80 protein-coding genes, 2 tRNA genes and 1 pseudogene (1 of these 83 only partly in view) are annotated in these 88620 nt (G+C 70.1%); 29 read left to right on the top strand and 54 right to left on the bottom strand.

The annotated features are described in order from the left end of the window. From BLQ63_RS17960 to BLQ63_RS27940, 4 genes are all read right to left on the bottom strand, one after another. Positions 1-2561: the 5' portion of an AfsR/SARP family transcriptional regulator gene (locus tag BLQ63_RS17960; RefSeq protein WP_091038288.1), read on the bottom strand. Its footprint begins 217 nt before the window's first position; 2561 of the gene's 2778 nt are visible here — the first part of the coding sequence; the start codon lies at positions 2559-2561; the stop codon falls past the left edge of the window. A gap of 756 nt (positions 2562-3317) precedes the next feature. After that, on the bottom strand, positions 3318-3623 hold the full coding sequence (locus tag BLQ63_RS17965) for a hypothetical protein (RefSeq protein WP_091038290.1): 306 nt from the start codon (positions 3621-3623) through the stop codon (positions 3318-3320). Between the two features lie 145 nt (positions 3624-3768). Then, positions 3769-4140, bottom strand: a complete 372-nt coding sequence (locus BLQ63_RS17970) for a hypothetical protein (protein ID WP_091038293.1) — start codon at positions 4138-4140, stop codon at positions 3769-3771. 36 nt (positions 4141-4176) lie between these two features. Beyond that, the gene (locus BLQ63_RS27940; protein ID WP_143014979.1) at positions 4177-4524 is read right to left on the bottom strand and encodes a hypothetical protein; all 348 of its coding nucleotides are present in this window, start codon (positions 4522-4524) and stop codon (positions 4177-4179) included. A gap of 265 nt (positions 4525-4789) precedes the next feature. On the opposite strand from BLQ63_RS27940, the gene BLQ63_RS27945 reads away from it, so the two are divergent. Then, entirely contained in the window at positions 4790-5101 is a 312-nt protein-coding gene (locus tag BLQ63_RS27945; protein ID WP_143014980.1) for a hypothetical protein, read from the top strand. A gap of 77 nt (positions 5102-5178) precedes the next feature. Here BLQ63_RS27945 and BLQ63_RS17975 read toward each other — a convergent pair whose 3' ends face one another. Further along, positions 5179-6078, bottom strand: a complete 900-nt coding sequence (locus BLQ63_RS17975; RefSeq protein WP_091038457.1) for a TIGR02391 family protein — start codon at positions 6076-6078, stop codon at positions 5179-5181. Positions 6079-6503: 425 nt separating this feature from the next. Here BLQ63_RS17975 and BLQ63_RS17980 point away from each other — a divergent pair, with 425 nt between their 5' ends. After that, a complete protein-coding gene (locus BLQ63_RS17980) occupies positions 6504-6956 on the top strand; it encodes a single-stranded DNA-binding protein (protein WP_091038296.1) in 453 nt (150 codons plus the stop codon). Between the two features lie 86 nt (positions 6957-7042). Continuing rightward, the gene (locus BLQ63_RS17985; protein WP_091038298.1) at positions 7043-8011 is read left to right on the top strand and encodes a DUF4192 domain-containing protein; all 969 of its coding nucleotides are present in this window, start codon (positions 7043-7045) and stop codon (positions 8009-8011) included. Positions 8012-8386: 375 nt separating this feature from the next. Here BLQ63_RS17985 and BLQ63_RS27950 read toward each other — a convergent pair whose 3' ends face one another. Then, positions 8387-8716 (bottom strand): hypothetical protein, encoded by a 330-nt coding sequence (locus BLQ63_RS27950; RefSeq protein ID WP_143014981.1) that lies wholly within the window; start codon positions 8714-8716, stop codon positions 8387-8389. 298 nt (positions 8717-9014) lie between these two features. Between BLQ63_RS27950 and BLQ63_RS17995 the strand changes: the two genes are divergently transcribed. After that, complete coding sequence (locus BLQ63_RS17995; RefSeq protein ID WP_177154995.1) at positions 9015-9638, top strand: relaxase domain-containing protein; 624 nt, start codon at positions 9015-9017, stop codon at positions 9636-9638. 77 nt (positions 9639-9715) lie between these two features. Here the strand turns inward: BLQ63_RS17995 and BLQ63_RS18000 are convergent. The 11 genes from BLQ63_RS18000 to BLQ63_RS18050 form a co-directional block, all read right to left on the bottom strand. Next, positions 9716-9789 (bottom strand) — tRNA-Pro (locus BLQ63_RS18000). A gap of 98 nt (positions 9790-9887) precedes the next feature. Continuing rightward, a complete protein-coding gene (gene der, locus BLQ63_RS18005) occupies positions 9888-11255 on the bottom strand; it encodes a ribosome biogenesis GTPase Der (protein ID WP_091038304.1) in 1368 nt (455 codons plus the stop codon). Beyond that, a complete protein-coding gene (gene cmk, locus BLQ63_RS18010; protein WP_245681004.1) occupies positions 11248-11925 on the bottom strand; it encodes a (d)CMP kinase in 678 nt (225 codons plus the stop codon). Before cmk ends, der begins: the two co-directional genes overlap by 8 nt. Before the next feature lie 124 nt (positions 11926-12049). Next, positions 12050-12424, bottom strand: a complete 375-nt coding sequence (locus BLQ63_RS18015) for a YccF domain-containing protein (RefSeq protein ID WP_091038309.1) — start codon at positions 12422-12424, stop codon at positions 12050-12052. Between the two features lie 69 nt (positions 12425-12493). Next, entirely contained in the window at positions 12494-13231 is a 738-nt protein-coding gene (locus BLQ63_RS18020; RefSeq protein ID WP_091038312.1) for a pseudouridine synthase, read from the bottom strand. Continuing rightward, a complete protein-coding gene (scpB, locus tag BLQ63_RS18025; RefSeq protein WP_143014982.1) occupies positions 13218-13976 on the bottom strand; it encodes an SMC-Scp complex subunit ScpB in 759 nt (252 codons plus the stop codon). Before scpB ends, BLQ63_RS18020 begins: the two co-directional genes overlap by 14 nt. Then, positions 13969-14835, bottom strand: coding sequence for a segregation and condensation protein A (locus tag BLQ63_RS18030; RefSeq protein WP_245681005.1), 867 nt, complete (start codon positions 14833-14835; stop codon positions 13969-13971). Before BLQ63_RS18030 ends, scpB begins: the two co-directional genes overlap by 8 nt. Before the next feature lie 92 nt (positions 14836-14927). Further along, positions 14928-15854: a ParA family protein gene (locus BLQ63_RS18035; RefSeq protein WP_091038317.1), complete on the bottom strand. Its 927-nt coding sequence runs from the start codon at positions 15852-15854 to the stop codon at positions 14928-14930. 167 nt (positions 15855-16021) lie between these two features. Beyond that, positions 16022-17143 carry an alanine dehydrogenase gene (gene ald / locus BLQ63_RS18040; protein ID WP_091038320.1) on the bottom strand — a complete coding sequence of 374 codons (1122 nt, stop codon included), beginning with the start codon at positions 17141-17143 and terminating at the stop codon, positions 16022-16024. A gap of 186 nt (positions 17144-17329) precedes the next feature. Next, the gene (locus BLQ63_RS18045; RefSeq protein WP_245681006.1) at positions 17330-17899 is read right to left on the bottom strand and encodes an NUDIX domain-containing protein; all 570 of its coding nucleotides are present in this window, start codon (positions 17897-17899) and stop codon (positions 17330-17332) included. A 32-nt stretch (positions 17900-17931) separates the two neighbouring features. Further along, positions 17932-18471 (bottom strand): TetR/AcrR family transcriptional regulator, encoded by a 540-nt coding sequence (locus tag BLQ63_RS18050; protein ID WP_091038322.1) that lies wholly within the window; start codon positions 18469-18471, stop codon positions 17932-17934. 123 nt (positions 18472-18594) lie between these two features. Here BLQ63_RS18050 and BLQ63_RS18055 point away from each other — a divergent pair, with 123 nt between their 5' ends. Next, positions 18595-20103, top strand: coding sequence for an MFS transporter (locus BLQ63_RS18055; RefSeq protein WP_091038324.1), 1509 nt, complete (start codon positions 18595-18597; stop codon positions 20101-20103). Between the two features lie 73 nt (positions 20104-20176). Here BLQ63_RS18055 and BLQ63_RS18060 read toward each other — a convergent pair whose 3' ends face one another. The 9 genes from BLQ63_RS18060 to BLQ63_RS18100 form a co-directional block, all read right to left on the bottom strand. Beyond that, positions 20177-21871 carry a CTP synthase gene (locus BLQ63_RS18060; RefSeq protein WP_091038326.1) on the bottom strand — a complete coding sequence of 565 codons (1695 nt, stop codon included), beginning with the start codon at positions 21869-21871 and terminating at the stop codon, positions 20177-20179. 95 nt (positions 21872-21966) lie between these two features. Further along, positions 21967-24210, bottom strand: coding sequence for a hypothetical protein (locus BLQ63_RS18065; RefSeq protein ID WP_091038328.1), 2244 nt, complete (start codon positions 24208-24210; stop codon positions 21967-21969). A gap of 7 nt (positions 24211-24217) precedes the next feature. Further along, entirely contained in the window at positions 24218-25315 is a 1098-nt protein-coding gene (locus tag BLQ63_RS18070) for a glycosyltransferase family 4 protein (RefSeq protein ID WP_091038331.1), read from the bottom strand. After that, the gene (murJ, locus tag BLQ63_RS18075; RefSeq protein ID WP_091038333.1) at positions 25312-26979 is read right to left on the bottom strand and encodes a murein biosynthesis integral membrane protein MurJ; all 1668 of its coding nucleotides are present in this window, start codon (positions 26977-26979) and stop codon (positions 25312-25314) included. Before murJ ends, BLQ63_RS18070 begins: the two co-directional genes overlap by 4 nt. After that, the gene (locus tag BLQ63_RS18080) at positions 26976-27872 is read right to left on the bottom strand and encodes a hypothetical protein (RefSeq protein ID WP_177154996.1); all 897 of its coding nucleotides are present in this window, start codon (positions 27870-27872) and stop codon (positions 26976-26978) included. The genes murJ and BLQ63_RS18080 overlap by 4 nt, the downstream gene beginning before the upstream one ends. A 10-nt stretch (positions 27873-27882) precedes the next feature. Beyond that, a complete protein-coding gene (locus tag BLQ63_RS18085; protein ID WP_177154997.1) occupies positions 27883-28812 on the bottom strand; it encodes a copper transporter in 930 nt (309 codons plus the stop codon). Further along, positions 28809-29990 carry a putative cytokinetic ring protein SteA gene (steA, locus tag BLQ63_RS18090; protein WP_419774941.1) on the bottom strand — a complete coding sequence of 394 codons (1182 nt, stop codon included), beginning with the start codon at positions 29988-29990 and terminating at the stop codon, positions 28809-28811. The genes BLQ63_RS18085 and steA overlap by 4 nt, the downstream gene beginning before the upstream one ends. A gap of 91 nt (positions 29991-30081) precedes the next feature. After that, a complete protein-coding gene (gene recN / locus BLQ63_RS18095) occupies positions 30082-31818 on the bottom strand; it encodes a DNA repair protein RecN (RefSeq protein ID WP_091038340.1) in 1737 nt (578 codons plus the stop codon). Between the two features lie 58 nt (positions 31819-31876). Further along, positions 31877-32776: an NAD kinase gene (locus BLQ63_RS18100; RefSeq protein WP_245681008.1), complete on the bottom strand. Its 900-nt coding sequence runs from the start codon at positions 32774-32776 to the stop codon at positions 31877-31879. Positions 32777-33000: 224 nt separating this feature from the next. Between BLQ63_RS18100 and BLQ63_RS18105 the strand changes: the two genes are divergently transcribed. Next, on the top strand, positions 33001-34596 hold the full coding sequence (locus BLQ63_RS18105; RefSeq protein ID WP_091038345.1) for a GMC oxidoreductase: 1596 nt from the start codon (positions 33001-33003) through the stop codon (positions 34594-34596). A gap of 3 nt (positions 34597-34599) precedes the next feature. Here the strand turns inward: BLQ63_RS18105 and BLQ63_RS18110 are convergent, their stop codons facing one another. Genes BLQ63_RS18110 through BLQ63_RS18120 form a run of 3 tightly spaced genes read right to left on the bottom strand, consistent with a single transcriptional unit; the run spans position 34600 to position 36071 of the window. Next, positions 34600-35397: a TlyA family RNA methyltransferase gene (locus tag BLQ63_RS18110; protein WP_091038347.1), complete on the bottom strand. Its 798-nt coding sequence runs from the start codon at positions 35395-35397 to the stop codon at positions 34600-34602. Between the two features lie 42 nt (positions 35398-35439). Continuing rightward, entirely contained in the window at positions 35440-35640 is a 201-nt protein-coding gene (locus tag BLQ63_RS18115) for a hypothetical protein (protein WP_091038349.1), read from the bottom strand. Continuing rightward, positions 35637-36071, bottom strand: coding sequence for a hypothetical protein (locus tag BLQ63_RS18120; RefSeq protein ID WP_091038352.1), 435 nt, complete (start codon positions 36069-36071; stop codon positions 35637-35639). The genes BLQ63_RS18115 and BLQ63_RS18120 overlap by 4 nt, the downstream gene beginning before the upstream one ends. 234 nt (positions 36072-36305) lie before the next feature. Between BLQ63_RS18120 and BLQ63_RS18125 the strand changes: the two genes are divergently transcribed. After that, positions 36306-36644: an SCP2 sterol-binding domain-containing protein gene (locus BLQ63_RS18125; RefSeq protein WP_091038355.1), complete on the top strand. Its 339-nt coding sequence runs from the start codon at positions 36306-36308 to the stop codon at positions 36642-36644. A 236-nt stretch (positions 36645-36880) separates the two neighbouring features. Continuing rightward, on the top strand, positions 36881-37228 hold the full coding sequence (locus tag BLQ63_RS18130) for an SCP2 sterol-binding domain-containing protein (RefSeq protein WP_091038358.1): 348 nt from the start codon (positions 36881-36883) through the stop codon (positions 37226-37228). 120 nt (positions 37229-37348) lie between these two features. Here BLQ63_RS18130 and BLQ63_RS18135 read toward each other — a convergent pair whose 3' ends face one another. Together BLQ63_RS18135 and BLQ63_RS28535 are read right to left on the bottom strand one after the other, a co-directional pair. Then, on the bottom strand, positions 37349-38383 hold the full coding sequence (locus tag BLQ63_RS18135) for an HAD-IIA family hydrolase (RefSeq protein ID WP_091038359.1): 1035 nt from the start codon (positions 38381-38383) through the stop codon (positions 37349-37351). Next, positions 38358-39257, bottom strand: coding sequence for a hypothetical protein (locus BLQ63_RS28535; RefSeq protein WP_218125335.1), 900 nt, complete (start codon positions 39255-39257; stop codon positions 38358-38360). The genes BLQ63_RS18135 and BLQ63_RS28535 overlap by 26 nt, the downstream gene beginning before the upstream one ends. 132 nt (positions 39258-39389) lie before the next feature. Between BLQ63_RS28535 and BLQ63_RS27960 the strand changes: the two genes are divergently transcribed. Then, positions 39390-40796: a hypothetical protein gene (locus BLQ63_RS27960; RefSeq protein WP_143014983.1), complete on the top strand. Its 1407-nt coding sequence runs from the start codon at positions 39390-39392 to the stop codon at positions 40794-40796. On the opposite strand, the gene tyrS is transcribed toward BLQ63_RS27960, so the two are convergent. The 6 genes from tyrS to BLQ63_RS18170 form a co-directional block, all read right to left on the bottom strand. Continuing rightward, positions 40789-42045: a tyrosine--tRNA ligase gene (gene tyrS / locus BLQ63_RS18145; protein ID WP_091038362.1), complete on the bottom strand. Its 1257-nt coding sequence runs from the start codon at positions 42043-42045 to the stop codon at positions 40789-40791. The genes BLQ63_RS27960 and tyrS overlap by 8 nt on opposite strands. 14 nt (positions 42046-42059) lie before the next feature. Beyond that, positions 42060-43961, bottom strand: a complete 1902-nt coding sequence (locus tag BLQ63_RS18150) for an RNB domain-containing ribonuclease (protein WP_091038364.1) — start codon at positions 43959-43961, stop codon at positions 42060-42062. Positions 43962-44077: 116 nt separating this feature from the next. Continuing rightward, on the bottom strand, positions 44078-44797 hold the full coding sequence (locus tag BLQ63_RS18155; RefSeq protein WP_091038366.1) for a cupin domain-containing protein: 720 nt from the start codon (positions 44795-44797) through the stop codon (positions 44078-44080). Next, positions 44797-45711 carry a DUF6807 domain-containing protein gene (locus BLQ63_RS18160; protein ID WP_091038368.1) on the bottom strand — a complete coding sequence of 305 codons (915 nt, stop codon included), beginning with the start codon at positions 45709-45711 and terminating at the stop codon, positions 44797-44799. The genes BLQ63_RS18155 and BLQ63_RS18160 overlap by 1 nt, the downstream gene beginning before the upstream one ends. A gap of 43 nt (positions 45712-45754) precedes the next feature. Further along, the gene (locus tag BLQ63_RS18165; protein WP_218125336.1) at positions 45755-46852 is read right to left on the bottom strand and encodes a Gfo/Idh/MocA family protein; all 1098 of its coding nucleotides are present in this window, start codon (positions 46850-46852) and stop codon (positions 45755-45757) included. 56 nt (positions 46853-46908) lie between these two features. Then, a complete protein-coding gene (locus BLQ63_RS18170; RefSeq protein WP_177154998.1) occupies positions 46909-49227 on the bottom strand; it encodes a beta-glucosidase family protein in 2319 nt (772 codons plus the stop codon). Between the two features lie 317 nt (positions 49228-49544). Between BLQ63_RS18170 and BLQ63_RS18175 the strand changes: the two genes are divergently transcribed. Continuing rightward, complete coding sequence (locus BLQ63_RS18175; RefSeq protein WP_091038373.1) at positions 49545-50567, top strand: LacI family DNA-binding transcriptional regulator; 1023 nt, start codon at positions 49545-49547, stop codon at positions 50565-50567. 53 nt (positions 50568-50620) lie between these two features. On the opposite strand, the gene bioB is transcribed toward BLQ63_RS18175, so the two are convergent. Next, a complete protein-coding gene (gene bioB / locus BLQ63_RS18180; protein WP_091038375.1) occupies positions 50621-51688 on the bottom strand; it encodes a biotin synthase BioB in 1068 nt (355 codons plus the stop codon). Between the two features lie 325 nt (positions 51689-52013). Between bioB and BLQ63_RS18185 the strand changes: the two genes are divergently transcribed. Continuing rightward, a complete protein-coding gene (locus BLQ63_RS18185) occupies positions 52014-52847 on the top strand; it encodes a C40 family peptidase (protein WP_245681012.1) in 834 nt (277 codons plus the stop codon). 57 nt (positions 52848-52904) lie between these two features. On the opposite strand, the gene BLQ63_RS18190 is transcribed toward BLQ63_RS18185, so the two are convergent. Then, a complete protein-coding gene (locus BLQ63_RS18190) occupies positions 52905-53942 on the bottom strand; it encodes a TerC/Alx family metal homeostasis membrane protein (protein ID WP_218125337.1) in 1038 nt (345 codons plus the stop codon). 269 nt (positions 53943-54211) lie between these two features. Between BLQ63_RS18190 and BLQ63_RS18195 the strand changes: the two genes are divergently transcribed. Then, complete coding sequence (locus BLQ63_RS18195; RefSeq protein WP_091038381.1) at positions 54212-54502, top strand: antibiotic biosynthesis monooxygenase family protein; 291 nt, start codon at positions 54212-54214, stop codon at positions 54500-54502. Between the two features lie 54 nt (positions 54503-54556). Here the strand turns inward: BLQ63_RS18195 and uvrB are convergent, their stop codons facing one another. Continuing rightward, positions 54557-56614 carry an excinuclease ABC subunit UvrB gene (gene uvrB / locus BLQ63_RS18200; protein WP_091038382.1) on the bottom strand — a complete coding sequence of 686 codons (2058 nt, stop codon included), beginning with the start codon at positions 56612-56614 and terminating at the stop codon, positions 54557-54559. Positions 56615-56740: 126 nt separating this feature from the next. Here uvrB and BLQ63_RS18205 point away from each other — a divergent pair, with 126 nt between their 5' ends. Continuing rightward, complete coding sequence (locus BLQ63_RS18205; protein WP_143014984.1) at positions 56741-58111, top strand: hypothetical protein; 1371 nt, start codon at positions 56741-56743, stop codon at positions 58109-58111. Positions 58112-58169: 58 nt separating this feature from the next. On the opposite strand, the gene BLQ63_RS18210 is transcribed toward BLQ63_RS18205, so the two are convergent. From BLQ63_RS18210 to BLQ63_RS18230, 5 genes are all read right to left on the bottom strand, one after another. Beyond that, positions 58170-59141 carry a hypothetical protein gene (locus BLQ63_RS18210; protein WP_091038387.1) on the bottom strand — a complete coding sequence of 324 codons (972 nt, stop codon included), beginning with the start codon at positions 59139-59141 and terminating at the stop codon, positions 58170-58172. A gap of 310 nt (positions 59142-59451) precedes the next feature. Then, entirely contained in the window at positions 59452-60642 is a 1191-nt protein-coding gene (coaE, locus tag BLQ63_RS18215) for a dephospho-CoA kinase (RefSeq protein WP_091038389.1), read from the bottom strand. Positions 60643-60722: 80 nt separating this feature from the next. Then, positions 60723-62219, bottom strand: a complete 1497-nt coding sequence (gene rpsA / locus BLQ63_RS18220; protein WP_091038391.1) for a 30S ribosomal protein S1 — start codon at positions 62217-62219, stop codon at positions 60723-60725. Between the two features lie 224 nt (positions 62220-62443). Beyond that, entirely contained in the window at positions 62444-65143 is a 2700-nt protein-coding gene (gene polA / locus BLQ63_RS18225) for a DNA polymerase I (RefSeq protein ID WP_245681009.1), read from the bottom strand. A 139-nt stretch (positions 65144-65282) separates the two neighbouring features. Beyond that, on the bottom strand, positions 65283-65900 hold the full coding sequence (locus BLQ63_RS18230; RefSeq protein WP_091038394.1) for an ANTAR domain-containing response regulator: 618 nt from the start codon (positions 65898-65900) through the stop codon (positions 65283-65285). 222 nt (positions 65901-66122) lie between these two features. On the opposite strand from BLQ63_RS18230, the gene BLQ63_RS18235 reads away from it, so the two are divergent. Beyond that, positions 66123-67253 carry a glutathione S-transferase family protein gene (locus BLQ63_RS18235; protein ID WP_091038397.1) on the top strand — a complete coding sequence of 377 codons (1131 nt, stop codon included), beginning with the start codon at positions 66123-66125 and terminating at the stop codon, positions 67251-67253. A gap of 4 nt (positions 67254-67257) precedes the next feature. On the opposite strand, the gene BLQ63_RS18240 is transcribed toward BLQ63_RS18235, so the two are convergent. Then, a complete protein-coding gene (locus BLQ63_RS18240; protein ID WP_091038398.1) occupies positions 67258-68316 on the bottom strand; it encodes a hypothetical protein in 1059 nt (352 codons plus the stop codon). Beyond that, on the bottom strand, positions 68313-69371 hold the full coding sequence (locus BLQ63_RS18245) for a hypothetical protein (protein WP_091038401.1): 1059 nt from the start codon (positions 69369-69371) through the stop codon (positions 68313-68315). The genes BLQ63_RS18240 and BLQ63_RS18245 overlap by 4 nt, the downstream gene beginning before the upstream one ends. Positions 69372-69473: 102 nt before the next feature. On the opposite strand from BLQ63_RS18245, the gene BLQ63_RS18250 reads away from it, so the two are divergent. After that, positions 69474-70922, top strand: coding sequence for an outer membrane protein assembly factor BamB family protein (locus BLQ63_RS18250; RefSeq protein WP_091038403.1), 1449 nt, complete (start codon positions 69474-69476; stop codon positions 70920-70922). Here the strand turns inward: BLQ63_RS18250 and BLQ63_RS18255 are convergent, their stop codons facing one another. Further along, positions 70923-71468 (bottom strand): ArsR/SmtB family transcription factor, encoded by a 546-nt coding sequence (locus BLQ63_RS18255; protein WP_091038405.1) that lies wholly within the window; start codon positions 71466-71468, stop codon positions 70923-70925. 99 nt (positions 71469-71567) lie between these two features. Here BLQ63_RS18255 and BLQ63_RS18260 point away from each other — a divergent pair, with 99 nt between their 5' ends. From BLQ63_RS18260 to BLQ63_RS18270, 3 genes are all read left to right on the top strand, one after another. Then, positions 71568-72206: a hypothetical protein gene (locus tag BLQ63_RS18260; protein WP_091038407.1), complete on the top strand. Its 639-nt coding sequence runs from the start codon at positions 71568-71570 to the stop codon at positions 72204-72206. Between the two features lie 58 nt (positions 72207-72264). Further along, positions 72265-73239 carry a nucleoside hydrolase gene (locus BLQ63_RS18265; protein ID WP_177155000.1) on the top strand — a complete coding sequence of 325 codons (975 nt, stop codon included), beginning with the start codon at positions 72265-72267 and terminating at the stop codon, positions 73237-73239. A gap of 163 nt (positions 73240-73402) precedes the next feature. Further along, entirely contained in the window at positions 73403-73951 is a 549-nt protein-coding gene (locus tag BLQ63_RS18270) for a hypothetical protein (RefSeq protein ID WP_143014985.1), read from the top strand. Positions 73952-73954: 3 nt separating this feature from the next. Here BLQ63_RS18270 and BLQ63_RS18275 read toward each other — a convergent pair whose 3' ends face one another. Next, complete coding sequence (locus BLQ63_RS18275) at positions 73955-74806, bottom strand: EamA family transporter (protein ID WP_091038416.1); 852 nt, start codon at positions 74804-74806, stop codon at positions 73955-73957. A gap of 111 nt (positions 74807-74917) precedes the next feature. On the opposite strand from BLQ63_RS18275, the gene BLQ63_RS18280 reads away from it, so the two are divergent. Further along, the gene (locus tag BLQ63_RS18280) at positions 74918-75508 is read left to right on the top strand and encodes a helix-turn-helix domain-containing protein (RefSeq protein WP_091038419.1); all 591 of its coding nucleotides are present in this window, start codon (positions 74918-74920) and stop codon (positions 75506-75508) included. On the opposite strand, the gene BLQ63_RS18285 is transcribed toward BLQ63_RS18280, so the two are convergent. Together BLQ63_RS18285 and BLQ63_RS18290 are read right to left on the bottom strand one after the other, a co-directional pair. Continuing rightward, positions 75459-76217: a YqjF family protein gene (locus BLQ63_RS18285; protein ID WP_091038422.1), complete on the bottom strand. Its 759-nt coding sequence runs from the start codon at positions 76215-76217 to the stop codon at positions 75459-75461. The two genes, BLQ63_RS18280 and BLQ63_RS18285, sit on opposite strands and share 50 nt — an antisense overlap. Before the next feature lie 39 nt (positions 76218-76256). Beyond that, positions 76257-76859: a TetR/AcrR family transcriptional regulator C-terminal domain-containing protein gene (locus BLQ63_RS18290; RefSeq protein WP_091038425.1), complete on the bottom strand. Its 603-nt coding sequence runs from the start codon at positions 76857-76859 to the stop codon at positions 76257-76259. A 110-nt stretch (positions 76860-76969) separates the two neighbouring features. On the opposite strand from BLQ63_RS18290, the gene BLQ63_RS28540 reads away from it, so the two are divergent. Next, a complete protein-coding gene (locus BLQ63_RS28540) occupies positions 76970-77134 on the top strand; it encodes a hypothetical protein (RefSeq protein WP_177155001.1) in 165 nt (54 codons plus the stop codon). 5 nt (positions 77135-77139) lie between these two features. Here the strand turns inward: BLQ63_RS28540 and BLQ63_RS18295 are convergent, their stop codons facing one another. Then, positions 77140-78318, bottom strand: coding sequence for an FAD-dependent monooxygenase (locus BLQ63_RS18295; RefSeq protein WP_091038427.1), 1179 nt, complete (start codon positions 78316-78318; stop codon positions 77140-77142). 103 nt (positions 78319-78421) lie between these two features. On the opposite strand from BLQ63_RS18295, the gene BLQ63_RS18300 reads away from it, so the two are divergent. From BLQ63_RS18300 to BLQ63_RS18320, 5 genes are all read left to right on the top strand, one after another. Continuing rightward, positions 78422-79015, top strand: coding sequence for a TetR/AcrR family transcriptional regulator (locus BLQ63_RS18300; protein ID WP_091038429.1), 594 nt, complete (start codon positions 78422-78424; stop codon positions 79013-79015). Between the two features lie 107 nt (positions 79016-79122). After that, entirely contained in the window at positions 79123-80253 is a 1131-nt protein-coding gene (locus tag BLQ63_RS18305; RefSeq protein ID WP_177155002.1) for a serine hydrolase domain-containing protein, read from the top strand. A 96-nt stretch (positions 80254-80349) separates the two neighbouring features. Then, positions 80350-80586, top strand: a complete 237-nt coding sequence (locus tag BLQ63_RS18310) for a hypothetical protein (protein ID WP_091038475.1) — start codon at positions 80350-80352, stop codon at positions 80584-80586. After that, positions 80586-81554 (top strand): serine hydrolase domain-containing protein, encoded by a 969-nt coding sequence (locus BLQ63_RS18315; RefSeq protein ID WP_342673948.1) that lies wholly within the window; start codon positions 80586-80588, stop codon positions 81552-81554. Before BLQ63_RS18310 ends, BLQ63_RS18315 begins: the two co-directional genes overlap by 1 nt. Before the next feature lie 57 nt (positions 81555-81611). Then, positions 81612-82574: an aminoglycoside phosphotransferase family protein gene (locus tag BLQ63_RS18320; protein WP_177155003.1), complete on the top strand. Its 963-nt coding sequence runs from the start codon at positions 81612-81614 to the stop codon at positions 82572-82574. On the opposite strand, the gene BLQ63_RS29325 is transcribed toward BLQ63_RS18320, so the two are convergent. Beyond that, complete coding sequence (locus BLQ63_RS29325; RefSeq protein ID WP_245681010.1) at positions 82571-84280, bottom strand: VOC family protein; 1710 nt, start codon at positions 84278-84280, stop codon at positions 82571-82573. The two genes, BLQ63_RS18320 and BLQ63_RS29325, sit on opposite strands and share 4 nt — an antisense overlap. A 91-nt stretch (positions 84281-84371) precedes the next feature. Between BLQ63_RS29325 and BLQ63_RS18335 the strand changes: the two genes are divergently transcribed. From BLQ63_RS18335 to BLQ63_RS29980, 3 genes and pseudogenes are all read left to right on the top strand, one after another. Further along, positions 84372-84445, top strand: a tRNA-Leu gene (locus tag BLQ63_RS18335). A 771-nt stretch (positions 84446-85216) separates the two neighbouring features. Then, positions 85217-85729 (top strand): annotated as a pseudogene (locus BLQ63_RS18340) (transposase); the annotation flags it as partial. Between the two features lie 27 nt (positions 85730-85756). Continuing rightward, positions 85757-86029, top strand: a complete 273-nt coding sequence (locus BLQ63_RS29980) for a P27 family phage terminase small subunit (protein WP_177155004.1) — start codon at positions 85757-85759, stop codon at positions 86027-86029. Positions 86030-86798: 769 nt separating this feature from the next. Here BLQ63_RS29980 and BLQ63_RS18350 read toward each other — a convergent pair. Further along, entirely contained in the window at positions 86799-87023 is a 225-nt protein-coding gene (locus tag BLQ63_RS18350; protein ID WP_091038441.1) for a hypothetical protein, read from the bottom strand. 1314 nt (positions 87024-88337) lie between these two features. Between BLQ63_RS18350 and BLQ63_RS18355 the strand changes: the two genes are divergently transcribed. Then, positions 88338-88620 (top strand): HEAT repeat domain-containing protein (locus tag BLQ63_RS18355; protein WP_218125341.1); only part of this gene is annotated, 283 nt, incomplete at its 3' end.

Here is an 88620-nt window from a genome sequence, read left to right on the forward strand (position 1 = left end):
AGGCCTTCTGCGTCCCGCCCGAGGCGGGAGTGGATGTAGCCGAGACTGTCGCAAGTGGCGGCCTCTCCGTAGCGGAAACCCAGTTCCAGGAACAAGTCGAGTGCCTGCTCGCAGTGCTTGTGGGCTTCGTCGTGGTCTCCGAGCACGGTGAGTTGCCAGCCGATCGAGTTCAGCGCGTGCGCCTCCCCGAACTTGTGGTCCACGGTCTGGTAGATCTCAAGGGCCCGTCGGGATTGCTCAAGTGCTTCGCTGTGGCGCCCTTGCAGTTGCGCGAGGTTGCCGAGGTTGTTGTGGGTGGCGGCCTGTGCTGCGGGGTCGTCGGCTCGGATCGACAGCTTCAGCGCCCGCTCCAGGTGCGTGCGACTGCTCTCGAAACGGCCGAGTCGGCTGTGGGCGCGCGCGAGCGCCCGGTGCGATTGAGCCTGGGCGGCTGCGTCGCCGAGACGCCGCGCCGCTGCCAAGGCCATCTGCTGGGTCGCGATCAGCTCGTGCCAATGTCCACGCAGGTAGAAGTAGCGCTGCGGAGCCCAGGCCGATTGCCATACCTGGACATCGAGACTGCCGGCGGCTTGGGCGGCGGCGGCCCTCACCGCAGGATGCTCGATCGCGAACCACGCCATCGCAGTCTCGCGATCGGTAAAGGCCTCAGGGTCAACACCATGGACGGATTGGTCGAGCGGGAGCGCAATGTCAAGGATGCCCGGGTCGACCAGCAACGCGGCCGCGTGGGCGGAGTGGAGATAGTGGTCAAGGAGGCGATGTGCGGCTTCACGGCGGCTGGTCGAGCTGTCGTAGCGCTCGGCGAGATCCGCCGCGTAGACATGCAGCAGGTCGTGCAGTGCATATCTGCCTGGCCGGTGCTCGGTGGCGAGGTTGGCCTGCGCGATTTCCGCGAGAAGCCGATGCACCTCTCTCCTCGGTCGACCCATCAGACTGGCGGCTACGGGTACAGGGATGTCGGGTCCGGGGTGTAGGCCCAGCAGCCGGAACAGATCCGCGGCGTCGGGGCTGAGAGTGTGGTACGACCAGGAGAACACGGCGCGTTCGTCGGAGGCGATGGCGTCAAAGGCATTGTGTGCGTCATGGAGTTCAGCGGCCAGGTCGGAAAGCCGGAAGTTCGGATGGGTCGCTGCGCGGGCGCCCACCAGCGCTAGTGCCAGTGGCAAGCGGGCGCAGGCGTGCACGATGTCCTCCGCGGCCTGGGGTTCGGAACTGACACGGTCGTCGCCGACTCTGCTGCGCAGCATCTGGTGCGCCTCATCCTCACTTGGCAGGTCAACGATGATCAGCTGGGCGCCTTCGGTTGCGACCAGACCTGGGAGCTGGTTGCGGCTCGTGACGACCACAAAGGTGTCGGGTCCGCCGGGAAGCAGCGGCCGGACCTGATCGGCATCGCGGGCATTGTCAAGGACGATCAGCGTCTGCTTGTCTGCCAGCAGACTGCGGTACAGGCCGACCTGCGGTTCCAAATCGCCGGGAATCCGCTTTGGTTCGACCCCGAGCGCGTCGAGGAATCCGCAGACGGCCGTCGCAACGTCCATCGGCTGCCTGGTGGGGTCGAACCCGCGCAGGTCGACATACAGTTGCCCGTCGGTGAACTGGTCCGCAATCCGATGCGCCCAGTGGAGGGTCAGGGCGGTCTTGCCGACACCTGCTGTACCGGTGACCGCGGCGATCGCCGCGGCACCCGGATGGGGCCCGCCCTGGTGCCGCAAGAGCGCGTCAAGCAAGGCGACTTCGGTCTCGCGGCCGGTGAACCCGCCGAGCGCGGGCGGCAACTGCCTGGGGATCGTCTCGGTGTCGGTTCCGGTCGGGGGCGCCAGACCTATTTCGGCCTTCAAAATCTTCTGATGCAAGGACTGCAGATCCGGCGAGGGCGGTATGCCCAGCTGCTCGTCGAGCAGGCGGTGCAGGTACCGGTACGTCTGCAATGCCTCAGCTCGACGGCCGTCCCAACACAAACCGTGCATCAGCAGTTCCCACGATCGTTCCCGAAACGGGTGCTCGGCAGTAAACGCCTGCAGTTCCGAAACCGCGAAGTGCACGTTTCCCAGACGTAGCTCGGCGTCAAGTCGATCTTCGACCACACTCAATCGCAGGTCATCCAGATATCGTGCGCGATCGCGCACCACCTGCGCGTTAACGCCGTCGTAGGCCGCTCCCCGGCACAGCTCCAACCCTGCGCGAAACGCCGCAGCGGCCTCTGCCGCCCTCCCCGCCGCCAATGCCGCACCGCCCTCGACGGCCAGACATTCGAATCGATGAGCGTCGACCGATTCGGGGAGCACGTCCAACCGGTATCCGTCGGGGTCGCTCACGACCACCAGGTCAGCGTCCATTGCGGTGAGCCGCTGCCGAAGCTGGTAGACGTAGGTTCGCAGCGTCGCCCTCCCCGCAGCAGGCGGATCACCGCTCCACAGCTGATCGAGCAGCCATTCGTAGTCGACTACCTGGTTGGCCTTGACGAGGAGGATCGCCAGGAGGTCACGCAGCCTTCCGCCGAATGCGACGTGCCGTCCGTCCTTGACGACTTTTAGTCGGCCGAACACCTGAATTCCCACGAACGACTCCTCACGGACCGATGCTGATATTTACACGCATCGCGTGAGGGCCTAGGTTGCCTGCATCGACGTCGCTCAAGCTTTTGCCGCGAAAGACCCCGGCCACTCAACGAGCGAGACCGGTTGGGGTCCGCGAAGGCGTTCAGACGCAAGCCTAGGTGAGCGGATCGTGACTCGGTCACCGGCGACGCCGTTCTCCTAGGCATCGAATTGGGCCGCGCGATCTTCGGCGTGGGTCCGATAACGGGCACGCCTGGCAGCCCTCGAAGCGGGCGCCGTCAGTCCGGGCTGGACCGCTTCCATGATGCAGTCCTCGGCACCAGGTCGCCGTGTCCGACAACTTGGAGGCGATCATCGCTGAGTCGACGTTTCGCGGCTGTCGCTACCTCTCGGCCGTCTTCGTGCTAGCTGCCCCGACCCTCAGGCGCATGTCGTCATCGCCACCCACAAGCGCCGGGCCACCATGCTCCTGCAACGCGAACTGACCGGCGGAACCGCCGCACACTCGACCGTGCCGCTGCGCAGCTGTTCGTGCTCATCGACGGCGCCATCGCCGCCAACGGCACGCGGCGCAGCACTGTACCGGCCACTGGCGTGCGCGACGTCGCTGAACTCATCGTCGGGTCGCCCCCGTGTCGAACGGGGACGGCACTTCCGGTCCAATCCGGCTGTCGTCGGTGCGTGCGAGTTCAGAGGAGGCCGGTGCTCGCAGCCCGATACGAACCCATGTGCGAGCGGCGTATCGGGCTGCGAGGATCAACTCGGAATGCGGACGCTACGGGCGTCGCCCACCTGAGAGGTGCTGCCTGAGTCGACCACGCGACCGAATCCCGCGCAACCGAATCCGCTGTAGACGGTGACCCAGGTGTCAGTGTGGTTCACCACCTCGCTGAATCCCTGCGAGACGTTCATGCAGCCGGCCCCGGGGTCGGTGATGACGGTGTCGATGCCCTGTCGTCGCAGCACGAGGTCGCCGGTCGCGGCTTGCGCCGGGGTTCCTGCGAAGAGCGCTGCAGCACAGGCGGCTGCGGTGGCGATGCCGAGCCGAGTCGTGAGTCTCATCTGTGTCCTTTCTATGAACGGTGTGCAATGTGGCCGGGTGCCCCACCGAGGCTGGTTGGTGGAGCAGAGGTCCGAGTGATGCGGTTTGCGGACGTGGATCTTCCGCTTGCCGACATCAACCCGGTCCGCACTGGAGGCAGCGTCCTCAGGTGCTCCTGGTTTCGATCCCGGAGGAGAGGTAGGACGTTCGCGGCGGGCAGAAGACGTAGGAGTCCCCGCTGGAGATCCAGTTGAGGGCCGACCGGTGGATGATGGCGCCGCTGTCCCACGACCGGCACCGCACGAGCGCCCGGTAATGTCCGCCATTGCTGGCGTCGCAGCTCGCCACGGTGCCGTTCGTCCAGGATTCGTATGAGCACCCGGTCGGCCAGCCCGCGATGCCGACCTCGTCTGCGGCCTGGACCGCGGAGGGTGCCGGGGCGGGAGTATCGGAGGCCGCGGCGGTTCCCTGGACGCCCAGCGAGAAGGCGATGGCGAGCACGATTCCCGCGAGCGAGATGGTGCGTCGTTTCGTCATGGTTCAAAGTCCTTTCAAGTTCGATCCGGCGTCGGGCTACTTGCGGGTCGCAGAAGTCTCGATGCCCGCGGCGATCGGGACGTAGGCTCCCGGGCAGTAGGCGAAGGACCAGCCGGTCTGCCGCCAGTCGCCGAAGGCGACGAGCACCCGTCCGGTCTCTCGCTCCTTGCAGTTGGCGAGGGCCCGGTAAGAGCCGCCGTTGGCGCTGCTGCACGTGGCTCCGGTGGCCCGCCATTGACTGGGCTGGATTTCATACCGGCAGCCGGTCGGCCAGGCTGTGACGCCGACCTCGTCGGTTGGCGCCGCCGAGGAGGCCGATGCCGGAGCCCCCGCTCCGAGTACGGCGAAGGCGACGAACATGAGGCTGAGGACGGTATTGACCATGGGTCCTCGGCCTGACCGTCGCGATGTCGCGAATGCGAGCACGGTGTTCCTTTCTCCGATCAGATATGCGGGATTGCATAGGGGGTCCCGATCAGGTGACCAAGCCCGCCCGAGTCGTTGCGGTGCCGGCGAACGACGAGGCAGAGTTTGGCACCCGGGGATGGTGACTCAATGGTGATCGCATAGCGCCCCAGGTCACGGGATGGTTCCAGCTCAATAGCCATCCACGGCCCCGCGTACCCTGGCCGGCGCTTCGGATATGGCAGTGGCTGATGCATTCGTGCCGCTCTTGCCCGCCGGGGCCCGTCAGAGCAACCCGGCACCGACGCCCGGCCGAGGTGTTACCACGCTCCTGTTCACGCTGTTGCCCGCCGCCACGCCCAAGGGCCTGTGGTGTGCGATGGGGGACGTGCCGTACCTCTGCCCATCGTCGGCGATCACCGCAGGTGTCGATCTCAAACGCCTCGCCCTGGTCGAAACCCCGATGTCGAGTGTCGGCTCGCAGCGCTTGGAACGCTCTGTGAAGGCGTTCCAATCCTGGCCGCATCGACACCCGGCTCCGCGGATAGAGGCCTGACGTTGGGACCCCGGACGTCTCAACTCCAGTCCGCTCCATCTCACCGCTGCCTGGCGTGTCAGCGCCGAGCTGTGGCCCTACGGTCGCGGCCTCGCTCCCAGCTCCGTGTCGAACTTCGGGGGCCGCTGAATGTCGCACTGGTCGAGCAGGCGGGCAAGGAAACTGTAAGCCGCGAGCCGTTCCATCGCTTCTTGCTCACTGAGCTCGTCACTGGAGTGCGAGGTCGGATTCCGCACGGTCGAATTCAGTCCCTCCGCCAGTCCTTTCAGCGAGGCGGCGAGCGGCAACAGTCCGTTGCGCATGCTCTTGACGGTCTTATCGTTCGGTTCTCCGGGCCAGACCAGGCGCGGCCAATCCGGTACGTCCTTGGGACGTTGCGTCTTTGGTGGTGAGAGTGTCTGCTGCCAGAACTCGACACCGTTGACGTCGCTCCGATGCAGCTTCTTACGCCAGTGTTCGGGCAGTCCTTCGGCGGCTTCGCGCACTGAGGCTCGGTACTTACGGGTCGTCCAGTACGGTGCGGCAGCGCCCCAGACCAATGGATGGAACGACGATGGTGCGAAGGCGGGAAGGTCAGAATCCTTCATGGCTTCGGCGTCAGCGATCATTGCGCGCAACCACCCCCGTGCCGAGGCTGCCGCGACCCGCACGTCCTGCGGTTCGATGAGGGCCTTGGGAGCAGGCAGCATCGACCAGTTCGCGATCGGATCGAGCACCCCGAAACCCTCCACTCGTATGGAGGTCCCCGTCACCTGCACCGCTCTCGCGGCGTTGCCCGCCGCCTCGGCCACATCAAGGGCAAGTCGACGCTCCTCAACGCGGTCTTGTCCGTCATTGATCCGGACCGTCGGGCGGAGTCCGTACGGCGGCTGAAAACCGATCTCGACTTGCGTCGTCATCCAGGCGTTGAAAGCAGTCTGGAATTCGGCGACCGCCGCGTCCAGCCGGCGAAGGTAGTCAGCTCCGTACGTCGGCATCTGGACCTGCTTTCTCTTGACCACAACACCTGGTGGAGCTTCAACGAACGTTGGGGGTTCGTTCAGCGTATCCAGCGAGCCGTGAACCGGAGGTCCCCGAGCGCCCGCCCACCAGCCTCAGCGTTGTAGAACTCGTGTGCACCTTGCCGGATCGCTGGCGTGGTCGGGTTCGTCGGCCCGGGTGTGCCGTTGTGGTGTCAGGACGCTACGCGACGGCCGCCCACCAACGCTCCTTCGTCGCTCGCAAGGGCGCCTGCGCACTTTCTTCGCAAGGCGCGCTCCTTCGTCGCTGCGAACAAAGATGCTTGGCCCCCTTGACGTGGCGTGCGTCTTCGCCGCGTGGACGCGACCGCACCACAGCGGCACCACGCCCGGTCACATCCCCAGCCGCCGCGCCAGCACCAATCCCGACAAGGAGATTCGTCATGGAGTTCCACTTCGCCGTCGAAGGCCAGATCGTCAAACGCGCCCCCGAGGTCTTCGCGACCCCCAACGGCAACCAGGGCGTGCGCTTCGAGCTCGCCCACAAACCCACCTACCGCGACGCCGCCGGCAAGTGGGCCGAGGGCAAAACCCAGTTCTTCGACATCACCTGCTGGGGCAACCTGGCCGACAACGTCCTCGCCTCCTTCGAGCGCTACGACACCGTCATCGTCACCGCCCGCAACCTCTACGCCCAAGAGTCCGGCGGGTTCGCACATCTCAAAGTCACCGCCGAGAACGTCTCTGCCTCGCCTCGGTTCGGGACCGTGACTCCCGCCCGCAAGGAACGCGTCGCGAACGCCGAGGTCCGGAGTTCCGACGGGGAGAACCTGCCGGTCACCGTCGAGGACGCCTGGGCCACCGCGACACCCGCGCCGCAGCCGGCCGCCGCCTAGGCCTCCTTCCGCGGGGCGGCCCATTGGCCGCCCCGCTTCCCTTCAGCCCTCAGCGTCTTTCCGCAACGACCGCTTTGGAGTACGCCATGAACGAGCCGACCAAGCTCACCGTCAACGGTCCGGCCGACCTCATCAGCGCCGTCCCCTTCCTCCTCGGGTTCGCGCCCGAGCACAGCCTCGTAGCCGTCGGCCTCAAGGGAGGCCAGCTCGAGTGCACCTTCCGCGTCGACCTGCCCGGCAGCACCGACGACCTCGACCACCTCAACACCCTCACCGCACCCGTCAAAACTAACGACTGCGACACCGTGGTCCTCATCGCCTACGGCGAAGCCGAACTCGCCACCGCCTGCCTGCGCCGCGCCCTGATCGACTGCGCCTTCGCGCGCATCGAAGTCATCGACGCCTTCCGCGTCACCGACGGCCGCTACTACAGCCAGACCTGCACCGACACCTGCTGCCCCACCGAAGGCAATCCAGTCCCCGAAAACACCGCCATCGCCGTCGCCCTCGTCGCCTCCGGCGCACTCCGCCACCCCGACCGCGACACCATCACCAAACTCCTCACACCCGCCGACCCCGAACGCTGCGCCGCTGTCGCCACCGCCATCGACGAAGCCGTCGTCGCCGAGGCCGCGCTGTCGTGGGCCGAACAGCGCCAGATGGACCTGGCCGCCGTCGACCAGTGGATCACCGCTCACGAGCTTCCCGAATCCCCGGAGGACATCGCGATGCTCGGCCTCGCGGTCGGGGACCTCGACGTCCGCGACCACGCCCTCATCGCCTCCGACACCAACCCGCACAAGTCCGCGGACCTGTGGCTGTGGATCGCCCGACACCTCGACGAGGACCTCGCCGCCCCCACGTTCACCATCGCCGGGTGGTGCGCCTACCGATACGGCAACGGCGTCCTCGCCCTCGAAGCCTTCGACCTGGCGCTCAAGGCCAGCCCGAACTACCGTCTCGCGCACATGCTCCTCGCCGCCCTCCAAGCCGGCATCCCCCCGAAAGCACTGAGCAACATGGCGTGCCTCGATCCCGAGCAGGCCACCGCCTGACCGAACCAAGGCGGCCCCGCCCGCGCGAGAGCGCGCGGGCGGGGCCGTCGGCGTTTTGATGGGAGGTTGCCGTGGACGCCGCCGACAGCTGGACCGACCCGCTCCACGAGCTTGCGCCCGCCGAGGACGCCTTCCAACAGGCCCGGACCCGGCTCAAGGAAGCCGAGGCCGACCGCTACGCCTCGATCTGGACCGCGCTCACCACGGCCGAGGACCTGACCGAGCTCCGAGCGATGCTCCCGTCGACCGTGACGGCCCAGTCCCTGCGCGCCGCTGTCCGCCGCCGGGGACACCCGCTACATCCAGCCCGAGCTGTTCGACGACCGCGGCCGGTTCACCACGACGTCATAGCGAGGCGTTGTTCGAGCATGTTCCTCACGCGGGCCGTGGCACGGGCGCTGTCGCCTCCGCTTCGGCTTTCTTCGCCGCGGTCAGGGCGGTGCGCACGTCGTTGACGCGCATCCCGCACAGCTCCGCGATGCCCTCGGGTGTCTCCCCGAGCGACCGCAGCTCCGTGACGCCGCTGGTGATGCTCGCGTTCGCCTCCTCGATCGCCAGCCCGGCAGTGATCACACCGACCACCGTCTGCTCGATCCGCGCCTCGCGTTCCCGCGCTGCGGCGATCCGACGGCGTCGGATCTCCCCGGCGCGCTTGACCGCGAGGATTTTCCTACTCGGCTGTCGCACATTTCCTGAATCGTTCATACCGGCGACGATAAACGCGAGAGCCGACCCTCTGCAACTGCGCGAATCCGCAATTCAAGTAGTCCTCGGTACCACTCGGAACCGCCAATTACCACAGCGGACCAGAATAGGCATCACTCGGCACCATCATGCCTCCACCAGCACCGATAATTTAGTATATGAGCCCAGTCACATTTGAAGGACACACCTCTTGCACGTTTCGTGAATCAGGACCATTCGGTATTGGAGCCTGCTCTGCGAATAGCTAGTTTTGGTGATTCGGGATTGTCGAATCGGCGGGGCGGTGTGATGCGGAATGATGACCGTCCACAAGCTCTCGGTCGGCGACGGCTACACCTACCTCACCCGCCAGACCGCCGGTGGGGACGTGCCGCGGGCGCCGGGGCAGTCGGCCTCGGAGTACTACACGCAGGCGGGGAACCCGCCGGGCCGGTGGACCGGGTCCGGGATCGAAGCGCTCGGGCTGGAACAAGGTCAGCAGGTCGTCAAGGCCCAGATGCGGAACCTGTTCGGCGAGGGCCTGCACCCCGACGCCGATGCAATCCAGGACGCCTATCTCGCCGAGCACCTGCGCCCCGGACTCACCGCCGCGCAGGAGCACCGGGTGCAGGCGGCGGCCGAGCGGGTGGGGAAACTGGGCCAGCGGTTCCCGGCCTACAAAGTGCTCGACCCGTTCAAGAACCGCGTCCTAGAGCGCCTGCGCGACATCGCCTCCGAGACCGGTCGAGAGGCGACCCCGGCCGAGGTCGCGAAGGTCAAACGGGAAGAAGCGACACGCCAGCGGGCGGGTGTCGCGGGCTACGACCTGGTCTTCACGCCGGTCAAGTCGGTGTCGGTCCTGTGGGCGCTCCACCCCGACGAGGCGGTGCGATCGAAGGGTGTTCCATCCCGAGGCGAACCGAGGCATCCTGATTCATCGTGACAAGCGAATTACAAGCGAGAGCTGGCAACGACGAAGCCCCAGACCGGGGACTTCGTCCCTAGCCTGGGGCATAACGGTCGGGCTGACAGGACTTGAACCTGCGACCCCTTGACCCCCAGTCAAGTGCGCTACCAAGCTGCGCCACAGCCCGTTTTTCGCCGCGTTGTCCGCAGCGGTGACAACATTAGCGCATGGCTTCCGCTGTCACTGAGGCGAGGTCCCCTCTGTGAGGCTGCCCGCTCTGACCGGTTATTTCTTGGGCCTCTTGCGAGATTCGCGCGGTTTGACCACCAGATCGATGGGCGTGCCCGGGAAGCCGAAGTCCTCGCGGAGCTTGCGCTGGATGAACTTGAGGTACTGCTTCTCGAACGGCGCGTTGGTGAAGAGGATGAAGCGCGGCGGCTCGGCGGCGGCCTGGGTCGCGTAGATGACCTTCGGCGCCTTGTTCGCGCGCACCGGGTGCGGCGTGGCCGCCTGGAGCGCGCTGATCCACTGGTTCAGCTCGCCGGTGCTGATGCGCTGCCCCCAGCCTCCCAGGGCCTCACGGAGGGCTCTGGCGATCTTCTCCACGGCGCGGCCGGTCGTGGCCGAGACGTTCACCCGGGGCGCCCACGAGACCTGCCCGAGCTCGCGGTCGATCTCCTTCTCCAGGTAGTACCGGCGGTCGTCGTCGACCAGGTCCCACTTGTTGAACGCGAGGACCATCGCGCGGCCCGACTCGGTGACCTGGGTCAGCACCCGCTGGTCCTGCTCGCTGATCTGCTCCGAGGCGTCCAGGAGGACCAGCGCGACCTCCGCGGCCTCGACCGCGGCCTCGGTGCGCAGGGCCGCGTAGTACTCGGTGCCCGAGGCGAACTTGACGCGCTTGCGCAGGCCCGCGGTGTCGACCAGGACGAAGTCCTCGCCGTCGATCTCCACGAGCGAGTCGACGGGGTCGACGGTGGTGCCGGCGACGTTGTCGACGACGGCGCGCTCCTCCCCCGCGATGCGGTTGAGCAGGCTCGACTTGCCGACGTTCGGCCGCCCCACGAGGGCCACCTTGCGCGGCCCGCGCTCCTTGAGCGCCCCGGTGGGCACCTCGGGGAAGGCCCACACGATCTTGTCGAGCAGGTCCCCGGAGTTGCGGCCGTGGAGCGCCGAGATCGGGAACGGCTCGCCCAAACCGAGGCTCCACAGCTCGTGGATCTCGGACTCCTGGCGTTCGGAGTCGACCTTGTTGGCCACCAGGACGACCGGCTTCTTGGTCGTGCGCAGGATCTTCACGGCCGCCTCGTCAGCGTCCGTGGGCCCGACGCGGGAGTCGACCACGAACACGATCACGTCGGCGGTGCGCATGGCCAGTTCGGCCTGCAGGGCGATGGACCGGGCCATGCCCTCGGCGTCGGGGTCCCAGCCGCCGGTGTCGACCAGGCTGAACTCCTTGCCGGCCCATTCGGCGTCGTAGGCGACCCGGTCGCGGGTCACGCCGGGTTCGTCCTGGACCACCGCGGCGCGGCGGCCCAGGATGCGGTTGACCAGCGTCGACTTGCCCACGTTGGGGCGGCCGACGACGGCCACCGTCGGGACCGGACCGCGCTCGTCGGAGGCGAGTTCGGGCCAGGTCTCTTCGTCAGTCATCAATGTCCCTGTTGCTCAGCAAAGCCAGAATCTTGGCCACTACCTCCACGATCGGCAGCGTCGTGGAGTCGATCACCACGGCCCCCACGGGAGCCTCCAGGGGCTTGGTGGTCTTCGAGTCCGCGCTGTCGCGGCGCTCGATGTCCTGCTTGGTCGACTGCTCGTCGACGCCCATCTCGGCCGCCCGGCGCTTGGCGCGCTCCACGGGGTCGGCGGTGAGGTAGACCTTGACGTCCGCGTCCGGGGCGACCACCTCGACGATGTCGCGGCCCTCGACCACGATGCCGCCCTTGGCCTCCTTGATGATGCGCCGCTGCTCCTCGATGAGGAACTTGCGCACCGTCTTGTTCCCGGCCACCGCCGAGACCGCCTTGGTGACGTCGTCGCCGCGGATCGCCAGGTCGGCGTCCTCGCCGTCGACGCGGGTGAAGGGGTCCTCGGGGGTGGTGCCGAACTCGAGCTTGGCGTTCTTGACGGTCTTGGTGACCAGCGCCGTCTGCGTGGGGTCGACGCCGGCCTTGAGGACGGCCAGGGTGGCGGCGCGGTACATCGAACCGGTGTCGAGATAGGCGGAGTCGATCGCGGTAGCGAGGGTCTTGGACACGGTCGACTTGCCGGCCCCCGACGGGCCGTCGATCGCGACGACCGGTCCGCTCTTCTGCTCAGGCACTATCGCGCTCCGTTCTCATACTGCAAACCCCGCAAACCTACATCATGCCCGGTCGCGGCTCGTCCACGGCGAACGCCTGCGCGGTGGTGACTTGGATCGTCCTCTATATATCGGCGGCCCCGCGTCAGCCGCGCTCGACCACCCGCGCCCCCATCGGCCACAGCGCGAGCGGGATCATCTTCCAGTTCGCGACCGCCAGCGGGATGCCGATGACCGTGATGGCCTGGAGGAAACCGGTCACCAGGTGCGTGAGCGCCAGCTCCCAGCCGAAGAGGATCAGCCACAGGATGTTGCCCAGGAGCGAGAAGCACCCGGACTGGCGGTCGTAGACCACGGTGCGGCCGAACGGCCACAGCACGTAGCCCGCGAGCCGCATGTTGGCGATCCCGAAGGGGATCGTCACGATGAAGATGCAGAAGATCAGACCCGCGACGAAATATCCGATGGCGAGCCACAGGCCGGCGAGGACGAACCAGATGACGTTCAGAATCGTTGACACGCCGAAAGGCTAACCCGCCCTTGCCGGTCCTGTCGCTACAGCTGGCACCGGTGCCGATGGTAGTGCTGGCTAGAGTCCGACTTCGCGGAAGAGCTCGCCGACCTCGTTGGGCGTCAGGCGCCGCAGGGTGCCCGGCTTGAGGTTGCGGAGCTTGACCGGGCCGATCTCGGTACGCACCAGGCGCGAGACGTGATGGCCGACCTCGTCCATGAGCCGCCTCACAATGTGCTTGCGGCCCTCGTGGATCGTGATCTCGATCAACGACTGCCCGGCGTGCTCGTCGATGATCTTGAGCTTGTCGGCCTTGGCGAGGCCGTCCTCGAGCTCGACGCCGGCCAGGAGCTTGTTCCAGGTGTTGCGGTCCATGATGCCGCTGACCTGCGCGCGGTAGACCTTCGGCAGGCCGTGCGCGGGGTGCATGATGCGGTTGGCCAGCTCCCCGTCGTTGGTCAGCAGCAGCAGGCCCTCGGAGTCGGTGTCGAGCCTGCCGACGTGGAAGACCCGCTGGTCGATCCCCTTGGCGAACTCGGCGAGCGACGGGCGCCCCTCGTCGTCCTCCATGGTCGAGATGATCCCGCGCGGCTTGTTGATCGCGAAGTACACGGAGTCGACGTCCGTCACGATCCGCTTGCCGGAGACGTGGATGACGTCCTTGTCGGTGTCCACGCGCTGGCCGAGGCGGGCGACTTCGCCGTTGACCTTCACCTTGCCGCGTGAGATCAGGTCCTCGGCGGCCCGGCGGGAGGCGATCCCGGCCTGCGACAGCACTTTTTGCAGGCGAATGCCTTCTGCGTCAGCGTTGTTCATCTTCCTCGATATCCGTCACGTCGTCGGGCAGGAACGGGGCCAGCTCTGGCAGCTGGTCGACCGAGTCCAGACCGATCTTCTCCAAGAACAAGGTGGTGGTGCGGTAGAGCGTCGCCGTCGAGTCCGGGTCGGTCCCGCATTCCTCGACCAGTCCGCGCGCCAGCAGCGTGCGGATGACGCCGTCGCAGTTGACCCCCCGGATGGCCGAGATGCGGCCCCGGGTGACCGGTTGCCGGTAGGCCACCACGGCGAGCGTCTCCAGGGCCGCCTTGGTGAGGCGGGCGGAGGCGCCGTCGGTGACGAAACGCTCCACGTAGCGGGCGTAATCGGCCCGGGTGAAGAAGCGCCAGCCGCCGGCTTGGCGACGCAGATCGAATCCGCGTCCGTCACCAGTGTATTCGGCGCTGAGTCGACCCAGCTGCTCGCGTATCTGTGAACGTGGCCGCTCCAATACCGAGGAGAGGAACTCCTCCGAGAGCGGCTCCTCGGCGATCATCAGGATCGCCTCCAGGACGGCGCCGAGATCGACGTCGTCGGGGACGGGCGCCGTGGCGATGACCTGGGGATCGTCCTCGGGTGAGGCCTGGGCCGGGACGTCGGCCACGGCGTGGGCGTACTCGTCGGTGTCGCCCAGCGGCTCGTCGACGGGCGTGTCGGGCCGCAGCGGCGAGGCCTCCTGGCGGGCGCCGGGCATCCGCCAGGTCGACAGCCCGTCCTCCAGCGACGCCTCGATGTCCTCACTCATCCGTGGTCTCCTCCTCGGCCTGCGGGCTGCCCGCGTACTCGTCGACGTCGATTTCGGTGTTGGTGCTGCCGCCGAGCCAGCGCACCGTGAGCTCCCCGAGGGCCTGCATCTGCTCGAAGCCGACCAGGGCCTCGCGGTAGAGCTCCAGGAGCGCCAGGAACCGGGCGACGACCTCGAGATGGGTCTCGCAGTCGGAGGTCAGGGCCCGGAAGGTCGCGGTCTGGACGCGCTGGAGGCGGCGGGAGATGATGACGGCGTGCTCGCGCACCGAGACGCGCTGCATGTGGATGTGCCCGGTGCCCACGGTCGGGGGCGGTTTGGGCCGCATCGCCTTGCCCGCCAGGGCGGCGAAGGCCTCGGGGGTGAGGTCGAGGACGAGTTCGGGGAGCAGGCCCTTGTAGCGCTCTTCGAGGCCGACGTTGCGGGCGATGCGGGTCGCGGCGGACTCGGCGAGGCCGGCGAGGGCGCCGGCGGCCTCCTTGTAGGCCTTGTACTGCAGGAGCCGGGCGAAGAGGAGGTCGCGGGCTTCGAGGAGGGCCAGGTCCTCTTCGTCGTCGACGACGGTGCCGGGCAGGAGCCTAGCGGTCTTGAGGTCGAGGAGGGTGGCGGCGACGAGCAGGAACTCGGAGGTCTCCTCGAGGTTCCAGGCCTCGTCGAGGCCGGTGACGTAGGCGATGAACTCGGAGGCGACCTGGTGGAGGGCGACCTCGGTGACGTCGAGCTTGTGCTTGCCGATGAGCTGGAGCAGCAGGTCGAACGGGCCCTCGAAATTGGCGAGCCGGACGTGGAAGCCGCTCTCGGCCTCCTCCGGTTCGCCCTCCCGCTGGGTCGGGAGCTGGGGCGGCTGCTGGTCGGTCACGCACGCAAGCTTAGACGGGCGCCGCAGAGGCCAGGTGGTGAACTACGGGTTTCCTGTGTCGGAACGCGATCGGGGTCCCTTTTGCGCACAGCCTATTTGTCCGTCGCGGCGATGAGCTCGCGCGCGAGTTGGCGGTAGGCGCGGGCGCCGGAGGAGGCGGGGGCCCAGGTGGTGATCGGCTCGCCCGCCACGGTGGTCTCGGGGAAGCGCACGGTGCGGGCGATGACGGTGGAGAACACCTTGTCGCCGAAGGCTTCCACGACGCGCTGGAGCACCTGGCGCGAGTGCGTGGTGCGCGAGTCGTACATGGTCGCGAGGATGCCGTCGAGTTCGAGGTCGTAGTTGAGCCGCTCGCGGACCTTGTCGACGGTGTCCAGCAGCAGCGCCACGCCGCGCAGGGAGAAGAACTCGCACTCGAGCGGGACGAGCACCGAGTGGGCGGCGGTGAGGGCGTTGATCGTCAACAGCCCCAAGGAGGGCTGGCAGTCGATGAGGACGTAGTCGAAGTCGGGGATGACCGGGCGCAGGACCCGCGCGAGGGTCTGCTCGCGGGCGACCTCGTTGACCAGCTGGATCTCGGCGGCCGACAGGTCGATGTTCGCCGGCAGGAGCCGCAGGCCCGCCACGTTGGTCTTGACCATGACGTCGTCGATGTTGACGTCGTCCTGCATCAGCAGGTTGTAGACGGTGAGGTCGAGGGTGTGGGGGTTGGTGCCGAAGCCGACCGACAGGGCGCCTTGGGGATCGAAGTCGACCATGAGGACCTTGCGGCCGTACTCGGCCAGCGCGGCGCCGAGGTTGATGGTCGTGGTGGTCTTGCCCACCCCGCCCTTCTGGTTGGCCATGGCGATGACGCGGGCCGGCCCGTGGCGCTCCAGCGGTTGGGGCTGGGGGATCTCGCGCTTGTTGGTGTAGGCCTCGGGGTCGGGCGAGGACAGGTCACTGTCGGGGTCAGCGGGTGGCACCTGCGCGGCCCCGCGCAGGGCAGCCCATTTGTCGTTGCTGTCCACACTGCTCATTTCCGCCTCCGGGTGCGAGTTCGGCACCGGGTGCCGGGCGTCTCACCATTGCCTGTCATAGCGACTGTACGTCAGTGTATCGAGGCTGTCGACGGCTTGGGAGACTCCGAGGCACCCGGTGTGGGATCGCCCGCTGTGCGGTGTGAGGCCTGAGACCTGAAGGGACGTCAGTTCTCGGCGAGCACCTGCGCAATCGGTTTCAGGGGCAGGCGGTGGGTGACGGCGACGGGTTCGTTGACGACCTGCCCCTCGTAGGTGTTGAGGCCTCGCGCGAGCACCGGGTCGGCCTTGAGCGCGCCGGCCCAGCCGAGGTTGGCGAGCCGCATCACGTAGGGCAGGGTCGCGTTGGTGAGGGCGTAGGTGGAGGTGTTGGGGACGGCCCCGGGCATGTTGGCGACGCAGTAGAACAGCTTGCCGCCGTAGGTGAACGTGGGGTCGTCGTGGGTGGTGGGCGTGGAGTGGGCGAAGCAGCCGCCCTGGTCGATGGCGATGTCGACCAGGACCGCGCCGGGCTTCATCTCGGCGAGGACTTCGTCGTCGACCACGGTGGGGGCCTTGGCCCCCGGGACGAGGACGGCGCCGATGACGAGGTCGGCCTCGCGGCAGGCGCGCTTGACCTCGAAGCGGTTGGAGACGACGGTGCGCAGGCGGCCCTGGTACTGGTCGTCGGCGGCGCGGAGCTTGTCGACGTTGAGGTCGAGGAGCTCGACGTCGGCGCGCATGCCGACCGCGATGGCGGCGGCGTTCATGCCGGAGACGCCGGCGCCGATGATGACCACGCGGGCGGGGGCGGTTCCGGGGACGCCGCCCATGAGGGTGCCGCGGCCGCCTTCGGGGCGCTGGAGGTGGTAGGCGCCGGCCTGGACGGCGAGGCGTCCGGCGACTTCGCTCATGGGCGCGAGCAGCGGCAGGCGGCCGTCGGCGGTCTGCACGGTCTCGTACGCAATGGCGGTGACGTGGCGCTCCATGAGCGCGTCGGTGCATTCGGCGCTGGCGGCGAGGTGAAGGTAGGTGAAGAGCGTCTGGCCGGGGCGCATGCGGTGGAACTCGTCGTGGATCGGCTCTTTGACCTTGAGGACGAGGTCGCCGGTGGCCCAGGTGGCTTCGGCGTCGGGGGCGATGCCGGCGCCTGCGGCGCGGTAGTCGTCGTCGGTGATGGCCGAGCCGAGTCCGGCCCCGGTCTCGACGGTGACGGCGTGTCCGGCGGCGACCAGCTCGTGGACGCCGGCGGGGGTGAGGGCGACGCGGTACTCGTTGTTCTTGATCTCGCGGGGGACGGCGACTTTCACTCTGCGGGTTCCTTCCGAAGTGTTGTGCCTGTTCGGGGCCGGTCGGCGTCCCGCACGGGCATTCTAGGACGCAATTCGCCCGCAAGCCCGCATTCCTCGTGGGTCAGCAGTTCGGACGGCGTCGTCGCCGTGATCGTAAACCGACGGCCCGCCGCCTCGGAAGGCGGCGGGCCGTGTGAGCGTGCGCTATCGGCGTTCGAGGTGGAGGCGGGTGAGGTTCAGGGCGAGGGCGCAGACGCCGTTGCGGATCTCGCCGCCGGCGACGGCGTCGAGGGCCTTGTCGAGGTCCCACCAGACGAGTTCGATGTGGGACTCCTCGTCGGTGCGCTCGTGCCGGTCGGCCTCGGGCACGGGGGTGAGGCCGGTGGCGAGGTAGTAGTGGATGAGCTCGTTGGAGATGCCGGGGGTGGTGTAGTACTCGCCGAGTTCGAGGAGGTCGGCGGCGTGGAGGTCGACCTCTTCGGCGAGCTCGCGGCGGGCGGCGACGGCCGGGTCCTCGCCGGGGATGTCCCTCAGGCCCGCGGGGAACTCCCACATGAGCTCCTTGGGCGGGACGCGGAACTGGCGGATGAGGCCGACGCGGCCCTGCTCGTCGAGCGGGACGGTGACGACGGCCCCGACGTGGTCGAGGTATTCGCGCCGGGCGGTGGCGGGCGCCGCCTCGGTGCCGCCGGGCATCGCGACGGTCTCGGCGGTCAGGTCGTAGCACCAGCCGCGGTGGATGATTTCGCTGTCGAGAACTCGGTACTCATGCACGAGGGCCACACTAGTCGGCTGTGGTTACGGGTTCAGGACTCTCCGGACTCCGCTTTGAGGCGGCGGAGGATGCCGTCGACGACCTCCTGGGACGGGAGGGGGACGCCGGAGAGGGCGGAGAGGAACAGGCCGTCGCCGACGAGGCGGACGATCTCGGCGGTGACGGGGTCCTCGATCTGCTCGTGCAGGAGCGCGGCCCAGCCTTCGAAGATGAACAGGACGTCGCCCTTGGCGGCCTCGGAGAGGCCGTCCCTGCCGCGCATGGCGGTGAGCAGGGCCCACAGGCCGGCGGCGGATTCGGCGGATTCGACCTCGGAGACGCGCAGGAAGGTCTCGACGGCGCCGGCCTCGCGGGCGCGGGCGATGTTGGCCTCCTCCTGCTCGCGGAAGCGCGCGGCGAGGCCGTCGTAGAGGTCGGACTTGGATTTGAAGTGGTAGAGCAGGCCGCCCTTGGAGACGCCGGCCTCGGCGGCGACCTTCTCCAGCGTGACGCCGAAGCTGCCCTCTTCGACGAGGATGCGCTGAAGCGCGTTGAGGATCCGATCACGGGTGGTGATCTCGGGCTCGTTCATGTTGCCTCCTGATTGCTACTGTACCGTCCGGACGGTACAGTTGACGAGCGGCGCCGGACTCCGGCGCGCCCGTCCCCGACGACGCCTCGGGCCGAGAACGGCCCTGCAGAGAAAGAGATACCAATGACCGCCACGCTGCGCGCACCCGAGGAGCGCCGTCCTCGCATGAGCGCGAAGCAGGGCTGGGCACTGGCGGTGCTGGTGCTCCCGGTCCTGCTCATCTCCATCGACATGACCGTGCTCGGCTTCGCCGTGCCGTTCCTGTCCGAGGACCTCTCCCCCACCAGCTCACAGCTGCTGTGGATCGTCGACGTCTACGGGTTCGTGCTCGCCGGGCTCCTGGTCACCATGGGCTCCCTCGGCGACCGGTTCGGACGCCGGCGGCTGCTCGTCATCGGCTCGGCCGCGTTCGCCGCCGCGAGCGTGCTCGCCGCGTACGCGCCGACGGCCGAGACGCTCATCGCCGCGCGCGCCCTCCTGGGCCTGGCAGGGGCGACGCTCATGCCGACCACCTTGGGCCTCATGCGGAACCTGTTCCCCGACGACCGCCAGCGCCGCTTCGCGATCGCGGTCTGGGCCTCCGGGTTCTCCGCGGGCGCCGCCGCCGGTCCGGTCATCGGCGGCTGGCTCCTGGAGCACTTCTGGTGGGGCTCGGTGTTCCTCATGGCCGCGCCGGTGTCCCTGGCCGTGGTCCTCGCCGCGCCGCTGCTGCTGCCGGAGTCGAAGAACCCTTCGCCGGGCACGCTCGACCTGGCCAGCGTGGGGCTGTCGTTCATGGCGATGTTCCCGTTCGTGTACGGCATCAAGACCATCGCCGAGCACGGCCTGACCTGGGCCGCCGCCGCAGCGATCCTCGTCGGCGCGGTCTCGGCGGTCTGGTTCGTCCGCCGCCAGGCCCGCCTGGAGCACCCGCTGATCGACGTGGCGCTGTTCCGGCTGCGCCGCTTCAGCGCCTCGCTGGCGACGAACTTCACGATCGTGTTCGCGATGATCTCGGCGCTGTTCCTGCTGACGCAGTACCTGCAGCTGGTGCTGGGCTTCTCCCCCATGGAGGCGGGGCTGCTGCTCCTGCCGGGCATGGCCGTCTCGGTGGTCACCGGCCTGATCGCGGTGCGGCTGTCGGAGCGCGTCGGCATGGTGCGCACCATCCTGGGCGGCCTGGTGTTCGTCATCGTCGGCTTCGCGGCGATGACCTTCATCGGCGTCGACCAGGGCGCGGTGGTCGTGGCGGTGGCGTACACGCTCATCGGCGCGGGCGCCGGGCTGGCGCAGACGGTGACCAACGACGCGATCCTCGCGGCGGCTCCGGCAGACCGGGCGGGCGCGGCCTCGGCGATTTCCGAGACCGCGTACGAGCTGGGCGGCGCCATGGGCGTGGCGCTCCTGGGCTCGCTCGCGACCGGGATCTACCGGGCCGAGCTGGGCGAGGCCCCGCACGCCGCGGCGGAGACGCTCGGCGAGGCGGTGCACGTGGCCGCCGCGATGCCGGCGGAGGCCGGGGACGCGCTCCTGGAGGCCGCGCGGACCGCGTTCACCGACGGGGTGCGGACCACCTCGATCGTGGCCGCGGCCCTGGTCCTGATCGCCGCGGTCGCGGTCGGCAGGGCCCTGCGCGCCAAGGCGCAGGACTGACCCGAGAAGACGAGGAAAGGGCGGGGCTCATCGGAGCCCCGCCCTTTCTCGTGTTCGCCTGCGCCGCTTCGAGTTACGCCGCTTCGAGGTCGAGGCGGTCGGCCGCCTGGCGCCTCAGCGCCGCGTCGACCAGGCCCGCGAAGAGCGGGTGCGGGCGGGTCGGGCGCGACTTGAGCTCCGGGTGGGCCTGCGTCGCCACGAAGTACGGGTGCACCTCGCGGTCGAGCTCCATGAACTCCACCAGGCGCCCGTCGGGCGACAGGCCCGAGATCACGAACCCGGCCTTGAGCAACTGGTCGCGATAGGCGTTGTTGACCTCGTACCGGTGGCGGTGGCGCTCGTTGACCTCGGTCGCGCCGTACGCCTCGGCGACGAGCGAGCCTTCGGCGAGCTGCGCCGGATAGGTGCCCAGGCGCATCGTGCCGCCCATGTCGCCGCGCCCGGCGACAATGTCGGTCTGGTCGGCCATCGTCGAGATCACCAGGTGCTCGGCCTCGCGGTTGAACTCCTCGGAGTCGGCGCCGACGAGCCCGGAGATCTCGCGCAGCCCCTCGATCGCCATGCACTGCAAGCCCAGACACAGGCCCAGCGTCGGCACCAGGCGCGTGCGCGACCACGTGAGCGCCGCGATCTTGCCCGGCACCCCCCGGTCGCCGAAGCCGCCGGGGATGACCACGGCGTCGACGCCCGCGAGCGCCTTCGCGGTGGCCTCGGGGCTGCCGCACTCGTCGGAGACGACCCAGCGGACGTTCACCTTCGCGCGGTGGGAGAACCCGGCCGCGTGCAGGGCCTCGACCACCGACTTGTAGGCGTCGGGCAGCTCCACGTACTTGCCGACGATCGCGACCTCGACCGTCGACTCGGGGCGGTGCACCCGGTCGAGCAGGTCGTCCCAGGCGCTCCAGTCGACGTCGCGGAACGGCAGGTCGAGCTTGCGCACCACGTAGGCGTCCAGGCCCTCCGAGTGGAGGGTCTTGGGGATCTCGTAGATCGACTTCGAGTCGGGGGCCGAGACCACCGCGGCGTCGTCGACGTCGCAGAACCCGGCGATCTTCTGCTTGAGCCCGTCCGGCAGCGGCCGGTCGGAGCGGCACACGATCGCGTCGGGCTGGATGCCGATCGAGCGCAGCTGCGCCACCGAGTGCTGCGTCGGCTTGGTCTTCATCTCCGAGGACGCGGCCAGGTACGGCACCAGCGAGACGTGGAGGAAGAAGCAGTTGTCGCGCCCGATGTCGTGGCGGTACTGGCGGATCGCCTCCAGGAACGGCAGCGACTCGATGTCGCCGACCGTGCCGCCGACCTCGGTGATCACCACGTCCGGGACGCGACCGGTCTCCGGGTCGGCGTCGGCCATCGCCGCGAGGCGGGACTTGATCTCGTTGGTGATGTGCGGAATGACCTGGACGGTCGCGCCGAGGTAGTCGCCGCGGCGCTCCTTGGCGATGACGTCGGAGTAGACCTGCCCGGTGGTCACGTTCGCGTGCTTGGACAGGTTCCGGTCCAGGAAGCGCTCGTAGTTGCCGATGTCGAGGTCGGTCTCGCCGCCGTCGTCGGTGACGAAGACCTCCCCGTGCTCGTACGGATTCATGGTCCCGGGATCGACGTTGAGATAAGGGTCGATCTTCTGCATCACCACGTACAGTCCGCGCGCGGTGAGCAGGTTTCCGAGACTGGCGGCGGTCATGCCCTTACCGAGGGCAGAGGTGACCCCGCCGGTGACGAAGAGGTGCTTCGTGGTGCGGATCTGACCATTTGCGGCGCTGGCCAAGGCGGACTCCCGTGATGTTCGTGGCGAACGAGCTGCTCAGGCTGAGCCGATTTCTCTGGCTCGCAAGCTTCGCCAGAGGCAGCCGGTGGATCGCTTCATCCACGGGATTCCACACTAACACTTTCGTCGCTGTTTTCCTCATCGACCCACGAGGGTGCGTCGACGATCATGTCCGAGTACTGCCCGTCCTTCACGTGCGCGCGGGCCAGAACGCGGTGACTCATGATGACCGCCAAGGGAACCATGACCGCGAGGGCCGAGCCGAGGCTCATGAGGCCCTTGCCGAGGAGGAGCCCCGCGACGGCCGCGCCGACGACCGCGGCGGAGAAGGCGGCGCGCAGCGGCGGATACAGGCCCCAGGCGCGCCGCAGGCCCCCTCCGGGGCGCAGGAGGATGAGCCAGCAGTAGGCGCCGGCCAGGACCGTCAGGACGCTCAGCGGCGACGTGAAGATCGCGACGATGTTGGAGCCGACGCCGGAGGCGATGACGCCGTTGGTGTCGCCCAGGATGTCGCCGAGGAACGCGCCGAGCTCGCCGCGCTCGGCGGCGGGCCGCTGGTAGTCGATCCAGGAGAGGCCGAAGAGCACCGCGGCCCCGGCGAGGCCGGACCACACGAAGCGCGAGAACGTGACCCAGCCGCCGGTCGCCAGCGCCGAGGCCAGGCAGATGCCGACGATGATGGCGACGGCCGCCGGGACGGAGTCGCCGAGGAACCCGGACGAGACGACCAGGACGCCCAGGGCGCCGATCCCGGCCATGACCGGGGACTGGTAGCGGCGCGGCAGCTGCCAGGCGGCCGCGGCGGCGAGCAGCCACAGCGACGCGATGAACATGCCCGTGGCGACCGGCCCGAGTTCGTTCGAGGCGGAGTCGGCGACGGTGTAGTCCCCCAGGAGGGTGCCCAGAGGGTCCTCGGTGTGGATGAGCATGGCCAGCACGGTGACGAGGACGCCGAACGCGGAGACGCTCACCATGAGGCTGGCGGGGCCGTGGCGCCCGGGCAGGACGATGGCGACGCAGGCGCAGACCACGGCGATGCCGAGGGCCGCCAGGGGTCCGACGAGGCCGGGGTGGGGCGCCGACCACCACTGGAGGAAGTCGGCGAGTATCGCGGCGGCCACGAACAGGGCGCACACGAGGGCCGAGACGATGTTGAGCCGCATGAGCCACAGCGGGGGCGGTTTGACGCCCGGCTGGCCCGCCCGGCGCAGCAGGTGCAGCAGCGGCCAGGCGACGAAGGTCAGGGCCAGGAACAGGAGCACCTGGAGCCACTGGGTGGCCGGGGCGGCCGTGTCCGCGGCGATGAGCCTGGTGTCGGTGTCGTCGAAGACCGCCTGTCGGTCCTCATGGGACAGCGTGTCGGAGGTGGCGCCGGCCGCGGCGCCCTCGACGGGCGTGTCGGACAGCTGGACGTCCAGCAGCGTCAGGATCGTCGCGGTCAGGTCGGTCAGGCGCAGGTAGCCGGGCCGGTCGGCGGGCAGGTCGAGGAGGTTGTGGCCGTCCTCGCCGCCGAAGTTCGCGACGGTGGCCAGGAGCCGGTTCGGCTCGGCGACCTGGCTGATGCCGGTCACCACGAGGGCGGCGCCGTCGGCGCGGGCGTCGTCGAGGGCGCCGACGGTGTCGTCGAGGTCGGCGAGGGCCGCGGCTCGGGCCTTGGCGTCGACCGGCAGCACGCCGCCGTCGACGACGGTGAGCGGGCAGGAGGCGAGCGTCGCGGCGAGGCGGTCGCCGCTGGGCAGGGCCGAGACGTAGTCGCCGACGCGGCCGACCGAGTTCGCGGTGGCGTAGGCCGCGCCGGGTCCGATCGCGGTCGCGCAGGAGGTCCCGGCGGAGAGCATCCCCAGTTCGGCGCCTTGGTCGAGGTCGCGGTTCGTGCCGACCAGGTCGGTCATGTCGCCGATCGAGGCGCTGTCGCCGGTGACGGTGATCTGCTCGGCGGTGACCGGGCCGCAGTCCGAGGCGTCGCCGTAGGGCGTCGAGACGGCGGGCGCGCCCGCCGAGAGGGTGAGCCAGCCGTCGAGCGTGCAGGTGAAGCGGCGGCCCGAGTCGGTGTTCAGCTCGGCGAGGGAGCCGTTCTCGGCCAGCGCGTTCAGATGCGGCGTGTTCTCGGCGTTGATGTCGGTCCAGGTCAGGCCGCCGACGCCGAGGACGATGACGGACGGGACGGTCTCGGGTATCGACTCTTCGGACTCGTCGGGGAGGAGCTGGAGGACCGCGAGGGTGCCGAGCACGGCGACGAGGACCCAGGCGAGGATCGGCCCTCGGTTCTGGGAGATGCCGGCGGCGAGTTGCTTGCGGGCCTTGCGGGTCAGTCGACCCGCATCGAGTTTGCGCGACACGGCGGGGCTATCTTCCCGTCAGTTCCAGGTAGAGCGCGTCCAGGGCGTCGAGCATCTGGGCCTCGTCGGGCCAGGTGGCGGCGCGGGCGAGGCTCGCTTCGGCGTGGGCGGCGAGGCGGACGGGGTCGGCGAGGAGGCCGCGCACGACCTGGTCGAGCCCGTCGACGTCGCCGACCTCGAAGTAGAGCGCGGCGTCGCCCACGAGTTCGGGGATGCCGCCGGTGCGGGTGGTCACGAGCGGCACGCCGGCCTGGAGGGCTTCCTGGGCGAACAGCTGGCGGGCCTCCCACTGGCTGGTGACCAGCGTGAGGTCGGCGGCGGCGAGGAGGTCGCCGACGTCGGTGCGGTGGCCGAGCAGGCGCACGTCGGCGCCGGAGGCGTCGATGAGTCCTTGGAGGCGTTCGCGTTCGGGTCCGTCCCCGGCGATGGCGACCACCGGGGCGGGCTCGAGGCCCCTCCAGCGGGTGGCCGCGGCGATGAGCGTGTCGTAGTCCTTCTGGGGGTGGAGGCGGCCCACCGACAGCAGCAGCGGGCGGTCGCCGATGCCGAGCTCGGTGCGGATCGCCTCGGGCTCACCGGTGGCGCGGCGCGGCGGGGCCGCCACCGGCGCGAGGCGGGCGTCGCGGGCGCCGAGGTCGACCAGGTGCTCGTGGAGGTCGGAGGAGGCCGCGAGGGCCACGTCGACGCCACGGGCGAGGCGCTTCTCGATCTCGTCGGAGACGCGGCGCTTGATCCCCTCGGTGATGAGCTGGTTGTGCCAGGTGGTGACCAGCGCGGCGCCCGTGGGGCGGGCGGCGAGGGCGGTGAGCCCCGCGGTGAGCCCGTGGGCGTGCACGAGGTCGACGCCGCGGCCGGTGATGCCGCGCAGGGCGCCGCGGGCGGCCCACCACGCGAGCGGGAGTTCGGGCGAGGGCTTGGCGGTGATGGGGGCTGGCGCGAAGCGGGCTCCCTTGGCGCGGAAGCCGAACCGCTCCTCGGTCTCGGGCGGGCCGACGACCAGGACGGCGTCGCCGCGTTCGACGAGGCCGGCCGCGAGCGAGGCGACGTGCGTCCCGATGCCGCCGGTCGAGGGACCGAGCACCAATGCGATGCGGCGATGGCTCACTTGTCTGCTCCACTGGGTTCGTCGGGTGCGGATTCGTCGGGTTCTTCGGACGCTCGGATTATGCCAGCGCGTCGCAGGACCGGGCGCACGACACCGGATCCGCCCAGGAGCGCGGCGAGCCCGAGGTAGACGACGGCGATGGCGGCGCCGACGACGGCGCCCTGGAAGAGGGCGGTGTAGAAGGTGTCGGCGTGGCCCCACAGGGCGATGAGCTCGCGGGCGGCGAGGACGGCGCCGACCGCGGCCACGATCGTGGCGAGCGCGGCCCGGGGGACGCCCCTGAGGCTGGCCGCGCCGGTGTGGCGGGCGATCGCGGCGGTGAGGGCGAGGCCGATGACGGTCATGCCGACCGACCAGGCGATCGCGAGCGCGAGCGTGCGGTCTTCGAGGGGCATGGCCGCGGAGAGGACGAGGGCGGCGGCCGCCCCGGCGGCCCAGCCGAGCGAGGTGGCGCCGGCGGCGTACTTGTTGCGGCCGATGGCGTACAGGCCGCGGGAGTAGATCGCGAAGACCGAGTAGCCGAACAGGCCGAAGGCGAGGCCGGTGAGGGTGGCCTGCAGCTGGGGCTGCGTGCTCAGGCCGGTGTCGGAGGAGACCGAGGCGAGGACGGTGCCCATGGGTTCGGCGAGCCCGGCGAGGGCGGCGACGCCGAGGCCGGAGAGCAGCAGGACGGCCCGGCCGGTCTGGGAGAGGCGGCGCTGGTAGCGCTCGTGCTCGCCGAGCGAGAAGGCCTCGGCGAGGATGGGGTAGGCGGCCGTGGCGAGGGGGACGGCGAGGATGGCCCACGGCAGCAGGAAGAACGTCTGGGAGACGGTGAAGATCGCCGTGGCCCCCGGGACTTCTTCGCCGGCGTCGTTGGCGAGCCGGATGAGCAGGGCCTGGCACAGCTGCTGGGCGCCGACGGTGATCATCCCGGCGATGGCGAGGGACCTCAGGCCGGCGGCGACGTGGGTCTCCAGGCGCCACGCGGGGCGGAGCTTGAGGCGCAGCCCCCGCAGCGGGAAGATCAGGCAGCCGGCGAGGACGGCGACGCCGCAGGTGGTGCCGAGCCCGAGCAGGAGGACCTCGTTCTGAGAGACCTGCCCGGCCTTGTCCTCTCGGCCCGAGATCATGCCGTAGACGACGTAGACGCCGGCCATGACGACGCTGGAGAGGAGCGGGGCGAGCGCAGGCCAGGCGAAGCGGCGGTGGGACTGGAGGATGCCGGTGAGGACCACCGCGACCCCGTAGAGGGGCAGCTGCGGCGCGAAGAGGACGAGCATCTCGGTGGCGACGTCGATCGTCTTGCCCGAGTCGACGTTCGCGGGCATGAGCAGGAGGATGATCGGGCGCGCGAAGAACGCCAGCAGCAGTCCGGCGGGGACGAGGATCGTCAGCGCCCAGGTCAGCAGCGCCGAGGCGATGTGGCCGACCTGCCGGGGGTCGTGACGGGCGAGCGGCGCGGCCAGCAGCGGGATCACCAGTGCGGCGAGCGCGCCGCCGGCGACCAGTTCGAAGATGATGTTGGGGATGTTGTTGGCGGTCTGGTAGGCGGTGCCGAGCGTCCCCAGTCCGATCGCCCAGGTGAAGACCATCGTGCGGCCGAATCCGGCCAGGCGGGAGGCGACGGTGATCGCACCGATGACCGAGGCGGCACGACCGACTTCGCGTCGGGTCTCGGTCAAGACTTCGTCCGACCCAGCTCGTCCAGCTCGCGCAGTACCGGCGTCTCGGCGATGACCTTCGTGAAACTGACCTTCTCGGAGGCGGCGATGAGCGCGGCGACGCCCGCGAGGGCGACGTGGCGGCCGAGCATCCCGGTCCGGGCGATGAAGGCCAGGCCCAGGAGCGCGCCGAGGGCGTTCGCGCCGCCGTCGCCGAGCATGGTCTTGCCGTCGAGGTCGTCGGCCATCGCGGCGCCCGCGGCCGAGGAGACCGCCAGGGCGGTGTTGGCGCCGCCGGCCGCGGTGCGCCGGCGGGCGTCGGGCCCGGGGTCCCTCGTCAGGGGCGCGGCGGCGAGGGTGACGACCTTGAGGGCGCGGCCGGGCCGCAGGTCGAACAGGTTGATGACGTTCGCGGTGCCGGCGATGACGCCGCCGCCGACGCCGACGTTCCACAGGCGCCGCACCTTGGAGCGGCGCTCGTCGGTGAGTTCGCCGTTGGCGAGGTCGATCAGGGCGGCCGAGGCGAGGCCGGCGGTGGAGATCCCCACGACCTTGATCAGTCCGGCCGACATGCGCCCCTTGAGAAGCGCGCCGATGTGGCCCTTGAATCCCTTGGCCTTCTCGCCCTTGGCGTCGGCCATGTCGTCGTAGAGGCCGACCGCGCCGGCGGTGAGCCCGGCGGTGGCCGCGGCGACGGCGTAGGCCGGGGAGTTCGCCCCCAGGACCGCGCCGGCGGTGGCGCCCACGGTGATGCCGGGGCCCTCGGCCAGGCTCACGGTGTCGCCTTTGTGGTTGACCCGTTCCAGTTCGGCCGCCCACTTGGATCGCCGTACGGCGCCGATGGCGGCGATCGTGCCGCCCGCTGCGAGGCCTCCGAGGAACGCCCGCCCTACAGTGCGCGTTAGCTGGCTCATGGGCGCGATACTAAGCCGCGCCGGGAAGCAGACCGGAAGCGCCCTCCCCGATCCCGAGATGGTCCACGGTCCCGTTGGCGATGAAATCGGCGAGCGCGACGACCGCGGCGATCTGTCCCTGCGGGCTGGCGACGTTGTCGACGGTGGCGACCGTCGTGTTGTCGTCGCTGCGCAGCGTCGCGATCGGGTTGCCGTCGCCGGTCGAGGTGGTGGCGGCGTAGACCGTGGGGTCGTCGGCGGCGAAGGCGGTGGTGAAGGACACGATCCCGGCGTTGCGGTCCTCGGCGTCGGAGTCGGGGGACCCGGCTCCGGCGAGGATGAGCACGCCGTCGGCAACGCCGGTCGGGGCGGTCTCGACGGTGAGCATGGACAGGTCGGTCAGCGCGGTGGTGACCGTGGTGATGTCGCCGGGGGCGATCTCGACCGTGGTGCCGTCGGCCTCGCCGGTCGCCACGGCGGCGAGCACGTAGCTCATCGCGGCCACGCCGTCGTAGGTGACGGGGGCCTGGATGGTGGCGGGCGTGGTGGTGTCGGCGAGGTCGGCGAGCTGGTCGCCGCTGGCCGGGTCGAAGAAGTCGTCGAGGACCGAGATGCGGCCCGAGACCGTCGCACCGGCGTAGCCGAGCATCTCGACCGCGCCGTCGACGACGCCGGTGTCGGCGCCTGGCAGGGCCACGACCATGATGTTCCTGCCGGTGAGCTTGCCGGCCAGGTAGGAGGGGGCGATCGCGTTGGCGAAGGCCTGGTCCTCGCCGAGCTGGTCGGAGAGCTGGTCGTTCTCCGCGCGCAGCTGCTCGTTGGAGTCGCGCAGGGTCTGCGTGCTGCTCTGCATGGCGTCGATCGCGGGGCCGTTGAGCGCCGCGGTGCCGAGGATGAGCCCGACGGTGAGGGCGAGGAACACCGCGGTGAGGCTCACCAGGTGATAGCGGAAGTTGATCACGAGAACAGCCTTTGGATCTGGTAGAGCAGGCCGTCCCACCAGTCGGCGATCACGTCGACGAACGAGCGTCCGACGGTCGAGATGGCGACGGCGGTGGCCATGGCGGCGAGGGCGGAGACGATGAGCAGGAGCAGTGCCGAGATCGACATGTCCTGCCGGTAGAGGCGCGAGACGCCCTTGGCGTCGACGAGCTTGCCGCCGACGCGCAGGCGGGTGAGGAAGGTCGAGGCCATGCCGCCGCGTCCCTTGTCGAGGAACTCGACCATGGTGACGTGGGTGCCGACGGCGCAGATGAGCTCGGCGCCCTTCTCGTCGGCCATGAGCATGGCGATGTCCTCGGAGGTGGCCGCGGCCGGGAACGGGATCGCGGGGACCCCGAGGCGGTCCATGCGCTCCATGCCGGGGGCGCGCCCGTCGGCGTAGGCGTGGACGACGATCTCGGCGCCGCAGCGCAGGGCGTCGTCGGAGACCGAGTCCATGTCGCCGACGATCATGTCGGGCGTGTAGCCGGCCTCGAGCAGCGCGTCCGCGCCGCCGTCGACGCCCACGAGCACGGGCTTGAACTCGCGGATGTAGGGCCGCAGGACGTCGATGTCCTCTTTGTAGTTGTAGCCGCGGATGACGACGAGGGCGTGGCGCCCGTTGAAGGAGGTCTTCACGTCGGGCACGCCGACCCCGTCGAGCAGGAGGTCCCGCTCGCGCTTGAGGTACTCCATGGTGTTGGCGGCGAAGGCCTCCAACTGGACCGACAGGCCCTCCTTGGCGGCCTCCATGTCGGCGGCCACGGACTCCTCGGTCTGGACCGTGCCCGAACCGATCAGGACGTCGCCGAGGTAGATGTCGCCGCCGTCGACGGCCACGGACCTGCCTTCGCGCACGTTCTCGAAGATCTCGTCGCCGACGTCGTCGATGAGGACGATCCCCGCCTTGACGAGCACTTCGGGACCGAGGTTCGGATAACGGCCGGAGATCGACTTGGCGGCGTTGACGACCACCGCCACGTCCGTGCCGACCAAGGTGTCGGCGGCGACCCGGTCGAGGTCGACGTGGTCGATGATCGCGACGTCACCGGATTCGAGGCGGCCGCAGAGCCGCTTGGTCCGGCGGTCGAGACGGGCGGTGCCGACGAGGCGACCCTCGGAGGAGTCGCCCTCCGGGTTCCGCCCGGGCAAACGCAAGCTAGGTACACGCATCGTGCATCATCATGCCATCCGATCGCACGGGTCGCGGCGACGGCGCGCCGCTTCCCGCCCGTTCGGAGGGCGCGCCCTACCGCTTCATCTTCGCAGCCTCGGCAAGCAGTTCCTCAGCGTGGGCCACACCGAGGTGGGAGTCGGGCATGCCCGCGAGCATGCGAGCAAGCTCACGTGCGCGCTCGGCGTCGTCGACCACGCGCACCCCGGAGACCGTGACGGCCCCGGAGGTGTCCTTGGAGACCACGAGGTGGCGGTCGGCGAACGCGGCCACCTGCGGCAGGTGGGTGACGACCAGGACCTGGTGGCGGCGGGCGAGCTTGGCGAGGCAGCGGCCGATCTCGATGGCCGCGCCGCCGCCGACGCCGGCGTCGACCTCGTCGAAGACCAGCACCGGCGGGCCGCCGATCTCGGCGAAGACCACTTCGATGGCGAGCATGACGCGGGAGAGCTCGCCGCCCGAGGCGCCCTTGTGCAGGGCGGACGGGAGCGATCCGGGGTGGGGGCGCAGCAGGAGTTCGACCTCGTCGGCGCCGTCCTCGGTGGCGCCGGAGACCGCGGTCTCCACGGCCAGGTCCACACCGCCGCGCCCGGCCGGGCGCGCCTCGACCGAGGCGTCGACCTCGGCGTGCGGCATGGCCAGGCCCTTGAGTTCGGCCGAGACCGACGCGGAGAACCGCTCGGCGGCGGACCGGCGCGAGACGCGCAGCTGGGTGGCGAGATCGGCGGCGCGGGCGGTGAGTTCGGCGTGCTGGGTCTCGAGTTCGGACACGCGCTCGTCGGAGACGTCGAGCTCGCCCAGGCGCTTGGCGGCGTTCTCGGCCCAGGCGAGCACGCCGGGGAGGTCTTCGGCGTACTTGCGGTACAGGGTCTTCAGGGCCGCCTGGCGCTGGTAGATCTCCTCCAGCCGCTGCGGGTCGGCCGAGAGGTCGTCGAGGTAGGACGAGAGGTCCACGGCCGCTTCGGCGAGCAGGGCGCCGGCCTCGGCGAGGCGCTCGGCGAACTCGGCGAGCTTGGGGTCGGAGTGGGCGTCGTGCTCCAGGGCGCGGGCGGCGGCGCCCACGATGTCGGTCGCGCCGCCGTCGCCGGTGGACGGGTCGCCGCTGATGGCGCCGTGCGCGGTGGCGGCGGCCAGGCGCAGGGCCTCGGCGTTCTCCAGGCGTCGGGCCTCTTCGACGAGTTCGGCGTCCTCGCCGTCCTGCGGGTCGACGGCGGTGATCTCGTCGAGGCCCAGGCGGAGCATGTCGGCCTCGCGGGCCATCTCGCGGGCGCTGGTGCGCAGGCGGGACAGCTCGGCGGCGCACTCGCCGAGTTCGCCGTAGGCGGCCCGGTAGGCGTCGAGGATCTTGCCGTGGTCGGCCCCGGCGAAGCGGTCGAGCGCGGCCCGCTGTTCGGCGGGCTGGAGCAGGCGCATCTGGTCGGACTGGCCGTGCACCGAGATGGCGAGTTCGCCGAGTTCGGCCAGGACGCCGACGGGCGCGGACCTCCCGCCTACCCAGGCCTTCGAGCGGCCCTCCGAGGACACCGAGCGGGCCAGCAGCAGTTCGCCGTCCTCCAGGTCGGCGCCGGCCTCGATGGCGCGCTCGCGCAGCTCGAGGGCGGCCTCGCCCACGGAGAAACGGCCCTCCACAAGGGCGCGTTCCACACCGAGGGGAGCACGGGAGGCGCGACCGCCGAACAGCAGACCCAGTCCGGCGACGACCATGGTCTTGCCCGCACCGGTCTCGCCGGTGATACAGGTCAGGCCGGGGTCGAGCGGCAGGGTGGCGTCAGCGATCACGCCCAGATTCTGGATGCGAAGCTCCTCCAACACGCTTCGAAGCCTAGCCGGTCCGTCCGACAAACGCGGCCGCAGAGGAGTCTGGGATGCCTCAGATGCGGCCGTGACGCCAACCGTCAACGGGCAGAGAGAGTTTCGACACGAGCCGCGAGGCGAACGGCTGATCGGACATCCGCACCAGCTTCACCGGGCGCTCGGAGCGGCGGATGGTCACGGTGCCGCCAGCGGTCAACCGCGTGAGCTCCTTGCCGTCGGCGATGAGCGCCCCTTCGGTGCCGACCGACTCGACGCCGATGCGGATCTCGGAGGAGGAGTGGACCACCATGGGCTTGGCGAACAGGGCGTGCGCGTTCATGGGGACCACGACCAGTGCGTCCACATCGGGCCATACGACCGGGCCGCCCGCGGACATGGCGTGCGCGGTCGAGCCGGTCGGGGTGGCGACCACGACGCCGTCGCAGCCGTAGCGGGAGATCCGGGTGCCGTCGATCTCGATGAAGAGCTCCAGCATGCGGGCGGGCTCGGCCTTCTCCACGGCGATGTCGTTGAAGGCCCAAGACGACCTCGTCTCGCCGTCGATCCCGGTGGCCTCGACCGACAGGGCGGTGCGCTCCTCGACGGTGTACTCGCCGTCGAGCAGGCGCGAGACGACCGTCTCCAATTCGCCGGTCTCGGCCTCGGCGAGGAAGCCGACCTTCCCGAAGTTGACGCCCAGCAGCGGGATGTCGGCCTCTGAGGCGATCTTGGCCGAGCGCAGCACCGTGCCGTCGCCGCCGAGCGCGAGGATGAGATCGGCGGTGGCGCTGGTCGCCTCGTCGACGATCACGAGGGCGTCCGGGCGCAGGAGCGACCGGGTCTCGCCGGTGAGGATGCGCACGGCGACGCCCGCCCCCCGCAGGGCGGCGGCGAGCTTCTCGGCGAGTTCGGCCACGTCCTCGCGGAGGGGGTGCGTGACCACCAAGACCCGGCCCGGCTTCTGCTGCGACCCCACGCGAGCTCCTTCACAGACGGCTACAGGGCCTCGAACTGTACCCCAGGCGCTGTTACCAGCGGTATCGACGAGCATACCGATGAGAGCGTTTGCACAAGGCGGTTCACGACGGACGGCGCCGATGCCGGATCGGCCCCGAATGTTCCGCCCTCAGGGGTATTCCCACATCTGTCCTATTGCGGCACAATATGTTCACAATGCCAATCGATCGCATTGGAGCATTCATGGCCACCCGCCGCCAGATCCTCGGATACAGCGCCCTCACCGCCGCGGCCGCCGCCGGACTCGCCGTCGTCGGCCCCCGAGCGGCCGCCGCCGACGGCGCCCGCGTCCCCGCCCTCGTAATCGGCACCGGCTACGGCGCCGCCGTGTCGGCCCTGCGCCTCGCCGAGGCCGGCATCCCTGTCACCATGCTGGAGATGGGCCGGCTGTGGAGCGAGCCGGCCGAGGACGGCAACGTCTTCTGCACCATCACCGCACCGGACCGGCGCAGCATGTGGTTCCGCAGCCGCACCGAAGCGCCCCTGGCGACCTTCCTGTGGCTCGACGTCGTCAACCGCGACATCGAGCCCTACCCCGGGGTCCTCGACCGCGTCGACCACGGCGACATGGCCGTCTACGTCGGCCGCGGCGTCGGCGGCGGGTCCCTCGTCAACGGCGGCATGGCCGTCGTCCCCCGCCGCGACTACTTCGGCCGGGTCCTCCCCCAGGTCGACGCCGACGCCATGTACGACCGCTACTACCCGCTCGCGCAGACCGAACTGCGGGCCAACACCATCGACCAGGGTTTCCACCGCGACTCCGACTACTACCGGTTCAGCCGCACCGCCGCGGCCCAGGCCGAGGCCGCCGGGCTCAAGACCGCCTTCGTCCCCGGGGTCTACGACTTCGACTACATGCGGCGCGAGGAGGCCGGCACCGCGCCCGAGTCCGCGCTCGGCGGCGAACTCCTCTACGGCAACAACCACGGCAAGATGAGCCTGCCGAAGACCTACCTCGCCAAGGCCCTGGGCACCGGCCTGGTCACCATCGCCGCCCGCCACGAGGTGCGCCGCATCGAGCAGGACGCCGACGGGGACTACCTGGTCACCGTCGAGCACAAGGACGACGCCGACGAGGTGATCGCGACCAAGCAGATCGGCGCCCGCCACCTGTTCCTCGGCGCCGGGAGCCTGGGCACCACCGAACTGCTCCTGCGCGCCCGCGACACCGGCGACCTGCCCGACCTCGACGAGTCCATCGGCCAGGGCTGGGGACCCAACGGCAACGTCATGACCGCCCGCGCCAACCAGGTGTGGGCCCCCACCGGCGTCAAGCAGTCCACGATCCCGGTCATGGGCATCGACGACTGGGACAACGAGGACGCGCGCGTCTTCGCCGAGATCGCGCCCCTGCCGGCCGGCATCGAGACCTGGGCCAGCCTGTACCTGGCCATCACCGACAACCCCGAGCGCGGCCACTTCACGTACGACGCCGCCGCGGACCGCGCGGTGCTCCACTGGAGCGCCGACCAGGCCGAACCGGGCACCGCCGCGGCGAAGTCGCTGTTCGACAGGCTCAACCGGGCGCACGGCACGAGCTACCGCTACGACCTGTTCGGCGGCAACCGGGCCTTCGCCGACGACTTCTGCTACCACCCGCTCGGCGGGGTCGTGCTCGGCGAGGCCACCGACGACTACGGCCGCCTCAACGGCTACGAGCGGCTCTACGCCACCGACTCCTCGCTCATCCCCGGCGCGCTCGGCGTGAACCCGCTGGTGACGATCACGGCGCTGGCGGAGCGGAACCTGGAGGCGGTCATCGGGGCCGACATCGCGTGAGTCTCAGCGGCCGGCGGGACCGGCGGCGACGACCGCGTCGACCGCCTCGCGGGCGATCGGGTCGCCCTCGGTCCCCATGCGGCAGAAGAACTCCACGTTGCCCTTGGGGCCGGGCAGGGGGCTCGCGGCCACGGCCGTGGTGGTCCAGCCGAGGCCCGCGGCGGCCTCGATGACGCCCCAGACGGCGTCGGCGCGCCGGGCCGGGTCGGTGACGACGCCGCCGGGACCGACCTGGCCCTTGCCGACCTCGAACTGCGGCTTGACCATCGGGAGCATCAGCCCGCCGGGCCTCGTGCAGGCCGCGAGCGCGGGCAGGACGAGGCCGAGGGAGATGAACGAGAGGTCGCCGACGGTGAGGTCCACTCGGCCGCCGAGCTGCTCGGGCGTGAGGTGGCGGACGTTGGTGCGGTCGTGGACGACCACGCGCTCGTCGGTCTGGAGCTTCCAGGCGAGCTGGCCGTAGCCGACGTCGACGGCGAGGACCTCGGCGGCGCCGCGGCGCAGCAGGACGTCGGTGAAGCCGCCGGTGGAGGCGCCGGCGTCGAGGACGCGCAGGCCCTTCGGGTCGACGCCGAACGCGTCGAGCGCGCCGATGAGCTTGTGGGCGCCGCGCGAGACGTAGTCGTCGGTGTCGCCGACCAGGCGGATCGAGTCGTCGCCGGTGACGCTGGTGGCGGCCTTCGTGGCGGGGATGCCCCGCAGGTGGATGCGTCCGGCCGCGATGAGTTCGCGGGCGTGCTCGCGGGAGCGGGCGATCTTGCGGCGCACGAGTTCGGCGTCGAGTCGGTAGCGCGTCGGCATGGCGCGGAGTCGGGCTCTCTAACTGGGTCTGGGCGTCGTCTGCTAGGCGTCGTCGACGTTGCTGAGGATCTCGGACAGGCGCTGCTGGACGCCTTCGAAGACGGCGACGTGGTCGGTGACGGGCAGGTCGGCGAGCGTCTCGAGGTGCGCGAGGGCCTCCTCGACCTCCATCTCGACGTCGTCGGCGTCGCTGCGGGGACGCGAGCGGGCGGCGAGCGCCCCCGGGTTGGGCATGTCGGTCATGCGTCCTCTTCCTCGTCGCGCGGCTCGGCACGGTCCGATGCGCGCGGCGCGGCGTCATCGGCGGTCTGCGGGGCGTCGGGGCGTTCGGCGGCCTCGGCCGCCGCGGCGGCCTCGGTCTCGGCGAGGCGGATGCGCAGCTCGCGGATCTGGTTCTCGGAGTGCTCGAGGCGGAGGTTGAGGTCGTCGAGGTCGGCCTGGGTGGCGACGCCGATGCGGGTGAGGCCCGCGTCGAGCTCGGCGCGCACGAGGCGGCCGATGTCGGCGGCGGTGCGCGAGCCGTGGCCGCGCAACTGCTCGGCGCCGGAGCGGAGGCCCCCGGTGCCGGAGCGGAGGTCCTCGCGGACCCTCCCTGCGAACGCGCGGGCGCGACGTGCGGGGTCGCCGGCCAGGTCGCGGAGGGTGTCGTAGTAGGCGCGGGCGGTGTCGGCCATGGTGGTCGCACTCCTTCCTAGGTCTGCCAAGTCCGCGGGACGGCGTCCCGCTTCGGCGAGGTTCGGGGGCCATAGTCTGGCTGTGGCCCGGCGAAACCGCCGGCCGTACCTTGGCGCTGGCCTCAACGGTACTGCCAAGCTACCGGTGACGGTCCTCGACCGAAGTGTCGTACTGGCCGGTAACATACTGTCGGGCGCACTGCCGCGCCCACGCCGATCGAACAGGAGGGCCCCATGGCCACCATCGACGAATGCCGCACCGCACTGGAGCAGTTCGCCGCGAACCTCGCCGCGAACCCCAAGTCGGTCAAGAAGCTCACGGGCTTCCAGCGCAGCCTGGCCGCCGACATCACCGACCACGGCGTGTCCTTCAACGGGAACTTCGACCAGGGCAAGCTGATCGGCATCACCGACGGCGACAACCCCGACGCCGACATCCGGATGATCGTCGGCTCGGACGACCTCGTCAAGCTCGTCGCCGGAGAGCTGGACTTCATGAAGGCCTTCACCTCGGGCCAGGTCAAGATCAAGGCGAACATGATGGACCTGATGAAGCTGCGCGGGGTCCTGTAGGGCGGATCCACCTGCGCGGCAAGGGCGAATCGCCGCACGTAGGGTGCGCGGGCGCGGGCCGTGAGGCACGCCCCGCGCCCCTGCGCGGCGCGGCACCGCCCGGGACGGTCAAATGCGTCCCGGTCGGGCGCAACAGCATTCAGGCCACGTTGTAATCTTCTGGCCAGCCGACTTGCACGGCTTTCACGGAGCACGGCCGCGTGCTCCCACCTCAGTTCACTAATCGGGAGGTCCGTATGGCCACTGTTGACGAATGCCGCAATGTGCTCGAGAAGATGGCGGGCAAGGTCGCCAAGAAGTCCGGCGAGTTGGACCTCGAGGACGGCTTCGAACGCACACTGGCCGTGGAACTCACCGACCTGGGCCAGACGTTCAGCGCCAAGCTCGCGGGCGGCAAGCTGACCGACCTCCTCGACGGCGACGCTCCCGACGCCGAGGTCCGCGTCCTGCTCGCCTCGGACGACCTGATCGCCCTGTCGAAGAAGCAGCTCAAGCCCGCCAAGGCGTTCCTGACCGGCAAGATCAAGGTCAAGGCGTCCGTGAAGGACCTCGCCAAGCTGCGCAAGGCCCTCAAGGTCGACTAATCCAGGCAGGTCGCCGCAGCGATGCGCGGCGGCGCCGCCTCCCCCGAGCCTTGGGCGGCTCGGACAGCGTAGAAGCCCGGACTTCGGCAGTCCGGGCTTTCGTCGTTCCACGCTCCGAGGTCAGCTCGCCAGGATCTCCTTGGCTGCGGCGCCGACCGGCACCGGCTCGCGGGCCGGGTCGTAGCCGGTCATATCGGCTGCGGCCCAACTCAACTCGCACAGCGCGCGCCAGGCGTCGAGTTCGGTTCCCTTGCCGCTGAGGCGGATCTCCCCGCCGTCCAGGACGGCCGTCCAGCCGCCGCATTCGATGCGGTCGACCGCCTCGTTCCACTGCGGTTCCGGGTGCGGTTCCGTCAGCGCCGCAAGGCTCCAGCCGAGGTAGGTCGGCCGCTGCTCCGGCGGGAGCGCCAGTGCCAGGCGCGGCGAGGCCACGCCGGTGAACACCAGCAGCGAGTCGATGCCGGCCCGGTTCGCGCCCTCGATGTCGGAGTCGGGACGGTCGCCGACCATGAGGCCGCGGCCTCCGGGCTTGCGCGCCAGCGCTTCCCGGTAGATCGCCTCGCCGGGCTTGCCGGCCACCACGTCCGGCCCGCGGCCGAGCGCGATGCGGATGGCCTCGGCCAGCGCACCCGTGCCCGGGAGCGGACCGTCCGGAGTGGGCAGTGTGGCGTCCAGGTTCGTGGCGACCCAGATCGCGCCCCGGCGGGCCGCGATGGTCAGGTCGGCCAGATCCCGCCAGGTGGTCGTCGGCGTCATGCCGTACCCGATGCCCTGAGCCACTGCCGGATCGGTCGTGAGCGTCAGCCCCGCGGCCTCGACGGTGGCGCGCAGCGCGTCGGACCCGCAGATCAGCACCGGCGCCCCCGCGGGGAGCCGCTCGCGCAGCTCCGCCGCGACCACCTGCGCGGACGTCAGCACTTCGGCCGCGCCGGCCGGGATGTCCATGTCCCGCAAGGCGCCGGCGACGGTTTCAGGGCTGCGCGAGGCGTTGTTGGTGACGAACACCGGCGCGCAGTCCAGCCCCGGAAGGGCCGCGATGGTCGCGGCCGCTTCCGGGATCGGCTGGCTCAGCAGGTAGACGACACCGTCGAGGTCGAGCAGCGCCAGGTCGTAAGCGCCGGCGAGTGCCTCAGGGGCGCCTTTCAGTCGGGTCATCGGACTCCTCAGCGTCGGGGTTCGCCTTCGAAGGCTTCGTGTCGGTCCGCTCGTCGCCCTTGACGTCGGCCTCGGACTCGCGGTCCTCGTCGTCGAAGTCCTCGTCGTCTTCGAGGTCGTCGGACTCGTCGTCCTCGTCTTCGTCGTCGTCCTCATCGAAGTCGTCGTCTTCATCGTCGTCGAGGTCGTCTTCATCCTCGTCGTCGCTGTCGTCGTCTTCGTCGAGGTCGTCGTCGTCGTCGAGGTCGTCCTCGTCCTCGTCGTCGAGGTCGTCTTCGTCGTCCTCGAACTCCTCGATGGCGATGCCCTCGAGTTCGAGCAGGCGCTCGGCGGCGCCGGTCTCACCGGACTCGTCGGCGGCGACGGCCTTGGAGAGCCATTCGCGCGCCTCGTCCTCGAGGCCGTCCGCCAGGAGGCCTTCGGCGTAGGCGTAGCGCAGACGCGCGACCCACGGCTCGGTCTTGGGCGAGTTGAGCCCGCCGACCTTGAGCATCGCGGTCGCGGCCTCGCCCATGCCCATGTCGCGGCGGGCGCCGGAGGCGACGATGAGCAGCTCGACGCGTACCTCGGGGTCGACGCTCTCGTCGCTGCCGAACTCGCGGTACAGGTCGATGGCGCGCTCGGGATGTCCCAGGGCGCGTTCGCAGTCGGCGATGAGGGCCACGTGGTCGTGCGTGCCGCCCAGGCGCTGCGCGGCGCGCAGCTCGTTGACGGCCAGCTGCCACTCCTCGGCGCCGTACGCGGCCACACCGGTGACCTCGCGGACGATCGCGACGCGGGAGGCCTTGCGGCGCGCGTAGCGGGCCTGCTCCAGAGCGCCCTCCACGTCGTCCTCGGCCAGCAGCGCGGCGGCGGCGAGGAGGCGGTTGCCCACGGCCTCGGCCAGCTGCTTGTTCAGGCTGCGCAGCCCGGCCTTGGTCTCCTTGTCGAGCTGGTCGAAGCCGTACTCGACGCCCTCGGGCAGGTTCGGCGCCTCGTCGGACTCGCCGAGGCGGATCGGACCCTCGTGCCCGGCCTCGCGCTCCTCCAGGGGACGCAGGCTGTCCTTGCCGCGGCGCTCCTTGCCGTCGCGGCCAAGGCGGTCGTCGCCCCGGTCGTCACGGCGGGGACGGTCGTCGCGGTCGAACTTGCGGGGACCGCGGTCATCGCGGCGCGGGCCGCGGTCGTCGCGGTTCTCGAACTTGCGCGGGCGGTCGTCGTCGCGGCGCGGGGCCCGGTCGTCACGACGCGGACGGTCGTCACGGTCGAACTTGCGCGGACCCCGGTCGTCGCGGTTGCCCTCGAAGCGGCGGGGACGGTCGTCGTCGCGGCGGGGGCCGCGGTCGTCGCCGTCGCGACGCGGACGGTCATCGCGGTTGAAACTGCGCTGGCCGCCACGGTCGTCACGGTTGTAGCCACCGCTCCGACCACCTCGGTCATCGCGGTTGAACTGGCGCGGACGGTCGTCGTCAGGACGGGGGCCGCGATCGTCGCGGTTGAAGCTCCGCTGGCCGCCGCGGTCGTCGCGGTTGCCCTCAAAACGGCGCGGTCCACGGTCGTCGCCATCGCGACGCGGACGGTCGTCACGGTTGAAACTGCGCTGACCGCCACGGTCATCGCGGTTGTAGCCACCGCTCCGACCGCCACGGTCGTCGCGGTTGCCTTCGAAGCGGCGGGGGCCGCGGTCGTCGCGGTTGTAACCGCCACGGTTGCGGTCGTCGCCGTCACGGCGCGGTCCACGGTCATCGCGGTTGTAACCGCCACGATCGTCGCGGCGCGGGCCGCGATCGTCGCGGTTGAAGCTGCGCTGGCCGCCGCGGTCGTCGCGGTTGCCCTCGAAACGGCGGGGACCGCGGTCATCGCCATCGCGACGCGGACGGTCGTCACGGTTGAAACTGCGCTGACCACCGCGGTCGTCACGGTTGTAGCCACCACTCCGACCGCCACGGTCATCACGGTTGAACTGGCGCGGACGGTCGTCATCGCGACGGGGGCCGCGGTCGTCGCGGTTGTAACCGCCACGGTTGCGGTCGTCGCCGTCACGGCGCGGTCCACGGTCATCGCGGTTGAAGCTTCGCTGGCCGCCGCGGTCGTCGCGGTTGCCCTCGAAACGGCGGGGACCGCGGTCATCGCCGTCGCGGCGCGGACGGTCGTCGTCCCGACGCGGCCGGTCGTCGCGGTTGCCCTCGTAGCGGCGGGGGCGATCGTCGCGACCGTCGCCGCGGCCGGAACCGCCCCGATTGTCGCCGCCTCGGCCGCCTTCCTGGCGGTTGTAACCGCCACGGCCCGAACGGTCGCCGTAGCCGCCGCCCTCGCGACGGCCATAGCCGCCTCGTCGGTCATCTTCACCCTTGCGGGCGCGGCCTTCTTCAGCCACTCGATTCTCCCCCTCTATTCACCGCGACAAAACCAATCAAGTGTATGCATCAGCTGATGACCTCGACCCCGGCGACGGTCTTCTTACCCCGCCGGATCACTCCGTATCGGCCGTGAAGCAGGTCAGACCGGTCGATAACGGCCTCCGGGTCACTGACACGGACGTTGTTCAGGTACGCCCCGCCCTCCTTGGCGGCGCGGCGCGCCTCGCCCAGGCTCGCGACCACGCCCGACTCCTTCATCGCCTCGGCCACGGTGGCGTCGGGCTTGTGGAGCTCGGCCAGGCCGGCCTCCACGAGCGCGGCGCGCAGCGTCGACTCAGGCAGCTCGGCGAGCTCGCCGCGGCCGAACAGGGCCTGCGAGGCGGCGATGACGTTCGCGGTCTCCTCGGCGTCGTGCAGCAGCGTCGTCAGCTCCTCGGCGAGGGCCTTCTGCGCCAGTCGCGCGGCGGGCTTCTCGGCGGTGGCCCGCTCCAGCTCCTCGATCTCCTCGTGGGACTTGAAGGAGAAGTACTTGAGGTAGCGCACCACGTCCGCGTCGCCCGAGTTCACCCAGAACTGGTAGAACGCGTACGGGCTGGTCAGCTCGGGGTCGAGCCAGATGGCGCCGCCCTCGGTCTTGCCGAACTTCGTGCCGTCGGCCTTGGTCACGAGGGGGGTCACGAAGGCGTGGACGTGCTCGGCCGCGCGGCGGCGGATGTAGTCGACCCCGGCGGTGATGTTGCCCCACTGGTCCGACCCTCCGAACTGGACGGTGCAGCCGTGGCGGCGGTGGAGCTCGAAGTAGTCGTGCGACTGGAGGAGTTGGTAGGAGAACTCGGTGAACGAGATCCCCGATTCCAAGCGGGCCTTGACGACCTCGCGGGCGAGCATCTTCGAGATCGGGAAGTGCTTGCCGACGTCGCGCAGGAAGTCGACGACGCTCAGCTCGGAGGTCCAGTCGAGGTTGTTCACCGGGAGCGCGCCGTTGTCACCGTCGTAGGTGACGAACGGGGCGACCTGCGCGCGGATCTTCTCGACCCAGGAGGCGACCACCTCGGGCGGGTTGATGCTGCGCTCCCCCGCCTCCTTGGGGTCGCCGATCTGACCGGTCGCGCCGCCGACGAGCAGGAGCGGACGAAGGCCTCCCTGCTGGAGGCGGCGGGCCGTGATCACCTGCATGAGGTGGCCGACGTGCAGGCTGACGGCCGTCGGGTCGAAGCCGACATAGAACGTCACCTGCCCGGCGTCGAGGTGCTCGCGGAGCGCGTCGATGCCGGTCGAGTCCTGGATGAGGCCGCGCCACGTGAGGTCGTCGAGAATATGCACGTCCTCATTCTGCCTCAGCGGGGGAAACGCGTTTCGCGGTGCGCCGGGGCGGGTGGCCCGGCACGCAGGGCCGGGTCCGAGGTCAGGCGTCCACGCCCCAGTGCCAGGGCGGCCTCGATGTGGACGCGCAGCTCCGCGGAGGCGGCGGTCTTGGAGGCCTGCTTGGTCGGGCCGCGGCCTTCGGCGGACACGGGTTCGCCGGTGCGCGGCATCGCGGCCTCGGCGAGGCAGGTGAAGACGCGCTCATGGGAGGGGCCTTCGACCTCGAAATGCCAGGTCAGGTCGTCGACGAGGCCGCGGGCGGCGTAGATCTGCACCGCTTCGGCCGGGTGCACGCCGGCCTCGACCAGGAGTTTGCGCGGGCCGTCGACGCGGGGCTTCGCGACGGCGTTCCGCGAGAGGTCGGGCAGGCCCGCGAGCGATGAGACCAGCGCCAGGGCGGCCTGGTTCTTGGCGTCCTTCTTGTTGCGCTGCATGCGCTTGGGCGAGTCGATCCGCTCGTCGCCGTAGTGGAGGGCGACCTGGGCGGCGAACAGGGGCGCCTCGAAGCCGGGTTCGGGTTCGACGGTCCAGCGCACGTTCAGGTCGTTGCTGACCGGGCCGCCGAGGCGGTCCTGGAGGTAGACGTTGACGATCGACTGGGCCTGCTGGGGTTCGGCGGCCAGGAGGGCGTTCATGCGCTCGCGCAGGGGCGCGAAGGCGTCGCGCCCGTAGAGGTACACGGAGGCGAACTCGCGCAGTTGGAGTTCGCGGGCGTCGAACCGCCGCACGGTGTCCTCGGCGAGCCCGGGCGGGATCTCGCCGCGTTCGATCGCGAACTGGAGGACGCGCGCGAACTGCTTGTAGGGCAGGCGGGCGAAGTCGGCGGCCTCGATCTGCCGTTCGGTCTCCTCGGTGGCCCGCCGCTTGAAGAAGTCGGCCTTGGCGCGCCGTTCGGATTCGATGCGCTCGTTGACGTGCGCGGCGATCTCGGCGAGGGCCTCGGGCGGGTACGGGCCCGGCTCGCGATGCGCGGCGGCGAGGAGGATGCGCTGGGTGACGAGGTCGGCGTAGCGGCGGATGGGGCTGGTCGCGTGCGTGTAGACGGGCAGCTGGAGTCCGTGGTGGCCGTGGACGGTGGGTCCGTAGGCGGCCGCGCGGGCGACCATGCGCATGCGGGCGCGCAGCATCTCGAAGGCGGCGCTGTCGCCGGCGGCTGCGATCGAGTCGAGTTCGCCGCGCAGGTCGGCCGGGTCGCCGGCGACGGCGGCGAGGCGGTGGTTGCGGAACAGGACGGGCAGGTCCTCGCGGACGGCCCAGGCCGCGATCTGCGCGTTGGCGGCGATCATGAACTCCTGCACGATGATGTACCCGGAGTTGCGTTCGGCGCTGTCGAGGCGGACGAGCTGGCCCTCCTCGTTGGTCGCGAAGCCGGACAGGAGGTCGTAGAAGGCGAGCGCGCCCGCGTTGCGGCGGGCGGCGAGCATGGTCTGGGCGAAGCGCAGCGCCTGCGCGAGGGTGCCGTGGAGGGCGTGGGCGGGGTCGTTCGCGGCGTCGGCGGCCTCGGCGTGGGACATGGCCCAGGAGCGGGTGAGGCGGCCGGGTCCGAGTTCGGCGGCGAGCACGTGGCCGGCGCCGTCGATGCGCAGGTGGACGGCGAAGGTGTCGTTCGCGCGGCCGGGTTCGAGGGAGGCGGCGGCGACCACGGGGGCGGGGAGCATGTGCTCGGTGCGGTCGGGGCGGTAGCGGGTGGCGATCCGTTCGCGCGCTTCGCGGTCGGCGCGGCCGCCGACGGGGACGTGGTCGGCGACGCGGGCGATGTGGATCCAGACGTCGAATCCGTCGCCGTCGGGTTCGATCCAGATGGCGTCGTCGCGGTCGACGGTGGTCGCGGCGTCGATCATGATCCCGGTCTCGGCGGGGTTGTGGTCGGCCAACTGCGCTCCTTAATCCCAGGCGCAATGGTAGCCGTCGGTGCACTTCGAGTGCGCATATGCACGCGGGCCGGGTGTCCACTGGGTGAACTCCCGGCCCGGTTCGCGCCGCGATCGGGTCAGGGGCGCAGGTCCCAGGTCTCCAGTCGCCCGCACATGCCCCATTTGAACTGGGCGTCGCCGGCGTTCGAGACGTGGGCGTCGCACAGGTGGGCCGCGTCGGCCTTCGCGAGGGCGTCCAGGTGGGCGCCGGTCGCGTCGGCCTGGGCCTTGGGGCCGTCGGCCCACAGCCGCCGCCAGGCCTCGGTGCGTTCCGCGACGATGTGGCCGGCCTTGTCCCACAGGGGTTTCATGGCCGAGGCGCCTTGGGATTCGACGCGCTCGCGCAGGGCCAGGTAGCCCTCGATGGACAGGTCGCGGCGGGCTCGGGCGGCCTCGCCGCGCTCGGTCTCGGTGAGGTCGGGCGCGGCCGGGGCGGTCGCGGCGGCCGCGTACGCCTCGGGGTCGTCGAGGACCGCTTCGGGGAAGGTGAAGACGGCGTCGCCGGCTTCGGGGATGCCCGCGTTCTGCATGACGACCACGAGCTGGAGGTCCCCGGAGATGTTGATAAGGCGGTGGACGGTCCCGGGGGTGAACCACAGGACGGTGCCGCGTTCCAGGTCGCTGCGCTGGTAGCCGCCGCTCGAGAGGGTCTCGACCGCGCCGGTTCCGGCGGTGACGACGTAGCCCTCGGTGGAGGCGGTGTGCAGGTGCGGGGTGCCGCCCATCTGGCCGTCGGCGGTGGGCCAGTCGTAGACGGAGATCAGGGAGACGGCCGTGCCGCCTGGGAAGCCGCCCATCACCCCTCCAGTCGGGCCAGTTCGGCGGCGGCGAGCGCGGCGGTCTTGCCCGCGCCCTCGATGCCGGTGTCGCCGTTGACGACGGCGACGGCGTGGCGGAGGGTCACGGTGTCGCCGGGTGCCATCGGCAGTTCGGTGTCGAAGAACGGCGCGGGGCAGACCGCGGCGAACGGGGTCGAGCGGACGAACCACTTGACGGGGGCGCCGGGGTTCTCCGGGTGGTCGGTGAAGACCAGGGTGGAGACGGCGTCGACGGAGTCGTGGACGCCGCGGAAGGCGAGCCAGTCGCCGCGCACGCCCATGAGCTCGTCGCCGCCTTCGCCGTCGGCGGTGTAGACGCGGCCCTCGGTGAAGGAGCGCGGTCCGCGCCAGAAGAAGCCGCCATAGCCGGCGTTCTCGCGGCCCTCGGTGGTGGGGCTGCCCATGACGACCGTGTCCTGCGTGTCGTTGGTGAACGCGGTCGAGAAGGAGAGGACCCAGGTGTCGTCGGCCAGGACGGTGACGGCGAAGGCGCGCTGCTCGCTGAAGAAGTGGCGCCCGTCCTCGGTGATCCAGTCGAGGCGTTCGGCGACCTTGACGCCGTCGTCGCCTGCGGTGAGCTCGGTGAACTCCTGGTGGACCATGGCGCCGTCGTTCTTCTCGTCGACGTAGCCCTGGTCGCGGCGGAAGGTGCGCCCGCCCCAGAAGTTCTCGGGGCCGGCGTTGGGCAGGGACAGTGCGATGCCTTTGTGCCACACGTGGTCGTGGGGCCGGTAGAGGCTCACCTGGTACCCGGCGAGGTCGCGCAGGGGCTCGAAGTAGGGCCGGGGGGATTCGAACTGGGCGTTGTCGGGCCGGTAGACGTAGCGCAGGATCTCAAGGTCTCCCTTGGTGATCGAGAGCCGGGTGCCGTTGTCGTCGAGTTGCAGCGTCATCGGTGTTTCTCCACTGTGGTTCGAAGCGGTCGCGGGTCGGGCGTCACTTGCGGTCGGGCCAGGGGGCCCCGGAGCCGTTCATGCGCTGGTAGAACGGCGATGTCGGGTCGATCTCGCCGGCGCGTACGCGCTTGCCGGTGAAGGCGGAGGCGTAGATCGCGGCGAGGAGTTCCAGGGTGCGGCGGGCTTCGGTGACGTTGACCGGCGGGGCGGCCTTGCCGTCGAGGGCGTCGGCGATGCGGGCGAACTGGGCGCCGTGGCCCGAGGACTGGCCGCGGGGCTTGGAGTACCAGGCCTGCATGACCTCTTCGACGTGCTCCTCGAGCGGGGTGACGGTCCAGTTCGAGTCGCCGTAGCCGTAGAGGTGGTCGAGTTCGACGGTGGCGTTGTCGTAGTCGAGGCGGATCTGGGAGACCTCGCGCGGGGAGAGCAGGGAGTTGGTGATGACGACCGACGCCCCGGACTCGAGGGTGACGATCGCGTGGGAGACGTCCTCGGTGTTGGTGTCGCGGCGGTGGCGGTGCGCGGTGGCGACCACCTCGGACCACGGGCCGACGAGGGAGAGCAGGGTGTCGATCTGGTGGATGCCGTGGCCCATGGTGGGGCCGCCGCCCTCGGTCTCCCAGCGTCCGCGCCAGTCGACCGCGAAGTACTCCGCGGGCCGGAACCAGAGCGTGTCGCACTTGGCGACGGCGAGCTTGCCGAGGACGCCGGCGGCGCTCATGTTCCGCACGCGCTCGGCCGCCGAGCCGAACCGGTGCTGGGAGATGATCGAGAAGTCGCCCTTGGAGGCGGCCGCCGCGGCGGCGATCCGGTCGAACTCCTCCAGGCTCAGCGCCGGGGGCTTCTCGCAGACGACGCCGACGCCCGCTTCGAGCGCGGCGATCGCGCCGGGGCCGTGGGCCACCGGCGGCGTGCACAGGTCGACCAGGTCGAGTTCCTCGTTCGCGAGCAGCTCCTCGATGGAGGCGTAGCCGCGCTCCAGGCCGAACTGGGCGTTGAAGGCGTCGAGGCGGCCGGTGTCGGGGTCGACGGCGGCGACCAGCTCGAAGCGGTCGGGGACGTGCCGGCGTAGCTCTGCGGCGTGGAGGTGGGCGATGCCGCCGGTGCCGACGATGGCGAGGCGGTAGGTGGAGGGCACGGTGGACTCCTTTGACAAGAAGGGTCGGTAAACGTTTTCCAGCGTTGCGGGCAATACTAGCCGACAAGGCTCTCGACAGTGACCTGGGTCGCCAGCGCGCGGGTGCCCGGTTCGAAGCGGCGCTCGCCGGTGACCTCGACCGCAAGGGTCGCCGCCGTGTCGGCCGCCGACCTGCCGAGGCGCAGCTCCAGGGCCCCGGCCTCCACGATCCACTGGCCGTCGAGGCCGATGAGCGCGGCCAGGTCGACCGGCATCGCGAAACGGGCCGTGCCGGCCTCGCCGGGCGCGAGGGGGAGCCGCGCGAAGCCGACGAGGCGCTGCACCGGGCGGACCGTCGAGGCGACCGGGTCGTGGAGGTACAGCTGCACAACCTCCGTGCCGCGCCGGTCCCCGGTGTTGCGCACGCGGACCTCGAGCTCGACCACCCCTTCCGGGCCCACCTCGGGTCCCGAGACCAGTTCGGGCTCGTCCCAGGCGAACTCGGTATAGGTCAGGCCGTGGCCGAAGGCGTACCGCGCGGTCGGGTCGTTGGAGGACACCTCCGAGCGGCGGGCCAGCTGCGGGCCGAGGTAGGTCGCCGGCGGGGAGTCGCGGCGGGCCGGGACGCCGACGGGCAGGCGGCCTTCGGGATCGGCGGCACCGGTGAGGATCGCGCCGATCGCGGCGGCGCCCTCCTCTCCGGGCAGGAACGCCTGCACGATCGCCGCGGCCCGCTCGGGCGCGGTGCCGAGGGCGTAGGGGCGCCCGGAGATCACCACGACGACGGTGGGGGTGCCCGAGTCGAGGACCGCTTCGAGCAGTTCGGACTGGCGCCCGGGCAGTGCGTGGTCGGGGGCGTCGCAGCCCTCGCCGGAGGTGCCGCGGCCGAACAGGCTCGACCGGTCGCCGACGGCGACGATCGCGAGGTCGGCGGATGCGGCGGCGCTCGCGGCGGCGGCGATCTCGTCGTCGGTGGCGTTCAGGACCCAGCCGCCGGCGACGTGCTCGACGGTCGAGTCCGGCAGGTCCGCCGCGAGCCGGTCGGCGAGGGTCGCGATCGCGACGCCCACGTCGACGCTCGGATAGGGGTCGCCGCTCTCGGGCTCGTACCGCATGTGGTGGTTGGGGAAGGAGTAGCAGCCGAGCATGGCGGCCTGGTCGTCGGCGACGGGGCCGACGACGGCGACGCGGGCGGGCGGCGAGGTCAACGGCAGGGTGCCGTCGTTGGCGAGCAGCACGATCGACTTGCGGGCGACCTCGGCGGCGAGCGCGCGGGCCTCGGGCGGGTCGAGGTCGACGGTGTCGGCGGGCGCGGGGGGCTCGTCGAGGAGGCCGAGTTCGATCTTCTGGGTCAGGACGCGCTCGACGGCGCGGTCGAGGGTCTTCTCGTCGACGGTCCCGTCGGCGACGGCGGCGCGGAGCGGCTCGCCGAAGCAGTCCGCGGCGGGCAGTTCGACGTCCACGCCGGCGTTGAGGGCGAGTCCGGCGGCGGCGGAGCGGTCGGCGGCGATGCCGTGCAGGGAGTTGAGGAAGTTGACGGCGAAGTAGTCGGCGACGATGACGCCTTCGAAGCCCCACTCCTCGCGGAGGATGCCCGTGAGCAGGCGGGCGTTGGCGTGCGAGGGCACACCGTCGTTGGCGGCGTAGGAGGGCATGACCGACTTGGCGCGCCCGAGCCGCACGGCCATCTCGAAGGGCGGCAGGTAGGACTCGGCGAACTGCCTGGGGCCCAGGTAGACCGGGCCGAAGTTGCGGGCGGCGTGCGAGGCGGAGTAGCCGGCGAAGTGCTTGACGGTGGCGACGACCCCGGACTCCTGGAGGCCGGTGACGTAGGCGGTGCCGAGGACGCCGGTGAGGTAGGGGTCCTCGCCGATGGTCTCTTCAGTTCGGCCCCAGCGGGAGTCGGCGACGACGTCGAGGACGGGGGCGAGTCCCTGGTGGATGCCGACCGAGCGCATGGTGTCGCCGATCTGCCGCGCCATGGCGCGGACGAGGTCGGGATCGAAGGTGGCGCCCCAGGCGAGTGCCGTCGGAAAAGCGGTGGCGCCGTGGGCCATGAAGCCGGCGAGGCATTCGTCGTGGGCGATGGCGGCGATGCCGAAGCGGCTGTTGGAGCGGATGCGGCGCTGAACGGCGGCGAGGCGCGCGGCGCCCGCGGCGGGGTCGACGCGGGCTGAGCCGAACGGCCTGGTGAGCTGGCCGAGTCCGTGGGCGAGGGGGTCGTCCCCGGCGGGGGCGCCGTCGGTCTGCTCGCCCTGGTGCGGGGCCATGTCGCCGGCATCGGCGTCGACGCCGCGCCACAGGCTCGCCAATTGGGCGCACTTCTCTTCGAGGGTCATCCGCTTGACGAGCCCGGCGGCCCTTTCGGCTGCCTCCGCGGGGGTGTCGGTGTGCATGCTGCTCCACTCAAGCGGCCCGCGACACGCCGTTGGCGGCCGAACCCGGGCCGATAGTTTCCGAAACTTTTCTGATCGTTTTCGATGCAGTTCGCACACCATAACATTGATGACGGCCCACTTCTAGCGTCAATCTGCGCGTGGGATGCGTTTGCCCAGGACCGCGATTTGACAGATTATGTCGAAACTTTCGGACGCTATCCGGGAACCCGGACCCGCCGCTATAGGATGTCCGCACTACCTTTGGGGATGCGGCCCGCACGACGCGCGCGGTGTCGCACCGGCCTACAGAAGCCCAGTCGAACGCAGGAGGACCCTTGAGCGAAGCCGAACACGGGCGCATCACCATCCGCGCCATCGCCGACGAGGCGGGCGTCAGCGTCCCCACGGTCTCGCGGGTCATCAACGGCCGCTCCGACGTCGCCCCCGAGACCCGCAAGCGCGTCGAAGAGCTCCTCAACGAGCGCGGATACCAGCGCCGGCGCTCCACGCGCGCGCCGAGCCGGGCGCGGCTGGTCGACCTGGTCTTCAACGAGCTCGACAGCCCGTGGGCCGTGGAGATCATCCGCGGCGTCGAGGACGCGGCCCACGCCGCCGGGGTCGGCACCGTCGTCTCCGCGGTGCACCGCCGCCGGGCCTCCACCGAGCAGTGGCTGGACAACCTGCGCACCAGGGCCTCCGACGGGGTCATCCTGGTCGTCTCGCAGCTGGCCTCCCCGATCCTGGAGCAGCTGCGGCACCTGGGCGTCCCGATGGTCGTGCTGGACCCTTCGGGCGGGCCCACGATGGACGCCCCCGCGATCGGCGCGACGAACTGGGCCGGCGGCCTGGCCGCGACCGACCACCTGATCTCCATGGGCCACCGCCGCATCGGCTTCATCCACGGCCCCAAGCAGGTCCTGTGCTCGCGCGCCCGCTTCGACGGCTACCGGGCCGCGCTGGAGGGCGCCGACATCCTGTTCGACCCGGAACTGGTGTTCGACGGCGACTTCTACCACCAGTCCGGCTTCGACGCCGCGGCCGGCATGCTGCGCCTGCCCGAGCCGCCGACGGCGATCTTCGCGTCCTCCGACCAGATGGCCTTCGGCGCCTACGAGGCGATCCGCCAGGCGGGGCTGCGCATCCCCGAGCACGTGAGCGTGGTCGGGTTCGACGACCTGCCCGAATCGCGCTGGACGAGCCCGCCGCTGACCACGGTGCGCCAGCCGCTCGCGGAGATGGGCGCCCTCGCGGCGAGGACGGTCCTGGAGATGGCCGCGGGCAACGACATCGACTCGCCCCGTCTCGAACTCGCGACCGAACTCGTGGTCAGGGAGTCGACCGCCCCGCACGGGAGATGAGGACGACGCGAAAGGCCGTCGCCGGTTCCGGCGACGGCCTTTCGCGCTGTCTCCTAGGCGTTCGGGGCGACCTCGGTGCCCGCTCCCCGCTTGCGGGGCCTGACGGCCTCGCGGACCGCCTCGGGGGCCGACTCCAGGCCCAGCGGCACCAGGCCGGCGTCGGCGATGAGCGCCAGGTCGTCCTTCGCCGCCTGGCCTTCGCTGGTGAGGTAGTCCCCCAGGAAGACCGAGTTCACGATCTGCAGCGCCAGCGACTGCATCTGCCGCAAGTGGACTTCGCGCCCGGCGGCGAGGCGCACCTCCGCGGACGGGTTCGCCAGCCGGACCATCGCCAGGATCCGCAGGCACCGGCGCGGGTCGAGCTCCCAGGTGCCCTCCAGCGGCGTGCCGTCGAAGGGCAGCAGGAAGTTCACCGGGATCGAGTCCACGTCCAGTTCGCGCAGGCCCAGCGCCACTGAGACCAGGTCGGCGTCCGACTCCCCCATCCCGGCGATGAGCCCCGAGCACGGCGACAGGCCCGCCCCGTGGGCGGCGTTCACCGTGTCGACCCGGTCGGCGAAGGTGTGCGTCGAGCAGATCTCGGCGTACGTGTCCTCGGAGGTGTTGAGGTTGTGGTTGTAGGCGTCGGCCCCGAGTTCGGCGAGGCGCTCGGCCTGGCCGCCCTTGAGCAGGCCCAGGCAGGCGCACACCTCGACGCCGGGGGCCGCGTTCTTGACCGCCGCGATGGTCTTGCCGACCCGCTCCACGTCCAAGTCGGTCGGGCCGCGCCCGCTGGAGACCAGGCACACCCGCGACGCCCCGCCCGCGACCCCGGCGGCGGCCTGCTCGGCCGCCTGCTCGGGGCTGAGCCACGTGTACTTGAGGACGTCGGCCTTGGAGCCCAGGCGCTGGGAGCAGTAGCCGCAGTCCTCGGGGCACAGGCCGCTCTTGAGGTTCACCAGGTAGTTGAGCTTGACGGTGTTCCCGAAGTGGCGGAAGCGAAGTCGGGCGGCGGCCGCCACCACGTCCATGAGTTCGGCGTCCGCGCTGGCCAGGACCGCTTCGAGGTCGGCGGCGTCGGGGGCTGCGCCCGCGTCGGCGGCGGCGGCGAGTCGGTCGAGGGCGTCGTTCACTGCTGGCATGGCCAGATCTTGCCACAACCGGGGACCGGCCGCTTTTCGGCCGGTTCGCGCCCCGATGCGCGAAAAGGCCGCCCGGCATCACACTCGGGCCGGAGCGTCGCGATCCGCCTACACTTGCTACAGTGGGTGGTCGGTGCTGCGACAAACGCGGTGGGCTGGTGGAGATCCCCCCTGCACGCGTTGCGAATGACGAACCGCCCGAACCATCCGGAGAGAACCAAACGTGCCGATCGCACCTGGACAACCGGCGTTGATCGCCGTGGCAGTCGCGACCCTCTGGGCTCAGCCCACGGCCCCGGGACCGGAGGACCGGCTCGCCTTGGGCGTGCCTTCCGCCATCCGCGAATGGGTCGCCAGGCTCACCAACGACATCCGCGCCAACGGCCTCAAGGGACGCGTGCGCTCCCAGTGCCTGCTGGGAACCCGGGTCGAGGTCAAGCAGATCACCGAGAACTGGGCCGAGGTGGTCTGCCCTCAGCAGGAGACCTCGGGCTGGGTCCCGCTCGACCAGCTCGTGCACCCGGCCGACGGCGACTCCGGCGGCACCGAGTACCTGGTGACCGCCACCGCGACCGCCGTGCGCGACGAGCCGGGCGGCGACGTGGCCGTGCCCGGCGTGACCCTCGGGACGCGCCTGCGGGTCGTCGGCGAGGCGTACCGGGGCTGGGTGCCCGTGGCGCTGCCGGGGCCCAGGCAGCCCGGCTGGGTGCCGCAGAGGGACCTCGCGCCCGAGCCCGCGGGCGAGCTGGTCTCGCCCGCGACGGGCATGATCGCGGCCGGACTCGACGCGGTGAAGCTCGCCCAGCAGCTGCTGGAGATCCCCTACCTGCACGGCGGGGTGAGCGCCTACGGCATCGACGCGCCCGGACTCGTCTGGATCGTCTTCCGCCAGTTGGGCGTCGACGTGCCGCGCTTCGGCGAGGCCCTCATGACCGCCGGCGAGGCCGTCGAGTTCGAGGACCTGCACCCGGGCGACCTGGTGTTCATCGAGCACGGCGGCGACGCCAAGACCCCGGCGATCATGGCCGAGCGCAGCCAGACGGACCTGCCGGAGGTCATCTTCTCCTCCTCGGTATACGGGAAGGTCGTCGTCGAGTCGCTCAAGGACGCCGAGCTGACCCGCGTCACCGCCTGCCGGCGCCTGCCCGTCAAGGCCTGAACGACGAGCGGCCCGCCGCTCCCCTCGCGGGGGGCGGCGGGCCGTTTCGCGTCTCGGCTACTTCTCGGCCGCGACGGGGACGTGCTGCTCTTCCTCGGCCTCGGCGAAGAGCTGCCTCCACGTCTTGCCCTCGCGGTGCAGCAGGATGTGGTTGGTGACGATGACCGCGGTGAGGACGCCCGCGATGACGCCCAGCGACAGCGCGGTCGGGATCTCCGGGATCGAGTCGATGTGCTCGCCGCCGTTGATGAACGGCAGCTGGTTCTCGTGCAGGCCGTGGAGCACCAGCTTCACGCCGATCCAGCCGAGGATCGCGGCCAGGCCGAGCGAGAGGTACTTCAGCGACTTGAGCAGCGCGGCGAGCAGGAAGTACAGCTGCCGCAGGCCCATCAGGGCGAAGATCGTGGCGGTGAAGACCAGGTACGGCTCCTGGGTCAGTCCGAAGATCGCCGGGATCGAGTCGAGCGCGAACAGGATGTCCGTGGAGCCGATCGCGAGCATCGCCAGCAGCAGCGGCGTCACGTACTTGATGCCGTCGATGCGGGTGGTGAGCTTGCCGCCGTCGTAGTCCGGGGCGACCCGCAGCCGCGACTCGGCGAACCGCATGAAGCCGTTCTGCGGCATGTCCTCGTCGTGGCCGCCGTTGTCGCGCAGCTGCCCCCACGCGGTCCAGATGAGGATCGCGCCGAAGATGAGGAAGACCCAGCTGAACCGCTCGATGAGGACCGAGCCGACGGCGATGAACCCGCCGCGCAGGATGATCGAGAGCACGATGCCCACGAGCAGCACGCGCGACTGGAGCTTGTCCGGGACCCGGAAGGCCTGGATGATCAGGAGGAACACGAAGAGGTTGTCGACCGAGAGCGCCAGTTCGGTGAGGTAGCCGGCGTAGAACTCGCCGCCGAACGTGGGGCCTTCGGTGATGAAGATGAGCACGCCGAACAGCAGCGCCGCACTGACGTAAATCCCGGCCCAGGTGGCCGATTCCTTGGTGGAGAGTTTGTGGGGGTTCCGGACTGCCATCACGAGGTCGAACACGACTACCGAAGCCAGTCCGACCATGGTCAGCGCCCAGGCCCAAGCCGGGAGGTCCAATGTGTTGCCTTCCTTGATCTTCGAAGGGTCACATGGTCTCTCCCAGTCCTTGCGGACCAGCGCCACCGGGGACCGATGACGGTCCCGTGCATTGACGACGACGCTAACAGCGACATGCGCTGCGGGATACTCCCCACATACCTGATTTTGAACAGACGGGACTATTCTGCCTGCCGGAATCCGACTTGTCATCAGTCAGATATGTGACTTCACTCTCGACACTGCGTCGAGCGAACCGCGGGAGCCTGCCGTCATGGGAGGCTCCGCGCATGGTTCTGGAAGTCGCTGAAATCAAGGTTACCCCCGGCCAGGAGGACGCTTTCAAAAAGGCGTACCGCTCCGTCCGCGAAGTCGTGCGGGTCTCCCCCGGCCTGCGGTCCATGCGCATGACCCAGGGCGTGGAGAACCCGAGCCGGTTCGTGCTCCTCATCGAATGGGACTCGGTCGAGGCCCATGAGCAGGGCTTCCGCGAGACCGACCGCTTCCCGAAATGGCGCGAGGCCATCGGCCCGTTCTTCGCCGAGCCGCCGTTCGTGGAGCACTTCGCGGACGTCGACTAGCGCGGCGGAGGGCGGGTCCCGGGATGACCGGGGCCCGCCCTCCGTCGTCGGACGTCAGGCTCCGGCCTGCTCGATCTCGCGGAGCTCCCGCTTGAGGTCGGTGATCTCGTCGCGGTAGGCCGCGGCGAGCTCGAAGCGCAGTTCTCTTGCGGCGGTGAGCATCTGCTCGTTGCGGTCGTCGATCTGCTGGAGGATCTCGGCGCGGACCTTCCCGGCGCCCTTGGCCTCCTTGGACGTGCCGCGCGCCGGCCGCTCCGAGGCGACCAGTTTCGCGGTCTCGGCGGCCGAGTCGTACAGGTCCTCCATGATGTCGCCGATGCGCTTGCGCAGCGGCTGCGGGTCGACTCCGCGCTCGGTGTTGTAGGCGACCTGCTTCTCGCGGCGCCGGTCGGTCTCGTCGAGCGCGGCCTTCATCGAGTCGGTGAGGTTGTCGGCGTACATGATCACGGTGCCCGACACGTTCCGGGCCGCGCGGCCGATGGTCTGGATCAGCGAGGTCGCCGAGCGCAGGAAGCCCTCCTTGTCGGCGTCCAGGATCGCCACGAGCGAGACCTCGGGCAGGTCGAGGCCCTCGCGCAGGAGGTTGATGCCGACCAGGACGTCGTAGTCGCCCCGGCGCAGCTCTCCGAGCAACTCGATCCGCCGCAGCGTCTCGACCTCGGAGTGCAGGTACCGGACGCGGATGCCGTTGTCCAGGAAGTAGTCGGTGAGGTCCTCGGCCATCTTCTTGGTCAAGGTGGTGACCAGGACGCGCTCGTTCTTGCCGGCGCGCTCGCGGATCTCGAACATCAGGTCGTCGATCTGGCCCTTGGTGGGCCGGACCTCCACGTGCGGGTCGACCAGGCCGGTGGGGCGGATGACCTGCTCCACGAACTGGCCGCCGGTCTGCGCCATCTCCCACTTGCCGGGGGTCGCCGACAGGTACACGGTCTGGCCCACGCGCTCGCGGAACTCGTCGAAGCGCAGCGGCCGGTTGTCCTGGGCGCTGGGGAGGCGGAAGCCGTGGTCGACGAGGTTGCGCTTGCGGGAGGCGTCGCCCTCCGACATCGCCCCGACCTGCGGGACGGTCTGGTGCGACTCGTCGAGGATGGTGACGAAGTCGGACGGGAAGTAGTCGAGCAGGGTGTGCGGCGGGGTGCCGGCGGGGCGGCCGTCGATGTGCCGCGAGTAGTTCTCGATGCCGTTGCAGGTGCCGGTCTGCTTCATGTTCTCCAGGTCGAACACGGTGCGCATGCGCAGCCGCTGGGCCTCCAGGAGCTTCCCCTGGGACTCGAGCTCGGTCAGGCGCTCCTCGAGTTCGACCTCGATGTCGCCGATCGCGCGCCGCATCCGCTCGTTGCCGGTGGCGTAGTGCGAGCCGGGGAAGATCAGGACCCGGTCGACCTCGCGGACGACGTCGCCGGTGATCGGGTGGAGGTAGTAGAGCCGGTCGATCTCCTCGCCGAACATCTCGATGCGGATCGCCAGCTCCTCGTAGGCCGGGATGATCTCGATCGTGTCGCCGCGGACGCGGAAGGTGCCGCGGGTGAAGGCGATGTCGTTGCGGCTGTACTGGACGTCGACGAGGCGCCGCAGCAGCTTGTCGCGGTCCCACTCCTGGCCGACGCTGACCTCGGTGGCCTGCTCCAGGTACTCGGCCGGGGTCGCCAGGCCGTAGATCGCCGAGACGGTGGCCACCACGATCACGTCGCGGCGGGTCAGCAGCGAGTACGTGGCCCGGTGGCGCAGCCGCTCGACCTCCTCGTTTATCGAGGCGTCCTTCTCGATGTAGGTGTCGGTCTGGGCGACGTAGGCCTCGGGCTGGTAGTAGTCGTAGTAGGAGACGTAGTACTCGACTGCGTTGTTGGGCAGGAGTTCGCGGAACTCCTTCGCCAGCTGCGCGGCGAGGGTCTTGTTGTGGGCCATCACGAGCGCGGGCCGCTGGAGCTTCTCGATCAGCCATGCGGACGTGGCGGACTTGCCGGTGCCGGTCGCGCCGAGCAGGACCACGTCGCGCTCGCCGCGATCGACGCGCTCGGCGAGCTCCTTGATCGCCGTCGGCTGGTCGCCCGACGGCTCGTACTCGCTGACCACCTCGAAGCGCCCATCGGCGCGCGGAATATCGAATGCCACCGACCAACCGTAGCGCCGGGGTCCGACATTGATCGGCGGCGCCGGTGACTTTTCGCGGTCCGACTCGTTGGTCCCTGCGTGAGCTCCACTACCTCAATTCCCTGGAAATCGGCCGTGATGTGGGTCATGGCCATCATCGTCGCGATCGCCGTCGCCGGATGGTTCGCCGTCTCGTGCGCGCCCGACCGCGCCGGCGCCGAGCGCCCCGTCAGCGAGGAGGAGGCCGCGCTCCTGGCGTCCATGCGCGAGCGCAACCACGGCTCCGAGCCGGTCGCGCTGCGCATGAGCCTCCCGGTCGAGGGCGAGACGGTCACCATCGACGGCTACCTGGACTGGCAGGTCCCGATGGTCTACGCGCGCGTCCCGGTGGACGAGGGCGAGTACAGGCTGGTCCAGGCCATCCCGGGGCTGATCGCCACCCGGGCCGACGACGAGGCCGCGTTCGCCGAGATCCGCGTCCCCGAGGACGGCTGGAACACGCGCCAGATGCTGTCGGGCGCGTCGACGCCACTGGAGACGACGATCGACATCCTCGCCTCCTCGCTGTTCACGCTGACCGCCGCCCAGGCCGACGACCCGGCCGAACTGGCCGAGAAGGCCACCTGGCGCGAAGAGGGCATTATCGACGGCGAGCCGGTCGACTCCTTCCGCGCCCCGATCATGGTCGAGAGCAGCGAGCAGGGCGCCGGCGAGCAGGCCGCGCCCGGCCCCGAGGCGCTCTACTCCCTCGACGGCGACGGGGACCTGCGCCGCTTCCAGGTCAACACCGGGTCCGAGAGCCTCTCGGCCGTCGACTTCCTGCGCGACGTCGAGTTCGACACCGCCGGACTCGTGCCGATCGACCTGCTGGGCGGACCGGCGACGTCGCCCGCCGAGGTCGACGAGGACCTGGCCGAGGCCATCAGCGAAGTGCGCCACGAGAACTGGGAGCAGACCGCCACGGTCGAGATGTCCGTCCCGGTCGGCGACAACCAGGTGGCGACCGGCACGGGCTCGGTCGACTGGCGCACCATGACCGCCTACCTGCGCGTCAGCGACGGCACCGGCGACCGGCTGCTCCTGGCCAGGCCGAACGGGTTCGCGACCCTCGACACCGACGAGGAGGAGCTGCCCGAGACGCCGCCGACCGACGGCTGGGAGACGCACGCGCTCGCCGACGAGAACGTCGCCGAGAGCTTCGGCCCGGTGGAAACGCTGGTCTACCGTCTGCTGGAGATGGCCTCCGAGGAGGCCCAGGACGCGGCGGAGACGGCCGAGGAGGCCTCCCTGCTGCGCGTGGACGGGACCGGGGACGACTCGGTGTACGTGGTCGAGTTCCCGGTCGCAGGGGACGCCTCGGCGGCCGCGGGCGAGTCCGCGTTCCGGTACCACGTCGGCGACGACCGGCTCCGCGAAGTCGAGATGATGTCCTACTACGGGGTCGCCTCGGCCGCACTCGAGTACGAGGACTTCGAGATGGTCGCGATCCCCTGGGACGTGAGCGAGAAGATCGGCTAGAGCCGCGAGAAAGCGCTTCGGGCCCGGCCGGATGGCCGGGCCCGAGGTGTTCGAGGCGTCAGGCCGTGCGCAGCTCGTCGAGCTTGCGAAGCGTCACGAAGAGGTGGTCGCGCACCTCTTCGGGCAGTTCGCGACTCTCCATCCACTCGTAGAGCACCTTGTACGCGGCGCGGACACGGAGGACGACCAGTTCGGCGGCTGCGGCGATGCGCCACATCCACGGGACCTCGGTCGAGCCCACGATCTGCCAGAGCACCTCCACCGCGGCCGTCCGGTTGACCAGGGCCCAGTGCCGGGCGGCTTCGAGGCGGACCCCGAAGCTCACCATGGCGTCCGTCGCGAGCCGTTTGAGGGCCTCTTCCGCGTCACGGGGCGCCAGCGGGTTCAGCGCGATCGCCGCTTCGAGGCGGCATTCGGCATCGACGTCGGCGGCCGTGGCGATCACGAGGATCGCCAGGCGCTGCTGGGTCTCCTCGGCGATCAACCGCGCCGCTTCGAGTCGCGAGAAGGGGCCGTTGGCGCAGTCGAGGGCGAACAGGACCAGGGCTTCGGACGCCTCCATGGGACTGCAGCGCCGGTATTCGACGGCCATCGCGAGCCGGTGGGCCTGATCGAGGTAGCGATCCTGGATGGTGCTGCGCAGCGTCCACCTTGAGACCTCGTCGGACCCTGGACCGTGTGCCAGGTCGTGCACGGCGCGGTCGCGGTCCTCGCTGTTCTGCTTCACGTCGACGATCGTCGCCCTGGAGTCGCGCTGCACGTCCGACGGGTCCTTGATCTTCGTATCGATGCGCTTGCATTCCGAACGCGCCGTTCGCCTTCCGAGGCCCATTCGACCGAGTACGCCGACCGACGGACGGCCCCGCCCCAAGCGGCGGGCGCCGATCGTCTGCACGGTGACGATGCCGATGAGCCCGGCGAGGACACAGGCCCCGATCTCGAACGACGACATGGGGTTGTCGGAGGCCCGAGCGACCGCGATGGCGACGATGGGAGCGCTGAGGCTCCCGAAGGAGAGGGTCAGTTGCATGCGACCGCCCGGCCTGACGGCGGGGGCGGAAGGAGCGCCTGGACCTTCGGTAATACCCATTGTGGTGGAATGACTCTCTTTATTCGATCAAACTGATGGGAATCGGGCCCGAAACGCCGGAGTTCGCGGCCGAGTTGAGATGGTCGTCGAACGCCAATCGAACGCGACTATTCATCGTATCAGGATCGGACATCGAGTGCGATAACTACATTTCCGTTATATTACTGACACGTCGGGTGACCTATGAGACGGCCGGATATGAACAGGGCCCGCGGCAATGCCGCGGGCCCTGTTTCTTCCTTATTGGACTTCAGCAGACGGGCGCGTGCCAGCCGGTCTCGGCGGCCCACCGGTTCGCGCGCGGCCAGCCCTCGCGGTCGAACCACGGCTCCTTGGCCTCGGCGTACTCGGCGTCGGCGTCGTCCTTGGCGGCGAGCCCGCCCTTGAGCTGGGCGTAGTCGGCCCTGGCCTGCGGGTCGGCGCGCATCCAGTCGCGGAACAGGAGCGCGAACCGCTGGCCGGGGCTGTCGATCGGCCGGAAGTGGACCTGGGCGATGTTGCCCGGATCGGCGTAGCCGTAGAAGCGCTTCTCCCAGTCCGCGACGTCGGCGAACTCGGGCTTGGGCGAGTCGAACAGCACCTGGCCGAAGAACCCGGCGTCGCCGAGGGCCTCGGCGAACGCGTCGACGATGTGCAGGGACACGACGGTCACCTGGATGTCGATGACGTCCTTGGCGGGCAGCCCCGCGACCGCGGTCGACCCGATGTGGTCGATGCGGACGGCGCTGGGGCCCATGACGCGGCGCAGCCTCGCGGCCAGGTGCTCGAAGCGCCTGGGCCAGGCCGGGTCGGACTCCACGAACTGGAGTTTCTCGGGCCGGGGCTCGGCCCTTTCGAGTTGCAGGTTTTCGGCGAACGGCACGAGCCGGTCCTCCCAGAGCATGGCGACGTGGCGCTCGAGATCCTCGAGGCCGTCGCGGTTGTAGAGGACGAGATCGCAAACTTCACGTCGCTCGGCATCGGACGCCTGTGCGTCGATGCGTCGTAGGGCGTCGGTGCGGGAAAGGCCCCGCTCGGCGAGCCGTTCGAGCCTGAGCTCTCGCGGCGCCTCCACGTCGATGTTGAGGTGGAAGCCGGGCGCCTGGCCGGTCTCGGCCAGGAGCGGTATGTCTTGGACGACGATGGCGTCGTCGGGTAGGGCATCGGTGAGTTCTCGGGCCCGGGCACGGACGCGCGGATGCACGATCGCCTCGAGTTCGGCCCTTGCGGGGGCCGAGTCGAAGACTATCTGGGCGAGTCGGGCGCGGTCCAAGGCACCGTCGGCGGTGAGCACCGCAGGTCCGAAACGGGAGACCACCGCGGCGAGCCCCTCGGTGTTCGGGGCGACGACCTCGCGGGAGAGGGCGTCCGCGTCGATGACGCGGGCGCCGAGCTGCGACAGTTTCGCTGCGACCGTGCTCTTACCGGCTCCGATGCCACCGGTCAATGCGACTTTAAGCACAACTAAAACACTACCCGCCCCAGGCGAACAGCCTGGGACGGGCAGTGGTCTGTCAGTTTAAAGAGTGACAGGAGTGCTGGCTAGTTGCCGGCGAGCTTCTCGCGCAGAGCCGCGAGCGCCTCGTCGGTGGCCAGGGTCCCCTGGGGTTCCGCCGGAGCCGACTTCTTCTCAGAGGTCGTCTTCTTGGCACCCTTCTCACCCTTGGGGGCGGCTTCGCCCTCGGCGGGCTTGGCCGGAGCCTCGGTGATGACGCGCTCGGCGATCTGCTTGCCGTGCTCCTCCCACCGGGTGCGGGCCTCGGCGTACTGCCGCTCCCACTCCTCGCGGGCCTCGTCGAAGCCTTCCATCCACTCGCCGGTCTCCGAGTCGAAGCCGTCCGGGTAGATGTAGTTGCCCTGGTCGTCGTACTGCGCGGCCATGCCGTACAGCGTCGGGTCGAACTGCTCCTCGTTCTCGACGAAGGCCTCGTTGGCCTGCTTGAGCGACAGGGAGATCCGGCGGCGGTCCAGGTCGATGTCGATGACCTTGACCATGGCGTCGGAGCCGACCTTGACGACCTGCTCGGGCACCTCCACGTGGCGCTCGGCCAGCTCGGAGATGTGCACCAGGCCCTCGATGCCGTCCTCGACGCGGACGAACGCGCCGAAGGGGACGAGCTTGGTGACCTTGCCCGGCACGATCTGACCGATCGCGTGGGTGCGGGCGAACTGGCGCCACGGGTCTTCCTGGGTCGCCTTCAGCGACAGGGAGACGCGCTCGCGGTCCAGGTCCACCTCGAGGACCTCGACCTCGACCGGCTGACCGACCTCGACGACCTCGGACGGGTGGTCGATGTGCTTCCAGGACAGCTCCGAGACGTGCACCAGACCGTCGACGCCGCCGAGATCGACGAACGCGCCGAAGTTGACGATCGAGGAGACCGTGCCCTTGCGAACCTGGCCCTTGGCGAGCTGGTGCAGGAACTCGGTGCGGACCTCGGACTGGGTCTGCTCGAGCCAGGCGCGACGCGACAGGACCACGTTGTTGCGGTTCTTGTCGAGTTCGATGATCTTGGCTTCGAGCTCGCGGCCGACGTACGGCTGGAGGTCGCGCACACGACGCATCTCGACCAGCGATGCGGGCAGGAAGCCGCGCAGGCCGATGTCGAGGATGAGACCGCCCTTGACCACTTCGATGACCGAGCCGCGGACGACGCCGTCCTCTTCCTTGATCTTCTCGATGGTGCCCCAGGCGCGCTCGTACTGAGCGCGCTTCTTCGAGAGGATCAGACGGCCTTCCTTGTCCTCCTTCTGGAGGACGAGGGCCTCGACGTGGTCGCCCACAGAGACGACGTCTTCAGGGTCGACGTCATGCTTGATCGACAGCTCGCGCGAGGGAATGACGCCCTCGGTCTTGTAGCCGATGTCGAGCAGGACTTCATCCCGGTCGACCTTGACGACGGTACCTTCGACGATATCGCCGTCATTGAAGTATTTGATGGTCGCGTCGATCGCGGCGAGGAGCTCCTCGTCGGAAAAGACTTCTTCGACCGTGCTGTTCTCAGCGTTGCTCGAGGTGGCCTCGATGCTGCTCGTCATGTGGGCTGGTGCTCCGGATACATAAGAATTGGGCTCACAGCCGCGCCCTCGCAAGACGCGAATGCTCGCTAGTCAGTCCCCGGGCCGCCCTTGCCGCTGGCAACGCGTCCTGCTCCCTTCTGAGGACGCGGACATGCCCAGGCAGGTCCAGGTTACCGTGTGCGATAACGCCGCGCCAGTCCGGGCCCGGGACCTCGTGGCGGCAGCCACGGGCCGGGCGGCGCTCAGTGCGCCGCGGCCTCCCACGAGGCGCCGAACCCGGCGGAGACGGTGAGCGGCACGGCCAGCTCGGCGGCGTTCGACATCTGCTCGCGCACGAGCGCTTCGAGCCGGTCGGCCTCACCGGGTGCGACCTCGCACACCAATTCGTCGTGGACCTGCAGCAGCACCCGGGAGTCGAGGTCCGAGGCGCGCAGCGCCCGGTCGACGCCGAGCATCGCGGTCTTCATGATGTCGGCGGCGCTGCCCTGGATGGGGGCGTTCAGCGCGGCCCGCTCGGCGATCTCGCGCAGCTGGCGGTTGTCGGAGGTCAGGTCGGGGAAGTAGCGGCGCCGGCCCATGATCGTCTCGGTGTAGCCGGTCTTGCGGGCCTCCTCGACCACCCGGTGCAGGTAGTCGCGGACCTTCCCGAAGCGCGCGAAGTAGTCGTCGGAGAGCTGCTGGGCCTCCTGGGTGGTGATCCCCAGCTGCTGGCTCAGCCCGTACGCCGACAGGCCGTACGCGAGCCCGTAGGACATGGCCTTGATCTTGCGGCGGTGCTCGGCGGTGACGTCGGCGGGCTCGACCGAGAAGACCTTCGCGGCCACGGCCCGGTGGATGTCCTCGCCGGCGATGAACGCCTCGATCAGCCCCTCGTCGCCGGTCAGGCTCGCCATGATCCGCATCTCGATCTGGCTGTAGTCGATCGTCATGAGCGACTCGAAGCCCTCGGAGACGACGAACCCGGCCCGGATGGCGCGGCCGGCCTCGGAGCGGACCGGGATGTTCTGGAGGTTCGGGTCGGTCGAGGACAGGCGCCCGGTGGCGGCCACCGTCTGGAAGAAGGTGGTGTGGATGCGCCCGTCGGTCTGGATCGTCGCGCGCAGCGTGGTGACGATCTGCTTGAGCTTCTCGACGTCGCGGTACCGCAGCAGCTGCTCCAGCAGCGGGTGCCCGGTCTTGGCGAACAGCTGCTGGAGCGCGTCGGCGTTGGTGGTGTAGCCGGTCTTGGTGCGCTTGGTCTTCGGCATGTTCAGCTCGTCGAAGAGGATCTCCTGGAGCTGCTTGGGCGAGCCGACGTTGAAGGGGCGGCCCACGATCTCGTGGGCGCGGTCGGTCGCCTCCTTGGACTGGGCGGCGAACCCGGCCTCGATGTCGGCGAAGTGGCCCTCGTCGGCGGCGATCCCGGTGATCTCCATGCGCGCCAGGACGCCCGCGAGCGGGTACTCGATGGCCTCGGCGAGCTTCGCCTGGTGGCGCTGCTCCAGCCGCCCGGCCTGCTCGGCGGCGATCTCCGCGATCGCGGCGGCCGCGGCGCTGTCGGCCTCCAGCTGCGCCGCGTCGTCGTTCATCGCCGCGTCCAGGCCCACGAGGGCGCCGTCGTCGGCGGGCGACTCGGGGGTCTCCAGTTCGCGGCCGAGGAACTGCATCGCGAGGTCGCCGAGTGCGTACGAGCGCTGCTCGGGCTTGAGCAGGTACGCGCCGAGCACGGTGTCGGCCTTGATGCCGGCCACCTCGGGCCAGCCCGCGGCGTCGGCGCCCCACAGGAACGCCTTGGCGTCGTGGACGAGCTTGCCCTTCGCGGGGTCGGCGAGCCAGTCGGCCCACACCCGCTCGTCCGCGGCGTCGAGCTGCGAGGGCTCGAACCACAGCGCCGTGCCGCCTTCGGCCAGCGCGATCGAGTCGAACGAGCCGGCGCCGGAGGCGAAGGTCCCGGAGTAGGCGACGGCGACGTCCCCTGAGCGGGCGTCGAGCCATGCGGCGAGTCCGCCGGGCACGAGCGCGGCCGCGTCGACGCGGTCGACCTCGGCCACGGGGACGGCCACGGCGCCGAGGGCCTTGGCGGCGAGGTTCGCGTTGAGGCGCTCGCCGAGCGCGCGGAACTGGAGGGCGTCGAACAGGCTGTTGGTCTCGGCGACCGACCAGCCCTCCCACTCCAGGTCGTCGAGGCCCGATTCGAGTTCGAGGTCGCACACGAGGCCGTTGAGGCGGTGGTTGCGCAGCACGTCGTCGAGGTGGGCGCGGAGGTTCTCGCCGGCCTTGCCGGTGATCTCGTCGGCCTTGGCGACGAGGCCGTCGAGCGAGCCGTACTTGACGATCCACTTCGCGGCGGTCTTGGGGCCGACGCCGGGGACGCCGGGGAGGTTGTCGGCCTTCTCCCCCACGAGGGCGGCGAGGTCGCGGTAGCGGTCGGGGGTGACGCCGTACTTGGCCTCGACGGTGCCGGGGGTGTAGCGGGCGAGCTCGGTGACGCCCTTGACCGGGTAGAGCAGCGTGGTGTCGTCGCCGACCAGCTGGATCGCGTCGCGGTCGCCCGAGGAGATGAGCGTGGCGAACCCGGCCGCCCCGGCGCGGGTGGCGAGGGTCGCGATGATGTCGTCGGCCTCGTAGTTGGTCTTGGTGAGCCAGGTGATGCCGAAGGCGTCCAGGAGCTGCTGGATGATCGGGATCTGGCTCTTGAACTCCGGCGGGGTCTCGCCGCGCCCGTCCTTGTAGGCGGCGTACTCGTCGGTGCGGAACGAGTGGCGCGAGAGGTCGAAGGCGACCGCGATGTGGGTGGGCTCCTCGGCCTTGAGCAGGTTGATGAGCATCGACGCGAAACCGTAGACGGCGTTGGTGACCTGGCCGTCGTCGGTGGCGAACTTCTCGGCGGGGAGCGCGAAGAAGGCGCGGTAGGCCATCGAGTGGCCGTCGATCAGCAGCAGGCGCGATTGCGAAGAAGTCACCCCGCGAGCCTATCGAGTGCCTCCGACAAGTCGGCGGCAAGCGGGGGGCGGCGTGGCTCGCGGGTGTCGGCGGACCTTCGGTGGAACGCGGAACGGCCCGCGGACGGTGGGGTCCGCGGGCCGTGAAGTGTCGGGAGGCCTATTCGGCTTCCTGGGCTTCCTTCTGCTCGGCCTCGGCGATCACGCGCTCGGCGACGGCCCTCATGGAGAGGCGGTGGTCCATCGCGGCGCGCTGGATCCAGCGGAACGCGTCGGGCTCGGGCATGCCGTACTGGGTCATGAGCAGGCCCTTGGCGCGGTCGACGAGCTTGCGCACCTCGAGCCGCTCGGTGAGGTTCGCGACCTCTTTCTCCAGGGCGGTCATCTCGGCGAACCGGGTGAGGGACAGTTCGATCGCGGGGACCAGGTCGGACTTCTGGAAGGGCTTGACGAGATACGCCATGGCGCCGGCGGACTGGGCCCGGCTGATCAGGTCGCGCTGGCTGAAGGCGGTGAGGATCACGACCGGCGCGATGCGCGCGGAGACGATCTTCTCGGCGGCCTGCAATCCGTCCATGATCGGCATCTGGATATCGCAGATGACCAGGTCGGGCTGGTGCTCCTGGGCGAGGCGCACGGCGGCTTCGCCGTCGGCGGCCTCGGCGACCACCTCGTAACCCTCCTCGGTGAGCATCTCGGCCAGGTCGAGGCGGATGAGCCCCTCGTCTTCGGCGATGAGCACGCGCTTGCGCGGCTCCTCGGCGGCCTTGCTCGTCATGCGGTCCGTACCTTTCATACGCGTATGAACGTGGTGGCGTGCGGCGGGACCGGCACACCAGGACGCTAGCTTAGCCGCAGCCGGTTACGTCCGCACGTTCCTATGCCGAGCGTTTCGGACGACAGGGCCCAAACATCGGGCGGGGTGCGGCGCGGGTACCATACGCGTCGCGCGCGGGACCGGATCGGGCCGCGGGGCGCCGGCGGTGCGTAGGCTGAGCCTGTGGCACAGGACGAAGCGCAGCAGACCGCCGGGACCGAGCACTCCACCAAGGGCGCCTATGTCTCCGGCGAGGAGTTCACGAGGGACACCCAGTACGTCGAGGACCGGGTCGTCGCCGATGTCGGGGCCGTCAGCTCGGCGCCGGTCGAGGAGTCCTCCACTGTCGGCGATCCGCGGATGGCCGGGCTCACCGAGGGCGCGCGGGCGTGGCCGGTCGAGCCGGACCGGTACCGGCTCGTGGCGGCGCGGGCGTGCCCGTGGGCGCACCGCTCGATCATCGTCCGGCGCCTGCTGGGGCTCGAGGAGGTCATCTCGCTGGCGACGCCGGGGCCGACCCACGACGTGCGCTCCTGGACCTTCGACCTCGGCCCTGGCGGCCGCGACCCGGTGCTGGGCACCGAGCGTCTCCAGGAGCACTACTTCAAGCGCTTCCCGGACTATCCGCGCGGCATCACCGTGCCCGCGCTGGTGGACGTGCCCTCGGGCGAGGTCGTCACCAACGACTATCCGCAGCTGACGTTCGACCTGTCGACGCAGTGGGCCGCGTACCACCGGGAGGGCGCGCCGGATCTGGTGCCGGATGATCTGGTCGACGAGATGCTCCCGGTGGTCAAGCGGATCTTCACCGAGGTCAACAACGGGGTGTACCGGGCGGGCTTCGCCGGTTCGCAGCGCGCGTACGAGCGTGCCTACGAGCGGCTGTTCACGGCCCTCGACTGGCTGGAGGAGCGGCTGGCCGACCGCCGGTACCTCATGGGCGACCACCTCACCGAGGCCGACGTGCGGCTGTTCACGACGCTGGCGCGCTTCGACCCGGTCTACCACGGGCACTTCAAGTGCAACCGCAACAAGCTCACCGAGATGCCGAACCTGTGGGGCTACGCGCGGGACCTGTTCCAGACGCCGGGCTTCGGCGACACCGTGGACTTCGACCAGATCAAGCGCCACTACTACGTGGTGCACGAGGACATCAATCCGACGCAGATCGTCCCGGCGGGCCCGGATCTGGAGAACTGGCTCACGCCCTCGGGGCGCGAGCGGCTGGGCGGGTCACCGTTCGGGCGCGGCACGGCGCCGGGTCCGGTGTCGGCCGAGGAGCGGCCGCCGGGGGCGAACCCGCTCTACCGCTGATCGGTCAGATGCAGGTGTTGTCCTGCGCGAGGACGGTCGCGAAGTTGTAGGTGCCGTCTTCGGCGATGACGAGCGCGATGTTGGCGATGTCGACGCCGCAGCGTCCGTCCAAGGGCTCGTCGTTCCCGTCGAACAGTGCGGTTCCCGTGCCGCTCAAGGTCATCCATCCCGGTTCGACCGCTTCGAGGCGGAGGTCGCGGGTGATGCGGACCTTCGGGTGGGCCGCGACGGCCCAGTCGAGTTCGCCGACCGTCTCGAACTCGTTGCGGCCGTCGTAGGCGGCGGTGCCGAAGCCGACGGCGCCGAAGGGGCACCCGGCCGGGGTGATGTCGGGGCTCTCGGCGCAGGTGTCGAGCCAGGCGGCGAGGGCCTCGTTGAGCCGGGTCTCCATCGCCGCGTCGCCGGTGAGGGGATCGGCCATGACGGCGGGGAAGTCGATCGCGTCGAGGCTGTAGGCGCCGTTGTCCGAGCCGGGCAGGGCGAGCAGCGAGAGGGATTCGGCGCCGGCGAGTGCCGGGTCGCTTTCGAAGAGCTCGTAGGAGCCGGGGTAGAGCGCGACCGGAATCGGTATGCCGTCGACCGCCTCGACCGCGCCGGAGACCCCGCCGATCTCGACCGAGGCGAACATCGGGCTCACGTTGGTCAGGTACATGTACGGGTTGACGATGAGCAGGTCGTCGTCGGTGCCCTCGAGGTGGAAGGCGCCCTCGACGCGGTCGCCGCCGCGGGTGATGACGGCGTGGACGGTGGTCTCCGAGGCGGACTTGAGTTCGACCGACGCGATCTGCCAGTCCGCGGACATGGCCTCGGCGGTCAGCCACGACCGGTCGGCCTCCACCAGATAGGATTCGGACACGAAGGTCTCGGCGCGCTCGACGTCGCCGTCCTGCAGCGCTTCGAGGTAGTCGGTGACGATCTCGACGGGGGCCGGTTCGCGGTTCCCGAGGGCCGCCGCGGGAATCGCGATCAGGGCGACCGCTGCGGCCAGGACCGCTTCGCCGAGGATCGACCAGCGGCGGGGGCGGGCCCAGGCGAGGAGGGCGTTGGAGCGGTTCGCGTTCATTCGGTGCCCCGGCAGGTGTCGGTCGCGGCCTCGCCCAGGGGCGCGAGCTGGAGGGACCCGTCGGCGCCGGCCAGGACGTGCAGTGCGCTGCCGCCGAAGCGGCACGCGGCCGTGAACGGCTCCCAGGTGCCCCAGTCCTCGGTACCGCTGCCCTGCAGGGTGATTCGACCGGGATCGGTGAACTCGACGAGCAGTACCGGTTCCCCGTACGCTCCGGTGCCGGGGACCGCGGTGGCGACGGGATACTCGTCCACGGTCCAGACGGGGTCGCGGACCTCCTCGACGCGGTGGCGCTCATCGGTGTCGACGAGGCCGTCGGTCGCGAAGGGGCAGCCGGGAGGCGCGGTGAGCCGGTATTCGACGCAGTCGTCGATGTAGTCGTCGACCGCGACCTGGAGGGCGGCGGCGGCCTCCTCGGCTGGCTCGGGCAGCGGCGTGCCGATCACCTCGGCGCTCGAGCCGTCGTCCTCGCCGATCAGGGCGATCTCCTCGCCGCCGAAGAACCGGTAGACGCCCGGCAGCAGCTGGATCGTCCGCTGCGCCTGGCCGAGGTACCAGGCCTGCCAGGTCGTCTCGGGCGGCATCGGGACGATCCGGTCGTTCACCTGGACCGACAGGTACGAGGAGGCGCTGACGGTGACGGTCTGGAAGGGGTCGTAGAGGGTGAACTCGCCGTCGTGCTCGTAGACGGTGAAGCTCCCTTCGGCGGTGCCCTCGTCGGTGCCGATGGTCACCGACACGGGTGACGGGAAGGCCGAGGAGCTCTCGGCCTGCTCGACCGACAGGAGGTCCCAGTCGCCGATCGCGTCGGGGTGCAGGAACGCGGCCGCCTCGCCGGCCGGGATACCGGAGTCGATGAAGCTGTAGGCCCGTTCGAGGTCCTTGTCGTGCACGGCCTCCATGAACGCGGTGACGGCCTCGACGGCGTTGGACGGCTCCCGCGCCTGCTGCCACACCCACAGCGGGAGGAGGGTCAGGGCCGAGAACAGCATGATCCAGCCGACGCGCAGGCCTTCGCGGCGGGTTCGGGACGCGAGGGCGTCGGTGGAGGACATGGGCACACCTCCGGGGATCGGGGCGGGGACGGACCGAGGATAGCGGCGGGCTGCCAGCTTGCGGCGCGTCGTTATGGTGCGGAGCGAGCCTTTGGAGGAGCCATGCCGCCGGACACCGACCGCACGACGCTGTGGCAGGAGCTGCGCAGTTGGCCGCGGTACGCGCAGTTCGGCTTCGCGGGCCTGTCCGCCGTCGTCTTCGCGTCGATGTTCCTGATCGAGCAGCTGTACGAGCCCGACTTCCCCGACGAGTCGACGTGGCCCGAAGGCGAGATCCCGGGCTCGATCGCGGTCGGCGCGGTCGAGGAGGCGGCCGAGGCGCCGGAGCTGCCCGAAGGGGTCGAGGCCTACCGCGGCGATCCGCTGTGGACGTCCGAGATCGCCGAGGAGGGCGACCAGGTCGCGCAGATCGACCAGGGGACGCTGCGGCTCGCGGACGGGCGTCTCGCGCTGGAGCGCGACGGCGCGACCGTCTGGGAGCACACCTGGGAGGAGTTCGGTCCGGAGATCGGCGTGGCCGGCGGGGTCGTCGTGGTCTCCGAGAGCTCCGGTGAGGACGCCGAGTGGCCCGGCCTCCAGGACACCGTCGCGCTCGACCTCGACACCGGCGAGGAGGTCTGGCGCGACCGGGAGGCCTCGTTCGTCACGGTCTTCTCCGACGCGGTCCTCATGACCGAGTGCACCGGGGCCCAGGACGATCACCTCGGCGACTGCACCCTCTACGCGAGGGACCCCGCCGATCTGTCGCTCCAGTGGTCGACGCCGACGTACGCCAGCGCCCAGGCCGCGACGGGCAGCTCCTGGACCGGCGAGCCGATGCCGGACCGGCTCCTGGTCGAGTCCTATCCGACCGGTCACGACAGCCGGGTCGTCACGGTCTACGAGGACGGCGAGAGCCTGGTCAGCGCGGCGGCGCAGGGCGGCGCCGCGGTTTCGGGCGACACCTTGATCGTCTACGACGACTACGACGACAACCCCGCGGACGGGTGCACGGCGCTCCTCAGCGGTCACCGCTTCGGCGGGAGCGGGCCGGCCTGGGAGGTCGAGGCGCAGACGCGCAAGACCGCCGACTTCACCTACTGCGGCGGCCTGCCGACCGCCGAGGCGCAGGAGGGCAGGCTGCCGTTGACGATCGACGGGGTGCCGTCGATCGTGGACGCCGCGACCGGCGAGACCGTGTGGGAGGCGCCGGCGGCGGGCCAGGCGATCGCGCTCGGCCCCGGAGGCGACGTGCTCGTGGTGGCGGACTGGGAGGCCGAGGCGGACAACCTGGTCGCCTACGACAGCGCCACGGGAGAGGAGCGCTGGCGTGCGAGTGCGGCCTTCGGCAGCGGCGACCGCGCCTGGGCGCTGGGCGCGACGCTGTGGCTGTACGGCGACGCGGGCATGTGGGGCTGGAGTTCCTACGAGGTGTACGCGTACGACCTGGGGTCGGGCGAGGGCGTCGCGCTGCCGGGGACGGCGGCGTACTTCGTCTCGGGCGAGATCGTCACGAGCACGGGCGACTACGATGCGCCGGTGTTGAGCGCGTGGCCGACCGAGGTCTGGTAGTCAGACCCTCGGGTCCGGTGCGGCGTACCAGCGCACGATCACCGGGCGCGAGCCGGGCGGGGCGTCCTCCGGTCCGTGGGTGAAGCGCCGCAGGAGCTTGATGTACTCCTCGTGGAACTCACGCAGCTCCTCGGCGGTCATGTGGCCGCCGCCGCGCGAGCCCTGGGTCCACTCCCGGGGCTCGCCGAGGAAGGCCGCGCGCACCAGGTCGACGTCCTCGTCGAACTGGGCCTGCTGCAAGGTCTCGGCGGTGGTCCGGTCCTCATCGGAGAGCGTCGACGGGTCCGGCATGCGCCGGTCGGCCCGGACGAGCCGCCACCAGCGCTCCCGGCCCTTGGCGCGCTCGCGCACCTCGGCGATCAGTCCGGCTTCGGCGAGGAGTCGCAGGTGGTAGCTGGTGGTGCCGGTGCTCTCCCCCACGGCCTGGCCGATCGTGGTCGAGTTGCCCGGGCCGTGGACGCCGAGGTGATGAAGGATCTTGCGGCGCAACGGGTTGGACAGTGCCTTGAGGGCCGCTGAGGAGTGTTCGACCGGTGCCTCCGACATGTCCAGAGCATACAGCCGGGGTCGGTGGGGCTCGGCCGTTCGCGAGAAAGTTGCAGAGAAATACTTGCAGAATAAATTCTGCATAGCTAAGCTCGACCCATGACCTCTCCACGCGCCGCGGGCGCCCTCCTCGTCCTCTCCCCCATCGGCATCCTCTTCGGCTGGTCGTGCATGCGCCTCATGGGCGAGGTCGGCGATGAACCCTTGTGGACCATCGGCCATCTCGTCTGGCTCCCCGCCTATGTCGCGCTCACGCTGGGGCTCGTCGGGATGTACCGGCTCATCGAATCCCCCTCGCCCGGCGGCCGCCTGCTCGCCGGATCCGGCCTCGTCCTGACGGTGCTCGGGGGTGCGGCCGTCTCCACTCAGATGGCCGTCGACCTGGTGGTCGGGTTCGCGACCGCGAACCGGCAGGACATGAGCGACATGTTCGACGCGGTCCAGGGCACGCCGGGCGTCGAACTCACCGTCTATGCGGTCGACCCGAGCCTGCTGTACGTCGGCATGCTGGTGCTGGCGGTCCACGCGGCGGTCCGGGGCCGCATCCCCGGTCTCAGCGGGGGGCTCGTCGCGGTGGCCGTCGTGATCGCGGGTCTGGACCAGGCGCTCGGCTTCCCGATGAAGCTGGGCATGGCGAGCGCGCTGGTCCTGTTGCTCGTGGCGATGGTGCTGACGCGCCGGCAGCTCATCGCGGACGGAAAACCGGCGGGCCGGGACGCCCCTGCGGCAGTACGGTAGCGGTTCGGCCGGTGCGAGGCCCGCACCGGCCCGACCGCCGCGAAACAGGGAGCCGACGTTGCCCATCAGATTCGTACTCGACTGCGACACCGGCTCGGACGACGCGATCGCGATCCTCGCGGCCGCATCGCATCCCGAACTGGAGGCGGTCGCGATCACGACGGTCGGCGGCAACGTCGCCCTCGAGCACGTCACCGCGAACACCCTGAGCGTGCTCGACCTCGTCGGCGCGGCGGTCCCCGTCTACGCGGGGGCCGACCGGCCGTTCCTGCGGCCCGACCTGCCGATCCCGCGCGACGTGCTCAACAAGGACGGCGAGTTCCAGCTGGCGCGCCTCGGCTTCCCCGAGCCGGTCTCGACCGCCCGGGCCGAGAACGCCGTCGACTTCCTCACCGCGTTCTTCCTCGACGACGCGAACGCCGACGTGACGCTGGTGGCGACCGGGCCGCTGACGAACCTCGCGGTCGCGGTCACGGCCGAGCCGCGGCTGGCCGGGCGCATCCCCCGGCTCGTGGTCATGGGCGGGGCGCACGCAAACGGGAACGTCACGGCGGCGGCCGAGTTCAACTTCTGGGCCGATCCCGAAGCGGCCGAAGTGGTCTTGAGCGCCGGCATCCCCGAGGTGGTCATCGTCCCGCTCGACGCGACGCACTCCGCGCCGCTGACCGAGCGCGACTGCGCCGAGTTCGACGCGATCGGCTCGCCCGCCGCCGCAGGGGCGGCGATGCTCCTGCGCCACCGGCTCGCGCACGACCAGGCCGCGGCGGTCACGGCGTCCTCGCCGGTCCACGACCCGATGTGCGTGGCCTACCTGGTGCGCCCGGACCTGTTCACCGAGAGCGTGCGGGCGTTCGCGAGCGTCGAGACCACCGGGGACCGCACCGTCGGCGAACTCCTGGTCGACACGCGGCCCTGGTGCCCCGAACCGCCGAACGCGACCGTCGCGCTGCGCGCCTCGGTCGAGGTCTACCGCGAGTTCCTGCGGACCGCGTTCGAAGCGGCAGATCGGGACGCACCGCGCAAATCAGCCTGAAATGCGAAGCGGCGGAGGGAAAGTCGCCGCCGTTTCGTTGAAATCGCCGCCGTCCGCACCTCCCGGTGACCGTTCGAACACGGCATACTGAAGCGATCCACATGGGACCCCCATGGCGACACGGCGGTTCCGGCCGCCGGGACCCGCGGCGAAGGACGGCACCGTGCAACTCGAACCCCTCATCACCGCGGGACTGGCGTTCTTCGGCACGGTACTGGCCGTGGCGGCGGGCCTCTGGCAGTGGCGGCGCACCCGGGCCCGCGAGGCGGGCGACATGTTCCGGACCCGGCGCGTCGAAGCGCTGCAAGAGGTCTGGACCGCGCTCACGGACATGGAGGAGCGGCTGCGGACCCAGGTGATGCAGGGCGACCCCGACAACCAGATGGCGTCGCTCCAGTACCAGGACCAGATCGCGCGCATCAACATGCTGCTGCTTCGGCAGTCGCCGTTCCTCCTCGAAGACGAGCAGGATCTCGCGCAGCGGTACGTGTACCGCCTCATCGAAATCAACACGATGATCCGCGTCGGCCCCCAGGACCGCGCGCTGGAGGACGCGACGGCGATGGGCCGCGGCGACTCCGGCTGGTGGAACACCACGCAGCAGCAACCCCCGCAGGCGAGCGTCGTCGCCTACGCCGCCACCGATCTCCAGCGCCTGCGCAGGGAGTTCGGCGGCCGGTACTCGGCGGTGGTGCAGGGCCTGACGCCTTGAGGCTCAGGGCAGCGCGAGGAGGCCGACCGCCAGCGCGGCCGCGCCGAGGCCGATGAGCTGGCCGCGGTGGAGGCGCTCGCCCAGGACTCGGCGGGCGAGCAGGACGGTGCCGGCCGGGTAGAGGGCCACGATGACGGCGACGACGGCGAGGTCGCCGCTGCGGGCGGCGAGCAGGAACAGCAGGTTCGCGATCGAGTCGAGGGCGCCCGCGGTCGCCGAGAGGGCGTAGGCGGGCCGTTCGGGCCCGAGCCTGCGGTGCCACAGCGCGGCGGCGGTCAGGGTGATCGCCGAGGCGACCGTCCGGCCGACGATCAGGGGCGCCACGCCGCTGTCGGCGGGCGCCTGGTGCAGGAAGACCAGTTGCAGGGCGATGGCCGCGCCCGCGCCGAACGCGAGCAGCAGCGCCGTCCGGGAGGCCCGGGAGGACCGCGCGCCGGGACCGGCGCCGGCTGGACCCGCGCTGACGAGCACCACCGCGACCAGTGCGAGCGGCAGGCCGACCATCCCGGCCGCGGCCAGGTGCTCGCCCTGGAGCAGGCCGACGCCGACCGGCAGGGCGGCGGAGACGAGTGCTGTGACCGGCGAGAGCACGTTCATCGGGCCGATCGCGAGGGTCCGGTAGAGCAGCACGAACGCGGCGGCCGAGGCGAGGCCCGAGGCCGCGCCCCAGGCCAGGGCCCCCGGGCTGAACGACGCGCCCAGGAGCGGCCACAGCAGCAGTTCGACCCCGAGGCTGGCGGGCGCCGCGATCATCACCGTGCGCAGCACGTGGGCCTTGCGCGCGCCGAGGCCGCCGAGGAAGTCGGCGCACCCGTAGGCGAGCGAGCTGCCCAGGGCCAGCACCAGTGCGATCACCGCAACCTCCGAGTATCATCAGAACGACCGAGTTAGATACTAGACCGACCGTCGTGGTTCATCAAACCGACCGCACGGTCGTTGCGGGTGATCCCGTCGACAGGAGGGCGCATGGCCGAGTCCGAAGGGGCGCTGCGGACGGTCGCGCACAACGTCAAGGCGGCCCGCACGCGCGCGGGACTGTCGCTCGACGAGTTGGGCCGCCGCGCCGGGGTCAGCAAGGGCGCGCTCGTCGCGCTCGAGAAGGCCCAGGGCAATCCGAACCTCACCACCCTGGTCCGACTCGCCGACGCCCTCGGGATCTCCGTGTCCGCCTTGATGGAAGGCGGTGCACAGGCCCCCGTCCGGGTCGTCGCATCCGACGAGGTGGAACCACTGTGGACGAGCGAGCGCGGCGGGGAGGCCCGCCTCATGCTCACCACCGCCGGCCCCGCCCCGGTCGAGGTCTGGCGCTGGCGGCTCGAGCCGGGCGACGAGTACCCCAGTCATCCGCACCAGTCCGGAGTCCGGGAGACCGTCAGCGTGATCGGCGGCCGGATGGTCCTGGTCGTCGACGGCGCCGAGTACCCCCTCGGAGCCGGGCACACCGCGACCTTCGCGGGCGACGTCGAGCACGCCTACCGGGGCGCGGGCACCGGGACGTGCACGCTCGTCATGACCGTGCACCTGCCGCCGGGACCGGGCGGCCGAAGCGCACCTTGACGCCGGGCGAGTAGAGCACGCTCACCGGGTCGCCGGCCGGCGCCGGCAGTCCGGCCGCGGCCACCAGGTCCTCGTCGCATTCGAGGAGTTCGGCCCGGTGCAGGGGCCAGCGCGGGTGCGCGTGGGGCAGGTATCGCGTGCGGCCGAAGGCGGCGTTGTGCAGTGCCCAGCGGGCCGTGAGGAAGTGCTCCAGCGCGGTCGGCTCGGCGAGTCGTTCGCCGATGCGCACGCCGATGCGGCTGCGCGCGCCCCGGGGGCCGGGCCAGCGCCGCGAGCTGGTGTAGGTGCGGCGGTCGCCGTCGGCTTCGACGTCCATGCGCGACCACACGTACGGGAGCCGGAATCCGATGCGGGCCAGTACGACCGGGATGAGGCGGGAGGCGTCGAGGGATCGGAAGACCACGCCGCGGCGGCCGCGTTCGTCCACTGAGTAGAGACGCACGTTGGTCTCGGGGAACGTGCCGAGGTAGGGGATGCCGGGGAGGTCGAACCAGCCGACGCGGTGCATGCGGAAGGCGATCAGTCCGACGTAGGCGGTGCCGTCGAAGGTGTCGGGCGTCGTGCCGGCGGGCAGCAGCGCGGCCACGTGCGCCGGGTCGACCGCCCAGTGGAGAAAGGCGAGGTCGAGCCAGGACTGGGTGAGCAGCGGCTTGGTGATCGGCGCGCGCGCGTCGGGGGTGACGGGTTCGGGCGGCGGGTTCGCGGACATCTGCTCAGCATGGCAGCTCCGCGCCCGTCGGACGCGGGTCTACCGGAGGCCGTCGAAGCCGCGGAAGAGCGCGTCGAGCGCGTCGAGCGCGACGTCGAAGCGCGTGCCGCCGGGTCGCGGGGCGGCTGTCGCCTCGCTGATGAGCGGGTACTCCCCCGGGTCGACGCCGGCGAGGTGGTCCTCCTTCTCGGGGGACGCGTGGGGGCTCGATGCGGCGACGAGGTGGCCGAGGACGAATTCGTTCAGCGAGTAGACGAGGTCCATCGCGGTGCGGAGGGGGAATCCGGCGGCGTGCAGTTCGGCGAGGCCGTGCTCCATGATGCGCAGGCTCTGGTCGGTGACGGCAGGGCGCGAGACGACCAGGGGCACGAGGCCGGGGTGGGCGAGGAGCGTGGTGCGCAGGACGTGGGCGTAGTCGCGCAGTCCCTCCTGCCAGGGCCTGCCGCCCGCCAGGGAGAAGTCGGCGCGCGCGAAGGCGTGTTCGACGAGGCCGTCCAGGAGCGCGTCCTTGTTCGCGAAGTAGTGGTAGAGGGTCATCGGCTCGACGTCGACTTCGGCGCCGAGCCGGCGCATCGACAGTTTGGCGAGGCCGTCGCGGTCGACCAGGCGCGCCGCGCCCTCGTGTACCGCGGTTCGGGTCAGGCCGGGACGCGATCGCCCTCTCGACGGCGATCCTCGGCGGGCTGGGCGCGCCGGCCTGGCTCGGCTGCGTCGCGGCGGTCGCCGCCGGGAAGCGCTGGGCGCGTGGACTGGTGACCGGCGCGTTCGCCGTCGGGACCACGCTGGCGCTGACGGCCGCCGCGCTCGGCGGCGAGGGCTACGGCACGATCCTGCCGCCCGCCTACAGGGCGCTCGTGATGCTGCCGAGCCTGGCCGGGCTCGCGGCCGTCCTCCTGGTCTGGCGGCGCGGAAGTTAGCAGCGCTACCGCGCCTTCTGGATCGAGCGGCGCACGAGCGTGCGCACGCCCGGCAGTCGCATGGAGCGCATCATCATCTCGCTCATCCAGATGTGGGCCTTCGTGGGCGGCGCGAACTGGACGATGCCCCTGCGGGCCAGGGCTTGTCGCTTGACGACCTCCGGGCGCAGTCGCGCCTCCCAGTCGGCGAGCGCGGCCGGGACGTCCCCGCCGTGCGCCTCCAGAGCGCCGCCGAGCCGGTCGGCGCCGGTGAGGGCAAGGGCCGCACCGTATCCGGCGAAGAGCGTGACGCACCAGGCCGCGTCGCCGAGCAGGACGACGCGGCCGCGGCTCCAGGCGTCCATCGCGATCTGGCTCACCGAGTCGAAATAGGCGGCGCCGGGGTCGTCGCGGAGTTGGGCGAGCGCGTCGGGCACGCCGCCGCCGAGGTCGCCGAAGGCGCGCGAGAGCGATTGCGCCGGACCGCTTTTCAGGTCCGCTTCGGTGTCGGTGCTGCGGTAGGTGAAGAACGCCGAGGACCGCCCCGGTCCCAGGTTGACGACCGCGGCGGTCCGGCGCGGGCCGATGAAGGTGGTGCCGCTGCCTTCGGCCAGGTCGCGCGGCACGCGGGACAGCGGGAAGGCGCCGACCATGTGGTGCAGGTCGACGCGGAAGCCGGACTCGGGTCCGAAGGCGAGGCGGCGGACGCTGGAGTGGAGGCCGTCGGCGCCGACCAGGAGGTCCGCGCGTTCGGTGGTGCCGTCGGAGAGTTCGACCTCGACGCCGTCGCGTTCGGACCGGATTGCCCGCACGGTGGTGCCGAAGCGGAACTCGGCGCTGTCCCGGACGGCCTCGTGCAGGACGGTCTCCAGGTCGCCGCGGAACACCGTCGTCATGCGGGTGCCGATCGCGGCCTCGACCACGGCGGCCGGGACCGCGAACTTGTGCGAGCCGTCGGCCCTGACGAGGATCGAGGTGAACGCGCCGAGGTCGTGTTCGGCAAGGGCCGGAAGCAGTCCCAACCGCTCGACCGCGTCGTAGCCGGTGCCGACGAGGTTCACCATGTAGCCGCTGCTGCGGCGGGTCGGCGCGCGTTCGACGACGAGCGCGCGCCATCCCGCGCGGTGGAGGCGCAGGGCGGCGGCCTGGCCCGCGATGCCCGCTCCGATCACGATCGCGCGCCGTCCGGTGTCGTCGGTGCCCATGGTCGCTCCCAACCTAGTATGAACAAGTGCTCATTCTCAGTATGAGCGATCGTTCAAACCAGGTCGACCGCACCCCCGACCGCTCGCCTATAGACTCGGACGCATGCCAAGAGGAGTCGCCATTCCCCAGCTCAGGCAGCAACTGTTCGCCGCCGCCGAGCTGGTGGTCGTCCGCGACGGGCCCGCGCGCCTCAGCAGCCGCGCCGTCACCGGCGAGGCCGGCGTCGCGACGGGACTGCTCCACGCGCACTTCGGCGACCTGGACGAGTTCCTCACCGCGTACGCGGTCGACCGGTCCTTCCTCGTCAGCGCCGCCGCCGCCGGACTGCCCGATCGCGCCGGACACGGCGAGGTCGCGCAGAACCTCGCCGAGGCTCTGGCGGTGATCCCCCGCACCCACCTCACCGTGCTCGCGCGGCTGATGGCCCTGCGCCCCGAACTGGCGGGCCGCGTCCGGACCGTGCTCGGCGACCGGGCCGCCGGACTCGACGCGATCGAGCAGGCCGCGACCGCCTACCTCACGGCCGAAAGGCGACTGGGACGGATCGCCGCGGACGCGGACCCGGCGGCGCTGGCACTGGCGCTCGTCGGCGTGCTCCACCACCTCGTGCTCACCGAGGACACCGGCGAGCGCCTGCGCCGAGCCGTCACCGCGGTCGTCAAGGGCGCCGAGGCGCCGCTTGAATCGCGGCCGTGAGCGCCGCCGGTACCCCGTTCCGGACCGTCGGGACTCCAGCCTGCTGTATCGAAACGGGCGCCCCGCCTCAATAGGCTCGTTTCATGCTCCAACACCCAACTGCCGCAATGGCACTGACCACCGCGCTCGTCCTGGCCGCGGCGCCCGCGGCCGCCGCGCACTGCCCCGATCCGGCGCTCGACGCCGACCTGCTCGACGCCCGCCTCGAAGCGTTCGCCGACGTCGGCGAGTACTCGGTGGTCGCCGAGGTCCGCGACGGCGACGAGACCTGGGCCGAGGCCGTCGGCACGCGCGCGTTCGACGATCCCCGCCTCGCCGAACCCGGCGACCGCGTGGGCATCGCCAGCGTCACCAAGTCGATGACCGCCGCGATCCTGCTCCAGCTCGAGGCGGAGGGCGAGATCGACCTCGACGACACCGTCGGGGACCACCTCCCCGGACTGCTCCCCTACGAGAACGAGCCGACCATCCGCCAGATCATGCAGCACCGCGGCGGACTCGACGAGTTCCTGCGGTACCTGTACCCCTCGCTGGCCGAGGACGACCTGTCCGACGTCCGCGAGCACTACCGGACCCATTACGAGCCAGAGGAACTCATCGCGCTCGGCACCCAGGGCCCGCTCCTCTTCACGCCCGGGGACGGCTGGTCGTACTCCAACACCGGGTACATGGCGCTCGGCCTCCTCATCGAGGAGCTGACCGGCGACACGCTCCGCGAGGTGATGGACGAGCGCGTGTTCGAACCCGCCGGCATGGACGACGCGTACCTGCCCCGCGACGACACCTCCGGATTCCATGGGCCGCACCTGACCCCGTACGTGTCCACCGGCGAAGCCGACGAGCCCTATATGGACACCACGGAGCTGTCGACCACGCAGCTGTGGGCGGGCGGCGGCGTGGTCGCCGACGTGAGCGACGTCAACGAGTTCTACCGCGCCGTGTTCGACGGGACGCTGCTGGACGCGGACCAGCTCGCCGAGGCCACCCGGTTCGAGGACACCGGCGGCGACGACCGCTACGGGCTCGGCCTGTTCGCGAAGACCCTCCCGTGCGGCGACGAGATCTACGTCGGGCACACCGGCGACACGCTGGGCCACTCGACCTCGTCGTTCCACTCCTCGGACGGGCAGCGCCAGATCACGGTCACCTGGAACATCGACGACCGCCACGACTACTTCGACGAGGACGCCTTCGACGCGGCCTTGGAAGGCCTGCTCAGCGCGGCGCTCTGCGAGTAGCGGTATGCACGGTGAGGGCCGCGCCGGGCAGCGCGGCCCTCACGCTTATCGTCAACCTTTGTTGACGATAGGAAAGTCGTCAACTATGGTTGACGCATGGATGTCGAAGCGTTCACGGCCCTCGCCGCGGCGACCGCCGATCCCGACCCGTTCGAAGGATTGAAGGCGGTGGCCGCCGTCAGGGCCGAGGTCGAGCGCCGCGAAGCCGTGCTCGTGCGGCGCGCGCGCAACGACGGCGCCACCTGGGCGCAGATCGCCGCCACGCTGGGCGTCTCCAAACAGGCCGCGCACAAGAAGCACGGCGGCCGAGGACTGCTGGGAGGCCGGTCGTGATCGCGGGCGACGAGCGGCTCGCCGCCGAACTCGCGGCGATCCTGGGCGGGCGCCACCGGGTGGCCGCGGCTGCCGTGGTCGACCGCGACGGCGTGACGACCGCGAGCATCGGCGCCGGCCTCGACGCCGACTACGAGATCGGATCGATCGCCAAGGGCGTCACCGGACTCCTGTACGCCGACGCGATCGAACGCGGCGAAGTCACCGCCGAGACGCGCCTGCGCGACGTGCTGCCGCTCGAAGACGTCCCCGCCGGCGGCGTGACGCTGGGATCGCTCAGCACGCACCGGTCGGGCCTGCCGTCGCTGCCGTCCGCCGCGCGACCGCTGCGGCGCACCATCGCCCTGTGGCGGCACGGGACCAACCCCTACGGCGAGGACCTCACGCAGCTCCTCGACCAGGCCCGGGGCGTCCGGCTCGGGAGACCGAGGCCGCGCTATTCGAACCTCGGCTTCGAGCTGCTGGGCCACGCCGTCGCCAGCGCCGCCGGCACGACCTACGCCGAACTGCTCCGCGAGCGGATCACCGCCCCGCTGGGGCTCGATGACTGCTACGCCCCGGCGTCGCCGGGCGCGCTCCGGTCCGGGGCGCTGATCGGCACGGATCGCCGCGGACGGCGCCGGGAACCGTGGACCGGCGAAGCCCTCGCACCCGCCGGCGGCATCAGGGCCACGATCGGCGCCATGGCCGCACTCACGAGCGCGCTGCTGGAAGGGACCGCCCCGGGCACTGCGGCGCTCGATCCCGTCGCGCCGTTCGGCATCGGCTCCCGCATCGGCGCCGCATGGATCACGATCGAGCCGAAAGGGCACGCCATCACCTGGCACAACGGCGGCACCGGCGGATTCCGGACCTGGACGGGACTGGACCGGGGCGCGGGCCGGGGCGTCGTGGTCCTCTCGGCCACCGCCGTCCCGGTCGACCGCCACGGATTCAAGCTCTTGACCGGGAGCCGGGTACCGGTCTGAAGCCGACCGGCGAAAACCCGATTGGCAGGCCGCGCCCGGATGCCTAGCCTGAAGCCGATGAAGACGACACTCACCGCCGACGCGATCGCGCAGGCGATGCGCGAACGCCACGGCCGGATCACCGACTGGAAGCCACTGGCCGAAGGCGAGGTGTCCCAGGCGTTCGCCTTCCGCGCCGACGGCCGCGACCTCGTCGTACGCGTCGGCCCGCGGCGTCAAGGGTTCGACAAGGACGCTTGGGCGGCAAGGCGAATGCCCAAGGAGGCGGTCCCGGTGCCCGAGGTCCTGGAGATCGCCGAACTCGACGAAGGCGTCTACTGCTGCGTCTCCGAACGCATGGGCGGCGTCCACCTCGAGACCTTGGGCGAACCTCAGCAGCGGCGGCTGACACCGGCGGTGCGAGCGGTCGTCGACGCCATCGCGGACGTCGACCTGCCAGATTCGGAAGGCTACGGCTCCTTCGACGCCGAGACCGAGAACGGCCCGCACGAGACCTGGGCCGGGCACCTGCGATCCCTGCTCCCCCACGACTGGAGCGGCCTCCAGACCGAGGCCGACACCGCGCTGGCGGACGAGCTGACGGCGATCGCCGTCGAGATTGCGGCCGCGCTCCCCGTGACCCGGCAACTGGTCCACGGCGACCTGAACCCCCGCAACTTCACCGTCGAGGGCGACCGGGTCGTCGGCGTCTTCGACTGGGAGGCCGCCGTCATCGGCGATCCGACCTGGGAGATCGCCCGATACCTGCTGTGGGCGCCGGTGCTGCCGAGCACGCGGATCCAGGCCGAATACGACCTCGACCGCCTGCCCGACGAACCCGGGATCGCCGAGCGGGTGCGGTCCCTCGTCATCGTCAACGGCCTGTGGGCGCTGGACATCTACCGGCGGCAGGGGCGGACGGACGCGATGGAGCTGATGCTCAACCGCGTGCACGGCTTCCGCGAGGACCCGCCGGGGCTGACCGAAGGGCGCGACACCTACTGGATGCGGCTGCTCAAGCCCGGAACGAGGAACGGCTAGCGCCTCGACTGCCGCAGCATGATCGAAGTCCCCAGAGCCTCAACCCCAGGAATGAAGAGGTCGCCGTCGGCGCTCCTGCGCAGGGCGACCCCCTCGGACCGGAGATGATCCTCAGCCAGAGAGAGATCGGCGACCTCGACGGTGCAGGCGCTGAGGCCGGGCACCGCGTGCGGCACTTCGCCGGGGAGGCGTTCGGCCAGTCCCGCCGGAGTGGTGAGGGTGACGCGGCTGGCGCCCAGATCGAAAGCGGCCGTTCGCTTTTCAAGACTCGGGGAGCGGTCCAGGTAGCGCTCGTAGCGTTCGACGGCGGAGCGGAACCGCGAATCCTCGAGGCAGATCACGACCTCGGCCAGACCGGTGGCGCCGTTCGGGTGGACGAGCCCCTGCTGCGCGTCGAGGAGCTCGGCGGGCGCGTCCTCGGCGACGCCGACCCGCCCTTCGGGAACCATGCCGGCCGTCTCGTCAACGTCCAGGAACCTGACGTCGGCGAGGACCGTGCCCTCAGCGGTGGCGAGGGGCCGCTGAGCGGCGCGGACGCCGCTGTGGCCGATGCCCTCGGCCTCCCACCGGGCGGCGGTCGCGTCGGCGTCGCGGGTGGCGAAGACGAGGATGTGGGCGCCTTCGGCGACGTCCAGCCGGGCGGCGAGGTTCGCGACGGTCCGCGTGATCACGGCCCTGGTCGCGTCCAACTGGTCGTCCGGCACGGATAGCGGCACCAGTACGGCGTCTGCGGGCAGGCGGTTCCGTTCAGGGGCCAGCGCGAGCAGTTCGATGAAGCTGCGGGGGAAGTCGGCATGGGTGTTGCCGGCGCCGACCGGCTCGGGCGGTTCACCCGGTGTGCGCGGAAGCGCGGGAAACGCGGGCGGCCCGACGTGAAACCCGAGGCGCCGGTAGGCGTTCAGGGCGGCGTCCATGTCGCGGACTATGAGACCGATGTGGTGGATGCCGGTGATGTCAGCCATGGGGTGGCCCTCCTCTAAGTCGGCGGCAGGGCCGTATGCGGTGCGGCGGAACGCATCCGCCAGTTTCGTGAAGGCCGCGACGACCTCAGGCGCCGCGGCGAGATAACGCTCGGCCGCAGGAGCCTCCGCTGGCTCGTAGGCACGTCGGACGACGCCGGCGAGCTGGTCGGCGCGATATTCGAGCGTGCGGCCCGGCTGAAGCGGCTCGCTCGCGAAGAACCCGTAGGCGACCGCCTGGATCCCGTAGTCGACGTCCGCCAGATCGATCCCGGCCCGCAGCAGCCGATGCTCGGCCAGGACGCCGAGGTACTCACGTGCGGCGATCCCCTTCGACCGAAGCAGTTCGGAGCGCTCCCGCTCCCGTGCGAACGCGTCACGATCAGAGGCACCGAAGAGCACCGCGAGAACCGGCCGCCGCATGGCCTCGAGAAAATGCCGCCGCAGATATCGATGCGGAGCGGCCTCCGTCGGCTCAGCCCGGACGGCGTCCACGACTACGTCGAGCATCGAGGCGGCCTCCCGGGCACCGACGGCCAGCAGCAACTGGTCGCGGCCCGCCCAGTGCAGGTACACGGTGCCCTTGCCGACGCCGGCGCGCGCCGCGACATCCTCGATCCGGATCCGACTCGACCTGCCGCTGACCAGCAGCGCCACCGCGGCGTCGAGCAGCGCGTCAGCCCGCCTGCCCAAATCGGCTCGCTGCGTCCGCATGAGAACCCCCAAACTCATGACCACAATACCCATCCAGTCACGAGTCTCCACCAAGGGCCCAACGACCACCCACCGCAGCAAGAGGTACCATGTACACCGCCCCGGGCCCACCGACCCGGCGCCAGGCCCGGTATTCCAACTGGCAGAGAAGACGGATTCAAAACCCGTACAGTGTGGGTTCGAATCCCACCCGGGCTACGATCTATATCCCCAGGTCAGGGGCGTGCAACCGCCGTTCACCAGCGCTAACGCTGGCCAACGGCGGTCTTTCATTTGGCGGCTGTGTGCGGCCAATAGCGGCCGCTGGCAAGATTCCGTGGATGGACGGTGGATGCAGATCCAGGGATCCCTGAGCCAGCGGGGCGCGAATAACGATCCTTTGCGGCACGCAGGCCAGACCCATTCTTGCTATCCACTGGGCCAAACCAGCAGCCGTACTCGGCATAGATCCATGCCAGATCGGTCGAGAAAGGGACGCTAGCACCTCAAGTCGGTTTGGAGGACAGCTTTGTCCGTTACGGGAGCCGTTCTCGCAGGTAAATCATACCATGATGTAGTTACTATTGGTCAACGATGGGCATCGATAGTCATGGTTTTCAGATCCCAATGGCTGGTTTTTGGCTGGTAGAAGGCGTCCACATCGGCCTTTGCTTCCGCGGTTCGCAACCGTAACAGGAATACTATCCGCGGACGCTAAAGGCTGTCCCGTAAGCACCTGCGCGGGCATGACGGGTGGGCTGACGCGCGGCATAGGGTGTGCATCTGAGGACGGAGGCGCTCACTTGATCGGACGATTGCAGCAGGGGAACGTCACCGTCTATTACTTCCCGCCCGGGCTCCGGTTCGAGACGCTGTCTGAGGGACAAGACCTGGGGTCCGCAGGGCTTCTCTACGATGAATCCCCGCTCCTGGACTCGGACATCGCCCGTCGCATCCTTTTCACGACTGGGGACCGGCCTTTCCCGGCTGCTGACTGTTCGCCAGATCGCGGCCCTGTTCGGGACCTCGAAATCAGCCGCTGACCGCATCATCGACGACCTTGCCCCAAAGCTCGCACTGCGGCCCCGGCAGCGCTATGCACCCGGGACCGTCCTGATCGTGGACGGCACCCTGGTACCGACCCGCGATAGGTCCATGGCCGCGAAGTCAAAGAACTACCGGTACTCGACCAACCATCAAGTTGTCATCCACGCCGAGTCCGGCATCGACCACGCCACCCGCACCGCCACCGTGATCGCTGACGGCGGCTACCCCGGGACCCGGGCGGTCATCCCACACCGCCGCATCGCTAAGGACGAGTCACTGATCGGTTGGAAGGAAGCACATAACGCCTCCCACCGGCACATCCGTGCCCAGATCGAGCACACCTTCGCGAAGATGAAACGCTGGAACGTCCTGCGCGACTGCCGCCTACGTGGCGACGGTGTCGCTGAAGCGATGTCCGGCATCGCCCGGCTCCACAACCTCACTCTCACAGGCTGAACCACGGCTCGATAAACAGCATTGTCCTTGACTCGCAATACTTACGGGACAGCCTTTAGGGTCCGACCTCCAAGCAAAGGCCTCCTGGCCTCCTGGGATGTCGAGGCGTTCTCGATCCTGTGCGACGCCGTGATCCAGTACCGGCAGGCATCGAAGTTGGTCACGCAGGCTGGAGTGCTCATCAAGACCCGCAAGGACTCAGCCGTGATGGACCCGCCATGCAGATCGTCCGCGTTTGCTCGCAGAAGATCCGGGGTCTACGCGAAGGAGTTCGGCCTGACCTCGTCCGCCAGGAGGTGATGATCGCGTGGGGCCGATGGCCTCGACGCCGCGAGACTCCTCTCTTTAGCTCCCCGTTTGCAGGCACACCTTTGACCAGAATTCCTGCCGAAAGCGCGGCGACCACGTTCTGCAATGACCGAGTCGCGCACGTCCTCGCCTTCTTCCGAGAGCTGCCGTGCCACAGTCTTCCTGCCCTCGGACCGAACCTTGCCCACGAATGGATGATCATCGACGAGGTCACTGCACTGCTTCTCAACCGCGTCCCTGGCCCCCGTCCAGGCGCCCGCATGAGCTGACAGCGGTTCCAACCGAGACTTACGAAGCAGGAGTGTTCGGCGCTTGCTCGCGGACTGCACTACGAGTGCAAGACACTTATGCCTCCCTACCGGCGGAACGCGCAGTGGTCCCCGGGGTTCCATTCGGGGTGGGTCATGGGCCTCTCCTCACAGTGGGGTCGTGCGCTGGGCACGACGAAGGCCCGCGCGCCGGAAGGCGTGCGGGTGCGAAGCGAACATGTGGCGGCATGCGTCCGGTGCTGGGCCCAGCAATGCTGGACGCAGCAGCGGATGCAGGTGCTGCGGTGGTAGGTGAGCTCGGTAGCTTGTCGCTGCCGAAGATCACTGGGTCCGACCAGGATGCTGGTGGGAGGTCCGGCGATGGTCCGGTGCGGGCAGGCGCGCCTGCAGCTCAAGGATCTGCGGTTGTAGAAATGGTGACCTTGTATATAGGCAGGGTGCGCGGCCATTTCCGCGGAGGGTGCGCGAGGGTGCGCGCACCCAACCCAGTACTAGGATCCGTTACGACCTGCATCTTCCGTTTCGGCGCCCCAGGTGGTGGGAGACGCCGCCGCGGGCCAGACTGCGCCCGAGAGCGTGTCCTTTCCGGTGGAGCCGCCCGTGCCCTTCAGCGTGTTGAACACGGCCTTGATCGACTCCAAATGCAGCCCAGGCTGATCGGCGATCGTGGCGCGGGCACTGGTGACGTCTTGGCCGTCGCCGGTGATGGTGTGCACAATGTCTCGGCGCAGACAGCGATGCGGGAGCTTCAGGGCATGGGCGTACGGGTCCGCTGTGCGGCGCCGCGACTGTGTCGTCGGCGAACCAACCTGCACGCGATTTGCGCCATCGAAGGTCCTTGAACGGACCTTTCAGCCGTTGGCAGTCACCGAGTTGCTCGAGTTGGGCGATCGGGTCAGGATCAGATCCACCAGAGCATCTTGAGATCACTTTCGGATTACCTTGGGGTCCGTTCACGACTACTCGAACAGCATGTGTCACCTTCAGGGCGCCGGACCGACCGAAGATGGTTCCGCCGTCGTCGAATCTGGCGGAGGTGGATCACGCCGAGGGCTCGGCAGGAGACCCGGAAGTGATCGGAGTATCTCCGGCCGTTCCCTCGGCTTCGTGTCGCGAAGGGCGATCGACACGACGTAAGCGCGGAAGGCCCCGGAAACGGCAGCGGCTACGGCGATCCAGGGGCCGAGCGAGGAGAAGTCCATTCACCAATTCTTCCCTAGATTTTGAGGACTTCCCGGTCACAGCACGACCGCCTCCATCCGAACGTAAATTACTTATTAGTAACATTCATCGTCTCAGAATTCGGCAGGATCAACAGTTCTTCACGCCAGCCCCTTCTCCCTCCGGAATCGCGGCGAACACCTCGCCCCCTTCGTGCCTGCACGCGTGGAATGCCCTATTTCAGCAAGTATGGACCGCGACAGGCGCGTAGTTCCGTAAATCACGCACCGGCATAGCGTTCTTAGCTGGGTGGCGTGGGACGTGTCTGATTTACTCTTCTGGTCCCGATATGGACGATTCTGAAATCCATGCGGTGGGATCGCCTTGGAGGCCTTGGTTCGCCCTGCGCGAGGAGTGCCAGAGCAAGCCGGAAGAGGTCGACGACTCAGTCTCTATACCCTCGAGTCAGTTACCTGATGCGGGTGGTGCGGGCGCGGCGGAGTTGGACACTGACCGGTCGGGACTCGAAGTCGTGGTAAAGGTGCTTCGGCTTGTCCTCGGTTTCGGCACCGGTCAGGATTCAGTATTTACATCGGAGTCCCGCGTGCATACAATTCGATCCATGAGACGCCACCACAGGTTTCGAGGACATCGAAAGCTGCATGCTCGCGCTTTAATCAGACTGTTCGCCACATTGATCGCACTCATCGTGGTTTCAATATTTCTTTGGCGATACACGGACGGCAGTGGAGGGAGCAAGGCCGCCGCAGTTCTCACTACGACGCTTAGAACTGGTTTCGAGTTTCTGGAAGATCGGGGTCCGTTCCTGGACGCGGTGATGATCTCAACAGGGCGATAGTCTGACGCGCGTGAATCATGTGTTTCGTGATGCGATGCGGCTGATGCGAAGCCATAGCCCGCAGCGCCAGGAGGACGGGTTCCACACGTTGCTTCCCGCGGCGAGCGAGCACCTCGACGAGCTGCTCGAGGAGTTTCAGGCTGAACGCGACGATCACGGGCTGCGTTGCTGGCTGCTGGAGCTGATCGGTGAGGCAAGGTCGAACAAGGGGCTGCCAGTACTTGTGGACCAGCTCGGTTCACCCGATGAGGCGCTCCGGGGCTGGGCCGAGCATGGACTTCGACTGCTCGACA

Origin of the sequence: Glycomyces harbinensis (assembly GCF_900101745.1) — a bacterium.
Taxonomy (GTDB): domain Bacteria; phylum Actinomycetota; class Actinomycetes; order Mycobacteriales; family Micromonosporaceae; genus Glycomyces; species Glycomyces harbinensis.

Bases quoted from the DNA above. Each gene is read 5' to 3' on its own strand.
- BLQ63_RS18245 (WP_091038401.1), bottom strand. From the start codon at position 69,371: ATGTCCTCCACCGACGCCCTCGCGTCCCGAACCCGCCGCGAAGGCCTG.
- BLQ63_RS18020 (WP_091038312.1), bottom strand. From the start codon at position 13,231: ATGAACAACGCTGACGCAGAAGGCATTCGCCTGCAAAAAGTGCTGTCG.
- BLQ63_RS18110 (WP_091038347.1), bottom strand. From the start codon at position 35,397: ATGCCGACGCGCTACCGACTCGACGCCGAACTCGTGCGCCGCAAGATC.
- BLQ63_RS18135 (WP_091038359.1), bottom strand. From the start codon at position 38,383: ATGACCCGACTGAAAGGCGCCCCTGAGGCACTCGCCGGCGCTTACGAC.
- BLQ63_RS18050 (WP_091038322.1), bottom strand. From the start codon at position 18,471: ATGAACGAGCCCGAGATCACCACCCGTGATCGGATCCTCAACGCGCTT.
- rpsA (WP_091038391.1), bottom strand. From the start codon at position 62,219: ATGACGAGCAGCATCGAGGCCACCTCGAGCAACGCTGAGAACAGCACG.
- BLQ63_RS18170 (WP_177154998.1), bottom strand. From the start codon at position 49,227: ATGCACACCGACACCCCCGCGGAGGCAGCCGAAAGGGCCGCCGGGCTC.
- BLQ63_RS18260 (WP_091038407.1), top strand. From the start codon at position 71,568: ATGACCTCTCCACGCGCCGCGGGCGCCCTCCTCGTCCTCTCCCCCATC.
- BLQ63_RS18255 (WP_091038405.1), bottom strand. From the start codon at position 71,468: ATGTCGGAGGCACCGGTCGAACACTCCTCAGCGGCCCTCAAGGCACTG.
- BLQ63_RS18160 (WP_091038368.1), bottom strand. From the start codon at position 45,711: ATGACGCTGCAACTCGACGACAACGGCACCCGGCTCTCGATCACCAAG.
- BLQ63_RS18130 (WP_091038358.1), top strand. From the start codon at position 36,881: ATGGCCACTGTTGACGAATGCCGCAATGTGCTCGAGAAGATGGCGGGC.
- BLQ63_RS17985 (WP_091038298.1), top strand. From the start codon at position 7,043: ATGAACGAGCCGACCAAGCTCACCGTCAACGGTCCGGCCGACCTCATC.
- BLQ63_RS18320 (WP_177155003.1), top strand. From the start codon at position 81,612: ATGAAGACGACACTCACCGCCGACGCGATCGCGCAGGCGATGCGCGAA.
- BLQ63_RS18080 (WP_177154996.1), bottom strand. From the start codon at position 27,872: ATGAGCCAGCTAACGCGCACTGTAGGGCGGGCGTTCCTCGGAGGCCTC.
- BLQ63_RS27950 (WP_143014981.1), bottom strand. From the start codon at position 8,716: ATGAACGATTCAGGAAATGTGCGACAGCCGAGTAGGAAAATCCTCGCG.
- BLQ63_RS17975 (WP_091038457.1), bottom strand. From the start codon at position 6,078: ATGCCGACGTACGGAGCTGACTACCTTCGCCGGCTGGACGCGGCGGTC.
- BLQ63_RS18295 (WP_091038427.1), bottom strand. From the start codon at position 78,318: ATGGGCACCGACGACACCGGACGGCGCGCGATCGTGATCGGAGCGGGC.
- BLQ63_RS18305 (WP_177155002.1), top strand. From the start codon at position 79,123: ATGGCACTGACCACCGCGCTCGTCCTGGCCGCGGCGCCCGCGGCCGCC.
- BLQ63_RS18120 (WP_091038352.1), bottom strand. From the start codon at position 36,071: ATGGCCGACACCGCCCGCGCCTACTACGACACCCTCCGCGACCTGGCC.
- BLQ63_RS18115 (WP_091038349.1), bottom strand. From the start codon at position 35,640: ATGACCGACATGCCCAACCCGGGGGCGCTCGCCGCCCGCTCGCGTCCC.
- BLQ63_RS18205 (WP_143014984.1), top strand. From the start codon at position 56,741: ATGGCCATCATCGTCGCGATCGCCGTCGCCGGATGGTTCGCCGTCTCG.
- scpB (WP_143014982.1), bottom strand. From the start codon at position 13,976: ATGAGTGAGGACATCGAGGCGTCGCTGGAGGACGGGCTGTCGACCTGG.
- BLQ63_RS18105 (WP_091038345.1), top strand. From the start codon at position 33,001: ATGGCCACCCGCCGCCAGATCCTCGGATACAGCGCCCTCACCGCCGCG.
- BLQ63_RS18230 (WP_091038394.1), bottom strand. From the start codon at position 65,900: ATGACGAGCAAGGCCGCCGAGGAGCCGCGCAAGCGCGTGCTCATCGCC.
- BLQ63_RS29325 (WP_245681010.1), bottom strand. From the start codon at position 84,280: ATGGGTATTGTGGTCATGAGTTTGGGGGTTCTCATGCGGACGCAGCGA.
- BLQ63_RS18210 (WP_091038387.1), bottom strand. From the start codon at position 59,141: ATGCAACTGACCCTCTCCTTCGGGAGCCTCAGCGCTCCCATCGTCGCC.
- BLQ63_RS18125 (WP_091038355.1), top strand. From the start codon at position 36,306: ATGGCCACCATCGACGAATGCCGCACCGCACTGGAGCAGTTCGCCGCG.
- BLQ63_RS18155 (WP_091038366.1), bottom strand. From the start codon at position 44,797: ATGGGCGGCTTCCCAGGCGGCACGGCCGTCTCCCTGATCTCCGTCTAC.
- BLQ63_RS17980 (WP_091038296.1), top strand. From the start codon at position 6,504: ATGGAGTTCCACTTCGCCGTCGAAGGCCAGATCGTCAAACGCGCCCCC.
- BLQ63_RS17965 (WP_091038290.1), bottom strand. From the start codon at position 3,623: ATGAGACTCACGACTCGGCTCGGCATCGCCACCGCAGCCGCCTGTGCT.
- BLQ63_RS17995 (WP_177154995.1), top strand. From the start codon at position 9,015: ATGACCGTCCACAAGCTCTCGGTCGGCGACGGCTACACCTACCTCACC.
- BLQ63_RS18300 (WP_091038429.1), top strand. From the start codon at position 78,422: ATGCCAAGAGGAGTCGCCATTCCCCAGCTCAGGCAGCAACTGTTCGCC.
- BLQ63_RS18055 (WP_091038324.1), top strand. From the start codon at position 18,595: ATGACCGCCACGCTGCGCGCACCCGAGGAGCGCCGTCCTCGCATGAGC.
- BLQ63_RS18035 (WP_091038317.1), bottom strand. From the start codon at position 15,854: ATGAGCAGTGTGGACAGCAACGACAAATGGGCTGCCCTGCGCGGGGCC.
- BLQ63_RS18280 (WP_091038419.1), top strand. From the start codon at position 74,918: ATGGCCGAGTCCGAAGGGGCGCTGCGGACGGTCGCGCACAACGTCAAG.
- BLQ63_RS18285 (WP_091038422.1), bottom strand. From the start codon at position 76,217: ATGTCCGCGAACCCGCCGCCCGAACCCGTCACCCCCGACGCGCGCGCG.
- BLQ63_RS18195 (WP_091038381.1), top strand. From the start codon at position 54,212: ATGGTTCTGGAAGTCGCTGAAATCAAGGTTACCCCCGGCCAGGAGGAC.
- bioB (WP_091038375.1), bottom strand. From the start codon at position 51,688: ATGCCAGCAGTGAACGACGCCCTCGACCGACTCGCCGCCGCCGCCGAC.
- der (WP_091038304.1), bottom strand. From the start codon at position 11,255: ATGACTGACGAAGAGACCTGGCCCGAACTCGCCTCCGACGAGCGCGGT.
- BLQ63_RS17970 (WP_091038293.1), bottom strand. From the start codon at position 4,140: ATGACGAAACGACGCACCATCTCGCTCGCGGGAATCGTGCTCGCCATC.
- BLQ63_RS18250 (WP_091038403.1), top strand. From the start codon at position 69,474: ATGCCGCCGGACACCGACCGCACGACGCTGTGGCAGGAGCTGCGCAGT.
- BLQ63_RS18240 (WP_091038398.1), bottom strand. From the start codon at position 68,316: ATGAACGCGAACCGCTCCAACGCCCTCCTCGCCTGGGCCCGCCCCCGC.
- BLQ63_RS27940 (WP_143014979.1), bottom strand. From the start codon at position 4,524: ATGGTCAATACCGTCCTCAGCCTCATGTTCGTCGCCTTCGCCGTACTC.
- BLQ63_RS18310 (WP_091038475.1), top strand. From the start codon at position 80,350: ATGGATGTCGAAGCGTTCACGGCCCTCGCCGCGGCGACCGCCGATCCC.